Raw genomic sequence first — 92967 nt, 5'->3', positions numbered from 1 at the left:
CCACCACCACCGCCGCCGCCGCCCGAACCGGAAGAACCACCGCCACCGCCACCTGAAAAGCTGGAGGAAGATGAGCTGACAGGCTGGGGAATGGTGGAAGCGATTGTATTCGCCATGGAAGTGGAGAACCCACCAATCCGGTCTCCGAAGCTGCCGTAATTGCTGCCCAAATACCAGCCGGGCGCATAACTTGCCGTGGCGGCACCAGCGGCGGCTGTCGCGAGCCAGGTCTCGAAGGTGCGGCTCCAGGGTTTTTCCACGCCGAGCGCGACCGCATAGGGCAGCAATGTCTCAAAATGCTGCGGCGACATGGCGGGGGCGTCCGCCATATTCATCCGGTCCTTTTCCGCCAGCGTCAGATAGGTTCTGAGGCCCTCGATGCCGTCCATCAGCTTGCGGCCGAGCGGCGTCGGCGCACCCATCAGGAACAGGAACAGCGCGTTGGTAAGCACGATGCCGCCGATGGCGGCCAGCGCCAGCGACTTGGTGTCATGCGTCACATCCAGCAGGATCTGCGTGGCAATGCCGCCAATGACCGAGAAAGCCACAAAACCGGCAAAGGCCAGCATAACGATGCCGCCGATGCGCTTGCTCAACGACGCGCCACGCGAGAACTGTCGGCCGATGCCGATCGACAGGATGCTGAAGAAAAAGGCGAAAAAGCCGAAGACCAGCACGGCGGCAATGGCGCTTTCATCGAGATCACCGAACACCAGCGTCGCGACGATTATGGCGACGCTGAAGAAGATGCCGAAAACGATGTAACCGGCATTGCTGCGGTAATATTTGCCGCGGTGCTCTTTTTCTATCGCCGCGCGAAACTGCTTGCCGACCTTTTCGACTTCCGTTCCATGCGCCTTGTCGATGGTGAGCGTCTCGCCCGGACCACCGATGGAGGACAACAGCGTCTTCTGCCCGCTCGGCAACTCCGCCCCAGCCTGCTTTTGCGTGCGGCGGATGACTATGGAGTTCTTCAGATCCTCCAGAACGACATAACCCTTGACCGCCAGATCAAGCGCCGAGGCGGACAGCGCTGTCCAGCCTGCGCCGGAAAAACCCCTGTTATCAACGTAATTGACCAGAGCCGGCGAAAGCCCCTCCGGTGCATCCCAGCGCGGCACGACTACACCCCTGGCCGGATCACGGCCGACCGCGAACCATGCTCGCAGATAATAGAGCAGCACTGCGAAAAGCCCGCCGCCCGAAAGCAGGATGGCAAGATTGTCACGTAGCCACCAACCTGCCTCCTGGGAGGAGTCGGGGGCGGCAATGGCGCCCTTCGGTAACTTCACGGCAACTGTCATGCCCTCGCCCACTGAAAACGGGCGGGTAGAGGCAAAAAACACCTCGTTGCCTTCGCTCAAAATGCGCGCATCCTTGCCTTTGGCACCGAGTGGACCGGTGAAAACGGCAGTATCGGTGGCCTTCACGCCCTGTGGCAAAGTGATGGTGGCGGAAATCTCACCCATCGGAAACTGCCAGCCATTGCCGGTGACGTTCCAGGTGAGTTCGTCATAATCGCTGAAATAACGGATCTGCCGGGCGGTGGTGTAGGTGATCTGGAAGATATGCTCGCCGGTCGGAAGAAAACGGTCGGCGCTGCCGGTATAAATGCGGATGCCGCCATCGATATTCTCGGTGCGCCAGTTCTCCGGCGCGCCGTCTCGCTCCACGGAAACGACGTTAAAATCCACCTTGGTGCGTCGGTTATTCGCATCCAGCGCATAAAGCGGGAAATCGCGGAAGATGCCGCGCTTGATGTTCTGACCTTCAGCACGGGCGGTGATGGTTTCCGTCACCGTCAGTTCGCCACTCTTCGCAACCTCGACGACGGAATGATAGGAGCGGATGAATTCTTCCGCAAAGGCCGGGCAGGTCGCGCCCAGGAAGACAAGCAGCGCGAGAAGTCTTGCGGCGATGGTCTTCACGGGGCGGTCTCCTCCAGCCGGTTTCAGTGCTGCGGCTCGGCAGCACTTTCCTTTTCAGTATAGTCTACGCCGAGCGAGGCGAGCGCCTTCCAGTAGCCCGGATAGGTCTTGCCAACGCAGGCAGGGTTCTGGATGGCGATGCCGCCGATCTTCAGCGCCGCCAGCGCAAAGCTCATGGCGATGCGGTGATCGGCAAAAGTATCGATGGAGGCATCGACCGTCTGGCCCGCCAGCGCCGGGTCGGCATGCACGATCAGGTCGTCGCCTTCCTCATGCGCCAGACCGTTGCGGATTTCGTTGAGGCCGAGCGAGACGGCACGGATACGGTCGCATTCCTTCACACGCAGATTGGCAATGCCGACGAAACGTACCGGCGTTTCGTTGAACGCGGCGAGAACGGCGATGGTCGGAATGGCGTCCTGCATCTGCGAACCGTCGATTTCAGCGGGCAGATGCGGAAACTGCGCCATGACCTCGTAGGCCTTGGCATCCGGCTGGGTGAACTTGTCGGCGGGCGTGCCGATGTCGATCGCACCGGCGGTCAGAAGTTCCGCGCCCCAGAGATACGTGGCGGCGGATGCATCCGGTTCGATGTGGAAATCGGTCGCGGTGTAGCCGGTCGGATGCACGCGCCAGATGGCGTTGCTGACCCGCTCAATCTTCGCGCCGAAAGCTTCCATGGCTGATGTTGTGAGATCGATATAACCCTTCGCGCCGATTTCCTCGCCCTTGAGGATGATATCGACAGGCTTGTCGCCGCAGGCGGCCGCCATCAGAAGTGCCGACACATACTGGCTGGAGAGGTTGGCATCGATGGTGACGCTGCCCTTCGGGAAACCCATGCCCTTGCCCCGCACGGTAACTGGCGGGCAGCCGGTCGGCGCATCCGCTTCGACGCCGAGGACGCGCAGCGCTTCCACCAGCGGCATGATCGGGCGTTTGCGCATGTGCTCGTCGCCATCGATGATGACGGCGCCATCCACCAGTGCTGCAGCCGCAGTCAGGAACCGCGTGGCTGTGCCGGCATTGCCGAGAAAAAGCGGCTTTTCCGGCTGTTGAAGCACGCCTGTACCCTCCACCACGAAGGTCGTGGCGTCAGGTTCTGTCACCTTAACGCCCATGGCGCGCAGGGCTTCGGCCATATAGAGCGTATCATCGCTCTTCAACGCGCCGGTTAGGCGGCTTTTTCCCTTGGCGAGGCCAGCCAGCAGAAGCGCGCGGTTGGTGATGGATTTGGAGCCGGGTGGCTCTACCTTGCCGGAAAGCGGGTGGCCGGGCGGGGTGATGGTCAGTTCGATCATGATCGTCGTCTTGTCAAAGAATGCGGCAGAGAGCCAGGATACAGGAATGTCGGCGGGAGGATTTGGACCCGGGGAACGGTCGCCTTAGAATTTCACGGTCGGCACGGCGCGGTCTGCCGGGTTGTCGATCTCGAAATAGGGTGCCTTGGCAAAACCGAACTGGCCGGCAATCAGATTGGATGGGAAGCTTTCCACCCTGACGTTCAGATCGCGCGCGGCTCCATTGTAATAACGGCGCGACATCTGCAGTTCGCCCTCGATGGTTTCCAGCGAGCGCTGCAATTCCAGAAAGTTCGTGTTGGCTTTCAGATCAGGATAGGCTTCAGCGAGCGCAAAGAGCTTGCCGAGCGCCTGCGATAGCATGCCTTCCGCCTGGGCGCGGCCTTCGACATCGCCAGCCGGCACGGCTTGGGCCCGGTTGCGCATGGCAATCACCTCTTCGAAGGTGCTTTTTTCATGCGCCGCGTAGCCCTTCACGGTCTCGATGAGATTGGGAATGAGATCGGCGCGGCGTTTCAACTGCACGTCGATGCCCGACCACGCCTCTTCCTTCATCTGCCTCGCCTTGACGAGCCCGTTATAGATGAAGACGACATAGAGCGCGATTGCCGCGATGATTGCCAGCGTGATGAACATTCCCGACCCCTCCTCAAGAGGCGCGAGCGCCGCAACGGCACCCGCACGTTAGACTGTTGCCCCGCCTTACATAAAGGTTCAGGCGGCCCTGTTCCAGTTCAACCCGCCCGCATCCGTGAGCAGGAAGGCTTCGCCGCAGGCTTTCGCCAGCGTGCGCACGCGCAGGATATAACTCTGGCGTTCCGTCACCGAGATCACGCCGCGCGCATCCAGCAGGTTAAAGACATGGCTTGCCTTGATGCACTGGTCATAGGCCGGGAACACGCATTTATGCAGGCGCTGATTGTCATCATCACCAGGCGCACCGGCGGCGAGAAGCGCCAGGCATTCCTTTTCCGCGTCGATGAAATGACGATGCAGCATGCCGGTGTCGGCAAATTCGAAATTATGGCGGGAGTATTCCTGCTCGGCCTGCAGGAAGACGTCACCATAGGAGATCTTCTCTTCACCCTCGCGACCGTTGAAGTTGAGGTCGTAGACATTGTCGACGCCCTGAACATACATGGCCAGACGCTCCAGACCGTAGGTCAGTTCGCCAGCGACCGGCGAGCATTCGATGCCGCAGACCTGCTGGAAGTAGGTGAACTGCGACACTTCCATACCGTCGCACCAGCACTCCCAGCCGAGACCCCAGGCGCCGAGCGTCGGGCTTTCCCAGTCGTCTTCGACGAAGCGCACATCATGCAGCAGCGGATCGAGACCGATGGCCTTCAGCGAACCGAGATAGAGTTCCTGAAGGTTGGAAGGGTTGGGCTTCAGAATGACCTGATACTGGTAATAATGCTGCAAACGGTTGGGGTTTTCACCGTAGCGACCATCGGAAGGCCGGCGCGAGGGTTGCACATAGGCAGCCTTCCACGGCTTCGGGCCCAGCGCGCGCAGCGTCGTTGCCGGATGAAACGTACCAGCGCCCACTTCCATATCATAGGGCTGCAATACCGCGCAGCCTTTGTCGGCCCAGTAATTGTGCAGCGTCAGGATCAGCGCCTGAAAGGAACGCTTGGGGTTCATATGGTCTGGAATATCGGTCATTGCAGTCATCGCGGCGTTGTGAGGATAAGTAAGCACTGACTTACTTCGGATGCGGACTGGTGCCACGGCATGGCGAAGGGGTCAAGGATTTATGCGTGGAGACACCGGCTTACGTCTCATCCTCACGCTTCACGCGGTATTCGCCGGTTTCGGGGTCCTTGATCAGCGTGCCGATGGCGCCGGTTTCGCGTTCCTTTTCGCGCTGCTTCGATTTTGCCGAAAGCTTTTCCGCGTCGCGAACGAAGCGGCGGTAGAGGATGACGGATCCCACCACCAGAAGAACAATTGTAATAAGCTGCGCCATAAGGCCCTATTCCTGCGACATCATAGACCGAAACGCGACCACAATGCCTTTTCTTCGGCAACTTCCGCAAGTCCCGAGACGGCGCCTGCCGCAAGCCTTTCGGCATTGAGGCCGAGTGCCGCATTCACGCCCGGCACTTTTTTGCCGAACAGCGAGCGCCCGCCGGTGACGAGATGAAGCTTGACCTTCGTCCCGTAACGGCGACGAAGAACTTCCCTCATGTCGCCCAAGCCGTCGATCAGGCCGAGATCCAGGCCACGCATACCGGTCCAGAACAGGCCGGAGAAGACCGTCTCATCGCCCTTCAGTTTTGCACCGCGGCGCATCTTGACCATATCGATGAAAACATTGTGGATTTCGACCTGAAGCGACTTCAGATATTCGATGTCGCCCTCTTTTTCCGGCTGGAAGGGATCGAGGATGACCTTGTTCTCGCCGGCGGTATAGACGCGGCGCTCCACGCCGATCTTCTTCAGCATTTCAGGGAAACCGAAACCGCCGGAAACGACGCCGATCGAACCGACGATGGAGGTGGGGTCGGCGATGATCTCGTCGCCGGCAAGCGCGATCATGTAGCCACCGGAGGCCGCCACATCCTCAACGAAGATCAGGACCTTCTTGTCCTTTTCCTCGGCAAGCTGGCGGATGCGATTATAGATCATTCGCGCCTGCACCGGCGAGCCACCGGGAGAATTCACGGAAATGGCGACAGCTGGCGCGTCCTTGATGGCAAAGGCCTTTTCCAGCAGCGGTGCATAGGAAGCAAGATTGAGAGCGGGGCGGAACTGGTTGCCGCCAGCCATGATGGCGCCATGCATGCGCACAACCGGGATGACGAGTTCTTTTTTGCGAAAGCGTTTCGGCACCAGATACTTCAGAAAACCCACAATTCACTCCTCGCAGCATTTGCCTGTTCGTCACGGATGTATGTATTGCCCTGCAAAACACAATGGTTTGCGGCCGGAGGAACGGCGAATTTATAGGCCAGGCCCGATTGCCTTTACATTACGGCGATAGGCGGTGCGGCCATTATTCAGGTCATCCACGATGGGCGTGAAGGCATGGCTGCCGGTCTCGTGCATGACGAGCGGCGCCCGGAACGACAGCCGCGCCCGTGACCCCTTGATCGCCGTTACGAGCATGCGCACCGCGTCCTCGCCGGGGCGTGGGTGGATGAGTGTGATCTCGATGCCGCCGAAACGGCTGCCACACGCGGCAATGATCTCCGCCACCGATTGCGGCCGTGCAATAAGGGAAAGCTGCCCGCCTGGAACCGTGATCGCACCTGCGGTCCTGATCCAGTCCTCGAACAGGCCCTCCGTCATGGCGTGGGCCTCAGCCTTCAGCGCATCGGGCGTGCGGCGGTCACCTGCATCATTATAGGGCGGGTTCATGATGACGTGGTGAAAATGCCCGTCCGGCAGTCCGGCCTCGACGCGCGCCTTGCCACGCAGTGTCACGTCGGCCTCACGCACGCTGACACGGGCGGAAAAAGCGGCATTTTCTGGCAATGCCAGGCTGCGGCGGGCAAATTCCACCATTTCCGGCGAACGTTCGAACAGGGTCACTTCGGCCTTTTCAAGCCGCGTGGCGACAGCGAAACCTGCCGCGCCCGCGCCCGCGCCGAGATCGGCTATGCGGCAGGCGCGCTCGTCCGCCACCATCGAGGCAAGAAGCATGGCGTCCATGCCGGCGCGGTGTCCCCTGCCCTTGGGCTGGAGAATGTGAAAACGGCCCCGGTGAAACGCATCCAAAGTTTCCGAAATCTCGCCGCCCACGTTCGTTTACGCCTCTTCGTTGCGCAATTCGTCGCCCAGACCGGCATCCACGAGAATGCGGCGGGCCTCACCGGCGCGGTCTTCCTCCACCAGGAACCGGCGGGGCAAAAGACCGAGCGAACCTTCCAGAATGCTCATTGCCTGATCGGCGACAAGGCAATGGATGCCGGCGTCCTTCATCAGGCTTTCGGCGAAGGATAACAGCACGGCATCGTTGGTACGGATCAGTTCACGCATGGATAAGCCCCAAATTCCCATTTTTTTGAATGGCTAGCGGCAATTCGCCCCTTGCCGCGACAGGCGCCAGTTTTTATTGTCGAACTCAAATTCGAACAGGAGTCCTGTCCCTTGGGCGTCGTCATACCGCTTGAAGAAAGCAAAAACAAACTCGCATCCGTCAAGCCGCTTGTCGACCTGACCCGTGCCGACATGGAACGGGTGAACCAGCTTATCCTTTCCAGAGCCGGTTCCGATGTCCAGATGATACCTGAGGTGGCCAACCATCTGATCTCGTCCGGAGGCAAACGCCTGCGGCCGATGCTGACGCTGGCCTCTGCCTCGATGTTCGGTTACGAGGGCGACCACCATATCAAGCTCGCCACCAGCGTGGAATTCATGCACACGGCGACGCTGCTGCATGACGACGTGGTGGATGAAAGCGATCTGCGCCGTGGCAAGTCCACCGCCCGCACCATCTGGGGCAACCAGGCAAGCGTTCTCGTCGGCGACTTCCTGCTCGGCCAAGCCTTCCGCATGATGGTGGACGTCGGCTCGCTGGATGCGCTCGATGTGCTGTCCACCGCCGCTTCCGTCATCGCCGAGGGCGAAGTGCTGCAGCTTTCGGTCGCCAAGAACATGGAAACGACCGAGGACGATTATCTGCAGGTGATTCGCGCCAAGACGGCCGCCCTTTTTGCAGCGGCCGCGGAAGTTGGCCCCATCGTCGCCAAAACCGACAAGGCAAGCCGCAGCGCGCTGAAATCCTACGGCATGAATCTCGGCCTTGCCTTCCAGCTCGTTGACGACGTGCTGGATTACGGCGGCAAATCCGCCGATCTCGGCAAGAATACGGGTGACGATTTCCGTGAGGGCAAGATAACCCTGCCGGTCATCCTGTCCTATCGCCGCGGCACGCAGGATGAGCGCGCCTTCTGGCGCAACGCCATCGAAAACGGCGAAAGCAGCGACGAAAACCTCGAAAAGGCGCTCGGTCTCATCACCAAATACAACGGTCTTGGCGATACGATCGGCCGGGCCACGCATTACGGCACCATTGCCCGCGATGCGCTTGCACCGCTGCCGGAAAGCCCGTGGAAAAACGCGCTTCTGGAAGTCATCGACTTCTGCATCGAGCGTCTCAACTGACGCTGGAGGCCTCAGGCAAACGGCGGATGGACAAGACCGTCCGCCGCTGTTTCGGACTGGGTGTCCCGCAAGGGTAGATTGTGGCGCGGGCCATAATTTCTTGCGGGGTTGCTTCAAAAAAGCCATTCTATCGTGACCAAACAATGGAAACTGATTTTTCCGTGCTTCTGCACAAAGGCAAAGGTTCCCTCATGCGGCGTAAACCAGCACTTCGTCTTCTCTGCAGCGCGGCTCTTGCCGCCGCTCTCGCACTTGGCGCGGGTGCAAGCCCCGGCTTTGCGGAGACGAAAACGGACGCCAAGGCCGTTACTTTCGATCCTGCCAAGGTAAATACCTTCTCCGGCGCATTCCTTGCCGCGCGCAATGCCGATGTCGATCAGGATTACCCCACCGCGATTTCGCTCTACAAGAAGGCGCTGGAATTCGATCCGGCCAATTCGGAAATCCGCCAGCGCCTGATGATCGCCGAACTGTTGAGCGGCAATTTCGAGGCTGGCGCCAAGATTGCCGATTCGATGAAGGACGATACCTCCGTCGAACGCGTGACGACCATCGTGCGCGGCCTCGACGCCATCAAGGACAAGGAATTCGTCAAAGCCGAGAAAATCCTGAAATATACCGGCCCGAACGATCTCGACCGCATGGTCAACACGCTTCTGACGGCATGGGCGCGCGCCGGTTCAGGCAAGCCCAAGGAAGCGCTGGCCCTCGTCAACAACATGAAGGGTCCGGGCTGGATTTCGATTTTCCAGAAATACAATGCCGCGGCGATCGCCCTTGTCTCCGGCAACACAGATGCTGCCCGCAAGAGCCTCAATGAGGCCGTGACGGATCGTGAAGGCGGGGCAACCGCTTCCGACACCTATATGCGCGCGGTGATGGCGCTTGCACGGCTGGAGGCTTCAGCCGGCAACAAGCAGAAGGCGCTGGACGCAATTGCGGTCGGCGACACTTTTGCGCCGAACTATGCGCCGCTCAAAGCGCTTCGCCAATCCATCGAGAAGGGCGAGAAGCCGCCGCAGCAGATCACCAATGCCGTTGAAGGCGCGGCTTCCGTGATGTTTTCCATCGCGGGCGCGCTGAACCGCGAAGGTGCCGAAGAGATCGTCACGCTTTACCTTCAGACGTCGCGTGCGCTCGATCCGCAAAGCGCCGATACGCTGATCCTTCTCGGCGGACTTGCCGAGGCGATGAAACAGCCCGACCGCGCCATCGCCTTCTACCGCGACGTGCCGAAGGATTCGCCGATGCACCGCATCTCCGAGCTGCAGCTCGGGCTGACGCTGGCGCAGACGGGCAAGGTGGAGGAAGCGCGCAACCACCTGCAATCCCTGCTGCAATCCGATCCGAAGGATATCCGTTCTTACCTCGCCTATGGCAGCGTGCTTTCCGACGCCAAGGACTACAAGGCCATGGCCGAAAACTACGACAAGGCTGTCGAGGTGATCGGTGCCGTGCCGCAGAAGTCGGACTGGACCGTGTTCTTCCAGCGCGCCATCGCCCATGAGCGCCTGAAGGAATGGGACAAGGCCGAGCCGGACTTCAAGCGTGCGCTCGAACTCAACCCGGAACAGCCGCAGGTGCTGAACTATCTCGGCTATTCCTGGGTGGACAAAGGTATCAACCTCGACGAAGCGATGAAGATGATCAGCCGCGCGGTCGAGCTTCGGCCGAATGACGGCTATATCGTCGACTCGCTTGGCTGGGCGCATTTCCGGCTGGGCGCGTTTGACCAGGCCGTCACCGAACTGGAGCGGGCAATCGAGCTCAAGGCCGGCGATCAGACCATCAACGATCATCTGGGCGATGCCTACTGGCGTGTCGGTCGCAAGATCGAGGCCGTGTATCAGTGGAACCGCGCGCTGATTGGCGACAATGACGATCTGGACAAGGCCAAGGTGAAGGAAAAGATTGCCAACGGCCTGCCGCCGCTGGAAAAGGACGCCGAAAACACCGCCAAGAAGGAGGCCGCGCCGCAGCCGCCGGCTCCGCCAGCACCGGCCCCTGTTGCCCCTGCCCCGGACAAGAAATCCTGACGCGACATGCGCGCGGATGACATTACCGGGGCTGTCGAAACAACCGAGGCGGCCCCGGCCAAGATCAATCTGGCACTGCATGTAACCGGTCAGCGGGCAGATGGTTATCATCTGCTCGAGACGCTGGTGACCTTCACCGAAGCAGGCGACGCGATCCATGTTCGCGATGCCGATGCCGACACTTTCTCCATCTCCGGCCCGTTTGGCGATCTGCTGCGGGCAGGCGATGGCGGCAACAATCTCGTCGTCCGTGCCAGAGACCTTTTGCGTGATGCGCTTGTGGCGGCAGGTCAATCGGCACGCCCGGTTGCCATCCATCTCGAAAAGAACCTGCCAGTCGCCTCCGGCATTGGCGGCGGCTCAGCGGATGCGGCAGCGACACTGCGGGCGCTGTTGCGGCACTGGAATGCCAGGATTGTTCCTGAAAATCTCGCACCCATCGCGCTTGCGCTTGGCGCTGACGTGCCGATGTGCCTTGAAAGCCGCCCACTCATCGCACGAGGTATCGGCGAGGATATCGAGCCGGTCTCCGATCTGCCGGAATTCTTTCTGGTGCTGGCCAACCCTCTGAAAGCGGTCTCGACGCCGGAGATTTTTCGGCGATTGCTCGACAAGGCCAACCCGCCCCTGCCGGAGCGCAAAGAAGGCGGCTGGATGGATTTTCTGGCGCAAAGCCGAAACGATCTGGAAGTCCCCGCCAAGGCGCTCCTGCCGGAGATCGGCGCAATCGCCGGCATGCTGTCGCAGGAAGGTGCTTCCCTTGTGCGCATGTCCGGTTCGGGTGCCACCTGTTTTGGATTATTTCATTCCTTCGAGGCCGCCCGAAAAGCGGAAACATCGCTTCGAAACAAGCGCCCCGGCTGGTATTTTCAGGCGACGCGGACCATCTGAAGACAACACAATTCGAGGATAAGGCCATGGCAGGCGAAAGACCCTTCATTCCCCTCGGCATCGCGGTTCTGACCGTTTCGGACAGCCGCACGCTTGAGAATGACAAGTCCGGCGACACGCTAGTCGCACGCATAGAGGAAGCCGGACACAAGGTCGCCGCCCGCACCATCGTGGCAGACGACAAGGCTGCTATTTTCAACACCGTGCGCGACTGGACGCTCAACGGGAGCGTGGATGTGGTCATCACCACCGGCGGCACCGGCTTTACAGGCCGCGACGTGACACCCGAGGCGCTGGAACCCCTGTTCGAAAAGCGCATGGACGGCTTTTCTGCCATCTTCCATCGCATTTCCTATGAAAAGATCGGCACCGCCACCATCCAGTCACGGGCGACCGGCGGCGTGGCAAACGCCACCTTCATCTTCGTGCTGCCCGGCTCTCCCGGCGCCTGCAAGGATGCCTGGGACGGTATTCTCAAAGCCCAGCTCGATTACCGCCACCTGCCCTGCAATTTCGTTGAGATCATGCCCCGGCTTGATGAGCATTTGAAACGCGGGGCTGGCGGCGTCTAGAGCGGGATTTCAGGGGTTGTCCGTCACAGCGGACCGAAACCCCACTACGCCAGATATTTTTTGAAGAACTCCGTCGTCCGGCCCCAGGCGAGATCGGCCGCGGCCTTGTCGTATCGCGCCGAGGACGTATCGTTGTTGAAGGCGTGGTTGACGCCGTCATAAACGAAGATTTCGAAGGTTTTGCCGTTTTGCTCCAGTGCCTTTTTATAGGCGTCGATACCGGCATTGATGCGCTCGTCCAGACCGGCATACTGTAACAGCAGGGGCGCCTTGATAGCAGGCACATCGGCCGCCGGCGGCTGCTGGCCGTAATAGGCGACGCCGGCATTCAGGCCTGCCGATTTGGTGGCGAACCGGTTGACCAGCCCGCCGCCCCAGCAGAAACCGACCGCACCAACCTTGCCGTTCGCACCCTGCCTTGCGGCGAGCCACACCCGACCGGCTTCGGCATTGGCGACTGTTGCCTCCATATCGAGGCCACTGAACATCTCCCGTGCCTTATCTTCATCCGAAGGCGTGCCGCCCTGCGGCGACAGGAAATCAACCGCAAGCGCCCTGAACCCCGCAAGCGCCACGCGTCTTGCCACATCGCGGATATGGTCGTTCAGGCCCCGGTTTTCATGGATGACGATGACCGAGCCAATGGGCCCGGAAACCGATTTCGGCGTGACGAGATAGCCTTTCATCTCGCCCCCGGGGGCGGGATAGGTCACCTCTTCCGCAACGATACCCGCATCATCAGGCGCAACGATTGCCGCACGGGCGCTGTTGGCCGAAAGAAGCGGCGCGATTGCGGCAGCAGCTGCGCCGGACCCGGCAAGCAGGCTGAGCTTTTCCATGAATTTGCGGCGATCGAGGCTGAGATGGGTATATTCATCGTAAGCGTCGATCATGGCCTGTGTAATCTTCGGCTTGTCGTCCATCGCTCTCTTCTCCCTGAACGCGCAGATGCACAGGGAGGATAGCGCAGATCGCCGCCCGGTGAACAAGCGGCGGCACACTTTTGCGTGAGCGCCACCGCTGGTCATCTGTCTCAGGCGGCAAGGTCCACGACGATACGGCCGTCGATCTTGCCCTCTTCCATTCGACGGAAGATGTCGTTGATGTTTTCGAGTTTGTCCCAGGAGAAGTGGGCGGCTACCTTTCCTTCACCAGCGAAGGAAAGCGCCTCCTCCAGATCCTGCCTTGTGCCGACGATGGAGCCACGCACCGTGATGCGCTTCAGCACCGTTTCGAAAACCGGAATGGAGATGAAGCCCGGCGGCAGGCCAACAAGTGCCATCGTGCCCTTGGAGCGCAGGAAACCGTAGGCCTGCTCCATGGCTTTGGGCGAAACCGCCGTCACGAGCGCGCCGTGGACGCCGCCGGTCGCCTTCTGCACCTGTTCCACCGCATCCGGCGCCCGACCGTTGACGGTGAAATCCGCGCCCAGCTTTTTCGCAAGCTCCAGCTTGTCGTCATAAATATCGGCGGCAACGACATGCATGCCCATGGCCTTGGCATATTGCACGGCCATATGACCAAGCCCGCCAATGCCCGAAATGACCACCCATTCGCCGGGCCTCACTTCGGTTTCCTTGAGACCCTTGTAGACGGTGACACCGGCGCAGAGCACGGGTGCAGCGGGGCCGAATTCCAGATTGTCGGGAAGTCGGCCAACGAATTTCGGATCCGCAAGCCCGTATTCCGCAAAGCTGCCATTGACGGAATAACCCGAGTTCTTCTGACTTGGGCAAAGAGTTTCCCAGCCGGTACGGCACGGAATGCAGCATCCGCAGGCGGTATAAAGCCACGGCGTGCCGGCGCGGTCGCCTACCTTGATGCCGGTCACGCCAGCGCCGATCTTGGCGACGTAGCCGACGCCTTCATGGCCGGGGATGAATGGTGGATTGGGTTTGACCGGCCAATCGCCCGTTGCGGCGTGCAGGTCCGTGTGGCAAATGCCGGTCGCCTTGTAATTGATGAGAATTTCACCCGGGCCAGGATCCGGTATCGCCACTTCCTCGATGGTCAGCGGTTTGCCAAATGCGCGGACAACCGCGGCCTTCATTGTTTTAGCCATGACATACTCCCTAATCTCTGCTCGCCTGAAATTCTCGACGGCGAGGCAGAGACTACCGGGGATGGGGCGTCACGGAATTGACCCATCGCAAATCGCAGCATTTTAGAGGCGCGATTGTCTCACTTATGAAGCAACCTTACGGTGCCATCTCACTCCAGCGCCAACCAGATGGCGAGCCAGCCCCAGAGGCAGACGAGAAGCGCGAAACCAATCGCGAACAATGGCGCACGATAACGCAGACGGTTGCTGGTGACGTGAACGAAGGAGTGCGCATAACGGGAAATCACGAACAGCCAGGCCAGAACGACGGTAACGATATTGTCCGCGTCGGTAATATAAAGCAGCAGGCAGACGGGGTGGAAGAGAACCGGAAGCTCGAACTGGTTGGCAATGTTTCGGTTGACCAGATAGCTTTCGCGCCCTTCCTGTCCCGTATCGCGATATCTAAGCGCGGTGTCGCGGTCCGTCAGCGTGTATTTTTTGCGGCGGTAAAGCAGTAGGGCGTAAAGAACGAACACGAGAAATGCATGGGCTATCATCGGCCAGAACATTGCGGTCGTTGGTGACATGCTTTCTCCTCCAATCACAATAACGCTCCCCGATCCGGCATGAATCGGGGAGCGCCAAATACTGAGACTATGTTGTTGCGGATTCGGCTCGAAAGATCAAACCGCGCCGGGGTAGTTCGGGCTTTCGCGGGTGATCGTCACGTCATGGGCGTGGCTTTCGCGCAAGCCCGCGCTGGAAATGCGCACGAAGGTGGCGCGCTCCTGGAATTCCTTGATCGTGCCGCCGCCGACATAACCCATGGCAGCCTTCAGGCCACCGGCCAGCTGGTGCAGGACGCCGGAGACCGGACCCTTATAGGGAACCTGACCTTCGATACCTTCCGGAACGAGCTTCAGCGTGTCGCGCACTTCCGCCTGGAAATAACGGTCGGCGGAGCCGCGCGCCATGGCGCCAACGGAACCCATGCCGCGATAGGCCTTGAAGGAACGGCCCTGATAGAGGAACACTTCGCCCGGGCTTTCATCCGTGCCGGCCAAAAGCGAGCCGATCATGACGGCGGAGGCGCCGGCGGCAATAGCCTTCGCCAGATCGCCCGAGAACTTGATGCCGCCATCGGCGATGACAGGAATATCTGCAGCATTGGCCACTTCGACCGAGGCCATGATCGCAGCAAGCTGCGGAACGCCAACGCCGGCGACGATACGGGTGGTGCAGATGGAACCGGGGCCGATACCGACTTTGACGCCATCGGCGCCGGCATCGATCAGTGCCTTGGTGCCGTCAGCGGTCGCAACATTGCCGGCGATGATGCGAACGGAGTTCGACATCTTCTTGACCACCGAAACGGCATCGAGCACGCGCTGCGAATGGCCATGCGCGGTATCAACGACCAGAAGGTCAACACCGGCATCGATGAGGCGTTCTGCGCGCTCGATGGCATCGGCACCGACGCTGATGGCGGCAGCGGCGCGAAGACGGCCCTGCGCATCCTTGGTGGCGTTGGGGTTGAGCTGCGACTTCTCCATATCCTTGACGGTGATGAGGCCGACGCAATTGCCCTTTCCATCCACCACCAGCAGCTTTTCAATGCGGTGCTTGTGCAACAGACGGCGCGCTTCCTGCTGATCGACGCTGCTTTCCTTGACCGTAACAAGGTTTTCGCGGGTCATCAGTTCATAGATCTTCTGCTGCGGATCGGATGCGAAACGCACGTCGCGGTTTGTCAGAATGCCGACGAGACGGCCATTCTTGTGGCCGCCGGCACCGCCGTTTTCAACCACCGGAATGCCGGAAATGCCGTGCGCCTTCATCAAAGCCTGTGCTTCTGCCAGCGTGGCATCCGGGCCGATGGTGACCGGGTTGACGACCATGCCGCTCTCGAACTTCTTTACCTGCCGGACTTCTTCGGCCTGTTCGATGGGGGTAAGGTTGCGGTGGATGACGCCGATGCCGCCGGCCTGCGCCATGGCGATGGCAAGACGGCCTTCCGTGACCGTGTCCATGGCGGAAGATAGGATCGGCAGGTTGAGATCGATATCACGGGCAATGCGGGTGGCGATATTTGTCTGTCCCGGCATAACCTCGGAATGTCCGGGCTGCAGCAACACATCGTCAAATGTGAGAGCGTCCAAACCAGTGGGTGTTTGAATGATGCGTGCCATGACCAAATTCCTTCATAATGAAAATGCGTGGCCGTCCCGGAACGAAAAGTTCACCCCGGCGCCCTGCAAGGATTGCTTGGAAGTTGGCGAGGGCTGGTAACACGTTCATGACAGGAAGGAAATAGAAAAAACCCGGAATGACCTTCCGGGCTTATTCTGTTGCTGCATTGCAGCAGGCGTTAAACAGCGTCCTGTGGATCCCTGTTCCGCACGACGCGCTTTAACTGCTTGTTTTTACGCATGTCGTTATCGCAAAACCGCTTAACGCTTTTGCGCGATATGCATCAGATGTCGAACTGGTAGGACTTCGGCACGAAACGGTACCCCGTATCCAGCTTTTCCGCGTAACCGACAGCCGGGAAAGGCATGTGATAGCCGAGGAACGGCAACCGGTCCGTGGCGATCATGTCGTAGACCTTCTTGCGGGTTGCAGCGGCCGCCGCCTTGTCCATGTCGAACTTCACTTCCCAATCCGGCTTTTGCAGCGACAGGACGAAATGGTTGGCCGTATCAGCCGTCAGGATCAGCTGCTTGCCTTCGGATTCGACACGGAAGATCATGTGGCCCGGCGAATGGCCAAACGCCGCAATGCCGGTGATGCCGGAAACCACGTCAGCGCCGTCGCCGATGAAGGTCGCCTTTTCCGCCAGCGGTTTGACGTTGGCGATGACGCCCTTCTGGCCGCCTTCGGCAGGCGTGCCAACCCGCTTCTCGTCCGTCCAGAAATCATATTCCGCCTGGCCGAAAACATAACGCGCCTTGGAGAAGGCTGGCGCGCCCTTTTCCATCAATCCGCCAATGTGGTCTCCGTGCATATGGGTCAGCACCACCACGGTCACGTCGTCAGGAGAGTAACCGGCAGCCGCCATGCCTTCGATAAGACGGCCATTACCAGCGCCACGGCCGGACTCGCCGAAACCCGTGTCGAACAGCACAAGGTCCGTGCCAGTATTTACGAGAACCGGCGAGAAGGAATTGACGAATTGCTCCTTCGGCAGAAAATTGTCTTCCAGCAGCTTGCCGACGGTTTCCGCCGACTGATCGGTGCCGAAGGTCTCGCCCGGATTGGGCGCGGCGCGCGCGCCATCCTTCACGACAAGCACTTCGAAATTACCAAGCTTGAAGCGATTGGTTTCAGGCGGCATGGCGTGTTTGATCTCCATGGAAGTTTGCGGCTGGTTCGTCTGCGCCGTTGCGGTGCGCGCCATCAATAGCGGCGCGCCGAGAACGCTTGCTCCCGCCACACCGATAAGGCCGCGTCTGCTCATGCTCAAGGATTGAGTCATCATTTTTCTCCCGATTCTCGCCAATGTCACTTTGCCCAACGGACAATAGAGCGAGAAAGTTGCAAGAAAACCGGCCTCACGCAGGTTTGATCGGAACTTCAGAAATTGATAATTAACGTGTTGGCAAGTCGGCCCATCAGGCGTAGGAGGAACTGCGATACCATTGTCGCAGCGGAGAGCCGCAGGCAGCCTCATGAACCGCATCATTCCCCTGATCCTGGCAGTCGCTCTCTTCATGGAGCAGATGGACTCCACCGTAATCGCAACGTCGCTTCCGGCCATTGCGGCCGATCTTCATGTGGGTCCGATCACGCTCAAGCTCGCACTGACGGCCTATATGGTGTCGCTGGCGATTTTCATTCCCATCAGCGGCTGGATGGCCGACAAATACGGCGCCAAGAAAATCTTCCGTTTCGCCATCGGCGTCTTCGTCGTCGGTTCGATCTGCTGCGCGGTCTCGTCATCGGTATTCGAATTCGTCGTTTCGCGCTTCCTGCAAGGCATGGGCGGGGCGATGATGACGCCCGTTGGCCGCCTCGTCCTCCTGCGGACGACGCAACGCAGCGAGCTGGTTTCCGCCATGGCGCTTTTGACGATACCGGCGCTTGTCGGGCCTCTGACCGGCCCGCCGATCGGCGGCTTCATCACCACCTATTTTTCATGGCACTGGATTTTCCTCATCAACGTGCCCATCGGCGTTATCGGCATCTGGCTGTCGACGATCTTCCTGCCGGAAATCGAGACCACCAATCCGCCACCGATGGACGGCAAGGGTTTCGTATTATCCGGTCTTGCAGCATCGGGCGTGGTTTTCGGCGTGTCGGTCGTCAGCCTTCCTGCACTGCCGCCCGCCATCGGCATCGCTTCGACGGTCATCGGTTTCATCTGCGGCTTTCTTTATGTGCGCCACGCGGCAAACCATCCTGCTCCCATTCTGGATTTCCGCATTTTCCGCAACCCGACATTCCGGGCGGCCACCGTTGGCGGCACCGCCTTCCGCATTTCCACAGGCGCCATTCCCTTCCTGATGCCGTTGATGTTGCAGATCGGTTTCGGGCTCAACCCGTTTCAATCAGGCATGATCACCTTTGCCGGGGCAATCGGCGCGATCACCACGAAATTCATGGCCAAGCGGGTCTTTGCCGCAACGGGGTTCAGATCAACGCTGATCGGAGCCGGCATCGTCGGCGCCTTCACGACGCTCGCCAACAGCTTCTTCACGCCGGAAACGCCCTACCCGCTGATCATGATCTGCCTGGTCACGGCGGGCTTTGCCCGTTCCTTCTTCTTTACCGGATCCAACGCGCTCAGCTATTCCGATATAGACGACAGCCAGGCAAGTCAGGCGACTTCGATGGCATCCGTGCTGCAACAGATCAGCCTTGCGCTCGGCGTGGCTTTCGCAGCCGCCATCCTGGAAGTCAGCAGCATGTTATCCGGCTCGCATCTGCAGCTTGCCGATTTCCACGTTGCCTTCACCATCGTGGCGCTGGTCTCGCTGTTTGCAATCGTGCCGATCATCCGCATGGACGCGCAAGCGGGCGCGGCCGTTTCCGGCCACCGCGGCAAGGTCTCGCAACCGGCAGAGTGATTAGTCTTCGTCCGCCTCATCCACGTGCATAACGGACTGCGTTTCGGCTGTCCGGCCCTTGAAATGCTTGGCGAGCAGGAACATTTCGACCGATTCCGAGCGCGAGGACGCCGGCTTGATATGCAGGACCTGCTTGAAGTTCTTCTTCAGCATGTCGAGCAATGCCTTTTCCGTGCCGCCCTGGAAGGTCTTGGCGAGGAAATGGCCGCCTTCCGCCAGCACCTGAACCGCGAAATCGGCCGCGACTTCGCACAGATGCATGGTGCGGATGTGGTCCGTCTTCTGGTGGCCCGTGGTTGGTGCAGCCATGTCGGACAGTACCAGATCCGGCGTGCCGCCAACGGCCTCCATCAACTGGTCCGGTGCGGTCGGATCGAGGAAGTCGAGCTGCAGGATCTTCACGCCGGGGATGGGATCGATTTCGAGAAAATCGATAGCGGCGACGCGGATATCATCCTCGGTGGAATCCGTCACCTTAGAAGCGATCTGCGACCAGCTTCCGGGTGCCGCACCAAGGTCGATGATGCGGGTGGCACCCTTCAGGATCTGGTGCTTGTCGTTGATTTCCAGAAGCTTGAAGGCGGCGCGGGCGCGATAGCCTTCCAGCTTGGCGCGCTGCACATAGGGGTCGTTGATATGACGTTCCAGCCAGCGGCGCGATGAGGCCTTGAGCTTGGTCTTCTTGACCTTCTGACCGATCTTTCGGCCGGTGCGATTGGTGCTTGTGGGCGCCTTGCTCATGTCAAACCTTCCGTTCTGTCCTGCCGTGCCATCTGCATGCGCCTTATCCGGTTACGCCGCCATGCGCCGTCATCCGCCATCATATCCGTCAACAGGCCTTCGCGCAGCCCGCGATCGGCCACACGCATGCGCCGCGCCGGCCAGCGACGGCGAATGGCCTCGAGGATGGCGCAGCCGGCCAGAACCAGATCGGCCCTGTCAGGACCGATGCAGGCATTGGCGGCGCGGCCGGCAAAATCCCATGCCAGAAGCTTGTCCTGCATCGCCGTCACCTCGGTATCTGAAAGCCAGAGGCCATCCACCTTGCGGCGATCGTAGCGCGGCAGGTCGAGGTGAACGCCCGCAAGCGTCGTCACCGTACCCGAGGTTCCGATCAGGTGAAAATCCTCGTGATGCGCAAGCGGCGCCAGAGGCGGGCACTGGAAGGCATCCAGCAGCCCTTCGACTTCCCGCACCATGGCGGCAAACACATCCGGCGTCACATCGCGGCCGCCATGGCGTTCCGAGAGGGTAACAACGCCGACCGGCAACGATGTCCAGTGGGTGATGTGGTTGGCGAGCCGGTTGGAACGGTTTTCGCCGACCTTGATGACCGCGATTTCCGACGATCCGCCGCCTATATCGAACAGCACCACCGAACGGGCTTCACGCCCGACCAGGGAGGCGCAACCCGAAACGGCGAGACGCGCTTCCGTCTCGCGGCTGATGATCTCAAGCTTGAGCCCGGTTTCCCGGGTAACCCGCTCCAGAAACTCCTCGCCATTGGTTGCTGCCCGGCAAGCTTCGGTGGCGATGAGGCGCATACGCCTGATCGGGCGTCCAGCAAGTTTCGAGGAGCAGACCTTGAGAGCCTCCACCGCGCGATCCATGGCATCGTCTGAAAGACGGCCGGTCGATACCAGCCCCTCGCCCAGCCGGACGATGCGCGAAAAGGCATCGACGACCCGGAACTGGCCGGGCCGTGTCGGCTGCGCGATCAGCAGTCGGCAATTATTGGTTCCGAGATCGAGCGCCGCATACATGTCCGTTGCGAATTCGGAGCCATGCTCTTGATGGCGGGCGCCGTGACGGGCGGACATTTCGGATTGTTGCCGGTGCGGTTCCTGAGCCGTCCCATTGGCGCGACCGTTCTGCTTGCCAACATGTCGGGGCGCATGGGAGGGAACCAGCGGGCGACCCTGCGGATCGCGGCTGCGCGAATCACGGTGAGCCCGCTTGCGGTTACGCGACTTGCGACCACCGGCAGGCGGCACGGAGGATGGATTGGTGGCATCCGTTGCGACGACAGCCTCTGGCTGTTCACTGGCAGCAGGCGGCGTCTGATGGGAGGTGCCTTTGCCACGGGAACGCCGACGCCGCTTTCTTTTGCGCGGTTCGGCATCCGGCTCGAGAGCCGATACATAGGGGGAACCGGCCGGAACATCCGCGGCAACATCATGCGACAGCACAGCAACGTCACGGGGTTTACCGTCACGCCTGTTTTTCTTGCCACGACGGGATCGCTTCGCTTTCCCTTTGTTTGCCACCGACGCCCCTTGTTCCGACGGCTTTGGGCCGTTTCCGGGGTCGATCACTGTCTTGTCCATTTCGCCGCGCACAAGCGTAGACGCTATGCTGCTGGCTTTCATAAGGTTTCGTTGGGCGGACAATACCAGCGCAAGAGATTTTAGCCAAATGGTTTTTGGAAGGGAGGAAACCGCACAGTCGACGCGCAGCAAAGACATGCGTTTGCGATAACCCAAATCGGGTTTGAAATCGCTGCAATGATTTTCAGGAATTTTAGGAAATTGGAGATGGTACGGTTGGGGGGTCTCGAACCTCCGACCTCAGGTGCCACAAACCTGCGCTCTAACCAACTGAGCTACAACCGCACATCAAACGCCGAACCGGCGCCACGGGGGGTGACATAAAAGGTGTTTTTGCTATTTGCAAGTCCTTCAGCGAATTTTGCGAAAAAAGGCTTGGAAAGGCAAGCGGTTTTCATGGCGCCAGAGCTGGCAACAGTCGATAGCCGGGTATACCGCTTGCAATCTGGAACGGGGCCAGAACGGGTCTTGCCGGGCCTGTTCATGTTAACTCTATTTGGCGATTCATTCAGGCGGCGGTGGACCGCGCCGCCCTGTGAAGTTATTTAAAATTCTGTTAACGTGGTGCCTCAGCGGGTTTACGTTTCAGCTTCATGAGGAAGCCGAAAGCCTCGCAAGGTCCGGTAGTGCCAGAATAGGTTTCGACATGCCCGCCGTCCAGTATCCCTTTATCGATATCGCAGTGCATGAACGGGTGCGCGAAGGTTTCGGGCGCGGCGAGGCGATGGCTTTGTTCTCGCTCGATCTTCAGAGTGCGCTCTGGGCCAATGGGCGCGGTGCAGCGCTGTTCGGCACGCCGATGGTCTATGATTTTCTGGAACAGGGACCCAAACGGCAGGACGTGACCTTCCGGCAGCTGGCCGCGACGGCGGCGCGTCTTTCGAAGACGGGCGACAGCCTGCCGTTTACCATTCGTATCAATGCGGGCTTCCGCAGCCTTGCCGTTACCGCCAAGGTGGAAATCATCGAGGCCGAACCGGGCCAGCCTGCTATTCTGTTTTCCGCCCTCACCGATCAGGCCGCACCCGACACGGCGGAATGCGCAAGGCGCATGATTGAAGGCTTTGACGATCCCGATATCCATATCGCTGTCATCAATGGCGATAACGAGGTCGTTGCCGCTTCGGCCAAGTTTGCGTCGCTCGGCATCACGCCGCATACGGCAAGGACGCTGGTTAGGATGGCCGCAGGTCAGGCTGGCCACCTCGTCAAACGGCCCGTGCCGACCGGCAAGGGTTACATGCCCGCCGCCGCCGGCCAGATCACGATATCGCCAGAACTCAATCTGTTGTTCGTGGTCGAAACCGCGCTCGGGACACTCGATCCCGTTAACGGATTTGCCGAAGACAAGCCGCAGGAAACCCCGGCCGCCGCCCAACCGGCTTTGCCGGTTGCCGAGACCGCGCCTGTTGCCGCAACGGCTGCCTCGTTCGATTCCGTGCTCGACGCCGTCGCCGGGATAGAAGATGTGGAGGACGTGCCGGAACTGCCTTCCGACGTCGAAGACGAAGTGACGGTGGAACAGGATGAGGAAACCGTCCTGCCATTGCTTGCAGCAGAAGAAGAAACGGATGCTCCGGCGGATGTCCCGCTGGAGGATGCCGATACGGCTGCGAATGCGGCGACGACGGACGATATTGCCGATATCTTCGAACTGGATACGGATGAGGCAGAGGTTCCGGCAGCTGGCCAGGATTCCAGCGAAGACCATACCGAACAGGCCCCGGACGTGGAGCGCGCAGAGGCGGAAGATGAGGTAGCTGAAACAATGGCGGCGCAGGACGCTGCACCCGTTGAAGAGGATCTCCCGGCGGCCGTGGAACCGACCGACGAACCCCAGCCTTTTGTCTTCGACGCCGGTGCGCGTGCATCCCGTTTCGTCTGGAAAATCGATGCCGAGGGCCGCTTCAGCTCGATCTCGCACGAATTTGCGGAGGCTGTGGGCGCGAAGGCGGCAGCTGTCGAAGGCATGAGTTTTGCCGATGTGGCGGCACTGTTCAATCTCGATCCGGAAGGCAAGATTCGCGAGCTTCTCGGCCGCCGTGATACCTGGTCTGGCAAGACGATCTATTGGCCGGTTGAAGGCACGTCCCTGATGGTGCCGATCGATCTCGCCGCCCTTCCCACCTATACGCGCTCGCGCGAATTTGACGGTTTCCGTGGTTTCGGCATCGTGCGGCTGGCCGATGCCGCAGAGGATCCGCACGCCACCGGCCTCACCTTCCTGCACGGCGAAGACATCCTTCAAACCGAGGTTTTGCCGCAGCCGGCTGCCGAGGATGAAGACGAGGAATTGCTGGCTTTTCTCGATGAGCTCGATGAGGAAACCCCGGCCGCTGAAGATGCGCCAGCCGAGATTTCGGACGAAGAGCGGCCCCACGATTACAGCCCGCCGGAATTCGAAGTGCCGGCCTTGGCAATCGTACCGACCCCGGAACCAGAGCCGGAGCCAACCTACTCCGACAAGGTCGTCCATCTGGAAGAGCGCCGCTGGCGCTCCCGCGAGGGCCTGACCGCAGGCGAGCAGGCCGCCTTCCGCGAAATCGGCCGGACGCTGGCACCCGTAGATGCCGTTTCAGACGAGGGCCCGAAGGCGGAAGAAGACGCTCCTTCTACCGATCCGGCTGCACAGCACGTCCAAGACGATATCGACGCGGTAACACAGGTGGACCTGCTGCCCGTGCTGGAAGAAGACGTTAATGCCGCAGAACCGGCTGAGGAAGACGATCTCTTCGCGGACTATGTTCGCGGCGAACGCCCTGCGGCCACGAACAAGCCTGCCGATGAAATCCAGATCGAAGAAAAGACAGTCGCCTTCACCGAGGTGGTACCGGCGGCCGATATCGCCGCTGCGATGGTTAGCCCACCGCTGCGACCCGCCGATGCGCTGAGCGCCGAAACGCTGGACCAGATGCCCGTGGCACTGCTGGTGCATGCCGGTGACAGGCTGATCCATGCCAATCCGGATTTCCTGCGGCTGACGGGCTACGGCTCTCTTGATGAATTGGACGAGGTCGGTGGACTGGAAGCCCTGCTGCAACGGCAGGAGCTTGAGGATATGCCTGATAACGAAGGCGGCATGGTCGTCGTCAGCGCCGAAAATGACATCATTCCGGTCAAGGCACGGCTGCAATCCATCCGCTGGGAAGACACCAAGGCGCTGATGCTGTCGCTGGTTCCGCTGGAAGAAAAGCAGGCACCGGTTACGGCAGCCAACGAGAATACGTCAGCGGCGGAAACCGCGAGTGCCGACACAGGCAGCGTTTCCGTATTGCAAGGCGAAGTCGAAGAACTGCATTCCATTCTGGAAACGGCAACGGATGGCGTGGTGCTTTTGGGAGACGACGGCGAAATCCGTTCGCTCAATCGCTCCGCCAGTGCGCTATTCAACTACGACAATGGCGAAATCGCAGGAAAGCCCTTCGTCACCCTGTTTGCGCATGAGAGCCAGCGCGCGGTGCTGGACTATCTTTCCGGCCTTGCCAATAACGGTGTCGCCAGCGTGCTGAACGATGGCCGCGAGGTGATCGGCCGCGAGGCATCCGGCGGTTTTCTGCCGCTGTTCATGACGATCGGGCGGCTCAAATCCTCGCACGGCTATTGCGTGGTCATCCGTGACATCACCCAGTGGAAGCGCACGGAAGAAGAGTTACGCAACGCCAAGCGCGCGGCGGAAACCGCCAATGCGCACAAGACCGATTTTCTTGCGCGTGTCAGCCACGAAATCCGCACGCCTCTCAACGCCATCATCGGCTTCGCGGACATGATGGCGACCGAGCGTTTCGGGCCGATCGGTCATCCGCGTTATGTGGAATATTCCAATGATATCGGACGTTCGGGCCGGCATGTGCTCGATATCGTCAACGACCTCCTCGACATCTCCAAGATCGAAGCCGGTCAGATGGATGTCGATTTCATCGCGGTTCCGCTGAACGAGACGGTGGCCGAGGCGGTCTCGCTGGTGCAGCCGCAGGCCAACAATCAGCGTGTCATCATCCGCACGGCGCTTTCGCAATCCGTTCCACAGATCGTTGCCGACCTGCGCTCGATCAAGCAGATCGTGCTCAACATCCTGTCGAACGCCATCCGCTTCACGCCATCAGGCGGCCAGATCGTGGTTTCCACCGCCTATGAGGCCAATGGCAGCGTCGCGCTGCGTATCCGCGACACCGGCATCGGCATGACCCGAGCTGAGCTGGAACAGGCCATGAAGCCGTTCCGGCAGGTGGCGTCATCGGGCAAGCGCGTGCGCGGCGATGGCACCGGGCTCGGCCTTCCCTTGACCAAGGCGATGGTGGACGCCAACCGTGCGAACTTCTCCATCACCTCGACACCGAACGAGGGAACGCTGGTGGAAATTACCTTTCCATCGCAGCGGGTTCTTGCCAACTAAGGCCATGCGGGCGTAGCAATGCGGGAACCGCCGGCTAAACGGACAGCCGGTTGAGGCTTTCGCAGGACAGCAGGCTGGCATTTCCATGACGGTTTCCATTCCGGCAACAAGACGCGTTTCATTGTTGCCCATCACGGCGGTCATCGTCGCAGCCATCGCCGCCATGCCTGTTCTGGCGGTCTTCTGGCTGGCGCTGACCGGCAGCACGGAAGGATGGCAACACCTTCTAGCCAATGTTCTGCCGCGCGCCGGGTTTCGAACCTTCCTGCTGCTGGCGATGACGGCCGCAACGACGGCATTCTTCGGCATTGTCTGCGCCTGGCTCGTCACCACATTCGAATTCCCTTTGCGGCGGGTATTGTCGGCGGCACTTGTCCTGCCGCTCGCCATTCCCTCGTATCTGGCAGCCTATGCTTTCGGCGAGTTCCTGGATTTCACCGGCCCGGTACAAAGCGCCCTTCGCGCCGTCTTCGGCTATCACAGCATCCGCGACTACTGGTTTCCGGACGTACGCTCGCTTGGCGGCGCCGTGGTGGTTCTGAGTTCGGTGCTTTACCCTTATGTCTATCTCTCGGCCCGCGCCGCCTTTTCCATGCAGGGACGGTTTGCGGCCGAAGCTGCGCGCACGCTTGGTGCGAAACCGCTTGGCGTATTCTTTTCCGTGCAATTGCCAATGGCGCGGCCGGCGATCGCCATCGGTCTTTCGCTGGTTCTGATGGAAACGCTGAACGATATTGGCGCTGTCGAATATCTCGGTGTCCAGACGCTGACTTTCACGATTTACGAGACCTGGCTCAATCGCGGCAATCTTGCCAATGCCACACAGATCGCCGCCGTCATTCTGCTCATCGTTGGTGCGTTGATCTTCATCGAACGCAATGCCCGCGAAAAACAACGCTTTGCCGCTCCAAAAGCCACGACCATGGCGCAACGCCACCGGTTGAAAAGCCTTCGCGGCTGGCGGCGCTGGTCTGCAAGCCTCTTCTGCGTCGCTCCTGTGGCGAGTGGTTTCCTCATTCCCGTCATCGTTCTTGGCGGTTACGCCGCAAAAAGGCTGGATGCGCTGTTTGCGCCGAAGCTGCTGAAAGCGCTCGGTCACAGTCTCGAGGTCTCGCTTTCCGCCGCCTTCGTCACCCTGATTGCGGCTTTCGTATTTTCCTATGCCATCCGCACCGAGCGCTCGCGCACGTCAAAGGTGGCCGCGCGACTTGGCTCCATGGGATATGGCGTGCCGGGAACGGTGCTCGCCATCGGCGTGCTCATTCCCCTGGCCGGTCTCGACAATCACGTCGACGGGTTTGTCCGCTCCCATTTCGGATTTTCGAGCGGCCTGCTGCTGTCAGGCACTGCCTTTGCCATCATCTACGCCCATTCGGTGCGCTTCATGACCATGGCGGAGGGAACGCTTGATGCCGGGTTCCAGAAGCTCTCGCCGCATATCGACATGGCCTCGCGGACGCTTGGGCGCAACCGGTTGCAGACACTGTTCAAGGTGCTGTTGCCGAATATGCGGCCTGCGGCGCTGACAGCCTTTCTTCTGGTACTGATCGAATCCATGAAGGAGCTGCCGGCGACGATCCTGCTGCGGCCCTTCGGCTTCAACACGCTCGCCACGCTGGTCTATGAAGACGCGTCCCGCTCAAGGGTGCAGGATGCCGCCGTGCCGGCGATCATCATCATCATTGCCGGGCTTATCCCCGTGCTTCTCGTGTCGAAATCGATGGATCATCCGGAAAACCGCTGAAGGCAACCCGCATGGCGGCAAAAAGAAAGGCGGCCTCTCGGCCGCCTGTATTAGTTGTGCTTTTTTAACGAGAGAAAGGGGGACAACCTCGCCATATGGAAATTATCAATCCCGGCTATCTAAAGTTTGACAGCCCTGCGTTGGGATTTACTTTCCGCCAACTCCTATTAACAAGCGGTTAAAACCAAAATCGATCAATTACCGACGATAATTCCTATTTTGAGACCGTAAAAGTCAAAAACTAAATTACAGGTTTCTAATTTTATCGACGCCTCAACAGTAACGCGTAGAAATCGGAGAGGAATATTCGATCAGTTGCGCGCGGCTGCGTGTTCGTCCTTCATCCGCTGGAGTTCCGTGCGTTTGGAGGCGATGGAAGCGACAATCACGCCGATTGTGACAAGCCCGATAAGGATCGTGCAGATGGCGTTGATCTCAGGTGTGACACCAAGACGAACCTGCGAATAAATCTTGATCGGCAGCGTCGTCGCACCTGGACCGGTAGCGAAACTTGCGATCACGAGATCATCGAGCGACAGCGTAAACGCCAGCATCCAGCCGGCGATGACGGCCGGGAAGATCAGCGGCAGGGTAATTTTGAAGAAGGTCTTGACCGGCGGGCAGCCGAGATCGAGCGCTGCTTCCTCGAGGCTGCGATCAAAGGTCAACAGACGCGACTGCACGACGATTGCCACATAACACATGGTGAAGGTGGTGTGGGCGATAACCACCGTCCAGAAGCCGCGATCCACCCCGACGGCCACGAACAGCAAAAGCAGCGACAGACCGGTAATGACCTCCGGCATGACGAGCGGCGCATAGATCATGCCCGAAAACAGCACGCGTCCCGGAAAGCGCGCAAAGCGCGTCAGAGACAGCGCCGCCAGCGTTCCGAGGATGGTGCCGATGGTGGCGCTCAAAATACCGACACGAAGCGTCACCCAGGCTGCATCCATCAGCCCCTGGTTCGACCACATGGACTTGTACCATTGCAGCGAAAATCCGCCCCAGACGGTGACCAGCTTCGAGGCATTGAAGGAATAAACGATCAGGATGATGATCGGGATGTAGAGAAAGGCAAAACCGAGGGTCAGGACGGTGATGTCGAATTTTCCGCGTTTCATGGCCTCACCCGACTTTCTTCTGCTGGTTCTGGAAGATGGCGATGGGCACCACCAGCAACAGTAGAAGCAGCACCGCAACGGCGGATGCCAGGGGCCAGTCGCGGTTGCCGAAGAATTCAGTCCAGAGGGTCTTGCCGATCATCAGCGTCTGCGCACCGCCAAGCAGATCGGGAATGACGAATTCGCCGGTTATCGGGATGAAACAGATCATCGACCCGGCCACCACGCCCGGCAGCGACAGCGGGAAGGTAATCTTCCAGAAGGCTTTCCAGGGCGGGCAACCCAGATCGGCCGCCGCTTCCAGAAGCGTATTGTCGAATTTTTCCAGCGCCGAATAAAGCGGCAGCACCATGAACGGCAGATAGGAATAAACGATGCCGATGAAGATCGCCGTCTCGGTGCGGAAGATATTGACCTGCTGGTCCGGCCCCAGAAAACCGAGCCATTGGAACAGCACCGTCAGCAGACCTTCGGGCTTCAGAATACCGATCCAGGCGTAAACGCGGATCAGGAACGAGGTCCAGAACGGCAGGATGACCAGCATCACCAGCGTCGGGCGGATGGATGACGGCGAACGCGCCATGGCAAGAGCCATGGGATAACCGATCAGCAACAGCAGGAAGGTGGAGATGAATGCGATGCGCAGCGACGAGAGATAGGCGTCGATGTAGAGCGGGTCTTCCGTCAGAAACAGGTAGTTTTCGAAATCCAGCTGCGAGAAGAACGCGCCAAGCTTCGAAAACCCTTCGAAGACTGGCGTATAGGGCGGCATGGATATCGCCGTATCCGAAAGCGATATTTTGAAAATGATGAAAAAGGGCGCTGCAAAAAACAGCATCAGCCAGAAATAGGGAACCGCGACGACCAGCCATCGCCAGGGACTTTGCCGGTTTTCAGGAGTGGTGATCGCCATAAAAGCCCCCCTCAGTGCGTTAGCACAAGACCGGAATCCTGTTTCCAGTTCAACCACACCATATCGCCGAAGGTGATCGGGCGATCCACGAGACGCGAGACATTCGCCTGCGCTGCACGGATGACACGGCCATCGGCAAGCTTGACGATGAACACCGAGAAGTCACCGAGATAGCCGATATCCCAGACTTCGCCATAAGCGGAATTGACGGCGCTGTCGGTGGGTTGATCGAGCGAGATGCGGACCTTTTCCGGGCGGATGGCGAAAGCCACCCGGCTTCCGGTGACCGCGGCGCATTCCTGCTCCACGGCAACTGTCAACCCGTCGCAATCGAGTGTCACCAGTCCCGGCTTGCCGATATCGGACGCGTTAGTGACGACATTGGCGTCGAAAATATTGATGTCGCCGATGAAATCCGCCACGTAACGGCTGTTCGGCGCTTCGTAGATCTCGGCAGGTGTTGCCACCTGCACCACAATGCCCTTGTCCATGACCGCGATCCGGTCCGACACCGTCATTGCCTCTTCCTGGTCATGGGTGACGATCAGGAAGGTGAGGCCGAGATTGGTCTGGATGTCCATCAGCTCGAATTGGGTTTCCTCGCGCAGCTTCTTGTCGAGCGCACCGAGCGGTTCATCCAGCAAAAGCACCTTCGGCCGCTTTGCAAGCGAGCGGGCAAGCGCCACGCGCTGCCGCTGGCCGCCCGAAAGCTGGCTCGGCTTGCGCTTGGCAAACTCGCTGAGCTTGACGAGCCGCAGCATTTCCTCGACCCGCGAGGATATTTCTGCCTTGGGCAGACCGTCCTGCTCCAGACCGAAGGCAATGTTCTTCTCCACCGACATATGCGGGAAAAGGGCGTAGGACTGAAACATCATATTGGTCGGGCGCTTGTAGGGCGGCACGCCGGAAATATCCTTGCCCTGAAGGAGAATACGCCCATTGGTCGGTTCCTCGAAACCGGCCAGCATGCGCATCAGCGTGGTCTTGCCGCAGCCGGAAGGACCGAGCAGCGAAAAGAACTCCCGCTCGTAAATATCGAGCGTCAGATTATCGACGGCGACGAAATCGCCAAACCGCTTGGTGACGTTTTCAAACCGGATGAAGGGAACCGCATCGGGATTGTCCCAAGGGCTAAATTTGCGTTTGACCGGCCCCAGAGTTTTCGCCATTCACCCTACCCTCAAATCCCGTTGATTTTGTAGATTTGAGCATCGGATTTCCCGAAAACCGCGTCACACTTTTCGGTCCGATGCCATGAGGCGGGCAGCGCCGGCAGGTTGCGTGACCTGCCGGCAAGGTATCAGAGAAACAGGCCCGCCGGCCGTTTCTCAACCAGCGCGCGGAGCTATCAGCTACCGGTCTTTATCTGCGTCCAGACACGGTTCAAGACGCGCTGTTCCTTCGGTCCGTAGGGTGAGATGGTGAAGAGCTTCTTCATCGTCTCGGCATTGGGGTAGACCGCCGGGTTCTTGGCAACCGACGGATCCATCAGCGCCTGCGAGGCAAGGTTGCCGTTCGCATACTGAACATAGTTGGACGCCTTGGCGATGACTTCCGGGCGCATCAGGTAGTTTATGAAGGTGTGAGCTTCCTCGACATTCTTGGCATCCGCCGGGATGGCAAGGTTGTCGAACCACATATAGGTGCCTTCCTTCGGGATGACGTAGTTCACCTCGACGCCGTTCTTGGCTTCTTCGGCACGCTTTTTCGCCTGAAGAATGTCACCCGACCAGCCGATCGTGATGCAGCTGTCGCCATTTGCCAGCTCGTCGATATAGGCGGAGGAGTTGAAGGTCTTCACAAAGGGACGGATCTTCGAATAGACGGCACCGCCCGCTTCCAGATCGGCCGTTTCCTTGCTGTCCGGGTTCTTGCCGAGGTAATTCATCGCGATGGCGAAGGTCTCGTCCGATGCATCGAGAATATTGATGCCACAGGATTTCAGCTTTTCGGCATTTTCCGGCTTGAAGAGAATATCCCAGCTGTCGACCGGAACATCACCGAGAGCCGCCTTCACCTTGGCGACGTTATAGCCGATTCCTGTTGTGCCCCACATGTAGTTCACGGCATACTCGTTGCCGGGGTCGTATTTCGCCAGACGCTCGGAGACATCCGGCCACATGTTCTTCAGATTCGGCAACTTGGACTTGTCGAGTTTCTGGAAAACACCGGCATTGATCTGGCGGGCAAGGAAGGGGCCTGTCGGCACCACCACGTCGTAGCCGGAGCTGCCGGCCAGAAGCTTCGTTTCCACGAGTTCGTTGCTGTCGAATACATCGTAAACGACCTTTATGCCGGTTTCCTTGGTGAAATCGGTGAGGATCGATTCGTCGATATAATCCGACCAGTTAAAGACGTGAACGACCTTCTCCTGGGCCATTGCCGAGCCTGCAGCAACGAGCGCCGTCGTGAGAGCCAAAGTGAAACGGAGCGAACGGTTTTTCATGATTTCTCCTGTTAACGCATCCTCGTGACGGAAGCGTGATCCCCTTTTTTAGTGAGACTAGAAAGGAAAACAAAAGGGAGCAAGCGGGAAATGTGCAGCACAGCATTTTCAACCGAATGTGTTCCACCGGAAAAAAAGTGATGCGAAACCTCTACTGGAAGTCGAAAACACTAAGACCGGTCACCATTTCGTCCAGGCCGAGCGGCCTCGTCAGCGGGGCCTCCGCCCGCGACAGACAGCCCTGCCTTTCACACAGCCGGCACGAGGGACCAATGGCAATGGTCGGCCCACCTGCGCCGGCAGCTCCATAAACCGTCTCCCCGGCCTGGGCGAGATCGCAGCCCAGAAGCACGGCCGTTCGCCGCACCCTTTCGCCGAAACCGGCCTGCGGGCCTTCAAGCGTGCGCGACACAGTCAGGAAGGCGTCACCGTCAGGCATCTCCACCGGCTCCACCAGCACCTGCCCCGGCTGGGCAAAAGCTGCGTGGATATTAAGACGCGGACAGAGGCCGCCAAACCGTGCCCTCGGGAAACCACCGGCGCCCGCAAGACGGAAACGGTTGCCGGCATTGTCAGTCTCCATCAAAAAGAACGGGATTGCCGCAGCCGTCGGCCTTTGTAGGCTGACGAGCCTGTTGGCGGCCTGCTCGAACGACACATTGAAGCGTGATCGCAGGACATCGAGATCGTATTTCGCGCGCTGGGCGGCACTCAAAAACGCACCATAGGGCATCATCAGGGCATGGGCGGCATAACGCGCCAGCTCGAAGCGGGCGATGCGCCGTGCCTCCTCCCCCTTCAGGCCAAGCGTCTCCAGCTCAGCGCCAATCTCCTCTCGAAGCGCCAGAAGACAGGTTTCCATCGCCATTTCCCTGAGCTGATCCGGCTGCGACAGGCGCTCGGACAAAAACAGCCGCATGGAATGGCGGTCATAACGCCGCCGCAGATTGGGCATGGCATGGACCGGCAGAGTTCTGACCACGATACCGTGGTTTTTCTGAAGCCATGCGCGAAGGCCCGCGGCGAGATCTTCGCCCGCCGACAATTGCTTGTGGAGTTCTTCTGCCGCCGCATCGATGGAATGGACATAGGCCGGCCGGTTTTCAAAGACGTGCCGCACCTCGTCTATCGGCAGGCGGGTGGAGGAAAGCGCCGTCTCATGTCCTTCGCGCGCCAGAAGATCCGAGAGGTCGGAAAGGCGCTGCGCCTGTTCCCGATACGCCCTATACAGCTTGACGACGCCACTTGCCGCATTGGGCGCGGCATCTGCCACCTCGATCAGCTCCTGCGGCGACGGCACCTCGCCCACCAAGAGCGGATCGGCGAAGACCTCGCGCAATTGCCCGGCGGAACCGGCACTCTCGCCTTGCAGGTCGTCCAGATCCACCTTGTAGACTGAAGCGAGCTTCAAGAGCAGCTGCACGGTCAGCGGCCGCTGATTGCGCTCGATGAGATTGAGGTAGGAAGGCGAGATCGCCAGCGCCTCGGCCATGGCCGTCTGCGTCAGCGCCAGACCGTTGCGAATACGACGTACGCGCGGGCCAGCAAAAATCTTGTTTTCCGACACAGCCTCAACCTCACATCGAAAGACTCATACAGGTCTGTTACAAAATCGCCGGGCATGAGGCTTTTACAAAATTTACAATTTTACAGCTCCACCCTGTCATGCACACTACAGCATAACCTCTTTCAAGTCACTGTTTTTATGTTTGTTCTGGCGCTCAAACTCATGAAAATGTAAATGTAGTCACATCGAACGGCGCTTCACACAGTTGAAGACAGCACGTTTCTGAAACTGCATTTGTCATGGGAGAGAGAAGTATGACGGATTTTTACAAACTTGTTCCGGGCGCACCGCAGGGACGCTTCGACGGCATTGAGCGCACTTATACCGCCGCCGACGTGGAGCGGCTGCGCGGCTCCGTTGAAATCCGCCATTCGCTCGCCGAGATGGGTGCCAACCGGCTGTGGAAGCTGATCAACGAAGAGAATTTCATCAATGCGCTCGGCGCGCTTTCCGGCAACCAGGCCATGCAGATGGTTCGCGCCGGGCTGAAGGCGATCTATCTTTCCGGCTGGCAGGTTGCGGCAGATGCCAACACTGCCTCCGCCATGTATCCGGACCAATCGCTCTACCCCGCCAATGCGGCGCCAGAGCTTGCAAAGCGCATCAACCGCACCTTGCAACGGGCAGACCAGATCGAGACGGCAGAGGGCAAGGGCCTTTCGGTCGACACGTGGTTCGCGCCGATCGTTGCCGATGCGGAAGCCGGGTTCGGGGGACCGCTCAACGCCTTCGAGATCATGAAGGCATTCATCGAGGCCGGTGCAGCCGGTGTTCACTATGAAGACCAGCTGGCATCTGAAAAGAAGTGCGGCCATCTCGGGGGGAAGGTTCTGATCCCCACGGCGGCGCATATTCGCAACCTGACGGCGGCACGACTTGCAGCCGACGTCATGGGCGTGCCGACGCTGGTCATCGCCCGCACCGATGCGGAGGCAGCCAAGCTTTTGACCTCTGATATTGACGAGCGCGACCAGCCCTTCGTTGATTACGATGCCGGCCGCACCGTCGAGGGCTTCTATCAGGTGAAGAACGGTCTTGAACCCTGCATCGCCCGTGCGGTGGCCTATGCGCCCTATTGCGATCTGATCTGGTGCGAGACCTCCAAGCCAGATCTCGAGCAGGCGCGCAGGTTTGCCGAGGGCGTGCACAAGGTGCACCCCGGCAAGAAGCTCGCTTACAATTGCTCGCCGTCGTTCAACTGGAAAAAGCACCTCGACGACGCGACGATTGCCAAGTTCCAGCGCGAACTCGGGGCGATGGGCTACAAGTTCCAGTTCATCACGCTGGCCGGCTTCCACCAGCTGAATTACGGCATGTTCGAACTGGCGCGCGGCTACAAGGAGCGGCAGATGGCGGCCTATTCCGAGCTTCAGGAAGCGGAATTCGCGGCCGAGGTTAACGGCTACACCGCCACCAAACACCAGCGCGAAGTCGGCACCGGCTACTTCGACGCCGTGTCGCTGGCAATCTCGGGCGGCACGTCTTCGACCACCGCCATGAAGGAATCCACCGAGCACGACCAGTTCCGCCCGGCGGCGGAATAAACTGGAAAACTGCCCTTCCCTTGAACGGGAAGGGCTTGCAAATCGCATCAAGAACCCCAACCAATAAAGAGAGGAGAAATGCCATGAATGCCCATAACCCCATCAAGACCCACGTCAAGGAACGCGCCGAGGAGCAGTCCTCCGCCATGACGCAGGATCAACAGGTCGCCATCCGCATGCTGGCCAACGATCTGCACCGCCTCAACCAGGCCGTCATGAAGGCAGTTGAGGCCGGTGTTTCCGTTGAACTCGTCCGCTCAGCCCGCCATCACGGCGGGGGCGGCAACTGGGGCGATCTCCTGATCCCGGTCATCGTCGCGCAGGGAAGTGCTGCGGCGTGACACCGCTCATGCCGGACGGCTTTTTCGTCCGGCGTACAAATCGGAATGTCGCTTGATGAGACGCGTCATCCGGTCCGCCACCGTACGTATATCGCGGCGGTGGCGATCGTCATTGTTCATGACGATCCACTGATTGTGACGAAGCGCTTCGATTTCGTCACCCTCACGCATCAGCCGCGCATCGGCATCGCCTACAAAACAGGGAAGCACGGCGACCCCTGCCCCTGATAATACCAGATCAAGCAGCGCCGTTGGCCTGCTAACCGTCACCACGATCTCACTACCATGGTTTTCATGCGGCCAGCGCAGGTAGGCGGAAATGGCGTTTTCTTCCGCCACCGCCAACCACCGGTCTGAAACGGAGCTGGCGGCGTTGCGCAACCTGTAGGGCGCATAGGCCACCTCCCCCGTCTTGATGGCAGCGAGGTTGCGTTCCTCGGGCTCGAAAGCGCGAATGCCGATGTCGTTTTCACGGTGCGCCAAAGACGCCCTCTGTTCGGCGATGAAAAGATCGATGCGGAAATCATCGCGATCCGTGCAGATGGCGGAAAAGTTCCCGGTCAGCAGCCAGGCATTCCAGGTACCGACGGCGACACGTACGACGGAAGAGGCTGATGACGCCTTCTGCCATCCCTCGATATCCTTTGCCGCGTTTTCCATCGCCTGAAGGCGGTCAAACAGCGCGCGGCCATCCGGTGTCAACGCGTATCCCGTCTGGCTGCGCTGGAACAGCGCCTTGCCGATACGCTCCTCCAGTTCGACCATGCGTCGCCCGATAGTCGCAGGGCTCAAACCCGTCAGCGCCGCAGCACCCGTCAGGCCGCCGCTGCGTGACACATCGAGGAAAAGTTGGTATGAATCCCAAGTGACGTTTTTCATTTATGAAAAACGTAGCGCATTTTCTTGCGCAGATAAAACAAAAAACGGCGTGCATCATGGCCCTCCGCAACATGGAGAGTGACATGCACGTATTTTATTCAGCATTGGCCATCATCGAAAACCAGACGCCGCGCACGCGGCGGGAAGCCATCCGGCAGGAAGAGAAATTCTATGCCGATATGGCCGAGGCATCCTGGCCGTGGCGGCTGTTTACCGCGATTGCTGCAAGTGCGAAAGCGAAGAGCCTGACCTTAATAAAAAAGGGCGATCAGGGCAGCCACGGCACCGGCTGCGATTGCAGTCAGGCGAAAGGCCAACTGCCTGCCCTCGCTTTCGGCGCGGGCGATGGCAATGGCGCGAGGGCGGCGATGTGCGGATCTGTTCATGCGCGGGCTCCTGACGAAAAACTCAACCGACCCATGCCCTGTTAAGAGCCTCCAGCATGACATCATGTACAGCGGAACCACAACGCGATCCGGCTTTGCTGGCATTCTGTCAGGATGACTCCGTGCCCATTAACAAGGTGTTAATACGAGCGGTTTCAGGCGAATTCACCTGCTGCCTGACCGGAGGCCCAGGCCCACTGGAAATTATAGCCGCCCAGCCAGCCGGTCACGTCAACACATTCGCCGATGAAATAGAGGCCCGCCACGGTTTTCGCTGCCATGCTGCGGGAATCGAGGCCGGTCGTATCCACGCCGCCAAGCGTGACTTCCGCCGTGCGATATCCCTCGGAACCGGCTGGCTTGATCTGCCAGTCCTGCACCTCATTTGCCAGGGTCGCCAGAGCCTTGTCTGACATATCGGCAAGGTTGCCGGTCAGCCCCGATTTTTCGACGACATGCTGCGCCAGCCGTTTCGGCAGGATTTCCGCAAGAGCGGTCTGGGCCGACTGGCGGCCGTTCTTCTGTTTCGCTTCCTTTAGCAAGGCGACGATATCGCGCGCAGGCTCAAGTTTCAGGCGGATCGTATCGCCCTCCCGCCAATAGGAGGAGATTTGCAGGATCGACGGGCCGCTCAGGCCCCGATGGGTAAACAGCAGTGCCTCGTTGAAAGCCGTTTTGCCATGGGAAATTTCGGCTGGCACGGCAACACCGGCAAGGGGGCTCAGCCTTTCCAGTGCCGCAGGATCAAGCGTCAGCGGCACGAGGCCGGGGCGCGTCTCGATGAGCGACAGGCCGAATTGCTCGGCGATCTGGTAGGCAAAACCCGTCGCACCCATTTTCGGGATCGACTTGCCGCCCGTTGCGATCACAAGGCTTTCCGCCTCGATGACGCCGCCGGAGGTCATCACGCGAAACCGGCCGCCATCATGGGCGACATCAGAAACGGCGGTTTCGAGCCTCAATTTCACCTTTGCAGCCTGCATTTCGCCAAGCAGCATGCGGATGATGTCCTTGGCGCTATCGTCGCAGAACAGCTGCCCAAGCGTCTTTTCATGCCAGGCGATACGATGTTTTTCGACCAGAGCGATGAAATCGCGCGGCGTGTAACGGGCAAGTGCGGATTTGGCGAAATGCGGGTTGGCGGAGAGATAGTTCTTCGGCCCGGCGTGGATGTTGGTGAAATTGCAGCGGCCGCCGCCGGAGATGCGGATTTTCTCGCCCGGCGCCTTGGCATGGTCGAGGATGATGACGGAGCGGCCGCGCTGGCCGGCACGGATGGCGCACATCATGCCGGCAGCCCCCGCCCCCAAAATCAACACGTCACATTTGTCTGCCATAGTTGTTTTCCGTTTGCTTCTCCCTTTCCTCTTTTCGAAGTGTCGCCCGTTGTCAATCGCGCTTTCCCCCTCGCCAATTGCCAAACTCCGGTTATGATGGCGCCAGTCGAAACACAGACCCGGTGATACATGCCCCCGAAGAAAACCATGCTCCGCCCGAAGAAACAGGCAACCATGGCAAAGAAACCTCCCCTCGACCTTTCCTCTACCCGTGGCGTTTCCTCCTGGCGCGAAGCCTCGCAATGGTTGAGGGCGCGCGGTATTGAGGATATTGAATGCATAACACCCGATCTTGCCGGGGTTGCGCGTGGCAAGATGATGCCGACGGCGAAATTTACGGGCGACACCTCGCTTGCCCTGCCCTCCGCCCTCTATCGCCACACGATCTCGGGCGAATATCCGGATGAGACGGCAAACTTCCGCTATGAGCCGCGCGACAGCGACCTGAAGCTTGTGCCTGATCTTTCCACGCTGTCCGTGGTGCCATGGGAAAGCGACCCGACCGCGCAGGTGATCTGCGATGTCGTGGATGCCGAGGGTAATTTCGTTCCCTATACGCCGCGCAACGTGCTGAAAAACGTGCTTTCGCTTTATACGGAAAAAGGCTGGAAGCCGGTCGTCGCGCCGGAAATCGAATTCTACCTCGTCGCCATGAATGACGACCCTGACTATCCGCTGCATCCGCCGAAGGGCCGCTCAGGACGCTCCATCGTCGGTGGGCAGAGCTATTCCATCGCCGGCATCAACGAGTTCGACGAACTGATCGACGATATCTATCACTTCTCCGAAAAACAGGGCCTCGAGATCGATACCCTTATCCATGAGGAAGGCCCGGCCCAGCTGGAAATCAACCTGCGCCATGGCGATCCAATCGAACTTGCCGACCAGGTGTTCCTGTTCAAGCGCACGATCCGTGAAGCAGCATTGAAGCATGGCATCTACGCCACCTTCATGGCCAAGCCCATGCAGGGTCAGCCGGGTTCGGCCATGCATATCCATCAGTCGGTGGTGGAGATCGACAGCGGCCGCAATATCTTCTCCAACAAGGACGGTGGCCCTTCCAAGGAGTTCTTCGCCTTCGTCGGCGGCATGCAGCGTTATGTTCCGAACGCGCTGGTGATGCTTGCTCCTTACGTGAATTCCTATCGCCGCCTGACACCTGACATGGCTTGCCCGGTCAACAATGCCTGGGGTTACGACAATCGCACGACGGCTTTCCGCGTGCCGATTTCCAGCCCGCAGGCAAGGCGTGTCGAAAACCGCCTGCCGAGTTCGGATGCCAATCCCTATCTCGCGCTCGCCGCTTCGCTTGCCTGCGGCTGGCTCGGCATCGTCAACAATATCGAGCCGACCGAACCGACCGCCGATACGGCCAATGAAGGCTCCATCGACCTGCCGCGCGGGCTGCTGGAAGCCGTGGCGCTGCTGGAAGGCGAAGAACAGTTCGAGCGGGTGTTCGGCCATGAATTCGTCGGCCTTTATGCGGGCCTGAAGCGCGGGGAATTCGAGACATTCATGCAGGTCATCAGCCCATGGGAGCGGGAATTCCTGCTTCTCAACGTGTGAGGTCTGAAGCATGACGTGGCAAAGCCCGATAGCGCCGGGGATTTCCTGGTATCAGGCAAGCGCCCAGGAGCGGCCGCAATATCCGGCGCTCGACGGGTCGAAAGCAGTGGACGTCGCGGTCGTCGGCGGTGGCTATACCGGGCTTCAGGCCGCCTTTAATCTTGCCGCCAACGGTGTCTCCGTCGCCTTGATCGAGGCGCATCGTTTCGGCGACGGCGCGTCCGGCCGCAACGGCGGGCAATTTGGCACCGGGCAGCGCTCGTTTCCCGACGAGATGGAAGACGAGATCGGCTTCGAGCAGTCCAAGGTACTGTTCGATATCGCCGAGGATGCCAAGCACTACGTCCTCAACTTCGCCCGCGATCAAGGCATCGACATGGAGTATCTGCCGGGGCAGCTCTATGTTGCGCACAAGGCTGCTTACGAAGACGATTACCGCAAAAGCGTCGATGCGATGAACAATCGCTACGGCTATCCGCATATTTCCTACATGGAGCGGGCGGACGCACGCAGACGTGTCGGCTCCAGCCATTATTTCGGCGGCACACGCGATACCGGCACCGGCCATATCCATCCGCTGAAGCTGCTGGTCGGGCTTGCGAAAGCCGCAAAAGAGGCGGGCGCCGGCATCCATGAAATGACGCCCGCAAAATCCATACGCCAGGCGGGCGGCAAGACCATCATCGAAACGCCCTCCGGCACGCTGACCGCAACGCGGGTGCTGATTGCGACCAATGCCTATATCGGCAATCTGGAACCGGTGACGGCGGCCCATATCATGCCCATCCGCTCCTTCATCGGCGCGACCGCACCGCTTGACGCTTATCCCGACATTATTCCCGGCAAGGAAGCCGTGGCCGATTCCCGTTTCGTGGTGCGCTATTTCCGCAAGACGGTCGACAACCGGCTGCTGTTCGGCGGGCGCGAGGCCTATACGGCCGATACGCCGCGCGACATTTCCAGCCATATTCGCCGGCAGATCGCGGAAATCTATCCCGAACTCGGAAATGTCGAGATCACCCATTCCTGGGGCGGCTCCGTCGGCATCACCCTGCCAAGGCGGGTGTTCGTGCGGGAAGTCATGCCAGGGGTCACCTCCATCGGCGGTTATTCCGGACACGGGGTTATGCTGTCGAACTATTGCGGCAAGCTCTATGCCGATCTCGTTCTCGGCAGACAGGATATGCTGGCGCCATTCGCGCGGTTGAAGGTTCCGTCGTTCCCCGGCGGTGCATCGCTGCGGGCGCCGCTGCTTTTCCTGGCGCTCTCATGGTACGCGTTGCGAGACAGGTTTTAGGAAATCCGCCCACCTCTGGAGATCTTATGGAAAGACCTAGCGACAGGCTTGTAACGATTGCGACCGGTTACGGGATGGCGGAAACCGCCGTGACGTGTTCGTTTCTGCGCGCCTATGGCATCCACACCACCGTGCCCTCGGCCCATATCGTTTCCGTGAACTGGCATTTGACGGTCGCTTTCGGAGGCATGGAAATCCGGGTGCCGGAGTGGCAGCGGCATGAGGCAAGACTGCTGCTGGACAGCATAGATGCCTCGCACAAGGTCGATGAGCCATCACCGCGATCATGGATGGGGAAAATCGCAGCAATCGTCGTTTTTTTCTTTTTTTCCGTTCCGCCGCCGGCCAAAGGCTTGTTCAAGAACCCTGCTTTCTAGCCGCCATCACTCAATGACAATCGGTACGGGTTTTCGACCCGTGAAACCAAAATTCATAATTTCACATAACTGAGACTGGCATTTTTAAATCGATTAGATTATGGATGCCTCAACCCTTGAAGATCGAGAGTATCGATATGAGCAGTCAGATCATTCCTGTTGAAGCTTTTGATTGTGTCGTTTTCGGCGGCACAGGCGATTTGGCAGAGCGCAAGCTTTTGCCGGCCCTTTATCACCGTCAGGTCGAAGGCCAGTTCACGGAGCCGACCCGCATCATCGGCGCGTCGCGTTCGGTCATGAGCCATGAGGAATATCGCAAATTCGCGCAAGACGCGCTGAAGGAGCATCTGAAGGCGGGCGAATATGATGATGCGCAGGTTGCGCTGTTCCTCAACCGGCTTTTCTACGTTCCCGTCGACGCAAAATCCGGCAACGGATGGGACGTGTTGAAGAAGCTGCTCGATGAGGGCAAGGAGCGCATACGCGCCTTCTATCTCGCTGTTGCGCCCGGCATTTTCGGCGATATCGCCGACAAGATCCGCGAACACAAGCTTATCACCCGCTCGACCCGCATCGTCGTTGAAAAGCCGATCGGCCGCGACCTTGCCTCGGCGCAGGAACTCAACGACACCATCGGCCATGTCTTCAAGGAAGAACAGATCTTCCGCATCGACCACTATCTCGGCAAGGAGACGGTGCAGAACCTGATGGCACTGCGTTTTGCCAACGCGCTTTACGAGCCTCTTTGGAATTCCGCCCATATCGACCACGTGCAGATCACGGTCGCAGAAGCTGTCGGCCTTGAGGGTCGCGCCGGATATTACGATACGGCCGGTGCGTTGCGCGACATGGTGCAGAACCACATTCTGCAATTGCTTTGCCTCGTTGCCATGGAGCCGCCCGCTTCCATGAACGCGGAAGCCGTGCGTGACGAAAAGCTCAAGGTCCTGCGCTCGCTGAAGCCGATCAACACCAGCAATGTTGAAAAGCTGACGGTTCGCGGCCAGTACCGCGCCGGCGCTTCCGCAGGCGGCCCGGTGAAAGGTTATCTGGAGGAGCTGGAGGGCGGCGTTTCCAACACGGAAACCTTCGTCGCCATCAAGGCCGAAATCGCCAACTGGCGCTGGGCCGGCGTTCCTTTCTACATTCGCACGGGAAAACGCCTTGCGACCCGCGTTTCGGAAATCGTCGTCACGTTCAAGCAGATCCCGCATTCGATCTTCGACGATGCGGCCGGCAAGATCGAAGCCAACAAGCTGGTCATTCGCCTTCAACCGGACGAAGGCGTCAAGCAGTCGCTGCTCATCAAGGATCCCGGCCCGGGCGGCATGCGTCTGCGTCAGGTCTCGCTGGACATGAGCTTTGCCGAAGCCTTCAATGTGCGCAGCCCCGATGCCTATGAGCGGCTTTTGATGGATACCATACGCTCCAACCAGACACTGTTCATGCGCCGCGACGAAGTGGAAGCGGCATGGGACTGGGTCGATCCGATCCTCAAGAGCTGGGAAGAGCTGGGACAGGGCGTACAGGGTTATACTGCCGGAACCTGGGGTCCGAGCGGCTCGATCGCACTGATCGAGCGCGACGGCCGCACCTGGCACGACGCTGACTGAGGGCGCGGGTATGAGCGAAACAATCCATGTCTTCGACACAGCCGCTGAACTGGCGAAAACCCTGGCGGCGGATGTTGCCGCGCGTCTAGACGCGGCAACGAAAGAATACGGAACGGCAAGCATTGCCGTTTCGGGCGGTTCAACGCCCAAGCTGTTCTTCCAGGCGCTTTCCCATCATGATCTCGACTGGAGCAACATCAGCGTGACGCTGGTGGACGAACGGTTCGTGCCGCCAGAAAGCGAGCGCTCGAACCACCGGCTGGTCAGCGAGAACCTGTTGCAGGACAAGGCGAAGGCGGCCTATTTCGTGCCGCTGTTCCAGCCCGCGGCCTCGCCTGAGGATGCAGCGACGCTTGCGACCGTCAAGACCGAAGCGATCTGCGATCCTTTCGATGTCGTCGTGCTGGGCATGGGAACGGATGGGCATACGGCATCGTTCTTTCCCGGTGGCGACAATCTCTACGAAGCGCTCGACCTTGACGAACCGCGCGGCGTTTTGACCATGGCGGCGGAAACCGCGGGGGAAGAACGGTTGACGTTCAACTTCTCCAGCCTTCACGATGCAGGTTTTCTGGTGCTCCACATCGAAGGTGCAGCAAAAAAGGCTACGCTTGAAAAAGCACAGTCGGGCGAGGATGAGGACGAAATGCCGATCCGCGCCGTGCTGAACCGGGCAGAAACCGCCGTGGATATTTACTGGGCGCCATAACTGGATGCGGTTGCCGCGCAAGCGGCACCGCGACAGCGCCCGACGACACAAGACGAAAACACGATAACCGGTCCTTCATCTCCCGGAACACCGGTTCTCGACCAACGAACAGGATGAACGCTCATGTCCGCCGATTCCCGCATTCAGGCCATTACCGCCCGCATCGTCGAACGCTCCAAGCCTTACCGCGAGACCTATCTAGAGCGGCTGCGGCTGCAGGTTTCGAAGGGCGTTCATCGCTCCACTCTCTCCTGCGGTAACCTCGCGCATGGATTTGCTGTCTGTTCCCCCGCCGACAAGGACCTCCTTGCCGGCGACCGGGTTGGTAATCTCGGCATCATCACCGCCTATAACGACATGCTGTCGGCGCACCAGCCCTACGAGACCTTTCCGGCAATTATCCGCGAGGCCGCAGCGCAAGCCGGCGGCGTGGCGCAGGTCGCGGGTGCCGTGCCTGCCATGTGTGACGGCGTAACCCAGGGCCAGCCGGGCATGGAGCTCTCGCTATTCTCCCGTGATGCCATCGCCATGGCTGCCGGCATCGGCCTGTCGCATAACATGTTCGACGCCGCCGTCTATCTCGGTGTCTGCGACAAGATCGTTCCCGGCCTCGTCATCGCAGCGCTTTCCTTCGGTCACCTGCCCTCCATCTTCATCCCCGCCGGGCCTATGACCACCGGCCTGCCGAACGACGAGAAATCCCGCATTCGCCAGCTTTATGCAGAGGGCAAGGTTGGGCGCGCCGAGCTGCTGGAGGCGGAGTCCAAATCCTATCATGGTCCCGGCACCTGCACTTTCTACGGCACGGCAAATTCCAACCAGATGCTGATGGAGATCATGGGTTTCCACATGCCCGGCTCTTCCTTCATCAATCCCGGCACGCCGCTGCGCGACGCGCTGACACGCGAGGCCGCCAAGCGGGCGCTCGCCATCACCGCGCAGGGCAACGAGTTCACGCCCGCCGGCGAAATGATCGATGAGCGCTCGATCGTCAACGGCGTCGTTGGCCTGCACGCGACGGGCGGCTCGACCAACCACACCATGCATCTGATCGCCATGGCGCGCGCAGCCGGCATCATCCTCACCTGGCAGGATATTTCCGATCTGTCGGATACCGTGCCGCTGCTCGCCCGCGTTTATCCCAACGGTCTTGCGGATGTGAACCATTTCCACGCCGCAGGCGGCATGGGCTTCCTCATCAAGCAGCTTTTGAAACAGGGCTTCGTGCATGACGATGTCCGCACCGTCTTCGGACAGGGGCTCGAAGCCTACACCGTGGATGCAAAGCTTGACGAAAACGGCGCAGTGACCCGCGAGCCTTCTCCCGAGCAGAGCCACGACCCGAAGGTTCTCGCCAGCATTGAAACGCCGTTCCAGCCGACCGGCGGTCTGAAAATGCTGACCGGCAATCTCGGCAAATCGGTCATCAAGATCTCCGCCGTCAAGCCCGAACGCCATATCATCGAAGCGCCCGCGATCGTCTTTAACGACCAGCAGGAGCTTCAGGATGCCTTCAAGGACGGCAAGCTCAACCGCGATTTCATCGCTGTCGTCCGCTTCCAGGGTCCGATGGCCAACGGCATGCCGGAACTGCACCGCCTGACACCGCCACTTGGCGTACTGCAGGATCGCGGCTTCAAGGTGGCGCTGGTAACGGACGGACGCATGTCCGGCGCTTCCGGCAAGGTGCCGGCCGCCATCCATGTCACGCCGGAAGCTTCCGAATGCGGCCCGATCTCGCTCATCCGCGATGGCGACATCATCCGTCTCGACGCCATTTCCGGAACGCTTGAAGTGCTTGTTCCAGCCGCAGAACTGGCAAAGCGCGAACCGGCGCGCGCCGACCTTTCCGCCAACGAATGGGGCATGGGCCGCGAACTTTTCGCCCCGTTCCGCCGTAATGTCGGCCCTGCAGACCAGGGCGCCAGCGTTCTGTTCCATTGATCGTCCGGAGGCGAAGGCCGGATTCGGCCTCGCCTCCGCACCCTCTTGGCATGACCTGCACAACCCGCGCTGAAACCGCTTTATTTCCCGTCTCTTAAACGCCAAACTTGTCATGCGGCTGTGATGATCGCCCTATAGGGGCTTCTCAGCCAGCCGCGGGACGATGACGCATTTCAAGATGATGGGGCCAGACATGACGATTTTCTCAAGCAAACGCCGTGACGTGCTGAAGCTTATGGCTGGCACCGCCATACTGCCGCTGATGGTGGTGGCAACGCCGGCGGAGGCGCAGGATGTGGCCCTGCGTGCAATCGTGATTTCCGACCTGCATTCGGCCTATGAGCGCATCGGGCAGCTCCTAGCAGCCATAGAAATGCGCATCGCGGCTGACAAGGCACCCCACATTATTCTTCTGAACGGCGACATGTTCGAAACCGGCAATGCGGTGGCGACACGGTCGTCCGGCGAAATCGAGTGGACGTTCCTCTCGGCGCTCGCCAGGCTCGCGCCCACCGTCATCAATATCGGCAACCATGAACCGGATATCGATAACGACCTCGCCAATTTCGTCAATCGTGCCCGCGCGCTCGGCATCAACGTGCTGTCCAACATCATCGACAAGCGCAGCGGCGCACCCTATGCACCGGCCAGTGCGGAGGTGAGTGTGGGCGGACGGCCGGTCGTCGTTGCGGGCCTTGCCACCAACGCGATCAATACCTATCCGAAGGCGACGCGTGAGATGCTGGATATTCCGCAGCCTGTGGAATGGGCCAAGGCGAATCTGCCGGCAATCGTCAAGCCGGAGGCGATCAACATCGTTCTCAGCCACGCCGGTGTTGTTGCCGACCGCGATATCCTGCCATTGCTGCCCGATGGCACCCTGCTGGTCGGCGGCCACGATCACCTGAACTTCGTGCATGAACAGGGTGCGACGCGCTATGTACACACGGGTTCATGGTGCACCTCCATGGCCATTGCGACGATCGAAGCTGCTGGCAAGGCGCCGACGATCGAGACCGTCGCCATCGACAGCGACGCCCCCTCCTCCCCGGCGCTCAAAGGCCTGATCGAACAGACGCTCGACAAACATCTGACGGCAGACGAAAAGGCGGTTGTTGGCAAAACGGAAAAGGCGATGACAGTTGACGAGGCAGGACGCCGTGTGGCGCAACTGATCGCCGCAAAAACCGGCGCGGATGTCGGCTTCATCGGCCACACCTCCTTCGGCGCTGGTTTGCCAAAGGGTGATATCCGCCGCTACGATTTCAACGCCTCTCTGCGTTTCGACGGCAAGCTGATGGTAACGGAAGTGGATGGCGAAGCGCTTGCGCAAATCCTCAAGCGCTGCAACCAGGACGGCGACATTCCGCTTGCTGACCGCACCGGCGATTATCTCTACGCCATGCCGGAAAAACCGGTCGCGAGAGAGCGATACAAACTGGTCTGCAACGACTGGTCCGCCACCAACCAGAAATCCTATTTCGGCCGCAGCGATCTTGCCTTTGCGGAAGTGCCGGATGTGAAGCTGAAGCAGACGGTTCTGGGTGGGCTTTCCTGAAGCCGGAGATTCTCCAGCCCCTTAGAAAGACCGGATATCGAGCTTCCGGTCCTTGTGCGCCGGATGCGTGCTGAACACGAAAATGCGGTCGAGTTCCTTTTGCGTCAACATGCGCAGAAAACGGACGTGGATGGTGTTGTTGGCGTTGACGCGCAACATAACGCAACCGATCTTGGTGATGCGGGCGTCGGGAATATCCAGATAGAACTGGTTCGGAAGATTGTATTTCGTCAGCAGCGCCAGCACGGCCTCGGTCTGGGAAATGCGAATGACGTCGCAACGGCGAGCGGCCATATGCATGACGGCCTTCTCGGTATATTCGATGCGCGCCGCATTCATGGTGTCTTCCATGCGAAACCGGCCTTCGCGGTCGTACATGAAGGATTCTTCCTTGGTCAGGTAACTGTTCTTGATAACACCCGCACTGCTCTGCACGCCCTGACCTCCATGCTCTTTCAACGTCTCCAAGATTAAAACGTAGTCTTTAACAATTCATATCAGCGTCACCTTAAACAGACCGAAGACGGAACATTTTTGGCATTTTTCCACAGCGGCAAAATATCATGAAAAAACCCCGGAACGGGACGTTCCGGGGCATGTTTCCTGAAGCTCACGGCCATTGTTTCCGCAACTATCTGCGGTAGTTCTTGCCCTCGGCATCAAAGAGATGGAGCTTTGCCTGCGGTGCCGCAAAACGCAGGGTCTGACCCTTGGCGACGGATACGATGCCCGGCACCTTGACGATGATCGGCTCCTGCCCCTTGGGCGCTTCGAGATAAAGCAGGGTCACTTCACCGAGAGCCTCGACGATCGCGACTTTTCCCTCGAAAAGATAATCGTCGCCGGTGACGATGCTCAAATCCTCCGGCCGGACACCGAAGCTCGCGGCCTTGCCCTGCTCGGTTGCAGGCGTGGGAACGACGATGTTCAGCGTCTTGCCTCCGGCAAGTTCGATCGAAGTCTGCTCTCCGGTTACGGCAATTTTTGCCGCAATGATGTTCATGGCGGGCGAGCCGATGAACCGCGCCACGAAGAGGTTGGCGGGGTTTTCGTAAAGTTCCAGCGGCGGGCCGACCTGTTCCACACGACCCGCATTCAAAACGACGATACGGTCGGCCAACGTCATCGCCTCCACCTGATCGTGGGTGACGTAGATCATCGTCGTGTCTGCCATCTGCTCATTGAGCTTGGCGATCTCGATGCGGGTTGCGACGCGCAGCGCGGCATCGAGGTTCGACAGGGGTTCGTCGAACAGGAACACCTTGGGATTGCGGCAAATGGCACGGCCGATGGCGACGCGCTGGCGCTGGCCACCAGAAAGAGCCTTGGGCAAACGCTCCAGATATTGCGTCAGCTGCAGGATTTCGGCAGCGGCGCGGACGCGGCGGTCGATCTCCTGCTTGTTTTCCTTGGCGATCTTCATGCCGAAGGCCATGTTGTCGTAAACAGTCATATGCGGATAAAGCGCATAGGACTGGAACACCATGGCAATGCCGCGACGCGAGGGCGGGATTTCATTGACCAGCTGGCCGTCGATGAACATTTCGCCGCCGGTGATTTCCTCCAGACCCGCAATCATGCGCAGCAACGTCGATTTCCCGCAGCCGGACGGCCCGACGAAAACGATGAATTCGCCCTGTTCGATCTCCAGATCGATGCCGTGCAGGACTTTTACCTGCCCGTATGATTTGCGGATATCCTTGAGAACGAGACTTGTCATGGGTTGTTCCTCCCTGCTCTATCAGGCGTAACGGGCGAAGAAAGCGCCCCATGCCGGAAGTTCTACGCTTCTGCCGTCCACACCGCTTGCAAAGCCGTGGCCTTCGAGAACCTCCCAGTTCCCTTCCGGCAGCGTCGCCTTTGCTGACGTCGCGGACAGATTGAAGAGGCACAGAACGGTTTCGTTGCCGAGCGTGCGGGTGTAGCTCAGCACATCGCCCTCCACTGGCTGGAATTCGATGCCGCCCTTGGCAAAAGCGGGATGCTTTTTGCGGAAGGAAAGGAAGCGGCGGTAATGCTCCAGCACGGATGCCTCATTGCCCTGCTGGGCGCTGACGGCGCGCTGCTTGTGTTCGGCCGGAATGGGCAGCCAGGTTTTGTCCGAGGTCGAGAAGCCGGCCTGCGCATGGCCCGCATCCCACACCATCGGTGTGCGGCAACCGTCGCGGCCCTTGAATTCCGGCCAGAACTGAATGCCGTAGGGGTCCTGCAAATCCTCAAAAGCAATATCGGCTTCCGTAAGGCCCAGCTCTTCACCCTCATAGATGCAGACGGAGCCGCGCTGCGTCATCAACAACGCCGAGAGCACCTTGGCGAAAGCATCCTTATCCTCGACATGCTCGCCCCAGCGGCTGACATGGCGAACGACATCGTGGTTGGAGAAAGCCCAGCAGGCCCAGCCTTCCGGCGCCGCCCTGGCAAAATCCGCCTGCACATCGGCAACACGCTGCGGCGTGAGCGCATCCGGCGCCAGGAATTCGAAGGCGTAACACATCTGCATCTTGTCGTCGCCGGAGGTGTATTCACCGACGATTTCGAGTCCGCGCTGGCTGTCGCCCACTTCACCAACGGCGGCGATATCCGGAAACTCGTCCAGCACGGCGCGGAAGCGTTTCAGGAAGGCGATGTTTTCGGGGCGGTTCTTGTCGTAGAGATGTTCCTGGAAATTGTAGGGATTGACCGCAGGTGCCGTAGAGGCGTTGCGGCGCTCCGGCGCCAGCGCCGGGTTGTCGCGCAATTCCAGATCATGGAAATAGAAGTTGATGGTATCGAGGCGGAAACCATCGACGCCGCGCTTCAGCCAGAAGCGGGTGATATTGAGCAGTTCTTCCTGCACTTCCGGATTATGCAGGTTGAGATCCGGCTGCGAGGTCAGGAAGTTGTGCATATAATATTGCATGCGGGTGGGGTCCCACTGCCAGCCGGAGCCGCCGAAGATCGACAGCCAGTTGTTGGGCGGCGTGCCATCCGGCTTGCTGTCCGACCAGACATACCAGTCCGATTTCGGATTGTTGCGGCTGGCGCGGCTTTCCACGAACCACGGATGCTGGTCAGACGTGTGCGACATGACGAGGTCGATCATGACGCGGATGCCCAGACGATGCGCTTCTGCAATCAACCCGTCGAAATCGGCAAGCGTGCCGAACATCGGATCAACATCGACATAATTCGAGACGTCGTAACCGAAATCCTTCATTGGCGAGGTGAAGAAGGGCGAAATCCAGATTGCGTCGGCACCGAGACCGGCAATATGCGCCAACCGGTCGGTGATGCCCTTGAGATCGCCGATGCCGTCGCCATTGGAGTCCTGATAGGAGCGCGGGTAGATCTGATAGATCACGGCGCCGCGCCACCAATCCTTGTTGGGCGTCAAAGCGGAAGTCACCGGAGCGGTCATAGTCTCATCCTGTCTGGTATGGGCGTTCATGGATAATCAGCCTCCCTTGACGGAGCCTGAGAGCAGGCCACGCACGAGATAACGTTGAAGGGCAAAGAAGACGCCAAGCGGCACGACAATGGTAACGAAGGCCGAGGCGGTGAGGATTTCCCAGTTGCCGCCGCGCGAACCGAGCAGCGCGTTTAGCGCTCCGGTCAGCACCAGCTCATCCTTCTGCGTGCCGAGGAAGACCATGGCGACGAGCAGGTCGTTCCAGGTCCACAGGAACTGGAAGATGGCGAAGGAGGCGAGCGCCGGGAAGGACAGCGGCAGGATGATCTTGACGAAGATTTCGAAATCGCTCGCGCCGTCGACACGCGCACTTTCGATGATCTCTTTCGGCAGGCCGGAAATGTAGTTGCGCAACAGGTAGATGGCGAGCGGCAGACCGAAGGCGGTGTGCGCCAGCCAGATGCCGGCATAGGTCTTGGACGGAACGCCGAAGATATTGCCGATTTCGTTGTAGAGTTTCAGGAGCGGTATCAGCGACATCTGCAACGGTACGACGATCAGGCCCACCACCATCGCAATCAGAAAATTGCGGCCGGAAAAGCTCATCCATGACAGCGCATAGGCGGCAAAGGCGGCGATGAGGATCGGAATGACGGTTGCCGGCACGGCGACTGTCAGCGAGTTGACGAAGGACTGGCCGATGCCTTCCGAGGTCAGGACGGTTCGATAATTGTCGAGTGTGAAGACCGGCGGTGTCGCGACGGAAATATAGACGCGCTTGCCGCGAGAGCCCTCGAAGCTTGAGGCCTTGCTGTATTCGTAGGTGCCATCGGTGTTGACGAGCAGCGTTTCCCCGTCGCCGATATCTGCCGCTTCACCGGCTTTGAAGGCCGTCGGCTCCTGCACGCGAACGCCGAAGGCTGCAACCTTGCCCCCCTGTCCGGTTTCAAAAACATTACCTGATATGACGTAGCGGTTCCCGTCCTGCTTCTGCACGGCAGCGTCGGCAAGGCGAACCGCCGCGGTCTGCTCGGAACTGGAAAAGGCCGTCCACCAGCCCGACACGGTGATCTGGTCCTTGTCGCGCAGGGAACTTACGAGAATACCGAGTGTGGGCAGAAGCCAGAGAAGCACGACGACCAGCACGCTGGCATGGACGATGAGGCGCGGCAGGCCGACGCGGCGCAGACGTTTTACGATATCCATCTCAGCGGCCCTCCATCTCACGGTTCGCCTGGCGGATGTTCCAGACCATGATCGGGGTGACGGCCGCCATGATGACGAGCGCTATGACCGCACTTCGGCCACTGTCACCACCGCCGCGGAACATCCAGTCGAACATGAGGTTGGCGAGAACCATGGTGTTCCACTGACCGTTGGTCATGGTCAGCACGATGTCGAAAACCTTGAGAACGAGAATGGTGATCGTCGTCCAGACGACGGCGATGGTGCCCCAGATTTGCGGGACCATGATCTTCCAGAAGATCTGCCAGCCATTGGCGCCATCAATGACGGCCGCTTCGATTGTCTCTTCCGGAATGCCGCGCAGCGCTGCCGACAGGATGACCATGGCAAAGCCGGTCTGAATCCAGATGAGGATGACCATCAGGAAAAAGTTGTTCCAGAAGGGCATGGAAATCCACACCTCCGGGCTGCCGCCGAAAAACTCGACGACGGCGTTGAGGAGACCGATCTGCACCTGACCTTCGGCGCGATACTCGTAAATGAATTTCCAGATGACGGAGGCACCGACGAAGGAGATAGCCATCGGCATGAAGACGATGGATTTGGCGATGTTGCCCCACCAGATGCGGTCGGTCATGACGGCAATAACGAGGCCGAAGAAGGTGCAGGCGGCCGGCACCACGGCCAGCCAGAGGATGTTGTTGAAGATCGATTGCCTGAAGCCGGCATCGAAAAATGCCCAGCGATAATTGGCAAGACCTACGAATTCGGCGCCGGTCCGGTCATAGAACGAGAGGATGAGCGTCGCGATGACGGGATAGACCAGATAGACGAGAAGAAGGAGAAGAGCGGGGCCGATGAACAGCCAGGGCCTGACCGACGCGCGGCGGTTGAGGTTGCGGGATGCCTGCAACACGTCTCCCGAGCGGACGGGAAAGATTACCTGCAACAGTTTGTCGGATAGCCAATAATAGGCAGCGCAGGCAAAAACGCCGGCCACCATGACGCCGATGGCAGAAACGAGTTGTTGAGCCATGTTCCCTCCCTTGATCCTCTCCGCGCCGCGCTGATTTTATGCGATCGACGGCCGTTCGTTGGCAAAGGCCCGGCGGCATCACCGCCGGGCCAAGCTCTGTTGAGGTTACTTCAGGCCGTCCCAGGCCTTCTGGATATCGGCAGCGACCTGATCGGCCGACTTGCCGCCGACGAAATCGATCATGCCGGTCCAGAATGCACCCGCGCCGATCTTGCCCGGCATCAGGTCGGAACCGTCAAAGCCGAAGGTGGTTGCGGAGGTGAGGATTTCACCCTGGCGCTTCATCTGCTCATTGGCATAGGTATCGACATTCACACCCTTATACGGCGTCAGGAAGCTGGACTGTGCCATCCAGACTTCGTGGGCAATCGGGGTTTTCAGGAAGTCGACGAAAGCCTTGGCGGCGGGCGCTTCCTTGGTGATGGTGACGAGCGTGCCGGCGCCCAGAACCGGCTTGCCGAGTTCAGGTTTTGCGGCATAGGTCGGCATATAGAAGAAATCCACATCCGTTCCGACCTTGGTACCATCAGGGAAGAAGGACGGCACGAAGGAGGCTTGATGGTGGAGGTAGCACTTCGGCGGAATGTCGAAGAGACCCTTCGGGCTGTCGCGGAAGTCGGTGGAGGCCACAGCCGCAACGCCGCCGCTGACATATTTTTCGTTCTTGGCGAATTTGCCGAATTCATTGATTGCCGCAACTACGGCCGGATCGGTGAACTTCACCTCGTTCGTCGTCCATTTCTGATAGACGTCGAGCGGCTGCGTGCGCAGCATCAGGTCTTCCACCCAGTCCGTTGCCGGCCAGCCGGTCGCACCGCCGGAACCGAGGCCGATGCACCAGGGTGTGCCGCCATCGGCAACGATCTGGTCCGTCAGCTTGAACAGGTCTTCCATGCTCTCGGGCACTTTATAGCCCGCTTCCTCGAAGTTCTCAGGTACGTACCAGACGAGCGACTTCACGTCGGCCTTGAAGGGAAATGCAAAGTAAGCCTTGTTGCCGTCCTTGCCCTTGTAGCTGCCGAGATCAACCCAGGACTGGCCAGCGCCGTAATTGTCCTTGACCCAGTTTGCGGTCTCATCGCCGAGCGGAACCAGAAAACCCTTGGCGGCGAGATCAGCCAGAAGACCGGGCTGCGGCAGGATGGCGATGTTGGGCGGAGAACCCGCCTGCGTGTCGATGACGATCTGCTGTTCGTAGTTTTCCGAGGAGGAATAGCGGACGTTCACGCCGGTCGCGTCGGAGAAATAGGCCAGCACCGTCTGGAACAGCGCCTCGTCCTCACCGCGCCAGGGCCCGAAAATCGTCAGCGTCTGACCTTTCAGATCGGCATGGGCCGCCTTGAAGTCTTCGTAGCTTTTCCAGTTGAACTTGGCATCCTGACCGGGCGCGAATTTCAGATCGGCGGCAAAGGCCGAACCCGACAGCAGCACTATAGAAGCCGCCGTCGCCAAAAAGGTCTTCTGCATGTGATTTACCTCCCATCACATAAAAGGCTCAAAGCATCTCCCATAAATCAAAGCGCTTTGGCTGCCTATTCATCTCATTGTCATTGAGAAGGAGTCAAGAGGCTCTTTCGCTGGACATGCCGCATTGTCGTATGAATAGTCATACTTACTTAGAAAGGCGGCTATCGTTTTCGATTGAGAAAACCGGCAGGGACTGGTAAAAAACTAAAGCGCTTTGGGAGTTAGAGGAGAGGCTTTTGCCATTTCCGATGCGCGCGCATGGAGGAAAAACAAACATGAACCTGAAACAGTTGTCGCAACTGCTGGGGATTTCTCAGACAACCGTCAGCAGAGCGCTCAACGGATATCCCGAGGTGAGCGCAGAGACGCGCCGCCGCGTCATGGAAGCCGCCGAAAAGACCGGATATCGCCCGAATGCCGCGGCGCAACGGTTGGCGACCGGCAAGGTCGGCTCCATCGGACTGGTCATGCCGGTTGGCGAGCACCACCGCTCGGATGTGCATTTCGGCGAATTCCTGAGCGGTCTAGGCGAAGAAGCGGCTCGCAGCGGATTTCACCTCGTCATCACGCCCACTGAGCCGGAAAAGGAACGGGAAGCCCTGCGGGGGCTGGCGGCGAGCGGCAGCGTCGATGGCATCTACCTCGCCTATATGAAGAAGAACGACGCCCGCATCGCCATGATGCAATCGCTTTCCCTGCCCTTCCTCGTCCATGGCCGCTCCATCGGCGTGGAAGAGGATTATCCCTTTCTCGACGTGGACAATGAGGCCGCATTTCGCGATGCGACCCAGCTGCTGCTTCAGCTTGGCCACAAGCGGATCGGGCTTCTGAACGGGCCGGAGGGCTACGACTTCACCTTCCGCCGCTGTCTCGGGGTGGAAAAGGCGCTGACGGCAAATGGGCTGACATTGCGCCCCGAACACACAAGACACAGCAGCATGACCGACGAGGAGGGTTATCTCGGCATGGAAGCGCTGTTGTCACAGCCGGAAAGACCAACCGCCATTGTATGCGCCAGTACCGCATTGGCACTCGGCGTGATCCGCTCGCTCAACCAGCGCGGCTTGAAACCGGGCAAGGATATTTCGCTGATTGCCCATGACGATGTGTTGCCGCTGTTGAAGCCCGACAATTTCTCGGTGCCTCTCACCACCACCCGCTCATCCCTGCGGGCGGCGGGGGTGCGTGTCGGGCAGCGCCTGATCAACCGGATCAAGCTTAACCAGACCGAACCTCATCAGGAGCTCTGGAAGGCGGAACTTGTCGTCCGCGCCTCCACAGGACCGGCTCCGAAAGAGTAACTACCGATTTCAGAACTTCGGTGCGGTCTTTCCAAGCGCGCGATAGGCGGCGATGACGGTGTTGGCCATCAACATGGCAATCGTCATCGGGCCTACGCCGCCCGGAACGGGGGTGATGGCAGCAGCGACTGCGCTTGCCTCATCATAGGCGACGTCACCGACCAACTTCGATTTGCCTTCACCCTTTTCCGGAGCGGGAATGCGGTTGATGCCGACATCGATGACGGTGGCGCCGGGCTTTACCCAATCGCCCTTCACCATTGCCGCGCGACCCACCGCCGCCACGAGAATATCGGCCGTCTTGCAGACGGTGGCGAGATCCTTGGTGCGCGAATGCGCCATCGTCACCGTGGCATTGGCATTCAGGAGAAGCTGGCCCATCGGCTTGCCGAAGAGGTTGGAGCGGCCGATGACCACGGCGTTCAGGCCGGAAAGATCTTCGCCGTGAATGCTGCGCACCAGAAGCATGGCGCCGGCTGGCGTGCAGGAGATGAGGCCGGTTGCGAGATCGCCGGTCGCCAGCTTGCCGGCGTTCAGCACGCTCAGGCCATCCACATCCTTCTCGGGCAGGATCGACTGGATGATCTCATCGGAATTGAAGTGTTTCGGCAAAGGAAGCTGTACCAGAATGCCGTGGATGGAGGCATCGGCGTTCAGTTCGCCGACCAACTTCAGAAGCTGATCTTGAGTTGTTTCTTCCGGCAGCGTGTGCTGAACGGAATTGAAGCCGCATTGCTTGGCTGTCTTGCTTTTGGAATTCACGTAAGCGTGGCTGGCCGGATCGTTGCCGACGATGACAACCGCGAGACCGGGCTTCACACCCTGTTCCGCCTCAAGCGTTTCTGCCGATTTGCGGACCGCCTCCGTTACCGAAGCCGCCTTTGCCTTTCCGTCAATCACAACTGCCATGCGTCCTGCTCCTGCTGGATTACGTTGGCCCCGTATGGTGCCGACTTTGCAGGAATGCAAGCAAAAATGCAGCTTCGTCAGGCAGTTTTGCGGTAGTCGTCGCGATGCTCGGCGTAATCGGCGAGGCGCTCCCTCAAGAGCGCCAACTCGCGTCTCAATTCCGCCAATTCCTCGGCTTCGGCCTGCTCGTGATCGAAATGCCCGGCAAGGGCTTCACTGAGCAAGGGCGGCAGCTCCGGTGTCGTCTGGGGGGTATTCCTGACGGTGCGGTTGCCCATCAGAACCTGCCGCACACGCTCGTCCAGCGGAATGTCATCGGTATCGAATCCGCTATCGTTCGCCGCCCCGGCGTAATAGTCCGCGAACTCAGCCTCCGGCTCGAATTCGCTATCCGCGGCCAGTTCTTCAAGATCATCGAACACATCCGGCTCGATCGGCTCGAACTCGGGAAACTGCCCCGATTGCTCAGGCGCTTTTTCGGAGGGCAGAACGTGCGCATCATCAAGGACGAGTGCCTCCTCCTCGTCATGGCGACGGTAGCTCAGGAGATACAGGCTGCCCAACAGGCCGAGCAACGCGCCACCGCCTGCCAGCATAGCGGCTTGTGTGAGGTCGCGCGACAATTCGCCCGGTCCTGCCTTCCTGGTGAGGCGGGTCTCAACGGCGGTTGTGGTGGATGAGGACATGTCCCGACGCTCGCTCGCCTCAAGGTAGGCATTTCGCGCCGTTTCCAGTTCACCCTGCAATCTGGAGAATTCACCGGGCGTGACACCAAGGCTGCTCAGGCGGTCGAGATGTTTCGTTCGTTCGGCGTTCGCGGTTGCAACTTCCTGTGCGACGCGCTTCTCATCGGCGCGCAAGCCATCGACCAGCTGACGCAATGCGGGAGCGACAAGCGCCTGCACGGCGTCTACGGCATTCTGGGCGGCGATGCGGCGGGGATGTTTCGGGCCGTAATCGACCGAGACGCCTGAAAGCGCCATGCTGGCACTTGCATGTCTTTGCCTGATGTCCTCAAGCACAGAGAAAGCAGCGCCTGACGGCAGGGGCTTTGACAATACGTCATTCGGCTTGAGGCCGGTGGCCACCGCCAGATCCGTCTGAAGCGACTGCTGCTGCTGGGTCGTCCCCGCAAGGCTGTCATTGAGGTCGCGCAATTGCTGCTCGAGTTGCTGCACTTCCGCCAGGACGGCCTCGCCGTGGCGCATCTGGAAACCGTTCAAGGCGGCTTCCGCCTCGTCCAACCGGGTGCGCGCCCGCTCCGTCTCGCGCATGGCGGGCGTCATGGTGCCGGCCTTGCCATCCGCCATGACACGCATCGAAAGATAATCCGTAAGCCGCATCGCGGTTTCCGGCGTCGCTGCCTTCGAGGTTACGATCAGCGTGTTTTCATCTGGCGTCAGTTCCAGACGTATCGCCTCGCCCACAGCACCGTTCAATGCTTCACGCGGGGAAAGCGAACGGGTATCCGCCCCGGTCAAAAGGTCGAAAAGCAGGCCAAGTTCGCCCTGATTGCGAACGCCGACCATGTCGGCGGGCTTCAATTTGAGGTCGCCCGTTATACGGTCCAGACCGGACGGAGAAAGCAGGGTGCGGCGGGCCATGGCAAGAAAGCGTGCCGCATCGGGTGCATCGTAGCCGGCCTGGGTAACCTCGACATGCGCCTGCGAAACATATCCGCGAAAACCGGAATCGATGAGCAGCAGCGGAAGTGCAGCCCCCACAATGGTGGCGGCGGCTACGCAACCGGCTGTCAGAAGCCGCAGACAATGTTTGCGAAATTGCGACGCAGGCACGGCAACACCATCCTCATCAGGGCGCGTCGCCATCATATCGGGACTGTGATCAACCATCTGAAGCCGTCTGCCACGCTCGGCGCCGCCCGCAACAGGCGGCTTTCAAAACCTTACGGGAGGTTAAAGGATCATGGCAAACAAATGGTTAACGCGGGCCTTGCCGACCCGCCTCAGCCCTTGCCGAGCGCGATGTGCCAGGGCTCAGCGCAAAGGCTGTAAAGCCAGCTCATATGCAGCTTGCGAAAGATCTCGGGCATGCCAGCCACTTCGGACGCCAGCACCTTGAACAGGGGACCGACCGCGATGGCGAGACGCGCATCATCGCGATTGATGCTGCGATGCAGCCATTTCTCCTGGTTTTCCGCAAGCATGCCCGCCAGCACGACATCCACCTTCACGCCCAAAGTATCCCGGTTCAGCATCACGAAATCATGCCACGGCGCATGTGCGCGCAGCTTGGCGAGGACCTCTCCGACTTGTGCTGCGTCATCCCCCGCAACGCCGATACGTTTCGGCACCGCCATATAGGTCAGAAGTGCCATGACGAAGGCAACGCCATCGATGGTCTCGGGCAGAGGCTTGCCGTGTTCGGCGCGTGCGGCGGCATTCATACCCCTGCCCTGCGGCAGAAGCAGACAGCTTTCCAGAATCTGCCTGTAAGCAATGTCCTTGAGGGACAGTCTGGCATTCTGGATGGTAAGAAATGAGAGCATCGTGTGGCCATCACAAGCCGAAGCCTGGCCGCTGACCATTTCCAGCGCCCCGTTCCAGTCCAGATCACAGACGCGCAGTCCGTGAATATTCCGTTGCGATCCCGTCCGCGCAAAATCTGCCGCGAAATTCATGCCAGCCCCCGAATGCCAAATTCACCGCCGCCAATCCGGCACATGGTTTGCGGGACGGCAGCTCATGGGTCTGTTTATACAGGTGCTGGTTGAATTTACCCTGAAGGCAACCGATCGAATATTCCGGAAAATAGAAAGGGGCGATTAACCAGACCGGTGGCCTGCACCGCGCCGCCGTTAGTGGCTTGGGGCCGCTTCTTTTCCGGTGTCGACTTTCTCGCCTTCGACAAGCTTGACCGAACGGGGCGAGCCGTTGCCCTTTTGCTCGCGAATATCGGCCTTCGACAGATAATCGAGCTGCTCGATCAGGACGTCCCCGACCACCTCGTCGCCGAGTTTCTTGTTCAGCCCCTCTCGGATGCGCTGCTTGAAGACATCAGGGTCAAAGGTGGAGATATTGGCGATGTTGACCATGGAAGAACCCGCCAGAAGCGTGAAGAGTTCGTCGGTCATCAATTGCGTTGCGGGCAGTTCGATCTTCGCCATCTTGTCCTTGTCGACACGCAAGGAAATGCGGCTGAGGAAATAACCGTTCACACCACCGTCATTGATGACGGGGATGGTGATGCTTTCGCCTTTGACCAGTTGCAGACTTGCCTTTTTCGCCCCCGCCTCATCTCCCGACGAGGGGGCCGTCGCCATCTGGACGGAGAAATACACCGCGCCGAGCGTGACGGCGCAAACCCAGACGCCGGTGAGAAGAAGCTTCAACATCAGGAGGCTGCGCCGTACATGAACTGTTCCTGGGAATAGGTGCCGTCCGTATCGGCTTCCTGGATCGCGGTCTTGAGAAGATCCGCAACAGCGCGAACCGCATTCAGATGCGCCTCGACGCGGCTGGCATTGGTCGCGAGCTTGGACTTGATGCCCTGCACCTGATCGAGATGTCCGGCGGCGATTTCCTCATGGGGCGTATCGCGGAACAACATCGTCAACTCATAGAGGCAACGGCTTTTATGGGCATTGGAGACTTTGAAATCGAACTGGGGGTCCTTACCGATATTGTCATTCTCATTGTCGATGATCATTTCAAGACGGCCGAGAACGGATTTGATGCGGTGGTCGTTCGACATAAGGTCCATGCTTGTCTCCTCGTTATGATTTATCATGCTCAAGCCTCGTCCGTTTTATCATTGGAAACGCCGAGGACCTGCCTTTCGAACTCCGCCACCATCCGAATTGCAGCATTATGGTCTTTGTCATTCATGGATACGTCGGTAATGCCTTTGCTCTCGGCTTTCCGCAACGCATCCTTGTAGGCCTGTTCTGCAATGCCAACGCCGCCATTTCTGGAGATCGTGTCGGCAAACTGTTCCGCCATCATGCTTTTCCAGATCTCGCCGGCGTTGCCCTTGCCGTAGACCTCCTCGCTGTCTTTCGGCAGCATGTTGGCAACGAAGGTCTGAAGCACGGAAGCCTCATACTTGCGATATGTTTCCGGAACTTCGGTACGGGCAGAGCGGATGTTGGTATTGCCGAGACCTGCCTTCGAGGTGGCGCTGTCAAGCATATCAATGGCAGCGCCAAAGCCCTTGCCCGAATCGGCAAGGCTCGTCGCAGCGAAAGCCGCCTTGTTCGCCTTCAATTTTTCCTGGGCGACCTGCACTTCCTGAGGGTCCGCAGCGCGAACCACATCCATCACCAGATCGCTTATAACCGATATCGCCACGTCCAGAACTCCCGAGCTGACGAACGGGCGGCATTAAAACCGGGGCGTTCGCTCAATCAAGAAACACCGCTGAATACGTCTCTCTGGACGCCCAACGATGCAACAACGGGACAGACTATGGATCGCCAACCTTGCTGGAGGCTGGTGTCCGGGATGCGTTCGTGATTTCTAACAGATCATAGATTGTATTGTCGTCGGCCTCCCGATCCTCGAGATCGCGCGCGAGATGCATCCTGTCCTCCAGCCGGTCGGCCTTGGTCTTTTCCTTGAGCACCTTGTTTTCCTGCAATTGCTGCACGCCGGAGAGCTGACGGTCCTTGACGACAAGGCGGCCGTAACGATCCGAATAGTGCCTGGAGAACGTCTGGTGGACCGGCTCCATGGAACTCATCGCTTCAAGCACGTTCTCCATGGATTGCGCCACTTCGGCACGCACGCGGGTGGTGTCGGCCAGTTCCACCTCGGCCATTTTCTCCATGTGGCGCTGGACCGTTACCAGGCGCTTGAGTTTGGCCGAACGCTTGTCCGAAGCCATGGCGTTTTCTCCAGATCAGAAGCCGATGAAGACCGGGCCGAAACCATCCACGAATTGCCGGATGAGGGCCGCGATCGACAGGTAAAGCATGAAAATACCGCCCGCGAGAACGAAAGGCGTCGATATGAAGTAGACCGGTATCTGCGGCGCCAGCTTGTTGATGAGGCCGACCGCAACGTTGAACATCAGACCGTAAATTACAAAGGGGCTGGCAAGCCGCAGCATGATGGAAAAGGAGGCGCGCAGCGTATCTGTCAGGGTTATCAGCATCTTCTGGCCGCTGATGAGCGCGCCGACCGGTGTCGTGGCGTAGGAATCGACCAGCGCCCGCAGGACGATATGGTGGAAATCCAGGATGAACAGCACCATGAGCCCACCGAAGGTGATGAAGTTCGATATCTGGTTTTCCTGCACGTCTTCAACGGCATCCGCTCCGCCGGGAGCGCTAAGCCCGATGGATGCGCCGATGAGCGCGCCCGTGAACTGGAAGCCGAGCGTGTAAAACCGCGCGATCAGCCCGTACATTGCGCCAATGACGATCTCGGTGAAGATGAGGCCGACAACGGCGCCCTGGCTTGCGCCGGAGACTTTCGGATAGATCGTATCCCACAGTACCGGCAGAAGCGCCATGGACACCGCAACGCACAGGAGAATGCGTATCTGCGGCGAGATGCGCGAACTGGAAAAGCCCGGCATGGTCATGAAGCAGGCGCCGATACGGCAAATTGCAAGGAACAATGCGATAATTGTCCCTTGCGGGTCGGTTATCATGAAATGGCGCCCAGAATCTTGATCTCCAGCCCCTTGGCCAGTTCCACATGCGAGAGAACCGGCAGGGTCGCAAAGAGTCGTTCGATGATCATGCGCACATAGGACCGTGTTTCCGGCGACGTGACAAGGACAAAGGGTAGTCCGCGATCCATGAATTCACGGATAACTTTCGATGCCTGCTCGGAAAATTCCTCGAGATGGCGGGGATCGATATCGAATTCGACGATTTCGCCCTTTTGATCGCGCTTGAGCGCCTGATGGAAGACCATGTCCCATTTGTTGCCGAGGCGAAGCACACGCAATACGCCATTGTCGGCAAGATCGCCGCAGAGCTGCTGCGACATGCGCACCCGTACATGTTCGACGATCTGCTCGGTCTTGCGCACATGCGGGGCAAGTTCGGCGACCGCTTCCAGAATGAGATGCAGGTTGCGGATCGACACACGCTCGGCGAGCAGCAGTTTCAGCACGGCCTGCAGGCCGGAATAGGACATGTGCGACGAGCAGATTTCGTCGGCAAGCTTCTTGTATTCCGGGTCCAGCCTGTCGATGAGGATCTTGACGTCCTTGTAGGACAGCAATTGCGGCAGATTGTTGCGAATGACTTCGCTCAGATGCGTCAGCACCACAGAGACATTGTCGATCGGGTGGAAACCTTCGCGCTTCAAATCCTCGGTGAATGTCTCGAGAATGGAAACGGCCGGCATGCCGAAGGCGGGTTCGCGGATTTCGTCGCCCGGAATGCTCGGCTTGCGCCCTGCCCCCGTCACGACAAGAACATCGCCAACGCGCAGATTGCTCGACGCGATCGTCGTGCCATGGACACGGATCTGGTAGGCCTTTTCCGGGATCATGATGTCGTCGGAGACCTTGATCTCCGGCACCACGAAGCCGTATTGGGTCGCGAATTTCTTGCGCATCTTGCCGACACGGAAAGCCAGTTCCTGATGCGCACCGAGGAGGCGGGTCGAAACCTGCTTGCCGAGGGCAAGTTCAATTTCGGACGTCTTGAGGACCTGCTTGACGGAGTCCTTTTCCGCTTCGTTGGTCTGGAGAACCTTGTCCTCCTCTTCCTGACGGCGCTGCGCGCTTTCCGCTTCGACCTGGCGCGGAATATACCAGCTGCCGAAGGCCATGATGCCGCCCAAAAGCGTGAAGGGCAGGAAGGGCAATCCAGGCATGACGGCAAGAAGCCCCATCAGCATGGCTGCGACCATCAAGGCACGCGGATATCCGCTCAGCTGATTGATGACGGCCTGATCCGTCGATCCCGAGGTGCCGCCGCGCGACACCAGAAGGCCAGCCGCCAGCGACACGATAAGGGCCGGGATCTGCGAAACGATACCGTCGCCGACCGAAAGCTTCACGAAAACATCGGCAGCCTCGCCGATCGGCATGCCGTGGCGGAAGTAACCGATGATGATGCCGCCGAAAATATTGATCGCGGTGATGATCAGGCCGGCGATCGCATCGCCGCGTACGAATTTGGAAGCACCGTCCATCGAACCGAAGAACGAGCTTTCCTCTTCCAGCTCGCGGCGGCGGCGTTGCGCTTCCTTTTCATCGATGATGCCGGCGGACAAATCGGCATCGATCGACATCTGCTTGCCGGGAATGGCATCCAGCGTGAAGCGCGCGCCGACTTCGGCGATACGGGTGGCACCCTTGGTGATAACGATGAAGTTGACGGTGATCAGGATCAGAAAGACGATCAGACCGATCACGAAGTCGCCGGACATGACGAGGCTGGAGAAGCCCGCAATCACGCCGCCCGCCGCCGTCGGCCCCTCGTTGCCGTGCGAAAGGATGACACGCGTCGTCGCGATGTTCAGCGACAGGCGAATCATGGTCGCGATCAGCAGCACGGTTGGAAAAGACGAGAAATCCAGCGGACGCTGGATCCAGAGCGCCACCATGAGGATGAGGACCGAAAGTGCTATGGAAAAGGCCAGACCGACATCCACCAGAACGACCGGAATGGGCAGGAACAGCACGCAGAGGATCGACACGATGCCCAATGCGAAACCGACATCCCGCATGCTCGGGCTTACCTTGGGCAAGGAAATGACTGGTGGTTGCGCCATAAAATCGTCCTGTCTCTTCATGAGAAGGGCGACGGAAAAGCCGCCGCACGGTTCCGCGGCACCGGTTTTCTAAAATCGCTGACGCAATTCAGCCCGATGCTTCAGCCTATCCCTAGTCGCTGAAGCTTGCGCGAGGATGGCATCCAGGCGGTACGGGCGTCAGAAGCCCGACTGAACCCGCGAAAAGACGAGATTGGAAAAAAGGGCGATCTGCGCGCCCACAAACGGGGCGGCAACGCCGAGAACGATCATGATCGTTACGATTTTAGGGACAAAGGTCAGCGTCATTTCCTGAACCTGGGTCAGGGCCTGGATAAAGGCGATGGCGACACCAACGATCATGGCCGCGAGAACGGCGGGACCGGCCGCGACGAGAACCGTCCAGACTGCCGCCTGCATGATATCAAGCGCATCGGCCTCGTTCATCGTCGCATCCTTTATTCCGGAAAGGCGGCATCATGCCGCCTCTTCAATGTCAGGAACCTGCAGGCACGTCCGAATCGGTGCCGCTATCAGGTGTAGTCGCGATCGGACCGTTCGAGAAGGTCACACCGGCCTGCAGCAGCACTTTGTCACCAGCTTCTGTGATGGCGACGACGCCGTCCGAATAGACTTCGACTTCCTTTACCACGCCGGTGACCTTGTCGTCGGCGCTCTTGACCGTTTTGCCAACCAGGTCGGAAGCGCGCGTCAGGGCTTCGGCCTGCAGCATGCTCTTCAGATGGGTGTTGGTCTTGATCGTCTGCTCAACCTGCGAGAAGCTCGCAAGCTGCGACATCTGCTGGCCGGCATCCATCGGGCTGGTCGGATCCTGGTTTTTCATCTGGGCGATGAGAAGCTTCAGGAAGCTGTCGTAGTTAAGCGAGGCCGCGCTTTTGTCGTTGCTGCTCGCCCCGGCATTTGCCCAGGGGTTAGAGGCTGCCGACGTGACTGCATCTACCGCCATGGTGCGATCTCCTTGCGAATCTGCTCGATCGTTGCGGGGGTCATTTCCTGATTGTTGAGGATCTTTTCCTCGGTCGGGTACAGGCCACGAATGGCCTTCAGCGCTTCGAAAGCCTTACCCGAGGCAACCAGACCGTCGATACGCTTGAGTTCGGCCAGAATCTCCTCATGCTGGAAGCAATTGAGCAGCATGCTCACGGATTTACGGAACAGGTTCGTCGACTGTTCGCGTCCTTCCGGGTTGATGAGGATCATCTGGGCGATGAAATAAAGCTGCCTGAGCGGCGTCGTCGCCTGCTCCGGCTGCAGGACGTGGTTTTCAAGCAGGAACGTGACGTCGTTCAGGAATTCGAGGGCCACCTTGCGATCCACCCGCAAAACCGCGCCGTTGATGAAAATCTTTTCGCCCGATTTCAGCGAGATTCGAAGTGTACTTTTCATTTCAGTCCATCCCTGATGATGGTTGTCACGTCAATTATACCCTGGAAATTCGTCGACTGACGTTTCCGGATCAGTTCGCACTCTTTCAAAATCCAGATCGCGATCGAAATCAGATTTGCCCTGAGTTCCATGGCCAGCTGGTTTTCGGGCTGCTTGAGGTCCTCAATGAAGCGGATCCAGACCCGTCGAGTGTAAAAAAGCGCTTCGATCGTGTGGCGCTGGGAAGAGGAATCCTTTGCCTCCACCAGTAGATCGATCGATTTTGTCAACGCCTGCCGCTCGCGATCCTTCGCGTCTGCGACACCATCCTCCATGATTTCGGCGTAGGAAAACTGGTACATTCATGTATCCTTTATCTGCCGCCACCCCTGTTCATCAGAGGTAGTTTACCAGACTCATTTTTTGCAGACGCGACGTAAGGCTGTAGGCAATTTCAATCTGCTGCTGGAGCAGATCCAGGCGTGTCTTCACCTCGTAGGTATCGATCCCCTCGATATCCAGCAGATGAGTCTCGATGATCTTTTTCTGGGCGGCGAGCGAGTCGTTCGCTTTCGAAACACGGCTTTCGGAAAGGCCGAGCTGGCTCTGCTGCTGGTTCAAACCACTAATGACCGTGCCTATATTGGTCACCGACCTGGTCGCCACCAATTCACGAACGTCGCTTGGGACCTTGTCATCAAGGAACGTCATCGCCGTCATTGCTGTCATCGCGAAATAACGCATGCCCTGCGAGTTGCTGTTGGTCGATGTCTCGACCACCTCGTTCTGGCTGATGCGGCTCGTCATGTTCGTGTCGCTCGCCTTCGACCCATAGGTCGTCCAGAAATCGTAATTCTGGCCGGCCGTCAGATCGCTGTGCGGTGGGTTCGTAACCGGCGTAGTACCGTTGAACACGCCTTCGATACGGGTCATGAACGCCGCGGCCTGATCCTTGGACAGGTCGGCAATGTTACCGACCGCAGGTGTCTGTGCCGCCATGAACGCGTTCAGCTCAACCTCATAGGCTGCCTTCAGCGTCGATCCTTCGGCAAAGTAGTCGTCGATAGGCTTCACATCCGTATTGATACCGGAAAACAGAAATTCGCCACTGACTGCCGTATTGGCAAAACCGGTGAAGGTGTTGAACGCATTCGAAATGGTTTTGGCGACCGTTGCCAGCGTTGGTGCTGCGCTGCTGGTATTCGGAACAAGAACCTTCTGAATTTCCTGGGCGGCCTTTGCCATGCCATCAAGTGCCGCCTGAGAGGACTTGAGGCGCTGCGTGGCGATAGAATTGACGCTGACGAGCGAAGAGAGACGATCGACATCGCGATTAAGGTCAAGACTGCGGGCCGTGTTGGCACCCAGCGTCACGCCCAGGTCCGCATGTTTGCCCGTGGTCAGCTCGGTATTGAGGTTCGTCATCTCAAGCTGGGCCTTGAGGATGGTGCTGCGCATGCTGTTCTGCATCGCCAGCGATGAAATGAAGGACGTTTTCATCTATTACCTCACCATATCCATCAGCGACTTGAGCATGTCGTCGATGGTGGTCACCAGCTTCGTGGCGGCCTTGTAGGATTGCTCGATATCCATGAGCAGCGAAAGCTCCTCATCCAGGCTGACGGCAGTATTGTTCGAATAGGAGGTGGCGGAGCGCTCATAGAGCGCGCTTTTCGCTTCGTTTGCCGAAGTTGCGCCGGATCGTTCCTGTTCGAGCCACCCCACCGAGTTGGTGCCGTATTTCAGGATGCTTGTATTCGTATCGATACGTGTCGACGCGGCAAAATTCATGGGCGCGTCAAAAGCAGTGACATAGCTGTCGATCAGTGCGGAAAACCCGGTTCCGCCTGAAGTTGTGCTGTTGATTACATAAGCGGTACCGTTGATACCGCCGTCGCGCAACAATTCCGGGTTTCCACCTTTGGAAATAATTAACGCAGGGTTGACGGTAATGCTCGCAGCGAGCCCGGGAGAGACAACACCGCTTGCCGGAATGGTTGTGGCCGCAGGGGAGCCGTAGGTGAAGAGGCCTGGCATCTTCGGCAGCGTGCTGGTGGGGCTGGCCGGCTTTTCCGCAAACATGGTGATGAGGCCGCGCGCAATTTCGTCGAGCTGGCTCTGCATGGTTGGCGCCAGGTCGTCACGAACCTGCATCAGACCCTGAAGCGAACCTTCCGCTGTCGTGTTGCTGCCGCTGCTCGCCTTGATCGCGACGCCATCAACGTAGATCGCGTTCCCCGTGACCGTCGCGTCGTAGCCCGGCTGCGCCTTGAAAGTAACCTTGCGCGGCACGACTTCGAACAGGGTCGCGCCATCCGCCGTGTAGAGCGCCACGTCGTTGTTTTCACGATTGACGACATTGATCCCGATGATGGACGAAATGTCCTTCAGCAGCGTCTCGCGCTGGTCGAGAGCATCACTTGGATTGCCGCCGATCGCGGTCTGCGCCTTGACCTCGTTGTTGGCTTCCTCGAATTTCGCGAGCAGGCCGTTCAGCTTGTCGACCTGAAGGGACATTTCCTTGTCGGCACGCAGGCGCATCGCCTGCAACTCGGACGAAGCCTTGTTCAGGGAATTGGCGACGTCCACGGCTGATGTAACCGCAGTCGCAGCAAGCGCGGAATCGCTCGGCTTTGAGGCGTAACCGTCAAGGCTCTTCAGCAGTTCCTTCATATAGGTGGCAGGCGAACTCTCGTAATCGTTGCCGCCGAAAAGGCTTTTCATCTCCTCGAGCCCGGTCAGAACGGTTTTCTGGCCGGAAGCGAGGGATGCACTGGAGATCGTCTGCCTCAGGAGGCTCTCATTCTGGGCACGGCCGTTGGCGACAATACTTGCACCTGACATGGTCGTGCCGAGAATGGCGGTTCGCTTGACGTAGTTCGCATTACCCACATTGGCAATGTTTTTCGAAGTAACGTCCGTCTGCTTACCTGTATTGTTGAAGATCGACTGCGCAGTATTCATTGCTGACGTGAGCGACATTCATTTGTCCTCGTGAGAATTACTATCTCTTCAGATTGATCAGGACATCCATCAAATCCGACCCGGTCTGGAAGACTTTCGAATTCGCTGTATAGATACGCTGGGATTCAATCATATCGGTGAGTTCGCTGGCGATATCGACGTTCGAGCCCTCAAGCGCACCCTTCTGGATGTAACCGAAGCTGCCCGTCTGCGGGAAACCGATGGTGACGACGCCCGACTCGTTGCTCGGCAGATAAACGTTGCCGTTCTGAGGGGAGAGGTTGTCGACGCTCGGCACCGTGGCAACCGCCAGCTGGTAGATGTTGCGGCGGCCACCATCCTGATAGACTGCAGTCACTACGCCGTCCTTGCCGATTTCCACGTCCTTGATCTGGCTCGGGCCGTTACCGTTCAGGATCGCGGTGCCGGGCGTGAACTTCGTCGAGAACTGCGACATGTCGGACAGGTCGATACTTATTGCCTGCGGGACGCCGCTGACCGTGTCGTTGATGGTGATCGACTTTGGAGAGGTAGGTGTGAGCTTATTGGTCGCCGGGTCGAATGCCAGCGTGACTGATTCCTTGACAAGGTTCGCTGCTGGGGTCGCCGTGTAAGGGAAGCCGCCATTGGTCGACTGGTCCTGACGATAGACTGCCACTTCCCAGGTATTGGCGCCGGTCTTGGTGTAATAGAAATCGTAGAGAACCTTCGCGCCACCGCTGTCGTACGCCGTCAACGATGTCTTGTTACCGATCGTCGATGTTGCAAGGTTGTCGCTCGGACGCGAGCCCGCCGCAACAGCGGCTTCATCGCGATTGAGGTTGGCCGGGAAGCTGCCCTGCGTGGAGGGCGATGCTGTCAGGCCGAAATTATTGACGTTGACGGCCTCAAGGCCGGTAAAGCCGTTGACGACGGCAGCTGGCGCATTTGCCCCGTAGGGGTAACCCATCAGCTGGAAGCCCGCTGCGTTTTCCAGGTAGCCTTCCGCATTCTTCACGAACGAGCCGGCACGTGTGAGATAAGGCGTGCCGCCACCATCCTGAACCACGAAGAAACCGTTGCCCTGAATGGCAAGATCGGTGCTCGACGTGGTGTAGGACAGGTTGCCCTGCTCTGAAATGCTGTAGCGAACGTTGGACTGCACGCCGCCGGAGGCATAGCTGCCCGACGAGGAGGGCAGAACGAGCGAGGAGAACGACGTCGATGCGCGCTTGTAGCCGGTGGTGCTTGCGTTGGCGATGTTGTCGCCAACGGTTCCCAGCTTGTTAGCCTGTGCATTCATGCCGGACACACCGGTTCGCATAGTGCCGAAAATACTCATTCAAAAACCCTCGTGGTCATCTTCAGGGAGAAGGTAAAGCGTTTGGCTTGCGTGAAGCTGTCTGAAATACCGCGTTTGAAAAAGACCACGCGGATGAATGAATATTATTGCCAATCAATGCTGTAACCGAGGAAACGCTTGGAATCGACCGGATCGTAGCCGAGCTTCTTGCGAAGCTTCTTGCGCAGCTTGCTGATATGGCTTTCCACGACGTTCTCTTCGACGTCATCATCGAAGATGCCGTAGATGGCATTGAAAATCTGCGCCTTAGAAACGCGGCGTCCGCGATTGGCAATCAAATATTCAAGGATGCGGCGCTCGCGCCGCGGCAAGGCAAAGACCTCGCCACCAACTTCGGGATCACGACCGTCGGAGAAAACCCGGATCGGTCCCGCATCGGTGAAATTCGAGATAACCTGCAGGCGGCGACGGATCGCCGCCGCACGCGCAAGGATTTCACGGGGGTGAACCGGCTTGCGCACGACGTCATCGACGCCGCTGTCGAACAGCGCCAGAGTCGATTCCAGCGAGGGCTGGTCGCTGACCGCGATCACCGGTGCCGTCGTGCGATCCCTGATCGCCTTCGGCAAGGAGAAGCTCCGGTCGCCCTGACCGATCAGGAATGCCTCTACGGCCGCCAGATCGCTGTCCGCTGCCGTCGAGACCCACTCCCCGAATTCGACCGGATCGAAACCGGTCGAGGGGATGCCCTCACGCCCAAATAGAGAAGTATAGCCGTCTTTAACGAGCTCGCGCTCATCAACCACTACGATCATTCGTCCGCCTCCGAATCAGTGTGGTGTTTTCCAATGCGGCATTGGTACGAATCGGGGGATTCAGCGACAACTGTAGGAAATCATCGATAGTTATTAATAATTGATTAACCATTTTGTGCCGATTTGATCTATATATAGTGGTTGTTAACCATATACGGTACAAAATTTTTGTGTAAAAATTTCAAAAATCCGAAAAAATCGCTTGCGGCGCCTTTTTTAGGGCTTTCTCTCGCCACATTTCAAATTGCGAGTCCTTGATCGCATCAAAACAATCGATGGTTGTTATCCGTCGCAGAAATTTTTCGCGTTGGCGGTCCATTTTCCGTAGCCCGTCGCCACCAGATTGGCGATCACCCGGCAGACATATTTCTTTTGAGCCGGGTCGTTGTTGGGCCCGGCATGATAGCGGGCGACCGCCATGGTCCAGGTTTCGTGCCTGTTGTGGAGATTGCGCAGGAACATGGCGGCATATTCGACATTGCGGCGCGGATCGAACATTTCACGCGCGGATGTGAAGTTTTCGCCATGGAAATAGTGGTTTATCTGCATGCATCCCAGGTCGATCAGCTTGGCGCCGTTGCGCTTTGCCGTCTCGAAAGTGGTCAATGCCTCCTCGGTGGAGGAGGCAAATACCGGTTTTCCCTCAATATTCATGGCGTTGGGGTCAAGCCGACCCTTGCGACCGGTCTCGGTCAGGCCGACAGAATAGAGAATTCCCTCCGGCACGCCGTATTTGCGGGCGGCGGACTGAATTTCCCTTTCACAGACACCTGACGTTGCCGAAGCGGAGGCGTTTTCAGAGGTAAACGCCGTTGTCAGCAGAAGTGCGGGCAGAGCCAAGAGCGCCATCCATGCCTTCATTATGCACCCCCAAATTATCACCATTGCCCTGCCGTCCGCCGCGTGTGCCGGACTCGTCACGGTTGCGCCCTGCGGCGGCCTGTTGGCCTTGCTGCTGCGCCTGCTGATTTTGCTGATTGTTGGCTTGTGTGCCCGTTTGGTCACTCTTGTCAGAAGAAGCAATGCTGATGGTGATGTTATCGACCGTCAGACCCTGCGCCTTGAGGCCATCGAGGATGCTCTTGCTGTCCTGCTGAAGCTTTTTGTAGGCGGCCACGTTCTCCACCGTCATGTGAACGGCAAGCTCATCGCCGGCAAGACGCAACGACATCGTCACCGATCCCAGCTCGATCGGCGTCATGTGCAGCTTCAGCGTATGGACGACTTTGCCGGTACTGCTCTGGGCCGCCTCATTGGACAGCGACGAGCCGGGCTGCATGGCGCTAACCCATTCAGAATCATTGGCGATGAGGCCAGTCAGAGCCGAGGCGTTGGATGAAGGTGCCAGACCAATGAACCGCCGCGAATCGAGAACCGTAATCGTCTCGGTCGCCTTGCCGCTGCTTTCCCGGGCATCGAACTCGACGCGGCCATCCCGCTGAACCGTACTCATATCGAGAGCGCGGGCTGTGCCGGAACGAGGAGATGCGAAGCGGAATGCCGAGGCGTCGCCTTCAGTGCCCGATCCGGATCCGGCTTCGTTTCCGGCAAGCTCGGTCCGTGCGTGCATGTCCTTCGCCAGAGGCTCAGCCTTACCCCTGACAGTTTCAACCTTTTCGGATTTGACATCGGCCTTACCGGCAATCGCCTGCGCAATTTCCTCAAGGGGCGTCTTGGCTGTCACGATATCGCCGACATTGGCCGTGAGCGTCTGCAGCTCTGCCAGCTTCGGATCGATTGCATCCGCCGCCGTCTGGCTCTCCTTGTCGGCGTCCTTGACCTTCTTGCCAGGTTTGCCGTTTTCAGGCGATGTGTGCGCCGTCTTAATCGCATTCTGAAGCTCCGCCAGCGCCTCGTGACCATGGCCTTCTCCGGAATGGTCCTTGACGATCACGTTCAGGAAGCTCGGAGGCCGCTTGACCGGCACATCCGTCTTTTCAGCATCGTCATCCGGTTGCACATTCTGCTCCTCAGCCGATCCCGCTTCCTGCTGATGACGCGAATGCGTTGCCTGCGGCGGGCGCTCTTCCCTGACCGTCGCGAGGGTGTCGCCGAAACTTCCGCCTTTGGCGTCGTCCCTCACACTGGCGCTGCCAGCGCGCGGATCGTTATATGGCGCATTCACTATCGCGTTGATGGTTGCGTCGATCATGGTGCCCCCTCGCCTTTCTTCAAAAGGCTGTCGATTTCATCGAGCTTACTGCGGCCGCTCGTCACGAGTTGCCGGACGTTCTCGCCCTCATCCTCAGCCTTGTGGTTTTCAACTCTCCATATGCCCTTGGTCTCGGCACTGGCCGCCTCATTCGCGGGCGCGCCCGACCCGGCCCCCTGCCCTGCCGTGACACCGGGATCGGCGCCAGGCTGCGGGGAAGGCGGACGAACCACCTGGTCGGCGATTGCCCTTGCCGCGTCCCGCAGGGCCCTGTCGCGATCCGAAAGCTGGGCCTCGGGAATTTGCCCGATTGTTTCAATCGCGCTCACCACATCGGGCGTGCCGATATTGGAAAGGCTTTCATAGAGATTTGCCTGAACTTGCGGCTGGTCCGGCATATCCGGCGACAGCGCTTTCGCCTTCAACGCCGCCATGCGCGCCAGCGAATCCTTGCCGCTGATCGCCGCGAGACGGGACAGGCGCAGATAAGCTTCCTTCTGCCTCTCCGCGTCCATCATGGCGAATGTTTCCTCTATCGTGTCGTGCCCGATGGAATCGACACGTTTGACCACAAGTGAGACCAGAAGGTCCGCGAACTGGCTGGCATAGGGCGAATGCAGGAACCGCCGCGCGTAACGCTGTGCATATTCGACGCCACGCCCGGCATCGCCGTCTTCAACGGCGATAGCAAGCGAGCGGCGGAGTGCAGCCTCCTCCACGATGGTACCGGGCGCTTCGAGCCGGGCTATGTCATAGAAACCGAGGGCAGCCACCGGATCGCGGGGGATCGTCACATTGCCGCCGATCAGTGCAAGATAGGCGCCAATTCTCGTGCCGCGATACTCGGGCACCATGGCCGCGATGCTCTGGGCGACCAGCGTTCCCTTGCCGGACAGATATTTGCGCAGAATATCGGCGACGCGGCTGTCGAAATTGCCGTCCACGTCCCGCGCGACGAGCAATTCGAGCGTGGCCGGATTGCCGCCGCTCATCGCGTAGACAAGCGCCGCATCAACATTGCGCGGATCCTTGAAGATCGCCGAAGGTGCGCTCTTAAGCCGCTCGTCGATCGTCTGGAGCAGAAACCGCTGCATTTCGGTTGCCGAATGGTCTCCCATGGTGACGGAATCCTGCACGAACTGCAGGGAGCGCAACATGGCATAGGGCATGAGGTTGTCTTGCGATTGCGCAAAAACCTTCGCCGGTTCGGCACCGAGACCACACAGTGTCGCCGCAAGAAAAACCCAACGTTTCGAGGATTTCGTCACACTCACCCCCGATCGGCCTCAAGCAGGATTTCGATACGGCGGTTCGCATTCGCCAGCGGGTCTGCCGGCACCTGCAATCTGCGATCCGCAAAACCCGAAACCTGTTTCACCCGCTCTTCCGACAGGCCGCCGCGAACCAGCATGTAATAGGCGCTATGCGCGCGGTCCATGGAAAGCCGCCAATTGTCATTGGCCTCACCCTTGAACTGGCGTCCATCGGTATGGCCGCGGATCACCACGCTGCCGCCACGCTCCTGAAGCAACTTGCCGATCTTCTCCATGGCCAGGACCATTTCGCCGCGGGGCACAGCCGATCCAACATTGAACATCGGCGTTTCCGTCTGGTCGGAAATGGTCAACAGCAATCCGCCTTCGGCGGGCGTCACCACCAGACCTTCGGCGAGCTTGCCGCTGATGCCGGATATCTGCTTCTCGATCTCTTGGCGCAGCTCTTTGGCCTCTTCCTTCTGCGCAGCAGTACCTTGCTGCTGCTCCGGCTGAGGCTGCGTAAGTGCTGCCTGCTCTGCGGCACCCGGCCGCTGCTGCGGCACCACGGCGGCGACTTCCATGGCCTTGCCGTGATCTGCACCATCGGCTGGCTGCTGAGACGATTTAGCCGCAACCGCTTCATTATCCTTGGCAGCGTCCTGCTGCTTGTTCTCGGCAGATTGCTGCTGTTCGACCGGATTTTGCTGCTGGTCCGCACGTGTGATCTTCACCTGCTGGGTCCAGAAATCGGGATCGAAGGGATCGCGGTAAGCCTCACCGCCGCTCGCACCCGTCGCCGGGCCGGAATCGGCAGCACCACCTTCGCCCTTGGCGCTGACATTGGCCTGCTGCCCGACCTGCTGGGCAATTTCCGCCAGAACGGAATAGGGATTCTCGAAAAAGTCCGCTTCGGAGAAGTTCGACTGCTCCCCGGTCTGCGAGGTCAGGTCTTCACCTGTCGCGGCGGCTGAACCCTGGGTGACCTTTTCCGCCTTTATGTTGGACTGGTCTTTCTTCTCGACGCCCTCTTCCTTGTCCACGGGTTTTTCCAGCCCCTTGGACGAGGGTTTCTCATCGGACAGCTTTATCGGATTGAAATAGCTGGCGACCGAGGCCTTGGTTTCCTCGTTTGCGGCGTTGACCAGCCACATGACGAGGAAGAACGCCATCATGGCCGTCATGAAGTCGGCATAAGCGATCTTCCACGCGCCGCCATGGGCGCCATCGTGCCCGCCCTTGTGGCGTTTGACGATGATGATCTCGTTCTTGCCGTGGTGGTGATTTTCGCCTTCACTCATTTCATCACCTTGCGAAGACTGGACGCCCAGGCGGACATGCGCGTGACGAACACGCTTTCACCCAACTCAACGGAGAGGTCGATATCTGCCGTCTCGATAAATTTCATCGTCTCTTCTTCAAAGCCCGGCTGCGTCTTCAGCTGCTCAAACAAATCTTTCGGGCCTTTCACGACAAGGGTCACGGCCTCGCCATCCGGCATGGAAGCGCGAACGACATCCGCAAGCGCCGAAACCGCCTTCAGCGACAGCTCTTCGGTCAGAACCGGGGCAAGGATATTGGCGGTCTGTTCGCTGAGATTGGTCGCGATCGCATCGATGCCTTCACGCAGCCTTAGCGACAGGAAAACGGCAATTTCTTCCAGATAGACGGAACGTAAGCCTTCGAGTTCTGCGGCATGAGCAGCAAGAAGCTCCTCGCGCTCGGCCTGCATTTTCTCCGTGATCTCGCGGGTCGCATCCTCGTGACCACGGGCATAGGCGGCCTGTTTTTCGCTTTCGACGTCGAGCGGCTCGAATTCATCGAAACCGGATGCAATATCGCCAAAACCGGAAATGCCGTCGACATCCGCCAACGGTTCGCCGAACGTCAGTCCCGCGGGCTGCACGTCACCGAAATCCTTGAGATATCTTGCAATGGACGCGCTCATGCCCGCCCCCGGCAAAACAGGCCAAAGGGGCGAGACATGTTTCGTTGCCTGCGATCAAAGCCGTTTGGCGGCACCACCGTCATCCTTGCTACCCTGCCCGTCTCTTCAATTGTTTTCGGCCGGATCACGCCATGCGATCCACCCGATATTGCCCCGACGTTAGGTGTTCAAACTTGTGCGAGGATGAAGGCGGGCGCCGTTTTCAGAAACCTTGCAACCAACTCCCCCGAACCCGCCGGACCGACGCCGGTTTACTTGAAGAGCTGAAGGATGTTTTGCGCGTTGGCATTGGCGATCGAGAGCGCCTGGATGCCGAGCTGCTGCTGTGTCTGCAGAGCCTTCAGCCTGGTCGATTCCTCGTTCATATCCGCATCCACGAGACGGCCGATACCCTTGTCGATCACGTCCATCAGGCTCGAGACAAAGTTTTCCTGCATGTTGATGCGGCTCTGTAGTGAGCCGAGGCTGGAGGCCGTGCTGGTCATGGCTTCGAGCTGCTTGTCGACAAAACTCATCATCACATCGATGGCGTCGGAAGCGGTGTAGTTCGTGGTGCCACCGGAAAAACCGCTCATGGCTGCCGCCACGACATCGAGATTGTCGAGATCGAGCGTGGAGACGGAAAGACCGAGGGATCTGGCAACGGAGGTCGGCGCACCGGTCGTGTCATAAAACCAATCGTTGCTGCCTGTGTCCCGATAGGCCGCCGCGACGGTGGTGGTGCCGCTCGAAGGGTTGGTCGCCGTCACCTTGACCCAGGTATTCTCGGACAAACGAAGATAATTCACCGTTCCGTTGCTGTAGACGCTCGGGTCGGTATTCGTATCCGGCGTCGCCGCATTCAGCGTGCCGATTTCCGCGTCCGTCAATTTCTTGACGACGTAACCCGCATTGGTGGTCACGCCGGCTGTCGTCGATGTTTGGGTGATCTGTTGTTCCGTCTTCGCGACAAAAACGGCGCTCTTGTCGAGAATACCGAGTTTTCCGCCGCTGAGGTCGAAAAGCACGGCACTGCCGTCCAGCACATAGTCAACCGTGGTGACGCCGACATTGCCCGAACCGGTGCGTGTGAAGGACGCGACGACCTTTTTGGTGATGGGTTCTACAACCGGCGGCGTGCCACCATTGCTGATGCTGGCCTGCAGCCAGTTCTCGCCGGAGAAGGAGGCAGATTCCGACGTGCTCTTCAGCTGTTCCTGAAGCTGCTTGATTTCGTCCTGGATCTTGCCGCGGTCAGCCCCGACGCCATAGGCGGCGACAAGCTTTTCCTTGATTTTCTTGACGACCTCGATCGAGTTCGCAAGGGCGTCATAGGCCGTATCGACCTTGGCGGCGCCCAGTCCCAATGCATCCTGCACGGCCGAGAGCGCTGCATTGTCGGAGCGCATGGTTGTGGAGATAGACCAGTAGGCGGCATTGTCCGCCGCCGTTTCGACACGGTAGCCGGACGACACACGCGCCTGCGTCGTCTCGAGATTCTTGTCGATCATGCGCAAGGTTTGCAGCGCGGCCATCGCCGCCGCATTGGTCAAAATGCTGGTCATTGGGTCCACCCAATTGGTACTGTCAGGAAAAATCCGGCGCTGCGCCGAAAACGAGCAGAGGCATCATGCGCATCAGCGATGGTAAAAAGAGCCACCGCGACCTGCCGTTCGTTAACAAATCGTTAATTCGATAGGTACCAAACAACAACGCTGATTTGCAAGGCGTTCCTTGCCTTCACAGGCCGGTTTTGCATAAACCGACACGCTTCAGGCAAGGTCGGGTGAAAAAACGCCCGAATGAAGCCATCGCGCCCGCGAATTCGGAAGGCGCAATGAATAATATATGAGAATGTCCGCTAGACTGGTTCAGGCAGCTTCGCCTTGGCGGGCCGACACGAATCGGGCAGCCGTCAGGCTCTGACGGAGAAATTCGGTGTTCTCGTCCGGATTTTCCGAAGGGTTCTGAAACGAAACATGATTGATCTCGACCGCAGCATGCTCGTTGGCCAGAATCAATTGCGCATAAACCGTCGCGCCGTGCGGTTTCAGTTCGAGATCGAGGACGATCTCCGGCGCCCCTTCCCATTCGAGCCTGTATTCGCCACCGGCACCGAAATTGATCGTGCCCGGATGATAATAAAGCTCCGCGGCCGACGAGACGAGGTCGGCAATGCTGCCGTAGCACTCGAATCTGAGCAATGAAATCAGGTCGGCCGGATCGAGCAGGCGCAGTTCGGTGGCGATCGGGTTGATCGCCTCTGCGACGATCATTTCCCGCTTTTCAGAATAGGCGGATTTTTTCATTGGTTTTATTGAACCCGTATTTTCGATGACTTCATGGCGTAAACCCGATGAACGAGCTCAGCTACAGCCTTGTAAAAAGCTGGTGGAATCACACTATCGATCGAGACTTGCGCAAACATGGAGCGTGCGAGCGGCGGATCTTCAAAAACGGGGATATTATTTTTCTCCGCAATCTCGCGGATTTTCAATGCGATAAGGTCCTGACCCTTGGCAACGACGACAGGCGCGTCGCCTTCTTCGCGAACGTAACGCAACGCCACTGCAAAGTGTGTCGGGTTGGCAATCACCAGTGTCGCGCGCGGCACATTGTCGATCATGCGGCGGCGGGCGCGGTCACGGGCGACCGAACGCTGACGGGCTTTGACCACTGGGTCGCCCTGCGATTGCTTGTACTCTTCCTTCACCTCATGCTTCGTCATTTTCAGCTGGCTGAACCAGTGGTGGCGCGTCCACAAAAGGTCGACGGCGGCAAGCAGCGCGGTCGAAAAGAGAATCACGACCATCATCTTTTTGGTGAGCTCGACAACCCTGACGAAAATGACCTGCGGGTCGGAGAACATCAGGTCGATGAGACTGTAGAAATCGCCGCGAAGAGACAGGAACATGATGATCGAAACGATCAAGATCTTGAACAGCGATTTGCCGAATTCCACAAATCCCTGCTTGCTGTAGATGCGGCCGAACCCCTTTGCGGGCGAGATGCGCGACCATTGCGGACGCACCCTCTCAAGCACGGGCGACGGCAGGTTCTGGAAAAACGAGGAGGCAAGGCCGAAGACGATGAACATGATCATGGCCGGCATGAGCAGATAGGCCATGGACGTGCCGAGGAAATAAAGCAGCGACAGGGCATCCGGCCTGGTGCTGAGGTTCCATTGTTCGGGCTGGCCGAACAGGTCCTTCAGCGTTACGCCGAGGCGACCGGCGCCGTCGGGCAAAAAGAAAACCAGATAGCAGTAAAAGGCGAGTGACGAAGCAAAGATCGGGACCTCGCGAGAAAAGGGAAGATTGCCCTTTTCCGCCGCATCACGGAGTTTTTTCTCCGTTGGGTCTTCTGTTTTACTGTCCTTGTCCTGATCGTCTGCCAAGGCACGTTCCCGGGATAAAAAAAGCCCGCCGATCGCGGCAGGCCGTCATTCCGAAACTAGCGCCCGAGACCGGCCATCGCAATGGCCGGCATTACCTGTGAGGCGGGTTATCAACCGGCTTCCGCTCAGGCTGCTGCGGATTGTTCCTCTGTGGAGGCTTCCTTCAGCTGAATCTGACCGGAATTGGCCAGCCGGATCGCTTCCTGCGCCACGGCGCGGCGTGCAATCGCCACTTCGCGGGTGTTGATAGAAGCCTGCGGCACGGCGAGGTCCGATTCGATCATGCGGCGCTGGCGCGGGCTGATGCTGGACAGCACACACTCCTTGATTTCCATGGTTGCGCCACGCAGCGCCATGGTGAGAACGTCCGCCGAGACATCGTTGAGCAGCAGGACGCGGCTGCGCTGCGGCATGAACATGAGATCGTCGAAGAGGAAGATCTTCGGCTTGACCTTGTTGGCAGCTTCCTTGCTGAGCGTTTCGAGCGAGCTGAGCAGCGTATCGACCTGCGGCTTTTCCATTTCGTTCATCAGGTCGGCAACCTTCGTGGAGCCGCCCGCATTGCGCTCTGCTTCGATCTCGTTGATGAGGTTGACCACACGCTTCTCGATGATCTGGGCAGCCGTGGGGCTGACTTCCTTCATGTTCACCGTGCGGTTCATGATATCGGCGCGCTGCTCTTCGGGAATGGTCAGAAGGACCTTGGCACCGAAGGACGAGGGCAGCATGGAGAGGATATAGGCGATGGTCTGGGGATGCTCGCGCAGCAGGAACTTGCCGACGAATTCCGGCTCCGCTTCCTGCAGGCGATCCCAGATCGACGCTTCATAGGCCTGGAAGGCTGCACGACGGCCGAGAAGGCTGTCCACCTCCTCCGGTGTCAGGCCCTCTTCGAGAATGCTTTCGATCGCCTTGGCATTGTCCATCAGACCCGTTCCTTCCGTGAACAGGTCTTCGAACTCCGCCACGATCTGGGCGAGTTCGTCAGGGGGAATGACACGCAGCGTCTGGGCCGAGGAAATGATCATCTGCAATTCGTGCTGCGTGAAAAATTTCAGCAGCTTGCCGGCGACGCCCTTGCCCATGGCAAGAAGCACCGCGGCCGCCTTGTCGGCCTGAGACAACGGCTTCCCTGCCAGCGGGTTACCGAAATCCTCGAAGTCCATCATGGTCTTTCCTCTCCGTCCCCACAGGGATCAGGCTTTTCTCGTACTCATTACTTCAATCAATTTTACGCCGAAGCGCGTATCGTCGTCTTCAAGTACCGTTATTTCACCGCGCGCAATACGGCGGCCATTCACCATGATCTCGACCGGTTCACCGATCTTGCGGTCAAGCGCGATCGTTGCACCCTCTTCAAGGCTCATCAGACCCGAGACGAGCATGCGGCTGGTGCCGAGAACGATCTGGACATCGATCGGGATATCCATGATCAGGTCCATATTGTCGGACAGGCCACTGCCGAGCGGCGCCTTGATGCCCGCGACCTGTGGGGTGGCCGCGAAATCGTTCATAGCAAAATCGCCCGCTCCGCCACCGAAGGCGGAAAGGTCGCTGTCGGTGGAAGCGTCGTCAACGCTCCCGAAATCCCCGAAGTCGCCAAAGTCGGACAGCGAACCTTCCGCATCCGTCTTGAGGACGCCACGCAGATCGCCGATAGCCTGGTCGAGCTCACCGCCGTCTTCAAGCGACGGCAGCGCCATATCATCGGTCACAGGTGTTTTCTTCGTAGCCATGCGCTGATTATTCCCTTTGAAACTTGCGTCAGCCTGCCCAGAACCCAAAAAAGGTGGACAGGTTTTAACCCATCAGATGTCGCAAGATCTCGTCGTCCGTGCTGACATTGTTCTTTACCCGAACCATGTAGCGGTCGCCGGACTTGCCGAATTCACAATTATAGAGCTTGGAGCCGTTGGCGCTGACCTCGACGCCGATGTCGTCCTGCTTCAGATCCTGAAACGGAATGACGTCGCCGGCCACCAGCCTGGAGATCGTCCGCAGGGTCAAGGTTTCGAGCTTGATGCGCGCCTCGAGCGTTACCTGCGATCTCTTCACCTGCTCAGAGATCAAATCCACCCATTCCGCCTGCTTCTTCAGCGCCTGGGCTGAAGCCTTGGGAGCGGCGATGGAGGTCTTGAGCAGGGGCCGCTGCGGCACGATCAGCGCGAATTCCGAAGAAACCTTGCCGATGGCGATCTTCATGCGGACTGTCACACCGTAGAGGCCAGCGATCATCTCCTCGAAGGCGCTTTTTCCATTGGCCGTAAAGGGCGGGTCGATCGTCGCCTCGAAACCGCCCGGCGCGTTGACGCCCGACCGCAGGACACCCCCGATGCGCCCGAGAACCATGGCCGCCAGGTCGAGTTCGATGTGGGACAGGCTGCGCTCGTCCGGCTCGCCGATGGTGTCGGCGGCGGCGCCCAGCATGCGCTCCATGAGCGCGATGACGAAGCCGTTGCCGACCGCCATCATGAAATTGGGGCACCAGTTGCGCAGAGAACAATCCGCAACCGAGAAATTGCCGCCGATATTGGCGATGAGATCGGTCATCAGCCCCGATTCGGAGCCGATATATTCGACGTCTATCGCAATGCCGGTCTCGCTGTGAAAGATATCAGGCAGGAATTCGCTGTAGAGATGGCCGATATCGGAGCCGACCTTCGCGATTGTCTTGCGGTCGGAAAGCCCGCCGGTAAGTTTCGCGAGCAGCGACGTGTCGATGACGGGTGCTCTTTGCTGTGCAGCTTTAGCCATGGTCATGCCGCCTTGTTTTCGCCGCCGGGGTTCATCATCTCCTGTTCGACGGCGTCGATGGACGGCCGCTCGTAGTTGGAGATGGTCTTGCGCCCGTATTCAAGCGCGACCTGCGGCACCGAGCCGTTCATGTAGGCGATCAGCGTCTGCTTGACGATGATGTAGAGGCGGTGCTGCTTGGTGCGGACGATCTTGACCTGCGAAGCGAGCGGGTTGCAGATCGAATAGGACAGGATGATGCCGAGCATGGTGCCCACCAGTGCGGCGCCGATGAGGCCGCCCAGCACTTCCGGTGATTCGTTGATCTTGCCCATGGCCTTGATGACGCCGAGAACCGCCGCGACGATACCGATGGCGGGGAAGGAATCGCCCATGGTGGTGATCGCGTGGTAAGGTTTCAGCTTGTCGTGCAGGATGGTCTCGATTTCCTCGTCCATCAGTGCTTCGATTTCGTGGCTGCGCGCGTTGCCGATGATGATGAGGCGGACGTAGTCACAGATAAACGACGTCAGCTCCTTGTTCTTCAGCACCGAGGGTGCGCTCTGGAAGATCGAGGATTCTTCCGGATTGTCGATATGCGCCTCGATCTCGTTGCGCGATTTCGTGCGCAGGTCGCGCATCAGCGAATAAAGTACGCCGAGTACGTCGAGATAGTTGCGCTCCTTCGGGACCGAGTGCTTGAAGGCCTCGCCGAGCGCCTTGCCCGAATCCTTCACGACCTTCATCGGGTTCGCCATGATGAAGCCGCCGAGGCCGGCACCGCCGATAATCAACAATTCGAACGGCTGAACCAGCACGTCCAGATGGCCGCCCATCGCCATGTAGCCGCCGATGATGCAGCCGAAGGTGATTATAAGTCCAATTACAATATTCATTGATCGACCACGCCCGAACAGTGTTCCATGCCGCCATCTCTAGAAAATGTGGCTTGCGTGAACCTGTCCGCGGGGCCTCTTTCCCTCGTCGCCGCAGCCAGTTTCGCACAAGCAACATCCGGCATTATCCCGACAAAGGCGGACGTGCGCCTTGGTATCGGGATCAAACGAGAGCGGCGGTTCAGTGACTTCCACCTACACCAGCTACAGACTGATCAGTCAGGACATCGGCAAATCGCTTGAGCGTGTGTCGAAGCAACCCGACGTGGCGCGCGAAACCGAATATTACCGGTCGAAGATCGGCAGCGTGAAATCCGTCGACGACTTCATGGCCGATACCCGTCTTTACAATTATGCGCTGAAAGCCAACGGCCTCGAGGACATGGCGTATGCGAAAGCCTTCATCCGCAAGGTGCTGACCGAAGGCACGGCCGACAAGAACGCCTTCGCCAACAAGCTTTCCGACAGCCGCTATTCGGACCTTGCGAAATCGCTCGACTTTGCAAGTCTCGGTGCAGCTGCAACTGCGACCGAAGCGGCCCAGTCCGGCATCATCAGCAAATACACCCGCCAGACGCTGGAGCAGGAGGCGGGCGGCGACAATAACGGTGTCCGGCTTGCTCTTTACTTCGAGCGCAAGGCACCAACGATCAAATCGGGTCTCGATTTTCTAGCCGACGACGCGCTCGCGCAGGTGTTCCGCACCGCCTACAACCTGCCTGACGAAATTGCGGCAGGAAGCGTCGAAAAACAGGCCGCGCTCATCGAAAAATCCATCAATATCAAGGATCTGCAAAATCCTGAAAAGGTCGGCAAGCTGCTCGAGCGTTTCACCATCATGTGGGAGATGCAAAATCCCTCGACGACCTATGATCCTCTGGCCGTTTTCGGCTCCTCCAGCGGCTACGGCATTTCCCCGGACCTGCTGATCTCCATCAACTCCCTGAAACTCGGAGGCAAATGATATGCAATCCGGACTATACGTCGCCCTTTCCTCGCAGATCGCGCTGGAGCGTCGTCTCACCACCATTTCCGACAATATGGCGAATGCGAACACGGTGGGTTTCCGCGGTTCCGAAGTGAAATTCGACGAAATGGTCGCCAAGAACCACAATGACATGAATGCCAAGGTGGCGTTCGTGTCGCAGGGTAACGACTATCTCTCCACCCGTCAGGGCGCCTTCGAACAGACTGGCAATAGTTTCGATTTCGCCATCAAGGGCGATGCCTGGTTCGCGATGGACACACCCGACGGCCAGATCCTGAGCCGCGACGGGCGTTTCACCATGCGCCCGGACGGCGCGCTCATCTCCTCAAGCGGTTATCCGGTTCTCGACGCCGGCGGCGGTCCCATCCAGCTCAATGCGAATGGTGGCCCGATCACCGTCAGTCTCGATGGTGCGATCAGGCAGAACGACAACATCGTCGCCACGCTCGGCATCTTCCAGGCGGATTTCTCGAAAGGCTTCCTGCGTCATCCCAATAGCGGCGTGAAGCCCGTGGCCCCGCCGACGCCGGTCGTCAACAATCACGAGGTCGGCGTCGTTCAGGGTTATCTCGAGCAGTCGAACGTCAACGGCATTTCCCAGATGACGCAGCTCATCCAAGTCAACCGGGCCTTCGAGAGCATTTCGTCGCTGATGCGTGATACCGAATCCACTTTCGGCGATGCCATCAAGACGCTTGGCGGCGCACGTTAAGGAACTGAGCGATGACAATGCCGGAATCCACGCTCACGGTCGAGGCGATTTCACCCAAGCTCGCCCAGCTCGCCAGCCTTGCCGGACACTATGCCGATCCGGAGTTTTCGGTGGCGCCGGGCGGCCATGTCCGCACCATCGCCGCCGGACACTACACGGTTTCCGGCCTGTCGCGGCATGTGAGGCTGGGCGAGTTCGTCGCCCATCGCAGCGCGACCGGTATCCATCTCGGCGAAGTCGTGCGCGTGGAACCCGATATCTGCTACGTCTGCCCCATCGAACCGGGCGAGCCGATTGGCATTCACGACACCGTCATCCGCAAGGGTGCCTTCCGCGTTGCGCCTGACGACAGCTGGTGCGGCCGCACCATCAATGCGCTTGGCGAACCCATCGATGGCAAGGGTCCGCTTGCATCAGGCACGGAGCGCCGTCCGATTTCCAGCAATGCACCGCCGTCGATGACGCGCAAGCGGGTGGAGACGCCTTTCAAGACGGGTGTCCGGGCAATCGATATTTTCTCGCCTCTCTGCCTTGGCCAGCGTCTCGGCATTTTTGCGGGCTCAGGCGTGGGAAAATCCACGCTGCTATCGATGCTTGCCAAGGCCGATGCCTTCGACAAGGTCGTCATCGGACTTGTCGGCGAGCGCGGTCGCGAAGTGCGCGAGTTCATCGAAGATACGATGGGCGAGAATATGGGCAAGTCCGTTGCCGTTGTCGCGACCAGCGACGAAAGCCCGATGCTGCGCAAGATGGCGCCGCTTTCGGCCGTCACCATTGCCGAATATTTCCGTGACAGGGGCGACAACGTCCTTCTTATCATCGACAGCGTGACCCGTTTTGCCCATGCGATCCGCGAAGTGGCGGTCGCTTCGGGTGAACCGCCGGTGGCACGCGGCTATCCGGCCTCGGTCTTCACCGAATTGCCGCGCCTTCTGGAGCGGGCGGGACCCGGCGCCGAAGGCAGCGGTACCATCACCGCCATCGTCTCCATTCTGGTGGACGGCGACAACCACAACGATCCGATTGCCGATTCGACCCGCGGTATTCTCGACGGCCACATCGTGCTGGATCGCAGCCTTGCAGAAGAAGGCCGCTATCCTCCGATCAATCCTCTGGCCTCGATCTCGCGTCTCGCCAAGAAGGCATGGACACCGGATCAGGAAAAGCTGGTGTCGCGTCTGAAAGCGCTGGTGCACCGCTTTGAGGAAACGCGGGACCTGCGCCTCATCGGCGGTTATCGACCCGGCACCGATCCCGATCTCGACATGGCGGTGAAACAGGTTCCGATCATCTATGAAACGCTGAAACAGCTTCCGAATGAACCGGCGGCGCAGGACGCCTACGCCGATCTGGCGACCGCGTTGCGCGGTGGAGTGCAAAATAATCAGCCACAGGTAAACCCGAGAATGAGAGGCTGACCCGTGAAAAAGAAACAGATCGACAAGATCGACGATAGCGACCTCGAGAACGTACAGCCGCAGCCTCCCTTCTTCACGCCCGACCGTATTCTGGCGTGGACGGGAATAGGACTTGCCGCCGCCGCCGCATTTTTCCCCTGGTACGTGTTCTTCAACGAGGACAAGTTTGGAATGAGAGTGGCAGACGGCGACCGCACGCGCGACTTGCCCCATACCGGTCCGCGCGAAGTCTTCAGCGTTTCGCCCCTGGCCATGACCAATCGCAACAAGGAAGACGCGCCAGCGCCCGGCGAATTGCCGGACATGCTGACGACGGCGACGGTCAGCGAAAAGGGTAAGGAAAAGCAGAACAATCTCGCCGCAGGGCTTGAAGACCAGCCCTTCCCCGGCCAGACGTCCTTCCGCCTGCTGCATGTCTCCAACGGCCGCGCCCTCATCGAGGACGGATCGGGCATGTATATGGTGCGGGTGGGCTCCACATTGCCCGACAACGCGCGCCTGACCAAAATCGAGCAGCGCGACGGCGAGTGGATGATAGAGACTTCTTCCGGCAAAACCTATCATCCCGAGAAGTAGTCAGACCGGCACTCTGCTGAAGTCTGCTGCCGTCGCCGGATCCAATCCGGCAGGACGGAGACGTCTTCGCAATTCACTATTCGATCCCATGGCGTGCCGCATTTAACGGCGCGCCATTTTTGTTTTCGCAATCGCCTTCGGGATCAGATTCTCCAGTGCTTCCGCACCTACGCGCCTCACCGCAAGTCTGACGCAAGATTAGCACCGTAGGTTCGGGCCATACGAGATGGAGAAGTCTATGCAACCGATTCAACTGTTCGATCTGGCCTCCCGCCAAGCGGAATGGCTGAGCGTGCGGCAGGAAGTCGTGGCGACCAACATCGCCAACGCCAACACACCCAAGTTTCACGCCAAGGATGTCAGTCCTTTCGAAGCGGTCATGCAGGCCACCAGCCAGCAGGTCGGCATGGCGAAGACCCATCCCGCCCATTTCGGTGCTAGCGAGCTCAGCGAAAATATCGCGGTGCGCGACAACCCGATCAATAACGAGATCGGCATGCAGGAGTCCGGCAATTCGGTCGCGCTTGCCGAGGAAATGACCAAGACCGGCGAGATCAAGCGGCAATACGACCTGAACGCCAGTCTCGTCAAATCCTTCCATCGCATGATGCTGATGACGGTAAAGAGGTAAACCATGGATCCCTTGAGTGCGGCGAGCAAGATCGCGGGCAGCGGCCTGGAAGTGCAGTCCACCCGACTACGTATCGTTTCGGAAAACATTGCCAACGCAAGATCGACCGGCGACACGCCTGGCGCCGACCCCTATCGCCGCAAGACCGTGACATTCGGCTCCGAGCTTGACCGCGTAAGCGGCGTGCAGCGCGTGACGGTAAAGAAGCTTGGCGTCGACCGCGGCGATTTCGTCCATGAATACGACCCCGGCAATCCGGCCGCCGACACCAGCGGCATGGTCAAGATGCCGAACGTCAACGTCCTGATCGAAATGGCGGATATGCGCGAAGCCAACCGCAGCTACGACGCCAACCTTCAGGTCATCCGCCAGACACGCGACCTCGTCGCCTCCACCATCGACCTTCTGAAAGCATCGCAATGATCGACGGCATCAAACAACTCGGTTCCCTCTCGCTCACGCGTGGCACGAGCAACGTCTCTTCGCTGACCGACAGCATTTTCGGCAGCCAGCAGACGACGCCCGCCCAGCAGACGGGCGCAAGCTTCGCAAGCGTTCTCGGCAATATGTCGACGGATGCGATGAACAACCTGAAGAAGGCGGAAGTGGCCTCCTTCGAAGGTATTCAGGGCAAGGCAAACACACGCGAAGTGGTCGATGCCGTGCTTTCGGCCGAGCAGTCGCTGCAAACGGCCATCGCGTTCCGCGACAAGATCGTGTCGGCCTATCTCGACATTACCAAGATGCAGATCTAGAGCGCGTCCGGTTTGAAGCCAATCGTTGGCCGCGCTCTAGGCCTTTGTTTTTAAGCACTTTCCGGACGCAGAACCGCTCCGCGCCTTTACTGGAAATGCTCTAGCCCCGCAGGAAAAATGACATGAGAGCTCTTGCCATCGCTGCCACCGGTATGGACGCCCAGCAGACCAATCTGGAAGTCATTGCCAACAACATCGCCAACATCAACACCACCGGCTACAAGCGCGCGCGTGCAGAGTTTACCGATCTTCTGTACCAGACCGAACGCATGCAGGGTGTGCCGAACCGTGCCAACCAGGCGATCGTGCCTGAGGGAGCGAATATCGGCCTCGGCGTGCAGACTTCCGCGGTGCGCAACATCCACACCCAGGGCAACCTGATCGAAACCGGCAACAAGCTCGACGTGGCAATCATCGGCCAGGGCTGGTTTCAGATCGAGGCGGCCGACGGTTCGACGCTCTACAGCCGCGCCGGCGCCTTCAACAAGAATGCTGACGGCAACCTCGTGACGGTTGATGGCTACAATGTCATCCCGAACATCAATATCCCGACCGACGCGCAGGACATCACCATCACCCGCACGGGTCAGGTGACCGCCCGCATCGGTAACGCTGCGGATTTCACTGAACTCGGCCAGTTGACCATCGCCAACTTTGCCAACGAGGCGGGTCTGAAGCCGCTCGGCGACAACCTCTTTTCCCAGACGCCGGCCTCCGGCGCCGCCGTTATCGGCGTGCCTGACGATCCGAGCTACGGCTACATCAAGCAATCCTACCTCGAAGGCTCGAACGTCGATGCCGTCAAGGAAATCACCGACCTCATCACGGCGCAGCGCGCCTACGAGATGAATTCCAAGGTCATCACCACCGCTGACGAAATGGCTTCGATTGTCAGCAAGAACCTGAAGTAAGAACGGAAAGGCAGGCGGACATGAGGTTTGGCCGGAAACATAGCAGCTGCAGAACGGCACTCGTCCGTATGTGCCTTGCGTCTGCCTTTTCACTGGGTGCCATGGCACCCGCTTTTGCACAGGCACCGACGGCGCTGGTTCCTACTCGCACGATCTATCCGGGCGAGACGATCACGCCCGAACAAGTGAAGCCGGTGGAAGTGACCAACCCCAACATTTCCGCTGGTTACGCGAGCGATATCAGCGAAGTGGAAGGCATGATCTCCAAGCAGACATTGCTTCCCGGCCGCACAATCCCCATTGCAGCGCTTCGTGAACCGTCACTTGTGGTGCGCGGCACGAGCGTCAAACTCGTTTTCCACATCGGCAACATGACGCTGATGGCATCCGGAACGCCCATGAGCGACGGCTCGCTCGGCGAGGTCGTAAGGGTACGCAACATCGATTCCGGCGTGATGGTCAGCGGTACCGTCATGAAGGACGGAACCATTCAGGTTATGGCGAAATGAAAGTGCTTCGTATCCTCTGTGCGGCTCTGGTCATTTCGGCCCTGCCCTTCATCTCGACGCCGCCAGCCCAGGCAGACACGTCCCGTATCAAGGATATCGCATCCCTGCAGGCCGGACGCGACAACCAGCTGATCGGATATGGTCTCGTCGTGGGCCTACAGGGCACCGGCGACAGCCTGCGCTCTTCACCCTTCACCGAACAGTCCATGCGCGCCATGCTGCAGAACCTCGGCATCACCACGCAGGGCGGCCAGTCCAATGCCAAGAACATCGCCGCCGTGATGGTAACGGCCAACCTGCCGCCATTCGCCAGCCCCGGCAGCCGTGTAGACGTGACGGTCAGCTCGCTCGGCGACGCCTCCTCGCTTCGCGGCGGCAACCTCATCATGACATCGCTTTCCGGTGCAGACGGGCAGATCTATGCGGTCGCGCAGGGAGCACTGATCGTCAACGGCTTTTCGGCACAGGGCGATGCAGCGACATTGACGCAGGGCGTAACGACCTCGGCGCGTGTGCCGAACGGCGCGATCATCGAGCGGGAACTGCCGTCGAAATTCAAGGATTCGGTCAATCTGGTCCTTCAGCTGCGCAATCCCGATTTTTCGACCGCGGTGCGCGTCGCCGATGTCGTTAACGCCTTTGCCCGCGCCCGTTACGGTGATGGCATCGCCGAACCGCGCGATTCGCAGGAAATCTCGGTGCAGAAGCCTCGCACCGCCGACCTGACGCGGTTGATGGCGGAAATCGAAAACCTGACGGTCCAGACGGATACGCCGGCGAAAGTCGTGATCAACGAGCGCACGGGCACGATCGTCATAGGCGCGGATGTGCGTATTTCCCGCGTGGCGGTGAGCTATGGAACGCTGACCGTGCAGGTGACGGAATCGCCGCAGGTCATCCAGCCCGCGCCCTTCTCGCGCGGCGAGACGGCGGTGCAACCGCAGACGGATATCATGGCACTGCAGGAAGGCAGCAAGGTCGCCATCGTCGAAGGCCCTGACCTTCGCACGCTGGTTGCCGGTCTCAACAGCATCGGGCTCAAGGCGGACGGCATCATCGCCATTCTGCAAGGCATCAAATCCGCCGGCGCCCTTCAGGCGGAGCTCGTGCTGCAATGATGGAACTTCAGAAGAAAACTGCTTTCAGGAACGGCTTTACCCGGTTCGCGGCCGTTGCCTCGCTGCTTTTCCTGTTGCCCGCCGCCGGCGCCGAAAGCCAGCAGAACGTGGTGTCCGAACTCAGCACGCAGGATGAAATCCAGAAATTCTGCACCAATATTGCCGATGCGGCCCGCGACCAGCGCTATCTCATGCAGAAGCAGGAGCTGGAAAAGCTTCAGGCTGACGTCAACGAGCGCATTTCCGCGTTGCAGGACCGCAAGGCGGAATATGAGGACTGGCTGGCACGCCGCAATCATTTCCTCGAGCAGGCGAAAAGCAATCTGGTCAATATCTACAAGACGATGAAGGCGGATGCCGCAGCACCGCAGCTCGAGAAGATGCATGTGGAAATCGCGGCTGCCATCATCATGCAGCTTCCGCCGCGCCAATCGGGCCTCATCCTCAGTGAAATGGATGCTCAGAAAGCCGCAATCGTCGCCGGCATCATGTCGCAGGCAATCGACAAAAACACTTCGAAGGATCCTTCATGACCCCGCGTCTTCCGGCCCTCCTCCTGCCGCTTGCCCTGCTTGCCGGCTGCCAGAACAACCAGACCCTGAAGGAAATCGGCAACGCTCCCGCGATGAGCCCGATCGGCAGCGGCCTGCAATTCAGCCAGACGCCGCAGATGGGCATGTATCCGAAGCAGCCAAAGCACATGGCGAGCGGCTATTCGTTGTGGAGCGACAGCCAGGGTGCGCTGTTCAAGGATCTACGTGCGCTTAACATCGGCGACATCCTGACCGTCAACATCCAGATCAACGACAAGGCCGATTTCGACAACGAAACCGAGCGCAACCGCACCAATTCCAGCGGCCTGAACTGGAAGGCAAAGGCGGAAATCTTAGGTTGGACGCCGGAGGCAGATTCCAACATCAAATACGGCTCCGACACCGACACCCAGGCCAAGGGCAAGACCAAGCGTTCCGAAAAGCTGACGCTGATGGTGGCGGCCGTGGTGACCGGCATTCTCGAAAACGGCAACCTCATCATCAGCGGTTCGCAGGAGGTGCGCGTGAATCACGAAATCCGCATCCTCAACGTGGGCGGTATCGTCAGGCCGCAGGATGTCGATGCGCAGAACATGATCTCCTACGAGCGCATCGCCGAGGCGCGCATCTCCTACGGTGGCCGCGGCCGCCTGACGGAAGTGCAGCAACCCCCGGTCGGTCAGCAGGTCGTCGACCTGTTCTCGCCGCTCTGACGCCGACATGCGAAAGCGGGACTGACCCATGGAAAACGAACAGACTGAGGGCAAGAAAAAATCCTCGCCGATGGTCATGACCATCGCTGGCGTTGCAATCCTCACCCTGCTGGGTGCGGGCGGCGGCTGGTTCGTGGGCGGCATGGTCGCCCCGAAGATCGCCGGCGCCGAGGCGCATGCCCCGGCTGCCGCCGGCGAACATGGCGAGAAGAAGGGCGAGGGCATCGATAAAATCCCGGCAGAGGCGAACGGTATCGTCCAGCTCGATCCCATCACCACCAACCTTGCATACCCCTCCACGAACTGGGTGCGGCTTGAAGTGGCGCTGATGTTCAAGGGTCCGGTAGAGGTCAATCTCGCGGAGGATATCCATCAGGATATCATGGCCTACGTCCGCACCGTTTCCCTTCAGCAGCTGGAAGGCCCGCGCGGCTTTCAATATCTTAAGGATGACATTCAGGAACGAGTTGACCTGCGCTCTCAAGGGCGCGTATCCAAGGTCATGTTCCGGACCTTTGTCATCGAATGATTCGATTTCTTGTTACCATCGCTGTTCTTTTGGCTTTGCCGGGCCTTGCCAACGCCCAGCAATTTCCGACCGATCTGTTCAATACACAGATAGACGGATCCGTCGCCGCATGGATCATTCGCACCTTCGGCCTTTTGACTGTCTTGTCAGTCGCGCCGGGCATCCTGATCATGGTCACGAGCTTTCCGCGCTTCGTGATCGCCTTTTCGATCCTGCGCTCCGGCATGGGGCTTGCCTCGACCCCGTCGAACATGATCCTCTTGTCGATGGCGATGTTCATGACCTTCTACGTCATGTCGCCGACCTTCGATAAAGCCTGGACAGACGGCGTGCAGCCGTTGCTGCAGAACCAGATCAACGAACAGCAGGCGATTGGGCGCATCGCCGAACCCTTCCGTACCTTCATGAACGCCAATACGCGCGACAAGGATCTGAAGCTGTTCGTCGATATCGCCCGCGAGCGCGGACAGGTCGTGATGACCGACAATGTGGTCGACTACCGCGTGCTCGTTCCGGCCTTCATGCTTTCGGAAATCCGGCGCGGTTTCGAGATCGGTTTCCTGATCATCCTGCCGTTTCTGGTCATCGATCTCATCGTCGCCACCATCACCATGGCCATGGGCATGATGATGCTGCCACCCACCTCGATTTCCCTGCCGTTCAAGATCCTTTTTTTCGTGCTGATCGACGGCTGGAACCTGCTGGTCGGCAGCCTTGTGAGATCGTTCAACTGACGGCAATTGTGCCGAAATAATCTTCGTTAATCCTGTTTGTTAACCCCGCAGC

At 59.1% G+C, this 92967-nt stretch carries 89 protein-coding genes and 1 tRNA gene; 32 read left to right on the top strand and 58 right to left on the bottom strand.

All coding sequences use genetic code 11. The features are described from left to right. From GH784_RS21085 to GH784_RS21050, 8 genes are all read right to left on the bottom strand, one after another. Positions 1 to 1928: DUF2207 domain-containing protein (locus GH784_RS21085; RefSeq protein ID WP_323131485.1), on the bottom strand; the 1928-nt coding region annotated here is incomplete at its 3' end. Between the two features lie 23 nt (positions 1929 to 1951). Then, positions 1952 to 3229 carry a 3-phosphoshikimate 1-carboxyvinyltransferase gene (locus GH784_RS21080; RefSeq protein WP_065703855.1) on the bottom strand — a complete coding sequence of 426 codons (1278 nt, stop codon included), beginning with the start codon at positions 3227 to 3229 and terminating at the stop codon, positions 1952 to 1954. Between the two features lie 84 nt (positions 3230 to 3313). Then, positions 3314 to 3865 carry a LemA family protein gene (locus GH784_RS21075; protein ID WP_025592535.1) on the bottom strand — a complete coding sequence of 184 codons (552 nt, stop codon included), beginning with the start codon at positions 3863 to 3865 and terminating at the stop codon, positions 3314 to 3316. Between the two features lie 78 nt (positions 3866 to 3943). Beyond that, positions 3944 to 4906 (bottom strand): glycine--tRNA ligase subunit alpha, encoded by a 963-nt coding sequence (locus GH784_RS21070; RefSeq protein ID WP_013635520.1) that lies wholly within the window; start codon positions 4904 to 4906, stop codon positions 3944 to 3946. Between the two features lie 100 nt (positions 4907 to 5006). Next, positions 5007 to 5201 (bottom strand): NfeD family protein, encoded by a 195-nt coding sequence (locus GH784_RS21065; protein WP_003515179.1) that lies wholly within the window; start codon positions 5199 to 5201, stop codon positions 5007 to 5009. 20 nt (positions 5202 to 5221) lie between these two features. Beyond that, positions 5222 to 6091, bottom strand: a complete 870-nt coding sequence (locus GH784_RS21060; protein WP_173994954.1) for a S49 family peptidase — start codon at positions 6089 to 6091, stop codon at positions 5222 to 5224. A gap of 87 nt (positions 6092 to 6178) precedes the next feature. Beyond that, a complete protein-coding gene (locus GH784_RS21055; protein ID WP_019564271.1) occupies positions 6179 to 6979 on the bottom strand; it encodes a tRNA1(Val) (adenine(37)-N6)-methyltransferase in 801 nt (266 codons plus the stop codon). A gap of 6 nt (positions 6980 to 6985) precedes the next feature. Further along, entirely contained in the window at positions 6986 to 7216 is a 231-nt protein-coding gene (locus tag GH784_RS21050; protein WP_003515173.1) for a putative signal transducing protein, read from the bottom strand. A gap of 111 nt (positions 7217 to 7327) precedes the next feature. On the opposite strand from GH784_RS21050, the gene GH784_RS21045 reads away from it, so the two are divergent. The 4 genes from GH784_RS21045 (at position 7328) to moaB (ending at position 11843) form a co-directional block, all read left to right on the top strand. Beyond that, complete coding sequence (locus GH784_RS21045) at positions 7328 to 8344, top strand: polyprenyl synthetase family protein (protein WP_003515172.1); 1017 nt, start codon at positions 7328 to 7330, stop codon at positions 8342 to 8344. Between the two features lie 191 nt (positions 8345 to 8535). Next, positions 8536 to 10380, top strand: coding sequence for a tetratricopeptide repeat protein (locus GH784_RS21040; RefSeq protein ID WP_065703924.1), 1845 nt, complete (start codon positions 8536 to 8538; stop codon positions 10378 to 10380). Positions 10381 to 10386: 6 nt separating this feature from the next. Further along, the gene (locus tag GH784_RS21035) at positions 10387 to 11271 is read left to right on the top strand and encodes a 4-(cytidine 5'-diphospho)-2-C-methyl-D-erythritol kinase (RefSeq protein ID WP_019564274.1); all 885 of its coding nucleotides are present in this window, start codon (positions 10387 to 10389) and stop codon (positions 11269 to 11271) included. A 26-nt stretch (positions 11272 to 11297) separates the two neighbouring features. Beyond that, positions 11298 to 11843: a molybdenum cofactor biosynthesis protein B gene (moaB, locus tag GH784_RS21030; RefSeq protein ID WP_003515169.1), complete on the top strand. Its 546-nt coding sequence runs from the start codon at positions 11298 to 11300 to the stop codon at positions 11841 to 11843. Positions 11844 to 11887: 44 nt separating this feature from the next. Here moaB and GH784_RS21025 read toward each other — a convergent pair whose 3' ends face one another. From GH784_RS21025 to GH784_RS21000, 5 genes are all read right to left on the bottom strand, one after another. Further along, positions 11888 to 12766 (bottom strand): dienelactone hydrolase family protein, encoded by an 879-nt coding sequence (locus tag GH784_RS21025; RefSeq protein WP_065703851.1) that lies wholly within the window; start codon positions 12764 to 12766, stop codon positions 11888 to 11890. 110 nt (positions 12767 to 12876) lie between these two features. Beyond that, positions 12877 to 13905 (bottom strand): alcohol dehydrogenase AdhP, encoded by a 1029-nt coding sequence (adhP, locus tag GH784_RS21020; RefSeq protein WP_065703849.1) that lies wholly within the window; start codon positions 13903 to 13905, stop codon positions 12877 to 12879. Positions 13906 to 14054: 149 nt separating this feature from the next. Further along, positions 14055 to 14456 carry an MAPEG family protein gene (locus GH784_RS21015; protein WP_003515166.1) on the bottom strand — a complete coding sequence of 134 codons (402 nt, stop codon included), beginning with the start codon at positions 14454 to 14456 and terminating at the stop codon, positions 14055 to 14057. Between the two features lie 114 nt (positions 14457 to 14570). After that, positions 14571 to 16076 carry an IMP dehydrogenase gene (gene guaB / locus GH784_RS21010; RefSeq protein ID WP_003515165.1) on the bottom strand — a complete coding sequence of 502 codons (1506 nt, stop codon included), beginning with the start codon at positions 16074 to 16076 and terminating at the stop codon, positions 14571 to 14573. Between the two features lie 284 nt (positions 16077 to 16360). After that, the gene (locus GH784_RS21000; protein WP_065658331.1) at positions 16361 to 17362 is read right to left on the bottom strand and encodes an MBL fold metallo-hydrolase; all 1002 of its coding nucleotides are present in this window, start codon (positions 17360 to 17362) and stop codon (positions 16361 to 16363) included. A gap of 193 nt (positions 17363 to 17555) precedes the next feature. Here GH784_RS21000 and GH784_RS20995 point away from each other — a divergent pair, with 193 nt between their 5' ends. Then, positions 17556 to 18953 (top strand): MDR family MFS transporter, encoded by a 1398-nt coding sequence (locus GH784_RS20995; protein ID WP_003515163.1) that lies wholly within the window; start codon positions 17556 to 17558, stop codon positions 18951 to 18953. Here GH784_RS20995 and GH784_RS20990 read toward each other — a convergent pair whose 3' ends face one another. The 3 genes from GH784_RS20990 to GH784_RS20980 form a co-directional block, all read right to left on the bottom strand. Further along, a complete protein-coding gene (locus GH784_RS20990) occupies positions 18954 to 19694 on the bottom strand; it encodes an RlmE family RNA methyltransferase (protein WP_003515161.1) in 741 nt (246 codons plus the stop codon). It abuts the gene before it with no gap. Next, positions 19691 to 21322, bottom strand: coding sequence for a Ppx/GppA phosphatase family protein (locus GH784_RS20985; RefSeq protein ID WP_065703922.1), 1632 nt, complete (start codon positions 21320 to 21322; stop codon positions 19691 to 19693). The genes GH784_RS20990 and GH784_RS20985 overlap by 4 nt, the downstream gene beginning before the upstream one ends. 166 nt (positions 21323 to 21488) lie before the next feature. Continuing rightward, positions 21489 to 21565: transfer RNA gene (locus tag GH784_RS20980), tRNA-His, on the bottom strand. Between the two features lie 361 nt (positions 21566 to 21926). On the opposite strand from GH784_RS20980, the gene GH784_RS20975 reads away from it, so the two are divergent. Beyond that, positions 21927 to 25673: a PAS domain-containing sensor histidine kinase gene (locus tag GH784_RS20975; protein WP_065703847.1), complete on the top strand. Its 3747-nt coding sequence runs from the start codon at positions 21927 to 21929 to the stop codon at positions 25671 to 25673. Between the two features lie 85 nt (positions 25674 to 25758). Then, positions 25759 to 27417: an ABC transporter permease gene (locus tag GH784_RS20970; RefSeq protein WP_065703845.1), complete on the top strand. Its 1659-nt coding sequence runs from the start codon at positions 25759 to 25761 to the stop codon at positions 27415 to 27417. A gap of 311 nt (positions 27418 to 27728) precedes the next feature. Here GH784_RS20970 and GH784_RS20965 read toward each other — a convergent pair whose 3' ends face one another. From GH784_RS20965 to GH784_RS20945, 5 genes are all read right to left on the bottom strand, one after another. Further along, entirely contained in the window at positions 27729 to 28541 is an 813-nt protein-coding gene (locus tag GH784_RS20965) for an ABC transporter permease (protein ID WP_003515157.1), read from the bottom strand. A 4-nt stretch (positions 28542 to 28545) separates the two neighbouring features. Further along, a complete protein-coding gene (locus tag GH784_RS20960; protein ID WP_003515156.1) occupies positions 28546 to 29454 on the bottom strand; it encodes an ABC transporter permease subunit in 909 nt (302 codons plus the stop codon). Between the two features lie 11 nt (positions 29455 to 29465). Then, on the bottom strand, positions 29466 to 30623 hold the full coding sequence (locus GH784_RS20955; protein WP_013635505.1) for an ABC transporter ATP-binding protein: 1158 nt from the start codon (positions 30621 to 30623) through the stop codon (positions 29466 to 29468). A 179-nt stretch (positions 30624 to 30802) separates the two neighbouring features. Continuing rightward, positions 30803 to 31900 carry a polyamine ABC transporter substrate-binding protein gene (locus tag GH784_RS20950; RefSeq protein WP_003515154.1) on the bottom strand — a complete coding sequence of 366 codons (1098 nt, stop codon included), beginning with the start codon at positions 31898 to 31900 and terminating at the stop codon, positions 30803 to 30805. Between the two features lie 151 nt (positions 31901 to 32051). After that, positions 32052 to 33467 carry a helix-turn-helix domain-containing protein gene (locus GH784_RS20945; protein WP_003515152.1) on the bottom strand — a complete coding sequence of 472 codons (1416 nt, stop codon included), beginning with the start codon at positions 33465 to 33467 and terminating at the stop codon, positions 32052 to 32054. Between the two features lie 254 nt (positions 33468 to 33721). Here GH784_RS20945 and aceA point away from each other — a divergent pair, with 254 nt between their 5' ends. Both aceA and GH784_RS20935 read left to right on the top strand, forming a co-directional pair. Beyond that, a complete protein-coding gene (gene aceA / locus GH784_RS20940) occupies positions 33722 to 35011 on the top strand; it encodes an isocitrate lyase (RefSeq protein ID WP_013635503.1) in 1290 nt (429 codons plus the stop codon). 83 nt (positions 35012 to 35094) lie between these two features. After that, positions 35095 to 35352, top strand: coding sequence for an SMc00767 family acetate metabolism repressor (locus GH784_RS20935; RefSeq protein ID WP_003515151.1), 258 nt, complete (start codon positions 35095 to 35097; stop codon positions 35350 to 35352). A 6-nt stretch (positions 35353 to 35358) separates the two neighbouring features. Here GH784_RS20935 and GH784_RS20930 read toward each other — a convergent pair whose 3' ends face one another. Then, a complete protein-coding gene (locus GH784_RS20930) occupies positions 35359 to 36231 on the bottom strand; it encodes a LysR family transcriptional regulator (protein WP_065703843.1) in 873 nt (290 codons plus the stop codon). An 83-nt stretch (positions 36232 to 36314) separates the two neighbouring features. Here GH784_RS20930 and GH784_RS20925 point away from each other — a divergent pair, with 83 nt between their 5' ends. Continuing rightward, positions 36315 to 36662, top strand: coding sequence for a hypothetical protein (locus GH784_RS20925; RefSeq protein WP_065703920.1), 348 nt, complete (start codon positions 36315 to 36317; stop codon positions 36660 to 36662). A 110-nt stretch (positions 36663 to 36772) separates the two neighbouring features. On the opposite strand, the gene GH784_RS20920 is transcribed toward GH784_RS20925, so the two are convergent. Continuing rightward, entirely contained in the window at positions 36773 to 37954 is a 1182-nt protein-coding gene (locus GH784_RS20920) for a BaiN/RdsA family NAD(P)/FAD-dependent oxidoreductase (protein ID WP_065703841.1), read from the bottom strand. A 129-nt stretch (positions 37955 to 38083) separates the two neighbouring features. Between GH784_RS20920 and GH784_RS20915 the strand changes: the two genes are divergently transcribed. From GH784_RS20915 to GH784_RS20885, 7 genes are all read left to right on the top strand, one after another. Next, positions 38084 to 39520: a glutamine synthetase family protein gene (locus tag GH784_RS20915; RefSeq protein ID WP_013635499.1), complete on the top strand. Its 1437-nt coding sequence runs from the start codon at positions 38084 to 38086 to the stop codon at positions 39518 to 39520. A gap of 10 nt (positions 39521 to 39530) precedes the next feature. Continuing rightward, positions 39531 to 40817, top strand: a complete 1287-nt coding sequence (locus tag GH784_RS20910; protein ID WP_065703838.1) for an NAD(P)/FAD-dependent oxidoreductase — start codon at positions 39531 to 39533, stop codon at positions 40815 to 40817. Between the two features lie 26 nt (positions 40818 to 40843). Next, positions 40844 to 41194 carry a hypothetical protein gene (locus GH784_RS20905; RefSeq protein WP_013635497.1) on the top strand — a complete coding sequence of 117 codons (351 nt, stop codon included), beginning with the start codon at positions 40844 to 40846 and terminating at the stop codon, positions 41192 to 41194. 137 nt (positions 41195 to 41331) lie between these two features. After that, positions 41332 to 42807, top strand: coding sequence for a glucose-6-phosphate dehydrogenase (gene zwf / locus GH784_RS20900; protein WP_003515142.1), 1476 nt, complete (start codon positions 41332 to 41334; stop codon positions 42805 to 42807). A gap of 10 nt (positions 42808 to 42817) precedes the next feature. Further along, positions 42818 to 43516, top strand: coding sequence for a 6-phosphogluconolactonase (gene pgl / locus GH784_RS20895; RefSeq protein ID WP_003515141.1), 699 nt, complete (start codon positions 42818 to 42820; stop codon positions 43514 to 43516). A 123-nt stretch (positions 43517 to 43639) separates the two neighbouring features. Then, complete coding sequence (gene edd, locus GH784_RS20890) at positions 43640 to 45460, top strand: phosphogluconate dehydratase (protein ID WP_065703836.1); 1821 nt, start codon at positions 43640 to 43642, stop codon at positions 45458 to 45460. 193 nt (positions 45461 to 45653) lie between these two features. After that, the gene (locus GH784_RS20885; protein WP_065703919.1) at positions 45654 to 47018 is read left to right on the top strand and encodes a metallophosphoesterase; all 1365 of its coding nucleotides are present in this window, start codon (positions 45654 to 45656) and stop codon (positions 47016 to 47018) included. A 21-nt stretch (positions 47019 to 47039) separates the two neighbouring features. Here the strand turns inward: GH784_RS20885 and GH784_RS20880 are convergent, their stop codons facing one another. The 6 genes from GH784_RS20880 to GH784_RS20855 form a co-directional block, all read right to left on the bottom strand. Beyond that, complete coding sequence (locus tag GH784_RS20880) at positions 47040 to 47396, bottom strand: hypothetical protein (RefSeq protein WP_034501827.1); 357 nt, start codon at positions 47394 to 47396, stop codon at positions 47040 to 47042. A 253-nt stretch (positions 47397 to 47649) separates the two neighbouring features. Beyond that, complete coding sequence (locus GH784_RS20875) at positions 47650 to 48738, bottom strand: ABC transporter ATP-binding protein (RefSeq protein WP_065703834.1); 1089 nt, start codon at positions 48736 to 48738, stop codon at positions 47650 to 47652. Between the two features lie 21 nt (positions 48739 to 48759). After that, positions 48760 to 50415 carry a beta-galactosidase BglA gene (gene bglA, locus GH784_RS20870; RefSeq protein WP_065703832.1) on the bottom strand — a complete coding sequence of 552 codons (1656 nt, stop codon included), beginning with the start codon at positions 50413 to 50415 and terminating at the stop codon, positions 48760 to 48762. Between the two features lie 36 nt (positions 50416 to 50451). Next, positions 50452 to 51612: a carbohydrate ABC transporter permease gene (locus tag GH784_RS20865; protein ID WP_065703830.1), complete on the bottom strand. Its 1161-nt coding sequence runs from the start codon at positions 51610 to 51612 to the stop codon at positions 50452 to 50454. 1 nt (position 51613) lies between these two features. After that, complete coding sequence (locus GH784_RS20860; protein ID WP_003515131.1) at positions 51614 to 52627, bottom strand: carbohydrate ABC transporter permease; 1014 nt, start codon at positions 52625 to 52627, stop codon at positions 51614 to 51616. 105 nt (positions 52628 to 52732) lie between these two features. Further along, positions 52733 to 54094, bottom strand: coding sequence for an ABC transporter substrate-binding protein (locus GH784_RS20855; protein WP_019564294.1), 1362 nt, complete (start codon positions 54092 to 54094; stop codon positions 52733 to 52735). 275 nt (positions 54095 to 54369) lie between these two features. Here GH784_RS20855 and GH784_RS20850 point away from each other — a divergent pair, with 275 nt between their 5' ends. Next, positions 54370 to 55395: a LacI family DNA-binding transcriptional regulator gene (locus GH784_RS20850; protein WP_013635488.1), complete on the top strand. Its 1026-nt coding sequence runs from the start codon at positions 54370 to 54372 to the stop codon at positions 55393 to 55395. A gap of 9 nt (positions 55396 to 55404) precedes the next feature. Here the strand turns inward: GH784_RS20850 and folD are convergent, their stop codons facing one another. The 29 genes from folD to motA form a co-directional block, all read right to left on the bottom strand. Beyond that, positions 55405 to 56304: a bifunctional methylenetetrahydrofolate dehydrogenase/methenyltetrahydrofolate cyclohydrolase FolD gene (gene folD, locus GH784_RS20845; RefSeq protein WP_038489842.1), complete on the bottom strand. Its 900-nt coding sequence runs from the start codon at positions 56302 to 56304 to the stop codon at positions 55405 to 55407. A 77-nt stretch (positions 56305 to 56381) separates the two neighbouring features. Then, positions 56382 to 58157 (bottom strand): GumC domain-containing protein, encoded by a 1776-nt coding sequence (locus GH784_RS20840; protein WP_065703828.1) that lies wholly within the window; start codon positions 58155 to 58157, stop codon positions 56382 to 56384. 113 nt (positions 58158 to 58270) lie between these two features. Next, complete coding sequence (locus tag GH784_RS20835) at positions 58271 to 58945, bottom strand: WecB/TagA/CpsF family glycosyltransferase (RefSeq protein ID WP_003515124.1); 675 nt, start codon at positions 58943 to 58945, stop codon at positions 58271 to 58273. A 177-nt stretch (positions 58946 to 59122) separates the two neighbouring features. Further along, positions 59123 to 59659: a hypothetical protein gene (locus tag GH784_RS20830; protein ID WP_003515123.1), complete on the bottom strand. Its 537-nt coding sequence runs from the start codon at positions 59657 to 59659 to the stop codon at positions 59123 to 59125. Beyond that, positions 59659 to 60027: a hypothetical protein gene (locus GH784_RS20825; protein WP_003515122.1), complete on the bottom strand. Its 369-nt coding sequence runs from the start codon at positions 60025 to 60027 to the stop codon at positions 59659 to 59661. Before GH784_RS20825 ends, GH784_RS20830 begins: the two co-directional genes overlap by 1 nt. A gap of 29 nt (positions 60028 to 60056) precedes the next feature. Then, on the bottom strand, positions 60057 to 60614 hold the full coding sequence (locus GH784_RS20820; RefSeq protein WP_003515121.1) for a rod-binding protein: 558 nt from the start codon (positions 60612 to 60614) through the stop codon (positions 60057 to 60059). 115 nt (positions 60615 to 60729) lie between these two features. Next, the gene (locus tag GH784_RS20815) at positions 60730 to 61149 is read right to left on the bottom strand and encodes a hypothetical protein (protein WP_065703826.1); all 420 of its coding nucleotides are present in this window, start codon (positions 61147 to 61149) and stop codon (positions 60730 to 60732) included. Positions 61150 to 61164: 15 nt separating this feature from the next. Beyond that, complete coding sequence (gene fliR, locus GH784_RS20810) at positions 61165 to 61920, bottom strand: flagellar biosynthetic protein FliR (protein WP_003515118.1); 756 nt, start codon at positions 61918 to 61920, stop codon at positions 61165 to 61167. Beyond that, positions 61917 to 64004 (bottom strand): flagellar biosynthesis protein FlhA, encoded by a 2088-nt coding sequence (gene flhA, locus GH784_RS20805; protein WP_003515116.1) that lies wholly within the window; start codon positions 64002 to 64004, stop codon positions 61917 to 61919. The genes fliR and flhA overlap by 4 nt, the downstream gene beginning before the upstream one ends. A 159-nt stretch (positions 64005 to 64163) precedes the next feature. After that, positions 64164 to 64430 carry a flagellar biosynthetic protein FliQ gene (locus tag GH784_RS20800; protein ID WP_003515115.1) on the bottom strand — a complete coding sequence of 89 codons (267 nt, stop codon included), beginning with the start codon at positions 64428 to 64430 and terminating at the stop codon, positions 64164 to 64166. Positions 64431 to 64479: 49 nt separating this feature from the next. Then, entirely contained in the window at positions 64480 to 64950 is a 471-nt protein-coding gene (gene flgD, locus GH784_RS20795; protein ID WP_003515114.1) for a flagellar hook assembly protein FlgD, read from the bottom strand. Next, on the bottom strand, positions 64941 to 65390 hold the full coding sequence (gene flbT, locus GH784_RS20790; RefSeq protein ID WP_003515113.1) for a flagellar biosynthesis repressor FlbT: 450 nt from the start codon (positions 65388 to 65390) through the stop codon (positions 64941 to 64943). Before flbT ends, flgD begins: the two co-directional genes overlap by 10 nt. Then, the gene (gene flaF / locus GH784_RS20785) at positions 65387 to 65731 is read right to left on the bottom strand and encodes a flagellar biosynthesis regulator FlaF (RefSeq protein WP_003515112.1); all 345 of its coding nucleotides are present in this window, start codon (positions 65729 to 65731) and stop codon (positions 65387 to 65389) included. The genes flbT and flaF overlap by 4 nt, the downstream gene beginning before the upstream one ends. Positions 65732 to 65765: 34 nt before the next feature. Beyond that, entirely contained in the window at positions 65766 to 66869 is a 1104-nt protein-coding gene (locus GH784_RS20780; protein WP_003515111.1) for a flagellar hook-associated family protein, read from the bottom strand. A 3-nt stretch (positions 66870 to 66872) separates the two neighbouring features. Next, complete coding sequence (gene flgK / locus GH784_RS20775) at positions 66873 to 68351, bottom strand: flagellar hook-associated protein FlgK (protein WP_003515109.1); 1479 nt, start codon at positions 68349 to 68351, stop codon at positions 66873 to 66875. 22 nt (positions 68352 to 68373) lie between these two features. Continuing rightward, positions 68374 to 69654 (bottom strand): flagellar hook protein FlgE, encoded by a 1281-nt coding sequence (locus GH784_RS20770; protein WP_065703824.1) that lies wholly within the window; start codon positions 69652 to 69654, stop codon positions 68374 to 68376. Positions 69655 to 69758: 104 nt separating this feature from the next. Next, a complete protein-coding gene (gene rem / locus GH784_RS20765) occupies positions 69759 to 70430 on the bottom strand; it encodes a transcriptional activator Rem (protein WP_003515107.1) in 672 nt (223 codons plus the stop codon). 282 nt (positions 70431 to 70712) lie between these two features. Then, complete coding sequence (locus tag GH784_RS20760) at positions 70713 to 71279, bottom strand: lytic transglycosylase domain-containing protein (protein WP_019564301.1); 567 nt, start codon at positions 71277 to 71279, stop codon at positions 70713 to 70715. After that, positions 71227 to 72582 carry a flagellar hook-length control protein FliK gene (fliK, locus tag GH784_RS20755; RefSeq protein WP_065703822.1) on the bottom strand — a complete coding sequence of 452 codons (1356 nt, stop codon included), beginning with the start codon at positions 72580 to 72582 and terminating at the stop codon, positions 71227 to 71229. Before fliK ends, GH784_RS20760 begins: the two co-directional genes overlap by 53 nt. Continuing rightward, positions 72579 to 73856 carry a chemotaxis protein MotC gene (motC, locus tag GH784_RS20750; RefSeq protein WP_003515101.1) on the bottom strand — a complete coding sequence of 426 codons (1278 nt, stop codon included), beginning with the start codon at positions 73854 to 73856 and terminating at the stop codon, positions 72579 to 72581. Before motC ends, fliK begins: the two co-directional genes overlap by 4 nt. Beyond that, complete coding sequence (locus GH784_RS20745) at positions 73853 to 75136, bottom strand: MotB family protein (RefSeq protein ID WP_019564303.1); 1284 nt, start codon at positions 75134 to 75136, stop codon at positions 73853 to 73855. Before GH784_RS20745 ends, motC begins: the two co-directional genes overlap by 4 nt. Then, complete coding sequence (locus tag GH784_RS20740; RefSeq protein WP_003515099.1) at positions 75133 to 75783, bottom strand: hypothetical protein; 651 nt, start codon at positions 75781 to 75783, stop codon at positions 75133 to 75135. Before GH784_RS20740 ends, GH784_RS20745 begins: the two co-directional genes overlap by 4 nt. 251 nt (positions 75784 to 76034) lie before the next feature. Then, positions 76035 to 77327, bottom strand: a complete 1293-nt coding sequence (locus GH784_RS20735) for a flagellin N-terminal helical domain-containing protein (protein WP_065703820.1) — start codon at positions 77325 to 77327, stop codon at positions 76035 to 76037. Between the two features lie 306 nt (positions 77328 to 77633). Beyond that, positions 77634 to 78071 (bottom strand): hypothetical protein, encoded by a 438-nt coding sequence (locus GH784_RS20730; protein WP_003515097.1) that lies wholly within the window; start codon positions 78069 to 78071, stop codon positions 77634 to 77636. Between the two features lie 5 nt (positions 78072 to 78076). Continuing rightward, complete coding sequence (gene flhB, locus GH784_RS20725) at positions 78077 to 79159, bottom strand: flagellar biosynthesis protein FlhB (protein WP_003515096.1); 1083 nt, start codon at positions 79157 to 79159, stop codon at positions 78077 to 78079. A gap of 125 nt (positions 79160 to 79284) precedes the next feature. Next, positions 79285 to 80328: a flagellar motor switch protein FliG gene (gene fliG / locus GH784_RS20720; RefSeq protein WP_003515095.1), complete on the bottom strand. Its 1044-nt coding sequence runs from the start codon at positions 80326 to 80328 to the stop codon at positions 79285 to 79287. A 27-nt stretch (positions 80329 to 80355) separates the two neighbouring features. Further along, positions 80356 to 80895, bottom strand: coding sequence for a flagellar motor switch protein FliN (fliN, locus tag GH784_RS20715; protein ID WP_065703819.1), 540 nt, complete (start codon positions 80893 to 80895; stop codon positions 80356 to 80358). A 64-nt stretch (positions 80896 to 80959) separates the two neighbouring features. Beyond that, complete coding sequence (locus tag GH784_RS20710) at positions 80960 to 81919, bottom strand: FliM/FliN family flagellar motor switch protein (RefSeq protein WP_003515092.1); 960 nt, start codon at positions 81917 to 81919, stop codon at positions 80960 to 80962. Next, positions 81916 to 82788 carry a flagellar motor stator protein MotA gene (motA, locus tag GH784_RS20705; RefSeq protein ID WP_003515090.1) on the bottom strand — a complete coding sequence of 291 codons (873 nt, stop codon included), beginning with the start codon at positions 82786 to 82788 and terminating at the stop codon, positions 81916 to 81918. The genes GH784_RS20710 and motA overlap by 4 nt, the downstream gene beginning before the upstream one ends. Positions 82789 to 82972: 184 nt before the next feature. Here motA and GH784_RS20700 point away from each other — a divergent pair, with 184 nt between their 5' ends. The 14 genes from GH784_RS20700 to fliP all read left to right on the top strand — a co-directional run bounded on the left by GH784_RS20700 (position 82973) and on the right by fliP (position 92915). Further along, positions 82973 to 83752 carry a DUF1217 domain-containing protein gene (locus GH784_RS20700; RefSeq protein WP_003515087.1) on the top strand — a complete coding sequence of 260 codons (780 nt, stop codon included), beginning with the start codon at positions 82973 to 82975 and terminating at the stop codon, positions 83750 to 83752. Position 83753: 1 nt separating this feature from the next. After that, positions 83754 to 84488 (top strand): flagellar basal-body rod protein FlgF, encoded by a 735-nt coding sequence (gene flgF, locus GH784_RS20695; RefSeq protein WP_003515085.1) that lies wholly within the window; start codon positions 83754 to 83756, stop codon positions 84486 to 84488. 11 nt (positions 84489 to 84499) lie between these two features. Continuing rightward, positions 84500 to 85906, top strand: a complete 1407-nt coding sequence (fliI, locus tag GH784_RS20690; RefSeq protein WP_003515084.1) for a flagellar protein export ATPase FliI — start codon at positions 84500 to 84502, stop codon at positions 85904 to 85906. A 3-nt stretch (positions 85907 to 85909) separates the two neighbouring features. Continuing rightward, on the top strand, positions 85910 to 86482 hold the full coding sequence (locus tag GH784_RS20685; RefSeq protein WP_013635475.1) for a hypothetical protein: 573 nt from the start codon (positions 85910 to 85912) through the stop codon (positions 86480 to 86482). Positions 86483 to 86720: 238 nt separating this feature from the next. After that, positions 86721 to 87113, top strand: coding sequence for a flagellar basal body rod protein FlgB (gene flgB / locus GH784_RS20680; protein ID WP_003515082.1), 393 nt, complete (start codon positions 86721 to 86723; stop codon positions 87111 to 87113). Between the two features lie 3 nt (positions 87114 to 87116). After that, complete coding sequence (flgC, locus tag GH784_RS20675; RefSeq protein WP_003515081.1) at positions 87117 to 87536, top strand: flagellar basal body rod protein FlgC; 420 nt, start codon at positions 87117 to 87119, stop codon at positions 87534 to 87536. Beyond that, positions 87533 to 87868 (top strand): flagellar hook-basal body complex protein FliE, encoded by a 336-nt coding sequence (locus tag GH784_RS20670; RefSeq protein ID WP_003515080.1) that lies wholly within the window; start codon positions 87533 to 87535, stop codon positions 87866 to 87868. The genes flgC and GH784_RS20670 overlap by 4 nt, the downstream gene beginning before the upstream one ends. Positions 87869 to 87990: 122 nt before the next feature. Continuing rightward, complete coding sequence (gene flgG / locus GH784_RS20665; protein ID WP_003515079.1) at positions 87991 to 88779, top strand: flagellar basal-body rod protein FlgG; 789 nt, start codon at positions 87991 to 87993, stop codon at positions 88777 to 88779. 20 nt (positions 88780 to 88799) lie between these two features. Further along, positions 88800 to 89288 carry a flagellar basal body P-ring formation chaperone FlgA gene (gene flgA / locus GH784_RS20660; protein WP_013635474.1) on the top strand — a complete coding sequence of 163 codons (489 nt, stop codon included), beginning with the start codon at positions 88800 to 88802 and terminating at the stop codon, positions 89286 to 89288. Further along, on the top strand, positions 89285 to 90406 hold the full coding sequence (locus GH784_RS20655) for a flagellar basal body P-ring protein FlgI (RefSeq protein WP_003515077.1): 1122 nt from the start codon (positions 89285 to 89287) through the stop codon (positions 90404 to 90406). Before flgA ends, GH784_RS20655 begins: the two co-directional genes overlap by 4 nt. Next, positions 90403 to 90939, top strand: a complete 537-nt coding sequence (locus GH784_RS20650) for a MotE family protein (protein ID WP_065703817.1) — start codon at positions 90403 to 90405, stop codon at positions 90937 to 90939. The genes GH784_RS20655 and GH784_RS20650 overlap by 4 nt, the downstream gene beginning before the upstream one ends. Further along, positions 90936 to 91652: a flagellar basal body L-ring protein FlgH gene (gene flgH, locus GH784_RS20645; RefSeq protein WP_003515062.1), complete on the top strand. Its 717-nt coding sequence runs from the start codon at positions 90936 to 90938 to the stop codon at positions 91650 to 91652. The genes GH784_RS20650 and flgH overlap by 4 nt, the downstream gene beginning before the upstream one ends. Positions 91653 to 91680: 28 nt before the next feature. Beyond that, on the top strand, positions 91681 to 92181 hold the full coding sequence (locus tag GH784_RS20640) for a flagellar basal body-associated FliL family protein (RefSeq protein WP_013635471.1): 501 nt from the start codon (positions 91681 to 91683) through the stop codon (positions 92179 to 92181). Then, positions 92178 to 92915: a flagellar type III secretion system pore protein FliP gene (fliP, locus tag GH784_RS20635; RefSeq protein WP_003515060.1), complete on the top strand. Its 738-nt coding sequence runs from the start codon at positions 92178 to 92180 to the stop codon at positions 92913 to 92915. The genes GH784_RS20640 and fliP overlap by 4 nt, the downstream gene beginning before the upstream one ends. The last annotated feature ends 52 nt before the right edge of the window (positions 92916 to 92967 follow it).

Origin of the sequence: Agrobacterium tumefaciens (genome assembly GCF_009649785.1) — a bacterium.
Lineage (GTDB): Bacteria > Pseudomonadota > Alphaproteobacteria > Rhizobiales > Rhizobiaceae > Agrobacterium > Agrobacterium tumefaciens.
The sequence above is the reverse complement of the archived record's forward strand: the minus strand, read 5'-3'. Positions and strand labels throughout refer to the sequence as shown.

Bases quoted from the DNA above. Each gene is read 5' to 3' on its own strand.
- GH784_RS21080 (WP_065703855.1), bottom strand. From the start codon at position 3,229: ATGATCGAACTGACCATCACCCCGCCCGGCCACCCGCTTTCCGGCAAG.
- GH784_RS21075 (WP_025592535.1), bottom strand. From the start codon at position 3,865: ATGTTCATCACGCTGGCAATCATCGCGGCAATCGCGCTCTATGTCGTC.
- GH784_RS21070 (WP_013635520.1), bottom strand. From the start codon at position 4,906: ATGACTGCAATGACCGATATTCCAGACCATATGAACCCCAAGCGTTCC.
- GH784_RS21065 (WP_003515179.1), bottom strand. From the start codon at position 5,201: ATGGCGCAGCTTATTACAATTGTTCTTCTGGTGGTGGGATCCGTCATC.
- GH784_RS21050 (WP_003515173.1), bottom strand. From the start codon at position 7,216: ATGCGTGAACTGATCCGTACCAACGATGCCGTGCTGTTATCCTTCGCC.
- GH784_RS21040 (WP_065703924.1), top strand. From the start codon at position 8,536: ATGCGGCGTAAACCAGCACTTCGTCTTCTCTGCAGCGCGGCTCTTGCC.
- GH784_RS21035 (WP_019564274.1), top strand. From the start codon at position 10,387: ATGCGCGCGGATGACATTACCGGGGCTGTCGAAACAACCGAGGCGGCC.
- moaB (WP_003515169.1), top strand. From the start codon at position 11,298: ATGGCAGGCGAAAGACCCTTCATTCCCCTCGGCATCGCGGTTCTGACC.
- GH784_RS21025 (WP_065703851.1), bottom strand. From the start codon at position 12,766: ATGGACGACAAGCCGAAGATTACACAGGCCATGATCGACGCTTACGAT.
- adhP (WP_065703849.1), bottom strand. From the start codon at position 13,905: ATGGCTAAAACAATGAAGGCCGCGGTTGTCCGCGCATTTGGCAAACCG.
- GH784_RS21015 (WP_003515166.1), bottom strand. From the start codon at position 14,456: ATGTTCTGGCCGATGATAGCCCATGCATTTCTCGTGTTCGTTCTTTAC.
- guaB (WP_003515165.1), bottom strand. From the start codon at position 16,076: ATGGCACGCATCATTCAAACACCCACTGGTTTGGACGCTCTCACATTT.
- GH784_RS21000 (WP_065658331.1), bottom strand. From the start codon at position 17,362: ATGACTCAATCCTTGAGCATGAGCAGACGCGGCCTTATCGGTGTGGCG.
- GH784_RS20995 (WP_003515163.1), top strand. From the start codon at position 17,556: ATGAACCGCATCATTCCCCTGATCCTGGCAGTCGCTCTCTTCATGGAG.
- GH784_RS20990 (WP_003515161.1), bottom strand. From the start codon at position 19,694: ATGAGCAAGGCGCCCACAAGCACCAATCGCACCGGCCGAAAGATCGGT.
- GH784_RS20985 (WP_065703922.1), bottom strand. From the start codon at position 21,322: ATGAAAGCCAGCAGCATAGCGTCTACGCTTGTGCGCGGCGAAATGGAC.
- GH784_RS20975 (WP_065703847.1), top strand. From the start codon at position 21,927: ATGCCCGCCGTCCAGTATCCCTTTATCGATATCGCAGTGCATGAACGG.
- GH784_RS20970 (WP_065703845.1), top strand. From the start codon at position 25,759: ATGACGGTTTCCATTCCGGCAACAAGACGCGTTTCATTGTTGCCCATC.
- GH784_RS20965 (WP_003515157.1), bottom strand. From the start codon at position 28,541: ATGAAACGCGGAAAATTCGACATCACCGTCCTGACCCTCGGTTTTGCC.
- GH784_RS20960 (WP_003515156.1), bottom strand. From the start codon at position 29,454: ATGGCGATCACCACTCCTGAAAACCGGCAAAGTCCCTGGCGATGGCTG.
- GH784_RS20955 (WP_013635505.1), bottom strand. From the start codon at position 30,623: ATGGCGAAAACTCTGGGGCCGGTCAAACGCAAATTTAGCCCTTGGGAC.
- GH784_RS20950 (WP_003515154.1), bottom strand. From the start codon at position 31,900: ATGAAAAACCGTTCGCTCCGTTTCACTTTGGCTCTCACGACGGCGCTC.
- aceA (WP_013635503.1), top strand. From the start codon at position 33,722: ATGACGGATTTTTACAAACTTGTTCCGGGCGCACCGCAGGGACGCTTC.
- GH784_RS20935 (WP_003515151.1), top strand. From the start codon at position 35,095: ATGAATGCCCATAACCCCATCAAGACCCACGTCAAGGAACGCGCCGAG.
- GH784_RS20930 (WP_065703843.1), bottom strand. From the start codon at position 36,231: ATGAAAAACGTCACTTGGGATTCATACCAACTTTTCCTCGATGTGTCA.
- GH784_RS20925 (WP_065703920.1), top strand. From the start codon at position 36,315: ATGCACGTATTTTATTCAGCATTGGCCATCATCGAAAACCAGACGCCG.
- GH784_RS20920 (WP_065703841.1), bottom strand. From the start codon at position 37,954: ATGGCAGACAAATGTGACGTGTTGATTTTGGGGGCGGGGGCTGCCGGC.
- GH784_RS20915 (WP_013635499.1), top strand. From the start codon at position 38,084: ATGCCCCCGAAGAAAACCATGCTCCGCCCGAAGAAACAGGCAACCATG.
- GH784_RS20910 (WP_065703838.1), top strand. From the start codon at position 39,531: ATGACGTGGCAAAGCCCGATAGCGCCGGGGATTTCCTGGTATCAGGCA.
- GH784_RS20905 (WP_013635497.1), top strand. From the start codon at position 40,844: ATGGAAAGACCTAGCGACAGGCTTGTAACGATTGCGACCGGTTACGGG.
- zwf (WP_003515142.1), top strand. From the start codon at position 41,332: ATGAGCAGTCAGATCATTCCTGTTGAAGCTTTTGATTGTGTCGTTTTC.
- pgl (WP_003515141.1), top strand. From the start codon at position 42,818: ATGAGCGAAACAATCCATGTCTTCGACACAGCCGCTGAACTGGCGAAA.
- edd (WP_065703836.1), top strand. From the start codon at position 43,640: ATGTCCGCCGATTCCCGCATTCAGGCCATTACCGCCCGCATCGTCGAA.
- GH784_RS20885 (WP_065703919.1), top strand. From the start codon at position 45,654: ATGACGATTTTCTCAAGCAAACGCCGTGACGTGCTGAAGCTTATGGCT.
- GH784_RS20880 (WP_034501827.1), bottom strand. From the start codon at position 47,396: ATGTACGACCGCGAAGGCCGGTTTCGCATGGAAGACACCATGAATGCG.
- GH784_RS20875 (WP_065703834.1), bottom strand. From the start codon at position 48,738: ATGACAAGTCTCGTTCTCAAGGATATCCGCAAATCATACGGGCAGGTA.
- bglA (WP_065703832.1), bottom strand. From the start codon at position 50,415: ATGACCGCTCCGGTGACTTCCGCTTTGACGCCCAACAAGGATTGGTGG.
- GH784_RS20865 (WP_065703830.1), bottom strand. From the start codon at position 51,612: ATGGATATCGTAAAACGTCTGCGCCGCGTCGGCCTGCCGCGCCTCATC.
- GH784_RS20860 (WP_003515131.1), bottom strand. From the start codon at position 52,627: ATGGCTCAACAACTCGTTTCTGCCATCGGCGTCATGGTGGCCGGCGTT.
- GH784_RS20855 (WP_019564294.1), bottom strand. From the start codon at position 54,094: ATGCAGAAGACCTTTTTGGCGACGGCGGCTTCTATAGTGCTGCTGTCG.
- GH784_RS20850 (WP_013635488.1), top strand. From the start codon at position 54,370: ATGAACCTGAAACAGTTGTCGCAACTGCTGGGGATTTCTCAGACAACC.
- folD (WP_038489842.1), bottom strand. From the start codon at position 56,304: ATGGCAGTTGTGATTGACGGAAAGGCAAAGGCGGCTTCGGTAACGGAG.
- GH784_RS20840 (WP_065703828.1), bottom strand. From the start codon at position 58,157: ATGGTTGATCACAGTCCCGATATGATGGCGACGCGCCCTGATGAGGAT.
- GH784_RS20835 (WP_003515124.1), bottom strand. From the start codon at position 58,945: ATGAATTTCGCGGCAGATTTTGCGCGGACGGGATCGCAACGGAATATT.
- GH784_RS20830 (WP_003515123.1), bottom strand. From the start codon at position 59,659: ATGTTGAAGCTTCTTCTCACCGGCGTCTGGGTTTGCGCCGTCACGCTC.
- GH784_RS20825 (WP_003515122.1), bottom strand. From the start codon at position 60,027: ATGGACCTTATGTCGAACGACCACCGCATCAAATCCGTTCTCGGCCGT.
- GH784_RS20815 (WP_065703826.1), bottom strand. From the start codon at position 61,149: ATGGCTTCGGACAAGCGTTCGGCCAAACTCAAGCGCCTGGTAACGGTC.
- fliR (WP_003515118.1), bottom strand. From the start codon at position 61,920: ATGATAACCGACCCGCAAGGGACAATTATCGCATTGTTCCTTGCAATT.
- flhA (WP_003515116.1), bottom strand. From the start codon at position 64,004: ATGGCGCAACCACCAGTCATTTCCTTGCCCAAGGTAAGCCCGAGCATG.
- GH784_RS20800 (WP_003515115.1), bottom strand. From the start codon at position 64,430: ATGAACGAGGCCGATGCGCTTGATATCATGCAGGCGGCAGTCTGGACG.
- flgD (WP_003515114.1), bottom strand. From the start codon at position 64,950: ATGGCGGTAGATGCAGTCACGTCGGCAGCCTCTAACCCCTGGGCAAAT.
- flbT (WP_003515113.1), bottom strand. From the start codon at position 65,390: ATGAAAAGTACACTTCGAATCTCGCTGAAATCGGGCGAAAAGATTTTC.
- flaF (WP_003515112.1), bottom strand. From the start codon at position 65,731: ATGTACCAGTTTTCCTACGCCGAAATCATGGAGGATGGTGTCGCAGAC.
- GH784_RS20780 (WP_003515111.1), bottom strand. From the start codon at position 66,869: ATGAAAACGTCCTTCATTTCATCGCTGGCGATGCAGAACAGCATGCGC.
- flgK (WP_003515109.1), bottom strand. From the start codon at position 68,351: ATGTCGCTCACGTCAGCAATGAATACTGCGCAGTCGATCTTCAACAAT.
- GH784_RS20770 (WP_065703824.1), bottom strand. From the start codon at position 69,654: ATGAGTATTTTCGGCACTATGCGAACCGGTGTGTCCGGCATGAATGCA.
- rem (WP_003515107.1), bottom strand. From the start codon at position 70,430: ATGATCGTAGTGGTTGATGAGCGCGAGCTCGTTAAAGACGGCTATACT.
- GH784_RS20760 (WP_019564301.1), bottom strand. From the start codon at position 71,279: ATGGCGCTCTTGGCTCTGCCCGCACTTCTGCTGACAACGGCGTTTACC.
- fliK (WP_065703822.1), bottom strand. From the start codon at position 72,582: ATGATCGACGCAACCATCAACGCGATAGTGAATGCGCCATATAACGAT.
- GH784_RS20745 (WP_019564303.1), bottom strand. From the start codon at position 75,136: ATGAGTGAAGGCGAAAATCACCACCACGGCAAGAACGAGATCATCATC.
- GH784_RS20740 (WP_003515099.1), bottom strand. From the start codon at position 75,783: ATGAGCGCGTCCATTGCAAGATATCTCAAGGATTTCGGTGACGTGCAG.
- GH784_RS20735 (WP_065703820.1), bottom strand. From the start codon at position 77,327: ATGACCAGCATTTTGACCAATGCGGCGGCGATGGCCGCGCTGCAAACC.
- GH784_RS20730 (WP_003515097.1), bottom strand. From the start codon at position 78,071: ATGAAAAAATCCGCCTATTCTGAAAAGCGGGAAATGATCGTCGCAGAG.
- fliG (WP_003515095.1), bottom strand. From the start codon at position 80,328: ATGATGGACTTCGAGGATTTCGGTAACCCGCTGGCAGGGAAGCCGTTG.
- fliN (WP_065703819.1), bottom strand. From the start codon at position 80,895: ATGGCTACGAAGAAAACACCTGTGACCGATGATATGGCGCTGCCGTCG.
- GH784_RS20710 (WP_003515092.1), bottom strand. From the start codon at position 81,919: ATGACCATGGCTAAAGCTGCACAGCAAAGAGCACCCGTCATCGACACG.
- motA (WP_003515090.1), bottom strand. From the start codon at position 82,788: ATGAATATTGTAATTGGACTTATAATCACCTTCGGCTGCATCATCGGC.
- flgF (WP_003515085.1), top strand. From the start codon at position 83,754: ATGCAATCCGGACTATACGTCGCCCTTTCCTCGCAGATCGCGCTGGAG.
- fliI (WP_003515084.1), top strand. From the start codon at position 84,500: ATGACAATGCCGGAATCCACGCTCACGGTCGAGGCGATTTCACCCAAG.
- flgB (WP_003515082.1), top strand. From the start codon at position 86,721: ATGCAACCGATTCAACTGTTCGATCTGGCCTCCCGCCAAGCGGAATGG.
- flgC (WP_003515081.1), top strand. From the start codon at position 87,117: ATGGATCCCTTGAGTGCGGCGAGCAAGATCGCGGGCAGCGGCCTGGAA.
- GH784_RS20670 (WP_003515080.1), top strand. From the start codon at position 87,533: ATGATCGACGGCATCAAACAACTCGGTTCCCTCTCGCTCACGCGTGGC.
- flgG (WP_003515079.1), top strand. From the start codon at position 87,991: ATGAGAGCTCTTGCCATCGCTGCCACCGGTATGGACGCCCAGCAGACC.
- flgA (WP_013635474.1), top strand. From the start codon at position 88,800: ATGAGGTTTGGCCGGAAACATAGCAGCTGCAGAACGGCACTCGTCCGT.
- GH784_RS20655 (WP_003515077.1), top strand. From the start codon at position 89,285: ATGAAAGTGCTTCGTATCCTCTGTGCGGCTCTGGTCATTTCGGCCCTG.
- GH784_RS20650 (WP_065703817.1), top strand. From the start codon at position 90,403: ATGATGGAACTTCAGAAGAAAACTGCTTTCAGGAACGGCTTTACCCGG.
- flgH (WP_003515062.1), top strand. From the start codon at position 90,936: ATGACCCCGCGTCTTCCGGCCCTCCTCCTGCCGCTTGCCCTGCTTGCC.
- GH784_RS20640 (WP_013635471.1), top strand. From the start codon at position 91,681: ATGGAAAACGAACAGACTGAGGGCAAGAAAAAATCCTCGCCGATGGTC.
- fliP (WP_003515060.1), top strand. From the start codon at position 92,178: ATGATTCGATTTCTTGTTACCATCGCTGTTCTTTTGGCTTTGCCGGGC.